This window comes from Blautia sp. LMAG:36 (assembly GCF_008680535.1).
Lineage (GTDB): Bacteria > Bacillota > Clostridia > Lachnospirales > Lachnospiraceae > Blautia_A > Blautia_A fusiformis.
The window spans coordinates 57,672-173,014 of the sequence record NZ_NALB01000003.1; the positions used below are offsets into that span (position 1 = coordinate 57,672).

Sequence of the window (115,343 nt, forward strand, 5' to 3'; positions counted from 1 at the left end):
GGAGGAAGCCAAATATGCGGATTATATCATTCATGTGGTAGATGCATCCAATCCTCAGGCGGAGGTGCAGATGCATATCGTATATGAAACCCTGAAAGAGCTTGGTGCCCTGGGAAAAAAGACGATCACACTTTTTAACAAGCAGGACCGTGTTTCCGGGGAGAGCTTTCGGGATCTCCGAGCAGACCATACGCTGAAGATTTCCGCACGGACAGGAGAGGGGCTTGAGGAATTTAAGCAGCTTCTTTCTGAGATACTGGCAGAAGGACAGATTTATATGGAACGGCTTTTTCCTTATTCGGAGGCCGGTCAGATCCAGCTGATCCGTGAGTATGGACAGCTTCTTTCGGAAGAGTATACCGAAGGAGGGATTGCTGTAAAAGCAAGAGTTCCGCGGGAAATCTATCCGAAAGTCACATAATGTTAAAATATCTACTCAGTACCATATATAGTACCGTGAACAAAACGGGCACTATATATGGTACTTTTTATGTTGACGCAAAGAGGCGTGTCTGATACAATAAGCCTACAGCGCTTTGAACACAGATTGTGAAACGGAGTGTGTTCGTAAGCAGGCAAGTGAGGCGGAATGGAATATCCGCTTATAAATAAATGCATGAGGGAGGCATTTTCTTATGTTTCAGGTAGTAAAAAGAGACGGTGAATTAGACGAATTTAAAATGGGGAAGATCACCGCGGCAATTGACAAGGCATTTGATGCCAAAGGTAAGAATTACAGTTCGGATATGATCGATCTTCTGGGACTTCGTGTTACAGCGGATTTTCAGAATAAGATCGAGAACAACCGGATTTCTGTTGAGGATATCCAGGACAGTGTGGAGAACGTACTGATCCAGGCCGGATATTCTGATGTTGCCAAGGCGTATATCCTTTATCGTAAGCAGCGTGAGAAGATCCGCAATATGAAATCCACCATCCTTGACTATAAAGAAATCGTAAACAGCTATGTAAAGGTTGAGGACTGGCGTGTAAAGGAGAACTCAACGGTTACTTATTCTGTAGGAGGTCTGATCTTAAGCAACTCCGGAGCAGTTACCGCAAACTACTGGCTGTCTGAGATCTACGACAACGAGATCGCAGATGCACACAGAAATGCAGATATCCATATCCATGATCTGTCCATGCTGACCGGTTACTGTGCAGGCTGGTCCCTGAAGCAGCTGATCCGAGAGGGACTTGGTGGTATTGAGGGTAAGATCACTTCTGCACCTGCAAAGCATTTAAGTGTACTCTGCAACCAGATGGTAAATTTCCTGGGTATCATGCAGAACGAGTGGGCGGGCGCACAGGCATTTTCATCCTTTGATACTTATCTGGCACCTTTTGTAAAGGCAGACAACCTTTCCTATCCGGAGGTTAAGAAATGCATTGAGTCCTTTGTATATGGCGTAAATACTCCAAGCCGCTGGGGCACTCAGGCACCATTTTCCAACATTACACTGGACTGGACCGTTCCGGACGACCTTGCAGAGCTTCCGGCTATCGTAGGCGGCAAGGACATGGATTTCAAATATAAGGACTGTAAGAAAGAAATGGATATGGTCAATAAGGCATTTATCGAGACCATGATCGAGGGAGATGCCAACGGACGTGGATTCCAGTATCCGATCCCGACCTACTCCATCACAAAGGAATTCGACTGGTCTGATACCGAGAACAACCGTCTTCTCTTTGAGATGACTTCCAAGTACGGTACTCCGTATTTTTCCAATTATATCAACAGTGATATGAAGCCAAGCGACATCCGCAGCATGTGCTGCCGCCTCCGCCTGGATCTCCGTGAGCTCCGCAAAAAGAGTGGGGGATTCTTTGGCTCCGGTGAGAGTACAGGCTCTGTAGGCGTTGTTACCATCAATATGCCGCGTATCGCATACCTTTCCAGAACGCCGAAGGAATTTTATCAGCGCCTGGACCACATGATGGATATCTCCGCAAGATCTCTTCATATCAAGAGAGATGTGATCAGTAGGCTTCTGGATGAGGGACTGTATCCGTACACGAAGAGATATCTTGGAAGCTTTGACAATCATTTTTCCACCATCGGTCTTGTGGGAATGAACGAAGCGGGCTTAAATGCCTGCTGGCTGAAAAAAGACATGACAGATCCGGAAACCCAGAAGTTTACAAAAGAGGTTCTGGAGCATATGAGAAGCCGTCTTTCAGACTATCAGGAGCAGTATCCGGGAGAGCTTTTCAACCTGGAGGCAACACCGGCAGAGTCCACTGCATACCGTCTTGCCAAACACGACAGAAGCCGTTATCCGGATATCAAAACAGCAGGAAAAGAGGGCGACACTCCGTATTACACAAACAGCTCTCATCTGCCGGTTGATTACACTGCGGATATTTTTGACGCACTGGATATTCAGGACGATCTGCAGACTCTGTATACTTCAGGAACCGTATTCCATGCATTCCTTGGGGAGAAGCTTCCGGACTGGAAGGCAGCGGCAGCGCTGGTACGTAAGATCGCAGAGAATTATCGCCTGCCCTATTACACCATCTCACCGACCTATTCCGTATGTCAGGAGCATGGCTACATCAGCGGCGAGCATTTCACCTGCCCGAAATGTGGAAAGAAGGCTGAGGTTTACAGCCGTATCACAGGATATTACCGCCCTGTACAGAACTGGAACGATGGTAAGACCCAGGAGTACAAGAACCGTACCCTCTATGATATTACCCATTCCCAGCTGAAAAAGGTCCACACCAGTGTGATGACCATGAAGGGTGACGAGGTGGAGATCCAGCCTGTAGAAACTCATAAATATCTTTTTACGACTAGCACTTGTCCGAACTGCCGTATGGCAAAGAAAATGCTGGAAGGCGAAGAACTGGAGATTATCGATGCTGAGCAGAATCCCGAGCTTGTCAAGCAGTATGGGATCCGTCAGGCGCCGACGCTTGTCATTACTGACGGGGCGAAGGTTAGGAAGTATGTGAATGCTTCTAATATACAGAAGTATGTAGACGAAGAGTTGGATTGAGTTTTTTGCCAAAATAACTGTAAGTAAAAAATGGATGGCTGGACGCATGTCTGTTGGATGTGTGTCTGGCCTTTTTTATATTGGGAATTTTATGTTATGATATTTTATGTTTGAGATTTGGGGCCTGGAAAAGATGGTTGACATTTCATGTCGAGATGGGTATACTTATACCTAAATTTAATGATTAAAAGCGTTACGCTTTAACGTATGAATGTATACGCGAAACGCTCCATCCCGGAAGGGCCCCGCTGGGGAAGGGATTCACTTCCACCAAATTTCATGCTAAAATAAAAAAAGAAAATAAAAAAGAATAACAGAAAAGAGGAAAATTATTATGGTAAAACAGAACATCGTCTTCGTAGAAAACACTCCAGGCAGTCTTCAGAAAGTTACAAAGATTCTTGCAGAGAATCAGATCGATATCTACGGTTTCGGCTGCTTTGACGCACCGGAGTTTGCAAACTTCCGTATGGTATGCGACAATCCGGAAAGAGCAGATGAGATCATGGCTGAGCATGGATACATGACTCGTATCACACAGGCTATCTTGGTAGACCTTCAGGATGAGATCGGTGGGTTAGACAAGCTTCTTAGTGTCATGGGCGACAGCAACGTAAACCTTCATTACATCTACACCTTCTTCCACAGAGGCCTGAAAGTTCCGGTAGCGATCATGCACTGTGAGGATCTTCTGGTTGCAGAGAGTGTTCTCCGTAACAATGGATTCCAGGTTCTGAACCGCCTGGTAGATCCGGATGGAGAAGCAGAGGCGTAATCAATCGCATAAAAGGGACAAACAGGAATGAAGTATCGTATTTTTATTGTAGAAGATGACGAAACAATCGCGAATCTTCTGAAAAAGCATCTCAGTTCCTGGGGATATGACGTTTTTCTGGCTGAGGATTTTTCCAATATACTGCAGGAATTTGCGGGGAAAGATCCTCAGCTTGTTCTTCTGGATCTGAAACTTCCATTTTATAATGGCTTTCACTGGTGTGAGGAAATCCGAAAGGTTTCCCAGGTGCCGGTGATCTTCATCTCCTCCGCAGCGGATAACATGAACATGGTCATGGCCATGAGCCGTGGAGCCGATGACTTTATTGCCAAGCCTTTTGATATGGACGTACTGGTGGCCAAGATCCAGGCAATCCTCCGCAGAACCTATTCCTTCGGAAACCCGGGAAATGTCCTGGAACATAAAGGCGCGGTTCTCAATCTTTCCAGAGCGACACTGACCTGGAACGGGGAGGAGACAGAACTGACCAGAAATGAACTGCGTATCTTGGAACTGCTTTTTTCCCAGGCAGGGAAACCGGTATCCAGAGATGCCATTATGACAAAACTGTGGGAAAGTGACAGCTTTGTGGATGACAACACCCTGACCGTAAACATTACACGCCTTCGCAAAAAACTGGAGGCGGCAGGCCTTGTGGATTTTATCATCACGCGAAAAGGTCTTGGATATATGGTGTGAGGTTTTTATGGAATCATTTCGAGCATATTTAAAACAGACAAAAATTTTTTTCATCGCCTGTGTTTTTATGGCGGCTGTGTCGACAGCAGTGATCTGCCTGTACCAGCTTCCCCTGGAGGCGGCGGTCTATCTGGCAGTTCTGTGGCTGGGAGCAGGAGCTGCCGTTTTTTTATACGGTTATGCCTGTTACAGACAGAAGGTGCAGAACTTAATCCTGGTGGAAAAAGCTCCGGAGATTAATCTGGGCCGGCTGGGCGAGACCACCGATGAGGTGGAGCTTCTTTACAGGGATATCATCCGGAAACTGGACGGCATGCGGATGGGTGCGGAGACAGAACGGCAGCGTTCTCTGGAAGAAATGACCGATTACTACACTATGTGGGCACATCAGATCAAGACGCCGATCTTTGCTCTACGCCTGCTGATTCGGGAGGAGCCGGAGGAGAACCGGGAGTCCCTGGCACAGCTTTTTCGCATTGAACAGTATGTGGAGATGGTGCTGGGCTACCTTCGCACGGAGGACATGTCCGCCGATCTGAAGCTGACCCGATGCTCGCTGGATCGGATCATCCGGGAGCAGATCCATAAATACGCAGGGATCTTTGTGTCAAAAAAGCTTTCGTTATCATATGAGGGGACAGATGCGATCGTTCTTACCGATGAAAAATGGCTTGGTTTTGTCATTGGACAGATTCTTTCCAATGCATTGAAATATACAAGAACGGGCGGCATTGAAATCTGGCTGGAGGATGAGCGTGGAAACAGGGTATCTGAGGATCCAAATTTGAAGCAGAATACGGCCCCGGGGATTTGTAATACGGCCCCGGCAACTCTGGTCATCGCAGACTCCGGCATCGGAATCCAGCCGGAGGATCTTCCGCGCATCTTCGAAAAAGGCTACACAGGCGTCAATGGACGGGAGGACAACCGTGCTACCGGGATCGGTCTGTATTTAAGCCGGAAGATCCTGAGAAAACTGGGTCACGAGATCACTGTGGATTCCCAGGTGGATAAAGGCACGGAAGTTCGGATGAGCCTGTGGAAAAAAGATCTGGAGATGTATTAACCTTACACAAATGTAAGCTTCCTCCGTAAAATGTAAGCCACTTCGATGGCAGCCGCCGGAGAATTTTCTTATACTGAAACCATAACATAGCGTTTCGGGTAATTCTTACATCAGGTTCGATTGCTTTAGAACATGATGCACGACTCCCTGGATCGCTGTAAATACAGATAAGAAAGGAATTAGCGTATGGAATTACTGGAAGTAACAAATGTAAAAAAGATATACAGCACCCGCTTCGGCGGAAATAAAGTGCAGGCACTTTTCAATGTGACATTTTCGGTGGAAGAAGGAGAATATGTGGCGATCATGGGAGAGTCCGGTTCCGGAAAAACAATACTTCTGAATATTCTGGCAGCCCTGGACCGCCCCACATCCGGCGAAGTGCTTCTGGAAGGAAAAAGCATTACTCACCTGACAGAAAAAGAAATTTCCGCATTCCGTCGGAAGAACTTAGGCTTTGTGTTCCAGGATTTCAATCTTCTGGACACCTTCAGCCTCCGGGACAATATTTATCTTCCTCTCGTGCTGGCAGGGGAAGATTATCAGGAGATGGAGCAGAAGATCCGTCCCATTGCAAAAGCCCTTCACATCAACCAGCTTCTGGAAAAATTCCCCTACGAGGTTTCCGGCGGACAGAAGCAGAGAGCAGCAGTTGCAAGGGCACTGATCACAGATCCGAAGCTGATCCTTGCGGACGAACCGACCGGAGCCCTGGATTCCCGTGCAGCCTCCGATCTTCTTTCCATGTTCAATGAGGTAAATCGGGAAGGCCAGACCATTCTCATGGTAACTCACAGCGCGCAGGCCGCCAGCCACGCATCCAGAGTACTTTTTATCAAGGATGGCGAAGTGTTCCACCAGATCTACCGTGGCACAAAAACAAGACAGGAAATGTACCAGATGATTGCAGATACCCTGACGATCCTTACGACAGGCGGTGAGACCTATGCGTAAAGGAATGTTTGGAAAACTGGCAGTGCAGAACATCCGGAATAACCGGAGCACCTATGTTCCCCATATGCTTACCTGCATTTTCTGCATTGCCATGATGTATATGATGGAATTTCTGCGGGACTGTCCCACATTGGAGAAAGCAGTGCCCCAGGCAGCAGAAGTGAGGATGATCGTAGGAACCGGTGAAGTGGTTGTTGGAATTTTCTGCGTTATCTTTCTGATCTACAGCAACAGTTTTCTCATGAAACACAGACAGAAAGAAATCGGGCTTTACAACATTCTGGGACTGGAAAAAGGCCATATCGGAAAAGTGATGTTTCTGGAAACAATCATGACTTCGCTGCTTTCTCTGACGGCAGGGATCGGGATTGGCATCCTTGGAAGCAAGCTCTCCCTGCTTTTGCTTTTCCGTTTTCTTCATGTTCCGGCAGTGCTGGGATTTTATGTTTCCATTACAGGAATCCTGTTTTGCATCGCAGGATTTGGAGGGATTTTTCTTGTTATTCTGGCACTGAATCTTACCAGAGTAAGGATGAATAACCCCATAGAACTTCTGAGAGGCGGAAACACAGGAGAGAAGGAGCCCCGGGCAAAATGGCTCATGGCACTTCTGGGGATGATTTCTCTTGGAGTGGGATATTATCTGGCAGTAACCACGGAATCCCCAATCCAGGCAATTTTCATTTTTCTTCTGGCAGTGATTCTGGTTATGGCAGGAACGTATCTTCTTTTTACCGCAGGAAGCATTGTAATCCTGAAACTTTTGCGAAAGAACAAAAAGTTCTACTATAAAACCGGCAACTTTATCAGTGTCTCCGGCATGATCTATCGTATGAAACAAAATGCGGCAGGCCTGGCCAGCATCTGTATTTTAAGTACAGGAGTGCTCCTGCTTCTTTCTATGACTGTGTCGCTGTATTTTGGAATGGGTGACATCATGGTGAACCGGTATCCTTTTGATACGGATGCCAGGATTTCGGGCATCAGCCAGGAACAGAGTGAACAGATTCAGAAAGTTTTTGCACAGGCAATCAAAAATGATCAGGTGCCGGCAGAAAAAACAGTGGACGAAACTTATCTCGAGATCGGCTGCAGGCAGGAAAAAAACGGTATTATGATCGGACAGGCTTACAGTTACTCAGAAGATGGAAAATCCGTAGATCTGTATACGATCCGTCAGTCTGAGTATGAGAAACTTACCGGTGAAAAAACAGATCTTCACGACGGCGAGATCTTTGCCTGGTATCCGTCTGAAAAGGAAAAAGACATATTAAAAATTGATGACCGGGATTTTGCAGTAAAAAAATGGCTGGAAAAAGCACCTTTAAGTGCCATGAACAATCTGGTATCCAATATGGCGGCAATTGTTGTGACGGATTCCGATTTCGAGTATATTGACGGGCTTCGGACAAAGATGTATGAAGGTCTTGATGCCTACGAGGCTGGAAAAGATCTCACAGTTCATTTGGGTGTAGATATCCGTGGCAGCGGGGAGGAAAAGATCCGGTATGGCCAGGCTGTTTATCAGGCACTGAAAGATTACTGCAGAAGCGGTGGCTTTTCAGAGAATACCATCGTGATCGGTGGTGTCCGCCAGAGTGAGTACGAAACGTATTATGTAGATAATGGAACGATCCTGTTTATTGGAATCTTTTTGGGAGCACTGTTCCTTATGGGAACGGCGATGATCATTTACTACAAACAGATCTCAGAGGGCTACGAAGATCAGGGAAGGTTCCAGATCATGCAGAAAGTAGGTATGAGCCGCAGAGAGGTGAAAGGAGCTATCCGCAGACAGATCCTTCTGGTATTTTTTATCCCGCTTGTGATGGCAATGGTGCATATTTCCATGGCATTTCCGCTGATCCGCCGGCTCCTGCTGCTGTTCGGAATGGCCAATACAAAATTGTACGTGGGCTGCACTGCGGGAACGGTTCTGGCCTTTGCGCTGGTCTATGGACTGATCTACTCCATGACAGCCAGATCTTACTATAAAATAGTGGAAAAAGCATAAAATCGGTGAAAAAGCACAGCTGTGTTTGCTGTGAAGTATTGAAGTTTTGATATGGCAATGCTACAATAAAGGGGCGTGTCAGGAAGCAGAAAAGTTTCCGGGCACGCTCTTATTTACATGTACAACGAACTATAGCGATGCACTAATTTATTGGATCGCTGTAAGACGAGACGCTGGTGATCGCTGCACAGATCGGAGAAGCCTGCAAAGGTGCTTTTCATAGTTGCGTTTTATAACAGAATGTACATATAATGGAGGAAATCGATGAAAAGAGAAAGTTTCAGAAAAGGTATGAAGGATGGAGTTCCCATCGCTCTTGGATATTTTGCGGTATCCTTTACCTTTGGCATGATGGCTGTTGCCGGCGGCTTGAGTATCTGGCAGGCAGTTCTGATCTCCCTAACCAACCTGACATCGGCCGGTCAGTTTGCGGGACTGGACATTATTTTTGCGGGAGGCTCCATGTGGGAGATGGCAATGACCCAGCTGATCATCAACCTGAGATACTGCCTGATGTCATTTTCCCTGTCCCAGAAATTCCGGCGTGAGGAGTCCGGTATCCTGAAATACATCGCTGCTTTTGGTATCACCGATGAAATTTTCGGGATCAGTGCGGCTCAGGAGGGAAAGGTCAGTGTATTTTATAATTACGGAGCCATGTGCGTGGCAATTCCCGGATGGACTCTTGGAACTCTGGCAGGAGGAATCTCCGGAAGCCTTTTGCCGGATTTTATGCTTAGTGCGTTGAGCGTTGCCATTTACGGAATGTTCCTGGCCATCATCATCCCGCCGTCCAAAAAGAGCAGACCGGTTCTTGGGGTTGTTGCGGCATCTATGGCAGTCAGCACTGTTTTTGCGGTGACACCGGTGTTAAAACAGGTATCATCCGGATTTATGATCATTATCACAACACTTCTGGTAGCAGGCCTGGCGGCTTATTTCTGCCCGCTGGAAGAGAAAGGGGAAGCCGTTCATGAGTCATAATGTATATCTCTATATCCTGGTGATGGCAATTGTCACCTATCTCATCCGTATGCTGCCCCTTGCTCTTGCAAAAAACGAGATCAGAAGCCCGTTTATCAAGTCCTTTCTGTATTATGTGCCATATGCCTGTCTGGCAGCCATGACCTTCCCGGCCATCCTGAAGGCCACAGACAGCATCATCTCCGGTGCAGCAGGTTTCCTGGTAGCACTTATTGCTGCATATAAGGAAAAAAGCCTGATCACAGTAGCCCTGCTGGCATGTGCGGCGGTGTTTATCGTGGAGAGGGTTCTGGTATTTATTTGAAGAGGGGATATGCGGAAATATAATACGCAGGAGGGAGCTTCGAAAAGCTCCCTCCTTTTTCATTTATTCACCTAAAAATCCAAGATCGATCTCTCCGTCAAACACCGTAGTTGCAGGTCCTGTCATATATACAAGGTTTTCATCTCTTTCCCAGGAGATGTTTAAGTCTCCGCCAAGAAGCTGTACAGTAACCGGTTTGCTGCCGTCAACCTTGTCATTGAGGATGGAAGCTACCGTAACTGCGCAGGCGCCTGTGCCGCAGGCAAGGGTTTCTCCGGAGCCACGCTCCCATACACGCATCTTTACGGTGTGGCGGTCGATCACCTGAACAAACTCAGTGTTGACTCTGTCCGGGAAGCATACGTGATTTTCAAAGGACGGGCCGATCTTTTCCAGGTCAAGGCTGTTCACATCGTCTACGTAGATGATGGCATGAGGATTACCCATGGAAACTGCGGTCATGTGATATTCTTTTCCGTCGACGGTGATGGGAGCGTCGATCACCTGTTCGGTTTCGGCAACCACCGGGATCTCTTTTGCAGTGAGGATCGGGGAGCCCATGTTGACTTTTACCATGGAGGCCTTGCCGTCGCGGATAGTAAGATCCACATATTTGATACCGCTTCTTGTGGCGATGCTTAAAGAAGTTTTGTCCACGATGCCGTGGTCGTAGACATATTTGGCAACGCAGCGGATACCGTTTCCGCACATGGCACCCTGAGAGCCGTCCAGATTGTACATATCCATCTCGCAGTCTGCAATCTCAGACGGGCGGATCAGGATCAGACCATCGGAACCAATGCCAAAATGACGGTCGCTGACAAATTTTGCCACTGCGGCCGGATCCTTAACAGTCTCCTCAAAACAGTTTACATATACATAATCGTTTCCAATGCCGTGCATTTTCGTGAATTTCATAATAGTAGCCTCCTCTTGTTTCTGAATATTATACTTGTTTTTTCTGTTGGAGCACAAGACCCACATGAAAAAAACACGCAGGTTTTTTCCATTTGTTGCCTTTAATAGTATAGTATACTGAACAATTGTTATCGAAAAGTGAATTTTCCCTGTGAAATTCCCATAAATTACAGGTGGATTTTCGGATTTATGGGTTTTATATGCTTGCATTTTGTCAGAAACATGGTATCATAAAACAAAGTAATATGCATGGAGATGTATAATTATGCTGTACATTACGAATTGGACTGACAGAAGCAGAGAGACAGTTAACGTAAAGTACATAGAATTCAGGAGGAAGAAAAAATGAAGAGAAAATTTATGGCACTTGCACTTGCAGCAGCTATGACAGTTTCTATGACATCCGCTGTTTTTGCAGCAGATGAGATCAAGAGCGCAGATGATCTGGAGGGTAAGAAGATCGGTGTTCAGCTTGGAACAACCGGTGATGCAGACGCTACAGAGGTTAAAGACGCAACAGTAGAGAGATACAACAAAGGTAATGACGCTGTTATGGCTCTGAAACAGGGTAAGATTGACTGCGTAGTGATCGACAGCGAGCCTGCCAAGAAATTTGTTGAGAAAAACGATGATCTTGAGATCGTTGAGGATATTTTTGATAAAGAGGAGTATGCAATCTGTCTTTCCAAAGATAATGCAGACCTTACCAAAGAGTTTAACGAGGCTCTGAAGGCTCTGAAGGATGACGGAACTCTGGATTCCATCAGAGATAACTATATCGGTGATGATGCAGGTAAGACACCATATGAGACTCCTAAGGATGCAGATCACTCCAAGGGAACTCTTACCATGGCAACAAACGCAACCTTCCAGCCATACGAATACTATGACGGAGATAAGATCGTAGGTATTGATGTTGATATCGCTCAGGCTGTCTGCGACAAGCTTGGATATGAGCTGAAGGTCGAGGATATGGAGTTTGATGCGATCGTAAATTCTGTTAAATCCGGAAAAGCTGATTTTGGTGCTGCAGGAATGACAGTAACAGAGGATCGTAAAAAGAGCGTTGATTTCACTGATCCGTACACAACTGCAGAGCAGGTTGTTATTGTAAAGAAATAATTTTGCACAGAGAAATCAGAGGATTCTGAACGGATAAGCTGAGAAACAGATATTCGTTGCAGGGTTCAGTAGCGAATGATCAGGTTCCGGATATCCGGGTATGTTTTCCGGATTTCGGAACCTGTAGTTTTGGAAAGGGTGGAAATTTTGAGTCTTATTGAACAGTTTCAGTTTAACTTTCTGGACGACAATCGCTGGCAGTTCATTTTGTCCGGTCTGAAAAATACCATCATCATTACTTTTTTTGCTGTACTTCTTGGTATTTTTCTGGGATTTGTCATTGCTATTGTCCGTTCTACACATGATAAGACAGGTAAGCTTAAGATCCTTAATGTGATCTGTCGTGTTTATCTGACTGTGATCCGTGGCACCCCAACGATGGTACAGCTGCTGATCGTATTTTATGTTATTTTTGCAACCATAGATCCGGGTAAGATAGTTGTTGCCATTATCGCCTTTGGTATGAACTCTGCTGCATACGTGGCTGAGATCGTCCGTTCCGGTATCATGTCTATTGATCAGGGACAGTTTGAGGCAGGACGGAGCCTGGGTCTTAACTATACACAGACTATGATCAAGATCATTCTTCCGCAGGCGGTCAAGAACATCCTGCCGGCCCTTGGAAACGAGCTGATCGTACTTTTGAAGGAGACATCCATCAGTGGTTATATCGGACTTATGGATCTGACCCGTGGCGGAGACATTATCCGAAGCCAGACCTACAGTGCACTGTTCCCGCTGCTGGTAGTAGCTGCGATCTATCTTGTGATCGTTTGCTTCCTTACCTATCTGGTAGGAAGACTTGAAAGGAGGCTGAGAACCAATGAGCGTAAGTAATGAAGTGCTTCTGGATGTACAGGGACTTGAAAAGGCCTATGGCGGCAATCAGGTTCTCAACGGGATCACCACACAGATCCGCAGAGGTGAAGTAGTAGCCATTATCGGACCATCCGGCTGTGGTAAATCTACATTCCTCCGTTCCCTGAATCTCCTTGAGGAGCCGACCGGGGGAAAAATCCTCTTTGAGGGAACCGACATCACAGATTCCAAGGTGGATATCAACCGTCATCGTCAGAAGATCGGAATGGTATTCCAGCAGTTTAATCTTTTTCCACATAAGACAGTAAAAGAGAACATTATGCTCGCACCTGTGACTCTGAATCTTATGAGTAAGGAAGAGGCTGAAAAAACGGCACTGGAGCTTCTGGAGCGAGTAGGTCTTCCGGATAAGGCAGATTCCTATCCGGACATGCTTTCCGGCGGTCAGAAGCAGCGTATCGCCATTGCAAGATCTCTTGCCATGAACCCGGACGTGATGCTGTTTGATGAGCCTACATCTGCTCTTGATCCGGAGATGGTAGGAGAGGTCCTGGAACTGATGCAGGAGCTTGCAAGATCCGGCATGACCATGGTTGTGGTAACTCATGAGATGGGCTTTGCCCGCGAGGTGGCAACCAGAGTCCTCTTCATTGATGAAGGAAAGATCCAGGAAGAAAATTCTCCTAAGGAATTTTTTGCAAATCCAAAGAATAAGAGACTTCGAGAGTTTCTTTCAAAGACATTATAATGACATTATAAATATAAGAATATTAAAAACGGATGCTTTATCCTCCTGTGGAAATGCTGCAGGAGATAAAGCATCCGTTTTTTGTAGTGCTAGTTGCAAAAAAATCTTTTTTCTTTCCGCTGCTCAGTGGATTTCTTCACCGGCAGTTTTTTGTGCGGCTTTTATTTCGTTGTAACAGTATTTGATGATAGATTTTCTGGTTATGATCCCGATGAAGGAGCCCTGGTCATCTACCACCGGTACGAAGTTCTGATTAATGGCACGATCCAGGAGATCTTCCATATTGGAATCTGCATGGACCGGTTTGTAGGTGGCACGGCGTGGAATCGCCATGATCGGGATTCCTTCTGTTTCCTTGATGTCGTGGATATCTGCACGGCGCATGCCCCAGAGGAGATCTCCCTCTGAGATGGTGCCGAGATATTTGCCGTCCATGGTGAGGATAGGAATGCAGGAGTACTTGCGGTGCTCCATTTTTTCAAGGGTCTGGCGAAGAGTTTCATCCTCAAAGATGTAGGCTACTTCGCTTTTGGGAATCAGAAAAAACAGAATGTTCACGTTATTACCTCATTTCCGCAAAAATTATAAATAAATCTGTAGGCTGTTTTAGAGAAGCTGAAGTCCGTGTGTCTCTGCAGCATCTGTGATCTCCTTCGGCCAGAGAGAGACATGTACTTCTCCGATGTGTGCTTTACGAAGGAAGAACATACAGATCCTAGACTGTCCGATACCACCACCGATGGTGTACGGAAGCTCTTTGTTCAGGATTGCTTTCTGGAATGGAAGCTCTCTTCGGTCATCACAGCCTGCTTCGGTGAGCTGGCGGTCAAGTGCGTCCTCGTCAACACGGATTCCCATTGAGGAAAGCTCAAGGGCAATGTCAAGTACCGGATAGTATACGAGGATATCACCGTTCAGTTCCCAGTCATCATAGTCCGGGGCACGTCCGTCGTGGCGCTCGCCGTTGGTGAGGGTTTTGCCGACTTTCATAAGGAAGACAGCACCCTTTTCACGGGTGATTCGATATTCACGTTCCTTCGGTGTGCAGTCCGGATACATGTCAAGAAGCTCCTGAGTTGTGATAAAAAAGATATCCTTTGGAAGGATCTCCTCGATGTAGTCATACTGTACAGCCATGTATTTCTCGGTTTTACGAAGGACACTGTAAATGGTGCGTACGGTTTCCTTGAGAGTCTCCATGGAACGTTCTTCTTTGGAGATGATCTTTTCCCAGTCCCACTGGTCTACGTAAACAGAGTGGATATTGTCCAGATCTTCATCCCGGCGGATGGCTACCATATCTGTGTAAAGACCTTCTCCGTGAGAAAATCCGTATTTTTTCAGTGCGTAGCGTTTCCATTTGGCAAGGGAGTGTACGATCTCGGCGTTGCTTCCTTCGATAGCCTTGATATCAAAGCTTACCGGGCGCTCTACACCATTAAGGTTGTCGTTAAGGCCGGATTCCGGTGCTACAAATGTTGGAGCGGATACTCGAAGAAGGTTCAGCTTCTGTGAGAGTGTCTGCTGGAAGAAATCTTTTACTGTTTTGATCGCAATCTGTGTGTCATGGAGGTTCAGGTCTGCATGATAGGTTGCGGGGATTGTGATTGTATTCATTATCGGCTCCTCCTGATGATTTTTAGGCTTATTGCTCTGTGGGGTATTATAACAGAAAATGGGTGGAGTGGCAATATAATGAGAGGGGAAGACTTTTGGGGTATCGTAGAAAAATACTGGGTATTAAATGCCTGGTGTGATATACTGAAAAAAGAATGCTTATGTTTACGATGGAAATATAAATATCCGTTTTAACGGATAGAATGGAGGGAGCTTATGGCAGGTCAAAGGTGTCAGGTTTGTGGGGGTAAGGTTGTAAATGGCAGGTGTTCATTATGTGGGATGCCTTACAGAAATGATGAGGTGTTATATCATCTGAATGAGCCCCGTGAGATACATTATAAACATGCTTCCGCCAAAGTGCGGGATATGATGCGGCAGTATGGACAGGATGCTGATCAAACAACACAACATAACGGAAACGTAAACCGGAATACGAACGCAAACCGGAATACGAATGCAAGCCGCAATACCGATTTGAATCGGAATCTAACCGGAAGCCGGAATACAGGTGCAGCAGCCGGACGTAAGACTGCAGCGGCAGTTAATACCAGGAATAAAACAACGGTGGGCAGAAATCGTGCAGAAGTTTTAGATCAGGGAAAAAAACAGCAAAAAAAAGATCAGAAAAGCAGCGGGGCAGGCTGGATCATATGGTTTATAGTGACACTGGCCATGCTGCTTCCGAAATTATGGGATTTTATTGCAGACTGGATCGGAACGAATTTGTGAGAATATTTCTGCAGTGAGATCAGGCAGTGCTAAGTGTCTGTATTTTCGTGTATACAGAAATATCCCTTTTCTTTTCTCCTCAGCTGTGTTATACTCATGCCTAGCACAACATATAGATGAAAAACAATATATAGAGGATATAGGTACTATATATAGTATTTGCATAGCGACTTATATATAGCACAGGGAGGGATGAGAAATGTTATATGTGATCAAGAAAGACGGGACAAGAGAGGAGTTTAATCCGCAGAAGATCGTGGCTGCCGTGAACAAATCCGCAGAGCGTATTCTTTATACTTTTTCAGACGAGGAGAAGGATTTTATCTGCCGTTTTGCCCAGGAGCATGCGGATTCCCTTGGAAAGAATGAGATTGAGATCCAGGAGATGCACAATATCGTGGAGGGGGCTCTGGAGCGTGTGAATCCGGCAGTTGCCAAGAGCTACCGTGATTATCGGAATTACAAGCTGGATTTTATCCATATGATGGATGATGTCTATACCAAGAGTCAGGCGATCCGTTATATCGGTGATAAAAGTAATGCCAATACAGACAGCGCCCTTGTTGCCACGAAACGAAGCCTGATCTTTAATGAGCTGAACAAGGAACTCTATCGGAAGTTTTTTATGAACCGTAATGAGCTTCAGGCATGTAAGGACGGCTACATTTATATTCATGACCAGTCTGCACGTCTGGATACCATGAATTGCTGTCTGTTCGATGTGGCAGCTGTTTTAAGTGGCGGTTTTGAGATGGGTAATGTCTGGTATAACGAGCCGAAGACTCTGGATACAGCCTTTGATGTTATGGGGGATATCATTCTCAGTACAGCAGCACAGCAGTATGGTGGCTTTACAGTGCCGGAGGTTGATAAGATCCTGGCACCGTATGCAAAGAAGAGCTATGATAAATATATTTCCGAATTTATGAAATACTCGGACGAGAGCTGGAGTGGCCGTGAGGAGAGAGCTATTGAGTATGCTCTTGATAAGGTCCGCAGGGATTATGACCAGGGCTGGCAGGGAATTGAGTACAAGCTGAATACCGTCGGTTCTTCCAGAGGTGATTATCCGTTTGTTACGGTGACACTTGGTCTCGGAACCGAGCAGTTTGAGAAGATGTGTACGATTTCCCTTCTTGAGGTCCATCAGGGAGGACAGGGTAAGGCCGGACACAAGAAACCGGTACTTTTCCCGAAGATCGTATTCCTTTATGACAAAGAGATCCATGGTCCAGGAAAGTGCTGTGAGGATATTTTTGAGGCTGGTGTGGAGTGTTCCTCCAAAACCATGTATCCGGACTGGCTGTCTATGTCCGGCGCAGGCTATATTTCCAGTATGTACAGGAAATACAAGAAGGTCATCAGCCCGATGGGATGCCGTGCTTTCTTAAGTCCGTGGTATGAGCGTGGCGGTATGGAGCCGGCGGATGAGAATGATACGCCTGTTTTTGTGGGACGTTTTAACATTGGTGCGGTAAGCCTTCATCTTCCGATGATCCTTGCAAAAGCCAGAGCGGAGAGCAGAGATTTTTATGAGGTTCTGGATTTCTATCTGGAAATGATCCGTAACCTGCATATTCGCACTTACGAATATCTGGGACAGATGCGTGCATCCACCAACCCGCTTGCATATTGTGAAGGCGGTTTCTACGGCGGACATCTGAAACCGAATGAAAAGATTGGCAAGATCCTGAAGCCTATGACAGCTTCCTTCGGTATCACAGCGTTAAATGAGCTTCAGGAACTTTACAATGGCAAATCCATTGCCGAGGATGGGGCGTTTGCTCTGGAGGTCTTGAAATATATCAATGACAAGGTAAATCAGTACAAGAAGGAAGATGGTTATCTTTATGCGATCTACGGAACACCGGCAGAGAGTCTTTGTGGCCTGCAGGTAGAGCAGTTCCGTAAGATGTATGGAATCATTGAGGGCGTTTCTGACAGACCATATGTGAGCAACAGCTTCCACTGCCATGTAACAGAGGATGTGACTCCGATCGAGAAACAGGATCTGGAGGGACGTTTCTGGGAGCTCTGCAATGGCGGTAAGATTCAGTATGTACGTTATCCGATCGGCTACAATAAGGAAGCTATCCGTACACTGATCCGCAGAGCCATGGATCTGGGATATTATGAGGGAGTGAACCTTTCTCTTGCATACTGTGACGATTGTGGTCATGAGGAACTGGAGATGGATGTATGCCCTGTCTGCGGTTCCAGAAACCTGACCAAGATCGACCGTATGAACGGATATCTTTCCTACAGCCGTGTCCATGGAGATACCCGCCTGAATGAGGCGAAGATGGCTGAGATCGCTGAGCGAAAATCTATGTAAATGCTAGCTGTCCGATCAACTGTGGAACAGTGATCGGACAGCCAGATAATATAAAAATATCCCGCAGAGCTGCCGGTAAGACCAGCAGCCGTCTGCGGGATATTTTTATGTAAAGTGAAGTTTTATAGTTCACTTTGTATTCTGAGTCCGTAAAATGATCATTTAATGATAGTTCCGGTCTTCTCACGGTAGCCGTCTTTTGCATGGGCCATGTCTGTGATGATGGTACGGCGTCCGGTTCCCTTCTCCACGAAGGAAACACCTGCTTCGATCTTAGGAAGCATGGAGCCTGCCGCAAACTGTTTGCCGGCAATATATTTCTTGGCATCTTCTGTGGAAATAGTATCCAGATAAGATTCGTGATCCGTATTGTGGTCAAGGCTTACTTTCTCGACGCTTGTAAGGATCATCAGAGTGTCAGCGTTCAGTTCTTCTGCAAGAAGTCCTGCTGCCAGGTCTTTCTCGATGATGGCGCTGGCACCATTCAGCTGAGTTCCCTGCTCAAGAACCGGGATTCCGCCACCGCCTGCGGCAATGACGATCTGCTCTGCTGCAGAGAGGACCTTTACGGTTTCAATCTCTACGATCTTCTGTGGCTTCGGTGCTGCAAGGATACGTCTGTACTGGCCCTCGCCCACCTTTGTGACAAAGTTTCCTTTTTCTTCTTCAGCTTCGGCCTCTTCTGCGTTAAGAACACGTCCAATGATCTTCTCCGGCTCTGCAAATGCTTCATCGTATGGATCGATGACAACCTGTGTCAGAACTGTGCTGACCGGTTTGTAGATCCCTCTGGAGATAAGCTCAGCACGGATGGCGTTCTGAAGGTCATAGCCGATATAACCCTGGCTCATGGCGGAACATACGGACATTGGTGCAAATGTATAATCAGGATGTGCCTTACCGAATTCATTCATTGCGGTGTGGATCATCCCTACCTGCGGACCGTTGCTGTGGGAGATCACTACGCGGGTTCCCTCCTCTACCAGATCTGCGATTACCTTCGCTGCGAGTTTTGTAGCTGTTTTTTGCTCTGGAAGTGTGGTGCCAAGTGCCCGGTGGCCTAATGCAACTACTACGGTTTTTTCGCTCATAGGAAATACCTCGTTTCTCTTAAAAATTGGAATGAAATCAGTTACTGTATTCAGTAACGAGTACATCGAAAACGATGCACGAGTATTATATTTTATTATAAAAGACCTATGTGGGAAATGCAATAGAAAATCGAGTGTTTTCCGAGACAGGAAAAACCGCCTGATCCAGTCAGACGGTTTGATTCCTACTATTTTTTGAGGGGGGAGATAGAGAGTGTTTTTTCATCTATCCAACACCTATTATATAGAGAAAATATGTTTAAAATATGTCGTTAATCTAAAAGAAATGGAAAATTTATAAAGAAAGTTTAAACAAACTTTATAATTTTTATATCCGGTTGCGCATGGTCTGAAAATGTGATACATTGAAAAAGTCTTAATCCTGCATTCTGCGGGATCTGTTCACGCATCGTTTCGATGCAGAAATCCATTTTATTTTATCGAAAAAAATATTGATCATGCACCATTTGCCGGGGAGGGATGCCTTTGTCTGTGGAAAAGTAAGCTTCTGTAAAAAAAACATGTGTATAAGAAATGCCAGATCAGGCAGAAATGAGGAAGAGCCATGAAAAACAGAATATGGAAACAGATGAAGAAAGCCGGAATTGTGACAGTGCTGGCAGGAGCCATGCTGGGGGGAACAATAGAACCGAAGCTGACTCTGGGAGCAGATTTTTTGCCGGGACAGGCACCGTTTATCGATCAGAGTGTGTTCTGGAAAGACATAGAATCCGGACAGGCGGAGCTTGGAATCCGGATTCGCGGCCTGAATGAATGGCTGTCCGGGAGAAGGTTTTCGGAGGATAAGGAGAAAAATGAGAAGTGGGACGATGAATTTCATAAGATTGAAGATCCATCGGTGGAACAGGAAAAGGAGTCAGAACAGGAGCTGCCGGAGGATGACTTGCAGCAGGAAAAGGAGCCAGAGCAGGAGCTGCCGGAGGATGATTGGCAGCAGGAAAAGGAGCCAGAGCCGGAGCTGCCGGAGGATGACTTGCAGCAGGAAGAGAAGGCAGAACAGGAATTGCCGGTGGATAAGGTTGTGGAAGGAATCGGAATAGAAATGGAGGAAGGATATGAGCACGTGGAGCAGCTGGCATCCGGGGAAACAGTACAGCCGGAGGATGAAGAGCAGGAGAAAACGGGTCCGCTCACACCGGAAGGAACGTCGACCGGAGGGGAAAATGTAGGGAATGAAGAGGAAGGTGAGTTTGAGGAGACGCAAAAGCTGACGCTGGTCACGTATATTTCGGAGTATTTTGTTCCGGAAACGGATTCTGTCCCGAAAAATATGGCTGCACAGCAGATTTCTGTAAGGAGCCAGAGCGGTGAAGCTACAGAGATCACAAAGCTGGAAAGCGTGCTGAACGTGGAGCAGAACGGGCAGGATGAGATTTTTTTCCGTATCCCGCTGATCCTGCGGCAGGAATACCGTTTTCCGGCAGAGAAAAGCAGTTATCCTGTGATTCAGGAGGAACCGCTTCAGAAGGACTGTACCGGTGCGGGAACCTTTCTCATGACAGAAGAAAACGGGGAAAAGCTGGTGATCGCAGAGGGGATCTCGCCTATGTTGGACGTGGAGGCTGCTGAGGCTGATATGGAATTGTCGGTAATTGCACAGAATAAAAAAATGAAAGCAGGGCAGACCATCCGTTATCAGGTAGAGATAGCCAATACCGGAAAGCTGGATCTTGCAGATATCCGTCTGACCAGCAGCCTTTCATGCCCTAAGATCCGGCAGCTGTGGGAAGATGCAGAAGGCCTTCTAACAGAAGGGGCTGTGGCGGAATTTGCAGAATTAAAAGCCGGAGAGAGCAGGAGCTTTTATGTACAGGCGCCGCTTCTGGATGAACAGGAAAAAGATCTGGAGCACCAGGTGGAAGCAGAGGCCAGGGTGAAGGACAGAGTGGAGGAGGTGATCCGGAAGAACGCTTCCACTATAAATGGTCTGGAGGCACTGAAGGCGGATCTTTCTGTAAAGAAAACTGCAGACAAAGAAACCGCTGCACCGGGTGAGACTGTGACCTATCAGATCTGTATCGTGAATACCGGTGAAAAAACGCTTCATTCGGTTGTGGGAACGGAGCGCTTTCAGGCAGCAGGGATCCATGCACAGTTTCTGGAGCAGGAAGGTGTAACGCTCAACAGCAGCCGTACAAAGGCAATGATCCAACAGATCCCGCCGGGAGAGGCAGTTTCTCTTCAGGCTGTGGTGAAGATCCCGGGAAAAACAGCGGATCAGAAGCTTTTTAACCAGGTGACGGTCACAAGCCAGGAAACCGGAGAGCGATTGATGGAGGCCTCCGCTTCTGTCATGGTAAAAGGAGAGGTGGCTATTACGCCGGAAGAAGGGCTGCCTTTGCAGGGAGATGACCAGGGTCCGGCTTCCGGTCAGATACAGATGGCAAGAACTGCGTCCACACATCCGAAGACCGGAGATGATACCAGGAGGGATTTGTGGACGCTTCTGGCAGTGACAGCTTTGGTGACTGTGCTGGGCGGCATCTGGCTCCGGAAAAAATATGCGGATATTTATGGAAAAAGCTGATGTTACTGAGAACGGAGTGAACAGTAACAAGCTGATATTTTACAAGGCGGCCGTACCTCAAAGAAACGTTGAAAACAGGGGGGAGGTGTGCTATTCTATATGGTATGTACAGAAAATAAGAACAGTATATTTCCCGCCTCCGGTGTGCTGCCGTCAGACCGGAAAAAGGGAAGATGGAGGAGAAAAATGAATCTTTTATCCTTATTGGAACATCTTGAATACAAATGCCTTCAGGGAAGTACAGAGCAGGAGGTTTCTTCTGTTGTATATGATTCCCGCAAAGTAGAAGAAGGGAGCCTTTTTATCTGCATCAGAGGTGCGGTCGTGGATGGACATAAATTTATACCTGATGTTGTGGCAAAGGGTGCGAAGACACTCATCGTGGAAGAAGCGGTGGAGGCACCGGAGGATGTGACAGTGATCCAGGTAGAGGATACCCGTTACGCCATGGCTTTTATTTCAGCAGCATGGTTCGGACATCCGGCAGAAAAGCTCAAAACCATCGGTATCACCGGAACCAAAGGAAAAACAACTACAACCTATATGGTGAAATCGATCCTTGAGAATGCCGGATATAAGGTTGGTCTGATCGGAACCATCGAGGCTGTTATCGGGGAGAAGCATATCCCGGCAGCCAACACGACACCGGAATCCTATATGGTACAGAAATATTTTCATGATATGGTAGAAGCAGGCTGCGATGCGGTCGTTATGGAGGTTTCCTCACAGGGACTGATGCTTCACAGAACCCAGGGATTTGTGTTTGATTTTGGAATTTTCACAAATATTGAACCAGATCATATCGGACCGAATGAGCACAAGGACTTTGATGATTATCTGCACTGCAAATCCATGCTTCTCAGACAGTGTAAGGTTGGTATCGTAAATCGTGACGATGAACACTTTGACCGCATTATCGAAGGCCACACCTGTAAACTTGAAACCTATGGATTTTCCGAAAAAGCAGATCTCCGTGCAGAGGGCGCCAGACTCGTTGGAAGAAAGGGGTATCTGGGAATTTCCTATCATGTTAAGGGACTTATGGATTTTCCTGTGGAGATCGATATTCCAGGTAAGTTCAGCATTTACAATTCTCTGACTGCCATTGCCATCTGCCGCCATTTTAAGGTATCCGAGGAGAATATCATCAAAGCTCTGAAGGTGGCCAGGGTCAAAGGCCGTATTGAGATGATCAAGGTATCTGACGAATTCACACTGATGATCGATTACGCACATAATGCCATGGCGCTGGAGAGCCTTCTCGGAACACTGAAGGAATATGATCCGCACAGACTGGTATGCCTGTTTGGCTGTGGCGGAAACCGTTCCAAGCTGCGCCGTTATGAGATGGGTGAGGTTTCAGGAAAGATGGCAGATCTGACCATCATTACTTCAGATAATCCGCGAGATGAGGATCCACAGGCCATCATCGATGATATCAAGATCGGAATGGCAAAAACAGATGGAAAATATGTAGAGATCCCGGATCGTAAAGAGGCGATCGCCTACGCGATCCATCACGGTGAGCCGGGAGATATCATCGTCCTTGCCGGAAAGGGCCATGAGGATTATCAGGAGATCAAGGGTAAGAAATATCCCATGGATGAGCGTGTACTGATCCGGGAGATCCTGGAAGAAGATCAGAAAGCGTAAATGGATGATCTATGCAGATGTGATCATTGATATTTCTCATGAAAAGCTGGACCGGGATTTTCAGTATCGTGTACCTGAGGAACTGGTGCAGGCAATAAAACCCGGAGTTGTGGTCACAGTGCCCTTCGGAAAGGGAAATACCCTTCGGAAAGGCTATGTGACCGGGATCTCCGGAACGGCAAAATATGATGCGTCAAAGCTCAAGGAGATCCGGGGAGTGTCCACAGACAGTGAGACAACAGAATCCCGGCTGATCGCACTTGCGGCCTGGATGAAGGAGACCTATGGCTCCACCATGATCCAGGCACTGAAAACAGTTCTGCCTGTAAAAGACAAGGTCCGTGCAAAAGAGAAAAGACTGATCCTTTTTACAGGGAAAAAGGAAGAGGGGCAGGCACTTCTTGGCAAGCTGGAAGGCAGCCGCTTTAAAGCACGTGAGCGGTTCCTTCGGGCAATCCTGGAGGCCGGGAGCCTGGATTATACCTATGCCTCCAAAGAGCTTGGAGCCGGCATTTCCGTCCTTGATTTTTTTGAAAAAAAAGGTCTGATAACTATTGAAAGTCAGGAAATGTATCGTATTCCCGAGGGGCTCGGCCTGGTGAAGGAGAACATGGAGCTGAGTCTGAACCAGGAACAGCTTTTGGCGGCAGAGCAGATCTTTCGGGAATGGCAGGAGCCGGACCCAAGGCCTGCACTTCTTTTCGGAGTGACCGGAAGCGGAAAGACCCAGGTTTATATGCGCCTGATCCAGAAGGTACTGGAGGAGGGAAAACAGGCGATCGTGCTGATCCCTGAGATCGCGCTTACTTATCAGACAGTCAGGCGCTTTTATGCCATGTTCGGAGATAAGGTTTCGGTTCTGAATTCCAGACTTTCCCAGGGAGAACGTTATGATCAGTTCAAAAGAGCAAAACGTGGTGAGATCCAGGTGATGGTAGGACCCAGATCCGCACTGTTCACACCGTTTTCAGATCTGGGACTGATCGTTATCGACGAAGAGCATGAACCCACCTACAAAAGTGAGAATACGCCAAGGTACCATGCACGTGAGACTGCCATTGAGAGGGCACGAATGGAACATGCCCGTGTGGTCATGGGATCAGCCACTCCGTCATTAGAAGCCTACAGTCATGCCTGTGACGGAGAATATCTTCTGGTAAAGTTAAACGCACGTTATGAGGAAAGGCCTCTTCCACAGGTATCAATCGTGGATCTTCGGGAAGAATTAAAGAAAGGAAACCGTTCGGTACTGAGTCTGGAGCTGAAGAGGGATCTGGAGCAGGTCCTTGAAAGAAGAGAACAGGCCATGCTGTTTCTGAACCGGAGAGGATATGCGGGCTTTGTTTCCTGCAGAGCCTGCGGTCACGTTATGAAATGTCCCCACTGTGATGTATCTCTAAGTGAACACAATGGCAATCGTCTGATCTGTCATTATTGCGGCTATGAGACTGTGAAACCGGAAATCTGTCCGTCCTGTGGTTCACCGCACATTGGTGGATTTAAGGCAGGAACCCAGCAGATCGAGAAGGTCATTGAAAAAGAATTCCCGAAAGCCAGGGTACTTCGAATGGATTTTGATACCACAAGGACCAAGGACAGCTATGAGAAGATCCTGGCTTCTTTTGCAAAGCATGAGGCAGATATTCTGGTGGGGACCCAGATGATCGTCAAGGGACATGATTTTCCGAATGTGACTCTGGTAGGAGTGATTGCAGCAGATCTTTCGCTGAATATGGATGACTATCACTGCGGGGAGCGTACATTCCAGCTTCTGACTCAGGCAGTTGGACGTTCCGGCAGAGGGAATCGGCCGGGGCAGGCGGTGATCCAGACATATCAGCCGGAGCATTACAGTATCCAGGCTGCGGCTATTCAGGATTATAAGAAATTTTATAAAGAAGAAATGGGGTATCGGATGCTTCTGGACTATCCGCCGGCAGCCCATATGATGACTGTTTTTGGCGCCTGCCAGGATGAAGAACTTCTGAAAAATGCCATGTATTATATAGAAGTTTTTATCCGCAGGGTAAGTCCGAAGGAAGAGCTTCACATGATCGGACCTGCAGCTGCATCGGTAGGTAAGGTAAAGGATGTTTATCGTCAGGTGATCCATCTGAAGCACAGGGATATCTGCTTTCTCACAGCAGTTAGAGAGAAGCTGGAGAAATATATAGAGATAAATTCCGGATTCCGGAAAATATACATTCAATTTGATATGAATTAAAGGAGAAGAAAAATGGCACTTAGAACAATCCGTGTACAGGGGGATTCTGTACTGACAAAAAAATCCCGGACAGTAGACAAAATGACACCGAGGATCGGGGAACTGATCACAGATATGCTGGATACCATGTATGATGCAATGGGTGTTGGCCTCGCTGCACCACAGGTAGGAATCCTGAAACGTATCGTTGTCATCGATGTAGGTGAGGGCCCGATCGTGCTGATCAATCCGGAGATCCTTGAGACAAGCGGCGAGCAGACCGGTGACGAGGGATGCCTGAGCGTTCCGGGAATGGCAGGACAGGTAACACGTCCGAACTATGTGAAGGTAAAAGCACTTGATGTAAATATGAACGAACAGATCTACGAGGGAGAGGGCCTTCTGGCAAGAGCATTCTGTCATGAGATTGACCATCTGGATGGAAAAATGTATACAGAACTTGTGGAGGGAGAACTTCACAAGGTAACTTATGATGAAGAAGACTAAAGGCGGGATACTATGAAGATTGTTTATATGGGAACTCCGGACTTTGCGGTGGCGCCTCTTGCAGCACTGGCAGAGAACGGATATGAAGTGGAGGCTGTGATCACACAGCCGGACAAACCGAAGGGCAGAGGCAAAACTATGATGCCTACTCCTGTAAAAGAAGAAGCACTGAAACACGGGATCCCGGTACTGCAGCCGGTGAAGGTAAGAGATCCTGAATTTGTGGAAGAACTGAAAAATCTTGCACCGGACATCATCATTGTTGCAGCATTCGGGCAGATCATTCCAAAGAGCATCCTGGATATGCCGAGATTCGGATGTATCAATATCCATGCGTCTCTGCTTCCTAAATATCGTGGAGCTGCACCAATCCAGCAGGCGGTGATCGACGGTGAAAAAGAATCCGGCGTTACCATTATGCAGATGGGAACCGGTCTGGATACCGGTGATATGATTTCCAGGATCGTGGTTCCGCTTGCCAAAGATGAGACAGGTGGAAGCTTGTTTGATAAGCTCGCACAGGCAGGTGCAGAGCTTCTGGTACAGACTTTACCGTCCATTTTTGACGGAACTGCAACCCGCGAGAAACAGCCGGAGGAGAGTCCAACACCATATGCTGCCATGATCTCCAAAAAAATGGGGCTTCTGGATTTCAGCAAAAATGCGGAAGAACTGGAGCGTCTGGTAAGAGGCCTTGATCCATGGCCAAGCGCTTTTACCTTTATCAATGGAAAAACATTGAAGGTCTGGAAGAGCTCTGTTCTGGAAAAACAGGCACAGGAAGCACCGGGAACTGTGATAGCCGCTGACAAAGGAGGAATCCAGGTAGCATGCGGCCAGAAGGTACTCGTGCTCCATGAAGTGCAGCTGGAAGGCAAAAAACGCATGGAAGCGGATGCGTTCCTTCGGGGATATCAGTTGAAACCAGGAGACATGTTCAGAGATTCCAGGGAGTGATGAGTTATGTACGGATATGGTTATTACGGATGGGGAATGGACCCCACGATTCTTTTGCTCGTGATCGGAATGCTTCTTTCTCTTGCGGCATCCGCGAAGCTGCGCAGTACCTTTGCAGTCTATAAAAAGGTCCGGAGTCATTCAGGTATCACCGGTGCGGAAGCTGCACAGAGGATCCTGAGAGCGGCTGGGATCACAGACGTACAGGTGGTTCCAATCCGCGGAAGTCTTACGGATCACTATGATCCGAGAACGAAAACGGTTTCCCTTTCAGAAGATATTTATGGAAGAAATTCTCTGGCGGCTGTGGGGGTGGCAGCACATGAATGTGGCCATGCGATCCAGGATGCGATCAATTATGCACCACTGAATATCCGTTCAGCCATTGTACCTGCCGCAAATATTGGTTCCCAGCTTTCATGGCCGCTGTTTATCGCAGGACTGATCTTTTCCATTGATCCGCTGGTAACTCTGGGAATTGTTTTGTTTTCACTGGCAGTACTGTTTCAGCTGGTGACACTTCCGGTTGAGATCAATGCGTCTTCCAGAGCGCTTAAAATGCTGGAAAGTACAGGTATCTTAGGTGCAGATGAAAAAAAGGGTGCAAGAAAAGTACTTACAGCGGCAGCGCTTACCTATGTAGCAGCTCTGGCGGCATCTATTCTGCAGCTTCTGAGACTGATTATCCTTGCAGGAGGTAGAGATCGTGATTAGCAGCGGAGTAAATACCAGAGAACTGATCCTTGAGATCCTATTACAGATCGAGGAGGAGGGTGAGCACAGCCATATTGCGATCCGGAATGCGCTTTCCAAATATCAGTTTCTTCCGAAACAGGAACGTAGCTTTATTACAAGAGTATGTGAGGGAACCCTGGAATACAGGATCTATATTGATTATGTCATCGATTCTTTTTCCAAGGTTTCTGTAAACAAGATGAAACCGCAGATCCGTGAGATCCTGAGAAGTGCGGTATATCAGCTGAAATTTATGGACAGTGTTCCGGACAGTGCAGTATGCAATGAAGCGGTAAAGCTGGCACAGCGAAGAGGCTTTTATAATCTAAAGCCCTTTGTCAACGGGGTGCTCCGTACGATCGCAAGAGAGATCGGTGATCTGGAGCTTCCTTCCAGGGAAGAAAACGAAGTCCGTTATCTTTCTGTGAAATATTCCATGCCGGAATATCTGGTAGAAAAATGGAAAGCAGCCTACGGAGTGAAGACTACGGAGAAGATCCTGGAGGATTTTCTGACAGAAAGACCGATCACAGTACGGTGCCGTACTCATAAGGCGTCTCTGAGAGAAATCGTCACCAGTTTGAAGTCTCAGGGAGTGACAGTGGAACAGGCTCCTTATCTTCCCTATGCACTGAAGATTTCCGATTACAATCATATTTTGACACTTGAGACCTTCCTTCAGGGAAAGATCCTGGTGCAGGATGTAAGCTCTATGCTTGTAGCGGAAGCTGCAAGTCCGAAAAAAGGTGACCATATCATCGACATGTGCGCTGCACCAGGTGGAAAAAGCATCCATGCGGCAGACAAAATGGGGGATTATGGAAATGTGGATGCCAGAGATGTAAGTCAGTATAAGGCAGATCTTATCAAAGAAAACATCCACAGGACCGGAGTGATCAATGTGGAAGCCAGAGTTCAGGATGCAACGGTATATGATCCGGATTCCGAACAGGCTGCGGATATTGTGATCGCGGATGTACCGTGCTCCGGTTATGGAGTTATCGGCAAGAAACCGGAAATCAAATACCGGGCAACTCCGCAGAAACAGGAAGAGATCGTAATGCTCCAGAGAATGATCCTGGATAAGGCTGCAAAGTATGTGAAACCGGATGGAACGCTGATCTTCAGCACATGTACCATTGCCCGGGAAGAAAACGAAGAAAATGTATTATGGTTTTTAAAGAATTATCCGTACCGGCTGGAAAGCCTGGATCCGTATATTCCGGAGGAACTGCACTGTAAGTCCACGAAGCTTGGCTATCTGCAGCTTCTGCCGGGAATACATAAGACAGATGGATTCTTTATTGCCAGATTCAGAAGGAAATAACAGAAAATGACAGATGTAAAATCCATGACCATGGAGGAATTGAAGGAATTCATGACAAAGATCGGTGAAAAGCCTTTCCGGGCGAAACAGATCTATGCATGGCTTCACCAGCAGCTGGTTACCTCCTGGGATGAAATGACAAATCTTTCCAAAAGCCTCAGGGAAAAGCTTTCGGCTTATCCGATCACAGCACTGACCCAGGCAGATGTAAGGATCTCAAAAATTGACGGAACCAGAAAATATCTGTTCCAGCTGGAAGATGGAAATGTGATCGAGAGTGTTCTCATGCGGTATCACCACGGAAATTCTGTGTGCATTTCTTCTCAGGTGGGCTGCCGTATGGGATGCAGATTCTGTGCATCTACCATCGGAGGACTGACCAGATGCCTGAAACCGTCCGAGATGCTGGATCAGATTTACCGTATCCAGGCAGATACCGGTGAACGTGTGGCCAATGTAGTTGTGATGGGAACCGGTGAGCCGATGGATAATTATGACAATCTTGTCCGTTTTGTCCGGATCCTTACCGACGAAAACGGTCTTGGGATCAGTCAGAGAAATGTGACGGTTTCTACCTGTGGGATCGTGCCGAAGATGTATGATCTGGCTGAAGAAAAGCTTCAGATCACTCTGGCACTTTCCCTTCATGCTCCAAATGATGAAAAACGACAGGAACTGATGCCGATCGCGAATAAGTATTCTATGGATGAGGTTCTGGATGCCTGCAGAAATTATTTTGACAAAACAGGCCGAAGGATCACCTTTGAGTACAGTCTTGTAGCTGGCGTCAACGACAGTGAAGAAGATGCGAGACAGCTGGCAGGCCGTATAAAAGGCATCAATTGCCATGTAAATCTGATTCCGGTCAATCCCATCAAGGAACGCTCCTATGTGAGGTCTACTCGACAGGCTGTGGAGAATTTCAAAATAAAACTTGAAAAATACGGAATTAATGTTACTATTAGAAGGGAAATGGGCAGCGATATCGACGGTGCCTGTGGACAGCTAAGAAAAAGTTACATGGAAAAAACAGAAAGCGAGAAGTGACATGAGGATATACTCAGCTACTGATGTAGGGCAGAAGCGGAAGATGAATCAGGATTACGTGTTTGCATCTGAAGGTCCGGTTGGAAATCTGCCTAATCTTTTCACAGTCGCGGACGGAATGGGCGGACATAACGCCGGTGACTATGCATCCTCACATGCAGTACGGATCCTTGTGGATGAAATCCGTGAAGATGCGGATTACAATCCTGTGAAGGTTATTCGTCATGCGATCGAAGCTGCGAATACGGAGATCAGAAACCGTGCGCAGGAAGACGAAAACCTCCGGGGCATGGGAACCACTATGGTGGTGGCGACTATTGTAGATCAGTATGCCTATGTAGCCAATGTGGGTGACAGCCGTTTATATGTGATCCAGGACGGGATCCGCCAGGTCACCAGAGATCATTCCCTGGTACAGGAAATGGTGAGAATGGGCGAGATCAGCGAAGCGGAAGCACGGAATCATCCGGATAAGAACATCATTACAAGGGCACTTGGCGCAGAGAAAACGGTGGATGTGGATTTCTTTGATTTGAAACTTGAAAAAGGATGTACGATCCTGATGTGTTCAGACGGTCTCAGCAATATGGTTGAAGATGAGAAGATCCAGGAAATCATATCCGATCCGGAAGCAGATATTGATCAGAAGGGCAGTGCGCTCCTTCGGGAAGCAAATCAGAATGGTGGTAAGGATAATATTGCAGTCGTACTGGTAGAGCCATTCACGAATGAGGTGGAAGCATGTTGAAGACGGGAATGATCATAGCCGAGCGCTATGAGATCGTAGGAAAAATCGGAACTGGCGGAATGGCAGATGTCTATAAGGCTATGGACCATAAGCTGAACCGTTTTGTTGCAGTGAAGGTCCTGAAACCGGAGTTTCGGGAAGACACCACGTTTATAAAGAAATTCAGAAGTGAGGCCCAGGCGGCAGCTGGTCTTACACATCCGAATATCGTCAATGTATTTGACGTAGGAGATGACGGCGGTGTTTATTACATTGTTATGGAACTGATCGAGGGTATCACTCTGAAGGAATACATCTCCAAGAAGGGAAAGCTTTCCATTAAAGAGGCTACAAGTATCGCAATCCAGGTTTCTATGGGTCTGGAGGCGGCACACAGCCATGGTATCGTTCACAGAGATGTGAAACCCCAGAATATCATTATCTCCACAGATGGTAAAGTAAAGGTGACAGACTTTGGAATTGCCAGAGCTGCATCTTCCAATACGATCAGCTCCAATGTAATGGGATCTGTACATTACAGCTCACCTGAGCAGGTGAGAGGCGGATACAGCGATGAGAAGAGCGATATCTATTCTCTTGGAATCACACTGTATGAGATGGTCACAGGAAGAGTTCCTTTTGACGGAGATACCACTGTGGCGATCGCTATCAAGCATCTGCAGGAAGAGATGGTTCCGCCAAGTGTTTATACACCGGACCTTCCGTACAGTCTGGAGCAGATCATTCTGAAATGTACACAGAAAAGTGTAGATCGTCGTTACAGCCGTATGGAGGATGTGATCGCAGACCTGAAGCATTCTCTGATCGATCCCCAGGGTGATTTTGTAAAGCTTACTACAGTTGACAACGATGCCAAGACGGTTGTGATCTCAGAAGAAGAGCTTGGTGAGATCAAACATACACCGAAGCAGATCACAAAACCGGAGATCACCGCACTTGAGGAAGAAAAATACGACGATAACGATTACGATGATGCAGAGGAAGAATACAGACCGAGATCCGAGCATAGATCCGGAAAGAAAAAGAAGCATCATGGTTCCGGAAGAGGCCTGACGATTGCGGCACTGATCGGAGGTGCAGTCCTTCTGATCGTTCTTGTGGTAGTGCTTGGACGTGCCGCAGGACTGTTTGGAACCGGCAGCAGCGGAGCTGCAGACAGCAGCAAGGCAGAAGCGAAGCAGGAATCAGCAGCTGACGGTCTGGCAACTGTTCCTGATCTTGTAGGCAAGACAGAGGAAGAGGCTAAAACACTTGCAAACGATGCGCATCTGGGTGTCCAGATGGCCGGTGAGGAGGCATCCGATCAGGAAAAAGGCAGGATCTCCCGTCAGGAGACAGCTGCGGGAACACAGGTTGAAGCCAATACAACTGTGAAATACTGGGTAAGCACCGGAACAGCACAGGTTACGATCCCAGATCTGGATGGACGTACAGGAATCGATGCACAGCAGACTCTGGAAGATCTTGGACTTCAGGTAAATGTCCAGAAAGAATACAGCGACACAGATGACAACGGATATGCACTGGTAGATCCGGGATATGTTTACAATGTCGAACCGGCAGCAGGTACTTCTGTGCAGGCAGGCTCTTCTGTAACACTGACAGTCAGTCGAGGGGTTGATTATGGCGATAATGCTGAGGTTCCGAGTGTTGTAGGAATGACCAAGGATGATGCGCTTACTACTTTAGGTAAATTTATTGATATCCAGATAACAGAACAGCAGAGTACAGAAGCTGCAGGTACAGTTATCGCACAGGATCCGGAAGCCTATGCGGCAGCAGACCCGGATCAGCCGATCAGCATTACCATCAGCTCCGGTGACAAGGCTCCATCCACAGACAGCACAGCATCTACAGATAGTACAGCATCTACAGACAGTACAGCATCCACAGACAGCACAGCATCTGCGGACAGCACAGTATCCACAACTACATCTACAGCAGATGTCAATGCAAACACAGGCTGGAAATGTACACAGACACTGGATACCCCGTCCGGCTATAATGGAGGCGCGATCCGTCTGGAACTGATCCAGGACGTAAACGGTGAGCCTAAGGCATCCACCATCATTGATAGACAGAATATCAGCTTCCCGTATCAGCTTGATATCTCAGGTGCTGAGGGCGTTACCTCAGGAACCATCTATCTCTATGAAGAGGTGGACGGAGATTATCAGCAGCTTGGAACCTACACGGTTGCATTCAAGAAAGCTGAGTGATCATGCAGGGAAAGATAATCAAAGGTATTGCCGGATTCTACTACGTATATGCAGAAGACGGCAATACATATGAATGCAGAGCCAAGGGAATTTTCCGTAAGGATAAATTCAAGCCTCTGGTAGGTGACAATGTGGACATTACAGTTCTGGATGAAAAGGAACTGGAGGGAAGTGTGACGGAGATCCACAAGCGGAAGAATTCTCTGATCCGTCCGGCTGTGGCCAATGTAGATCAGGCACTGGTGATCTTTGCCATGGATAATCCGAAGCCGAACTTCATGCTTCTGGATCGTTTCCTCATTATGATGGAGAGGGAAGGTGTTCCGGCAGTCATCTGTTTTAACAAAAAAGATCTGGCAACAACGGAAGAGCTGGAATTTCTCTATGAAACATACCAGAGCTGCGGCTATCAGGTGATCCTGTCAAGTGCCCTGAAGGGAGAAGGACTCGACGAGATCGAAGAAGTGCTTCAGGGCAGGACAACTGTGGTTGCCGGCCCATCCGGCGTGGGAAAATCTTCTCTTACAAATTCCCTTCAGGAAGAAGTGGAGATGGAAACCGGTGAGATCAGCCGTAAGCTGAAACGGGGAAAACATACCACGCGCCATGCACAGATCATACCGGTGGCACAGGATACATTCCTTGTGGATACGCCGGGATTTTCCTCCTTATATATTGAAAATATGGAGGAGCAGGAACTGAAGGATTACTTTCCGGAGTTCCGAAGATATGAAGGACAGTGCCGCTTTCAGGGGTGCCGTCACATACATGAACCGGGCTGCGCTGTTAAGGAAGCCCTTGAGAACAATGAGATCAGCAGACTCCGATATGAAGATTATCTGGAGCTGCACCAGGAATTAAAAGAGAAAAGGAGATACTGAGTCATGGAATACCGATTGTGCCCGTCGATCTTATCAGCAGATTTTAACAGACTGGGAGAACAGATCAAAATTCTGGAAAAGGAAGGCGTTGAATATCTGCATATTGATGTTATGGATGGAGATTTTGTTCCCAGCATTTCTTTTGGAATGCCGGTGATCAAATCGATCCGGAAAGAATCCAACATGTTTTTCGACGTACATTTGATGGTAACAGAACCGGAAAGATATATCCGCGATTTTGTAGAATGCGGAGCAGATTCCATTACTGTACATGCGGAGGCATGTGAGGATCTGGAGCGTACACTGGAGCAGATCAGGGCAGCAGGGGTAAAGGCGGCAGTTTCGATCAAGCCATCCACACCGGTAAATGACATCAGCCATCTTCTTGAAGATGTGGATATGGTGCTGATAATGACTGTTCAGCCAGGATTTGGCGGACAGAAATACATGGACGAATGCACAGAGAAGATCCAGGAGCTTCGTGAGCTTATTGATGAAGAAGAGCTGGATGTTGATATCCAGGTAGATGGTGGTATCAATGATGATACACTGGAGACGGTTATGCGTGCCGGTGCAAACCTCATGGTCGCAGGTTCCTGGGTATTTAAGGGCGATGTGGCAGCCAATGTAAGACACATTACAGAAAAAATCCACAATATCAAAAAAGAGCTGGACTGAAAATGATCGATACAATAATAATCAGCGGGGGCAATATCCAGAATGGTTTTGCCCTCGATTTTTTAAAAAAAAGAATAGAAGAAAGCCGAGGAGAGAAAATCACTCTTGTTGCTGCAGATAAGGGGATGGAATGGTTTATGAAAAACCGGGAATTTATTCCGGATCTTGCAATTGGGGATTTTGACAGTCTTTCCGAAGAAGGCCAAAAATATATGGAAAGCCTGAAGGGACCGGAGATCATCAGGCTGAAGCCAGAGAAGGATGATTCGGATACACAGTCTGCGGTAAACCAGATGATCCGCAAGGGTGCAAAGGATATCCTGATCCTGGGAGCTACCGGCACAAGGCTGGATCATGTGCTGGCGAATCTGGGACTGCTTTCCATGGGTAAGGAACAGGGCGTTCGTATTGCGATCGCAGATCAGTGGAATTATATCACACTTGCAGAAAGCGGAACCATACTGCACAGAGAGGAGCAGTTTGGAAAATATGTTTCATTCTTTACTGTGGGAGGTGATGTGACAGGCCTCACTCTGAGGGGATTTAAGTATCCGCTGAACGGATATCATCTGACAGTAGAAGACAGTGGCCTGACCGTCAGCAATGAGATTTCGGAAGAAACCGCAGAGATCCTGTATGAAAGCGGGCAGCTTCTGATGATCATGTCCAGGGACTGACAGTAATAACAAATGCCTCACAGTTGCGATTTCAGGCTGTGTATGGTAATATGGGACAGGAATGGCCTGAAAAACGGAAAGGCCTGTTTAAAGAGTATCTGAAAAATACTGTAAATAAATATATCGAAAGGACGTATATAGAGAGATGAAATTAGGTATCGTAGGTCTTCCTAACGTAGGAAAAAGTACATTATTCAATTCACTGACAAAAGCCGGAGCAGAATCCGCAAACTATCCGTTCTGTACTATCGACCCCAATGTGGGTGTTGTAACCGTTCCGGATGAGAGACTGAATCTTCTCGGAGATTTTTATAAATCAAAAAAAGTAACACCGGCAGTGATCGAATTCGTCGATATTGCAGGTCTTGTAAAAGGCGCATCTAAGGGAGAGGGACTTGGAAACCAGTTCCTTGCAAATATCCGTGAGGTAGATGCTATCGTTCACGTGGTACGCTGCTTTGAGGATTCCAATGTTGTTCATGTAGATGGAAGCATTGATCCGCTCCGCGATATCGAGACTATTAATCTGGAGCTTGTTTTCTCTGATCTTGAGATCCTCGAGAGAAGAATTGCCAAGGTTACCAAGACTGCACGTATGGATAAGGAAGCTGCCAAAGAGCTTACATTCCTTGAAAAAGTAAAGGCGCATCTGGAAGAGGGACAGCTTGCCATTACTCTGGAAACAGAGAATGAAGATGAGGATGCATGGCTTGCAACCTATAATCTTCTTACTGCAAAACCGGTGATCTATGCGGCTAACGTTGCAGAGGATGATATCGCAGATGATGGGGCGAACAATCAGTATGTACAGGCAGTACGTGAATACGCTGCCAAACAGAACAGCGAGGTATTTGTGATCTGTGCGCAGATCGAGGAGGAGATCTCCGAGCTGGATGAGGATGAGAGAAAGATGTTCCTTGAGGATCTGGGACTGACAGAGTCCGGCCTGGAGAAGCTGGTGCGCGCAAGCTATCACCTTCTTGGCCTTATGAGCTTCCTGACAGCAGGAGAGGATGAGACAAGAGCATGGACTATCAAGATCGGAACCAAGGCACCGCAGGCAGCAGGTAAGATCCACACAGACTTTGAACGTGGATTTATCAAAGCAGAGGTTGTGAATTATCAGGATCTTCTGGATTGCGGTTCCTATGCAGGTGCCAGAGAGAAGGGCCTTGTACGTATGGAAGGAAAAGAGTACGTTGTACAGGACGGAGATGTGATCTTATTCAGATTTAACGTGTGATCACCAACGTCTGTGAAATACCGGCTGTAAGCTGAAAAATTATAACAGGTGATTTTATGGATATGTCAATTCGGTTTCCCGGATTAGATCTGGTTTTGGATCATGTGCCGAGATCCTTTGAGATCTTTGGCTTTGAGATCACGATCTATGGCGTCCTGATCGCGATAGGAATGCTTCTGGGAATCTTTTTTGTGGTACTGGAAGCCAGAAGAAATCATGAAGATCCGGATGCATATCTGGATTTGGCCATCATAACGCTGCTTTCCGGTGTGGCAGGGGCGAGGTTGCTTTATGCGGCTTTTTCCTGGAGCCTTTATAAAAATGATCCGGGACAGCTTCTGAATATACGGTCCGGAGGACTTATGTTTTATGGCGGACTTCTGGGCGGTGTGCTGGGTGGTGCGGTCTATTGCAGGATCCGAAAGAAATCCTTCTGGCAGATGGCAGATCTTGCCTGCATGGGACTTCTGATCGGGCAGATAATAGGAAAGTGGGGAAGCTTTTTTAACAGAGAATCTTTCGGGGAATATGCAGACAACATTTTTTCCATGCAGCTGCCGCTGACTGCGGTACGGGCAGGAGAGGTCACCACGGCTATGCGTGAAAAGCTTCAAACCGTGGACGGTGGTACCTGGATTTTGGTACAGCCCTTGTTTTTCTATGAAAGTCTCTGGTGTCTGCTTGTGCTTTTGGTGCTTATGATGCTGCTTCGCAAAAAAGTATTTCAGGGAGAGATCTTTCTGAGATATCTGGCAGGCTATGGTCTGGGAAGAGCAGTGCTCCAGTGGTTCCGCACAGATAAAATACTGTTTCCGGGAACCGGCGTGGATATTTCACTGGTGATCTCGGTAATACTTTTTGTTCTTTGCACCGTGGTAGTTGCAGTGAAACGCGTGATGTCCAGAAAGCGGGCAAAAGTACGGATGAGAAGGATCGAGAAAGATCAGCAGGCAGAGAAAGAAGCGGAACAGCAACGGGAAAATGTAGCAGAGAATCTGGAAACAGAGACTGTACAGGGAGAAAAAAATGGATCAGAACGAGATACAGAAGAAAGAGGAAGCTCTTCGGAAAGCGTCACTTTTGCAGCAGCTGCAGGAGGAACGGAAGAAGCTGGACAGCCAGATCAGGAGCAGGAGCGATCTTCTGAAGAATCTGGAGGCCAGCCAAAGAGTTGACCGTATTCTGGAATTATATTACGGAAACTGAGATCAAACAGATATAGGATACAGATGCTTTTGTCTGATGGATCAGAATATAGGATAGGATACCGGCATTTGGCTGATAAGAGCAGCAGAAAACTGCCCTGCAGGAAAACGTCTTCTACGACGTTTCTGGCAGGGCAGTTTTTGTGCTGTGCAGTAGGAATATATCAGTACATCTTTCGGAAATCCAGAGGAGTTGTGCCTGTGACTTTACGGAACATGGCGATAAAGTGGCTGGCATCGGAAAATCCGGAAGCACCGGCAACATCCTGGATCTTCATATCCGGTCTGGAAAGCAGAAGCTCACGTGCGCGGCTGATGCGGTACATGGTAACGTACTCGTAAACCGAGCAGCCCATAAAACGGCGGAACAGACGGGAAAGATACTGCGGAGAGACAAAAACGCTCCGGCTCAGCTGCGCTGCAGTGATATCTTGCTGATAACCGGTTTCGATTTCTTTTATTACCGGGATCACATATCTCTGGTAGAGAGGATTATCCTGTATCTTCGGAGAAGCTGCACAGTCTGTAAAATTCATAAGAAAATTATAGCAGTCGGAAGAAAGAGATTTCATATCCGGTGTGGGCTGATGATATTTACGCAAGGTAGAAGAAATCATTTTCCGGATACTGGCTCCTTGTTCCTTTTCGATAAGGATCACTTCCTGGTTGTCTGTCATGGAAGGAATGCTGCCTGCCAGTGTTCCTGTGAAGGTGGCAAACATCGTGGTCCAGGAAGTAGACTCCCTGTGATAGGAATGAGGGACACCGGGGGCGATGAGGATGCCCTCGTTGGCTCCGAGAGTATAAAATTTTCCACGGACTTCAATGCGTCCGGTACCCTTTTCAGTCTGGAGGTAATGATAATACGGATATCCGTCCGGACGGAAGATATTAACCTGATTCCAGTGGTTCCCAAGAGATTCAAACATGAAGGGAGCACTGACCGGAGTGTTTCTGAAATAGATCGACATGATATTCACCTGTTTCTAAATGTTATATATTTTGGCGAAACATATTATACCATAATCCGGTGGATTATACTATAATGATCATAGCATAAAAAACGAAGGATCCGGCAGAAAAAACAGAATCTGCCGGGCAGGAGGAAAAAATGAAAAAATTTGATCATTCTCTGTTAAAAGATCCCCGGTATTTCAGTGACGGAAGAATGGATGCCCACTCAGATCATACATATTATCGCTGTGAGGAAGAGAGAGAAGATGGGAAAACTTCTTTCCGTCACAGTCTGAATGGTCTCTGGAAGTTCCATTATGCACGGAATTATGCATCTGCTATCCCAGGCTTTGAGGAAGAAGCATATTCCTGTAAGGACTGGGAGGACATTTATGTGCCGGCACATATCCAGATGGAAGGATATGATGCACCGCAGTATGCCAATGTCCAGTATCCGTGGGAAGGCCATGAAGAACTTCATCCGGGACAGATCCCGGAACGTTTTAACCCGGTGGCAAGCTATGTGAGATATTTCCATGTGCCGGAGAGCATGAAAGGAAAAAGAGTATTTGTTTCATTCCAGGGAGCAGAGAGCGGCCTGGCTCTGTGGCTCAATGGAAAATTTGTGGGATACAGTGAAGATTCTTTTACTCCGTCAGAATTCGAGCTTACGGAATATCTGAAGGACGGCGAGAACAAGCTGGCGGCACAGGTGTTCAAATGGACAGCCAGCAGCTGGTGCGAGGATCAGGATTTTTACCGTTTTTCCGGAATTTACAGAGATGTTTATCTGTTTACGGTACCGGATGTCCATGTATATGATCTCAGGATCCGTGCCATTCCGGATGAAACTCTCAAAAAAGCCGAGCTTGAGATCGTGACCAGTACCTGGGGAAAAGGAAAAATGAAGCTTACACTTTCCGGAAAGGGAGAGATCCTTTTGCAGGAGGAAAGATCTCTGAACGGAGAGGATACCTGTACCTGGGAGATTCAGGATCCCCTTCTCTGGAGTGCAGAAGAGCCGAATCTCTATGATCTGGAGCTGGAGATCAGTGATGAAAGCGGAAAGCTCCAGGAGATCATCCCGGAGAAAGTCGGTTTCCGCCGTTTTGAAATGAAGGATGGTATCATGACCCTTAACGGAAAACGTATCGTATTCAAGGGTGTGAACCGCCATGAGTTCAGCTCTGTCACAGGAAGACATGTGTCCCGGGAGGAACTGCTCAAAGACATCGTGACCATGAAACAGAACAACATCAATGCGATCCGTACCTGTCATTATCCGGATGCATCTCCGATCTACCGTCTCTGTGATGAATATGGTATTTACATGATCGCAGAAAACAATCTGGAATCTCACGGAACCTGGGATATAGCAGAATTTACCGGAGATCACACGGATATCGTTCCGCACAACAAACCGGAATGGCTGGGCATGATGCTGGACCGTGTAAATTCCATGTATCAGCGTGACAAGAACCACCCGGCGATCCTGATCTGGTCCTGTGGAAATGAATCCTTTGGTGGAAAAGATATCTTTGAGATGTCTGAGTTCTACCACAAGAATGATCCTACAAGACTGGTACATTATGAGGGGGTTTTCCATGACCGCAGCTACAATGCCACCAGTGACATGGAAAGCCAGATGTATCCTTCCGTAGAAGCGATCCGGGAGTTCCTTGCAAAGGATGACAGCAAGCCGTTTATTTGCTGTGAGTATACCCATGCAATGGGAAATTCCTGCGGCGCAATGCATAAATATACAGATCTTACAGATACAGAACCGAAATATCAGGGTGGCTTTATCTGGGATTACATTGATCAGTCTATTTACAAAAAAGACCGTTACGGTAAAGAATTCCAGGCATACGGCGGAGACTTCGGTGAACGTCCTACAGATTATAATTTCAGTGGAAACGGTATCGCATACGGCGGAGACAGAGATGCTTCACCAAAGATGCAGGAGGTAAAATTCAACTACCAGAATATCACTGCGCAGGTAAGTGAGGATTCTGTTAAGATCATCAACAAAAATCTTTTTGTAAATACGGACACATTCCGATGTGAAGTAACTCTTGCAAAGAACGGTCATGTTCTCCGCACAGAGACACTGGATACAGCGGTGGAGCCTTTAAGCCAACAGACCTACAGACTTCCATTTGGAAAACAGCAGCGCCCGGGCGAATATACGGTAACCGTAGCCTTCCTTCTCAGAGAAAAAACACTTTGGGCAGAGGCAGGACATGAGGTTGCTTTCGGCCAGTATGTTTATCAGGTGGAAGGAACACCGGAAGCTCCTGCGTGTGGCGTGGAGCTTGTGAGAAGCCTTCATAACATCGGTGTCCGTGGGGAAAATTTCGAAGTGCTGTTCTCCGTTCTCAATGGTGGTCTGGTTTCGTATAAATATGCAGGAAGAGAAATGATCGAAGCGATTCCGAAGCCCAACTTCTGGAGAGCACCTACAGATAATGATTGCGGAAGTCTGATGCAGATGCGCTATGCACAGTGGAAGATCGCCAGCATGTACGCAAGTCATAAGGATTACCGAAAAGGCATGTATGGTCCGGCCAATGCTCCGGAGACAACGGTTCACGAAAACAGCGTGGAGGTTGCTTTTACCTACATACTGCCAACTACGCCTGCTAGTGAATGCCGTCTTGCCTATGAGGTAACCGGAGATGGAAGAGTAAAGACAACGCTGACCTATGATCCTGTAAAAGAGCTGGGCGATATGCCGGAGTTCGGAGTACTCTTTAAATTCAATGCAGATTATGATCATGTTCAGTGGTACGGCCTGGGACCGGCAGAGACTTATGCAGACCGGAAGCATGGCGCAAAGCTCGGCATTTATGAGAATCTCGTGACAGACAATATGGCACGCTATCTTGTGCCGCAGGAATGCGGAAACAAAGAGGAAGTACGCTGGGCAAAGATCACAGACAGAAAGGGTAGAGGAATGCTCTTTGAGATGGATAAAGAAAACGGCCCGATGATGTTCTCGGCACTTCCATATACTCCTCATGAAATGGAAAATGCCATGCATCCCTATGAGCTTCCGGCAATCCATTATACCGTTGTCCGTGCCGCAAAGGCGCAGATGGGTGTTGGAGGAGATGACAGCTGGGGTGCCCGCACCCATCCGGAATACCTTCTGGATACTAATGGAAAGATGAAATTTTCCTTTGCGTTCAAAGGCCTTTAAAATGTCATAAAATAACAGAACATAAAGTCAGAAAAAAGCTTCCGGCGACTGTCCGGAAGCTTTTTCATTTCATAATAATGCACAGAAAATAAACAGGTTGAAAAAAAACCTGTGGATATTTCATGAAATGAAAAAAAACTTGGATATGCACTTGTTTTTTCATGGTAAATAGTTTAGAATGATTACATAAGTGGTAGAAAGTGGTGAATAGTGGTAGCGAATGGGGATGAGTGGCAGAACACACCATTTGCACCCTGGAAGCACGAAGGGGAGAATCGTGTTTCACGAGAGTAGGTGGGTTTCATGTTCATGGGCGAGTATAATCATACGATCGACGCGAAGGGGCGTCTGATCATCCCTTCCAGGTTCAGGGAACTCTTAGGGGAAGAGTTCGTACTGACAAGAGGGTTGGATGGTTGCCTTTCTATTTATCCGATGGATGAATGGGTTGCTTTTGAAGAGAAACTCCGAGCATTACCACTTACAAATAAAGACGCAAGAACCTTTTCACGTTTCTTTGTAGCCGGAGCTACAACATGTCAGCTGGATAAGCAGGGAAGAATCCTGGTGCCGCAGACGCTGCGCCAGTTCGCTGGTCTGGATAAGGATGTGGTGCTTACGGGTAATCTGAACCGGATCGAGGTTTGGAGCAAAGAGAAGTGGAGCGAGAACTGCAATTATGATGATATGGACAGCATTGCGGAAAGCATGCAGAACATAGGAATCGTCATTTGAGCATAACGCAGGTAGAAATCCCACAGGAGACGGATATGGAATTTAAGCATAAATCTGTATTACTCAATGAGACCATTGACGGCTTAAGGGTAAAGCCGGATGGAATCTATGTGGATGGCACTTTAGGAGGAGCGGGACACGCCACAGAGGTGTGTAAGAAACTTTCTGCCAAGGGGAGATTTATTGGCATAGATCAAGACCAGGATGCGATAATTGCTGCGAGTGAACGGCTGTCAGCCTTTAATCAGGTGACAATCATTCGCAGCAATTATTGTTACATGGCAGATGAGCTGAGATCCCGTGGCATTGAGAAGGTGGACGGGATCCTGCTGGATTTGGGAGTGTCATCTTATCAGCTGGATAATGAAGAGAGAGGTTTTTCCTATCGGTACGATTCTCCTCTGGACATGCGAATGGACAGAAGACAGAGCCGTACAGCCGGTGATATAGTCAACGGTTATGAGGAACGGGAGCTGTATCGGATTATCCGCGATTACGGCGAAGATAAATTTGCCAAAAATATAGCGAAACACATTGTGGCTGCCAGAGAGCAGGCACCGATCCGGACAACCGGAGAACTGACAGAGATCATACGGGGTGCGATCCCCATGAAAATACAAGCTACAGGAGGACATCCGGCCAAGAGGACTTTCCAGGCAATACGTATTGAGCTCAACCGGGAGCTTGACGTGCTCCGGGATTCCCTGGACGGCATGATCGATCTCCTGGATGACGGAGGAAGGATCTGTATCATTACATTCCATTCTCTGGAAGACAGGATCGTTAAGACCATTTTCCGAAAAAATGAAAATCCCTGTACCTGCCCGCCGGATTTTCCGGTCTGCGTATGCGGAAAGAAATCCAAGGGTAAGGTGATCACAAAGAAACCGATCTTACCGGGAAAAGAGGAAATGGAAGAGAATCCGAGATCCAAAAGTGCGAAGCTTCGTATTTTTGAACGGAAAATGTAGTTGAGAGATGGAAGGTAGGCAAATGGCGAAGACAGGAAGAGGGACTACAGCCAGAAGAAATCGAAATACCGTCAGGAACAGCAGAGAAATGTATGTTCAGGGAAATGCGGTAAAACGGCTGCAGGAAGTTCCTCAGAGGACTGATCTGCCCGAGATACAGGAAAGGCGACGGCTGGCTCAGAAAAGAAAACAGAAATCCGCAGTACCTGTGACACCGGCAAAACAGGTGGTAAGCAGACAGGCACAGCGGAACCGGGAAAAGGCAATGGCCATGAACAAGGGGTTCGTTCTGTTTCTTACGGCAGTTTCCATCGCGGTACTTTTTACCTGTATCAATTATCTTCAGGTAAAATCCGAAATCACGGCGAGTATGAAAAATGTTGCAAATCTGGAATCTGAGCTTGCACAGCTGAAAGAAGATAACGATGCATATTACAGTCAGGTCACTTCTGCAGTGGATATCAGCGAGATCAAGAAAAAAGCTATCGGCGAGCTTGGAATGAAATATCCTTCGGAGGATCAGATACAGACCTATACCACGGAAGGAAACAGTTATGTGAGACAGTATCAGGATGTGGACACACACAAGTAACAGAAGTACAGTTTTTAAGCAGGTGATCGATTGAGTACAAGAAGGCGCAGGCCGGTAAAAAAAATAAATTACAGTATGAAGAAAAAGCTGGCAGTACTATTTTCCTTAGTATTGCTGGCTTTAGTCGGTTTGGTGGCAAGAATTACCTATATCAATGCCACCAGCGGAAGCAAATATCGAAAGCAGGTGCTGAGTCAGGCTCAGCAGAAATATGAAAATCAGACACTTCCGGCAAAAAGAGGCGATATCTATGACCGGAACGGGAATATCCTGGCAACCAGCAACAAGGTCTATAATGTGGTCCTTGACTGTCTGGAGGTCAATAAGGATCAGGATTCCGTGGAGCCTACCATAAAGGCTCTTGTGGAAGTCCTGGGATTGGATGAAGATGAGATGCGGAAGCTTCTCACCGACAGCAGTACAAAAAAAAGTCAGTATCAGATCGTAAAGAAACAGATCTCCATGGACGACAAAAAAGCCTTCGAAAAATACGAAGATCCGGGAGACGACAGTGAACTGACTGCCACGCAGCTGAAAGAACGTTCCAGGATCACAGGTGTATGGTTTGAGGAAGATTATCTCAGATCTTATCCGTTTAATGAGACTGCCTGTGATACCGTTGGATTTACACTTTCCAGAGATGTGGCGGATGCCGGACTGGAAGGATATTACAATGCGACACTTACCGGCGTGGATGGAAGACAGTACGGATACATCAACAACAATTCCGACGTAGAACAGACGATCATCGAACCGACGGATGGCAAAAGCATTGAGACCTCGCTGGATCTGGGACTTCAGCAGATCGTGGAAAAATACGTAAATACCTTTGAAGAAAAGATGGGAGCCAAAAATGTAGGCGTGATCATCGAGGATCCGAAAACAGGAGAGATCCTGGCAATGGACGGCGGTGACCGTTATGACCTGAATAACCCGAGAGATCTTTCAAATGTGTATTCCCAGAGTGAGATCGCTGCCATGAACGATGAGGAAACCGTGGAAGCGCTGAACGGAATGTGGAGTAATTTCTGCGTGACAGATGCCTACGAGCCGGGATCGGTTGTAAAGCCCATCGTTATGGGCTCCGCACTTGAAATGGGAGCGATTTCCGAGAGCGATAATTTTGTCTGTGACGGCGGACAGTCTTTTGGAGCGGAAGGTGCGACTACTTTTATCAAATGTGCGGTATGGCCGGATGCTCACGGGACAGAAGCTCTTTCCGATGTCATTGCCAATTCCTGCAACGATGGTATGATGCAGATCGCAGCAAAGATGGGAAAAGATAATTTCCTTAAGACACAGAGCGTTTTCAATTTCGGAACAAGAACCGGTATCGATCTTCCCAATGAGGGAAGCGGTGTGATCCATACCAGCGATACCATGGGAGAGACAGAGCTTGCATGCTCTGCTTTCGGACAGGGCTATACACTGACCATGATCCAGGAGATCAATGCAATGTGTTCTGTGATCAATGGCGGATACTACTATCAGCCTCATCTGGTGACGAAGATCAAGGACAGCAGCGGCGGAATCGTAAAAACGATCTCTCCGACACTGATGAAGCAGACGATTTCCGAGAAGATATCTGCAGATATCCGCTCCTACATGGCTGCCAGCGTAGACCATGGTACCAGCCGTACCTCCAAGGTGCAGGGCTACAGCTCCGGTGGTAAAACCGGTACTGCCGAGAAGCTTCCGCGAGGCAATGGCAAGTATCTGGTATCCTTTATCGGATTTGCACCGGTAGATGATCCGGCGCTTGTGATCTATGTAGTTGTGGATGAGCCGAAGGTAGATGATCAGGCAAGCAGTACGTACGCACAGTACATTGCACAGGGAATCCTTTCCGAAGCACTTCCGTATCTGAATGTACAGCCGGATGAGGCAGAGGATGGAGAAGTTCCGACTACAGAGCTGTGGGAACTTTTTAAGGGAATCAGCGATTCTGCAACAGGAACCGGCGCAGACGGGCAGAAGGAGGCCATTTCCGATGAGAATGTACCAAGTCCGCCGGAAGATGAGTCGGAGGACAGTGATACCGAAGATAATAACGATATGCAGAGCGAAGGTCTTACCAACGAGGAGGCCGGCCTGGAATAGATAAAAAGAATACCCTCTCAGGGGAACGTCATATATTACAGTGACGACCTCTGAGAGGGATTTTTTTATGATCCGGACCATGGTTTATCACAGGAAAAAAATATGGATGGTTTTTCTGATCTGCATAATGCTTCTTCTGGGACTTGTGGGAAGACTCTGGTATCTTATGAACGTCCGGGCAGAATATTATTCAAAAAAGGCGGAGGATCTTCATGAGAGGGAACGTGACATAAAAGCAGCCAGGGGAAAGATCCTGGACATCAGGGGAAATATTCTGGCAGATAACCGGACAGTCTGCACAGTATCGGTGATACACAGCCAGATCAAAGATCCTGAAAAAGTGATCCGTGTACTGTCCGGAGCATTGTCTGTAAAAGAAGAGGAAATCCGAAAAAAAGTTGAAAAAATTTCTTCTATTGAAAGAATACAGACAAACGTGGAAAAAAGCATTGGAGACAGGATCCGGGAATATGACCTTGAGGGAGTGAAGGTAGATGAGGATTATCGGAGATATTATCCTTATGGATCTCTCGCTTCAAAAGTACTGGGATTTACCGGAGGCGATAATCAGGGGATCATTGGTCTTGAAGTGAAATACGATGAGATCCTGAAAGGAGAGCCCGGAAAGATCCTCACAGTTACGGATGCACGTGGTGTGGAGATCGACGGAACCGGAGAACGGAGGAAGGAACCGGTGTCAGGAAATACTCTGCGTACCAGTCTGGATGTTAATATCCAGGAATATGTGCAGCAGGCAGCCGGTAAAGTAATGGAAGAAAAACAGGCGGAGAGAGTTTCCATACTGCTTATGAACCCTCAGAACGGAGAAATCTATGCCTGTGTCAATGTGCCTGAATTTGATCTGAACGATCCGTTTACTCTGAATACAGAAGAAACAGCAGCAGAGGGAGAAAAGAAGCAGGATCTTCTGAACCGGATGTGGAGAAACCCCTGCCTGAATGATACCTATGAACCTGGCTCGACTTTTAAGATCATCACTATGGCAGCAGGGCTGGAGGAAGGAGTGGTGTCAACAGAGGATCGTTTTTTCTGTCCGGGCTATAAGGTGGTGGAGGACCGGCGGATCCACTGTGCAAAGAGAACAGGACATGGTGCGCAGAGTTTTGTAGAAGGTGCCCAGAACTCCTGTAACCCGGTATTTATTGAGGTGGGCCTGCGGCTTGGAGCAGACCGTTATTACAAATATTTTAAACAGTTCGGACTTTTGAAAAAAACAGGGATAGATCTTCCGGGAGAGGCAGGAACGATCATGCATAACCCCAAAAATATGGGAGAGGTGGAGCTTGCCACGGTATCCTTTGGCCAGTCGTTTCAGATCACACCGATCCAGCTTGCAACAACCGTTAGTGGGATCATCAATGGCGGAAACCGGATCACACCTCATTTTGGGATCAGCGTGGAAAGTGCGGACGGAACAAAGGTGCGGACACTGGAATATCCGGTGGAAAGCGGGATCGTGTCCGGTGAGACTTCCCGTACAGTACGTACGATCCTGGAAACTGTAGTTTCAGAAGGCTCCGGAAAAAATGCCGGGATCCAGGGGTTTTCCATTGGGGGAAAAACAGCTACCTCTCAGACACTGCCCAGAGGCTCCGGCAGATATATTTCTTCATTCCTGGGGTTTGCCCCGGCAGAGGATCCGAAGGTCCTGGCTCTTTGTATCATCTATGTACCTCAGGGTATGTATTATGGTGGGATCATTGCCGCACCGGTGGTACGCAGTATTTTTGAAAATGTACTTCCCTATCTTGGGATCGAGAGGACAGTTACGGAAACTCCATCCGGGGAAAACCGGGCAGATGGGGTTGATTAATGAGGATAAAAGCCTTATACTGTTGAAGAAGTATAAAAAAACGAAAGAATTAGAGGTGTGAGGATGGAGTTTCATGTTGTGATCCCTGTGCTGATCTCATTTGCGATCAGCCTTGTATTAGGACCGATTGTTATCCCTTTTTTAAGAAGACTTAAAATGGGACAGACAGAGAGAGAGCTGGGTGTGCAGTCCCACCTGAAAAAGAACGGTACCCCTACTATGGGTGGGGTGATCTTTCTCATTGCAACAACTGTAACATCACTGTTTTATATCAGAGATTATCCGATGATCATCCCGGTACTTTTCCTGACACTGGGATTTGGACTGATCGGATTTCTGGATGATTATCTGAAGGTAGTTCTGAAGCGTTCTGACGGACTTCTGCCATGGCAGAAAATGGCACTGCAGATCGTTGTGACAGCTGTATTTGCTTTTTATCTTGTAAATTATTCCAACGTATCCCTGACTATGAAGATCCCGTTTTGGAGCGGACATTATCTGAACCTGGGATGGTTTGCGGTTCCGGTACTGTTCTTTGCGGTGATCGGTACAGTAAACGGAGTCAATTTTACGGATGGACTTGACGGACTGGCTTCCAGTGTTACCCTGATTGTGGCAGTATTCTTTACGGTGGTTTCCCTTGGAATGAACAGTGGTGTGGAACCGATCACCTGTGCAGTTGTGGGCAGTCTGATGGGATTCCTTCTGTTTAATGTATATCCTGCCAAGGTATTTATGGGAGACACCGGTTCTCTGGCATTGGGTGGCTTTGTGGCTGGTGTGGCTTATGCCATGCAGATGCCGCTGTTTATCATCCTGGTCGGACTGATCTACCTTGTGGAGGTATTGTCTGTTATGCTCCAGGTATCCTATTTCAAGGCAACACACGGAAAAAGAATCTTCAAGATGGCGCCTATCCACCATCATTTTGAGCTTTGTGGGTGGTCTGAGACACGAGTTGTTGCAGTGTTCTCTGTTGTAACTGCTATTATGTGCCTGATCGCTCTCCTGGCATTATAAGGAGGAACAGAAAAATGGATTTAAAAGGAAAAAAAGTTCTCGTTTTCGGAGCCGGAAAAAGCGGCATTGGAGCAGCTGATCTGCTTGGAAGTGCAGGAGCACAGCCGGTGATCTATGACGGAAACGCAGATCTTGATAAAGAGGCAGTTTTACATAAAACAAACGGAAAATACACCCCGGAGATCTGGGCCGGAGATTTTCCGGAGAGAGCGCTGGACAGTCTTGATCTTGTAGTGCTAAGTCCGGGAGTCCCCACAGACCTGCCGCTGGTAAAGAGCTTCTATGAAAAGGGCCTTCCGGTATGGAGCGAGGTGGAGCTTGCCTACCGTACAGGCAAGGGAGAGGTTCTTGCGATCACAGGAACCAACGGTAAGACAACAACAACAGCACTCCTCGGAAAGATCATGGGAGATGCCCGTGAATCTGTATTTGTTGTAGGAAATATCGGAACTGCATATACATCCAAATCATTGGAGATGAGAGAGGATTCCGTAACTGTTGCGGAGATCAGCAGCTTCCAGCTGGAGACCATCGACCAGTTCCGCCCGAAGGTAAGTGCGATCCTCAACATCACAGAGGATCATTTGAACCGGCACCATACCATGGAGGAATACATCCGTGTAAAAGAACTGATCACTAAAAATCAGGGACCGGAAGATGTATGTGTTCTGAATTACGAGGATGAAGTCCTTCGTAAATTCGGTGAAAATATCGTTCCGAAGGTGGTATATTTCTCAAGCCTTCGCAAACTGGATCAGGGAATCTATCTGGACGGAAACCAGATCATTCTCAAAACAGAAAAAGAAGAGATCCCGATCGTAAAAACCGGAGAGCTTAAGATCCTGGGACGTCATAATCACGAGAATGTAATGGCAGCAGCAGCCATGGCATATTATGCGGGAGTTTCTGTGGAGAGTATCCGCAAGAGTGTCTGTGAGTTTGTGGCAGTTCCACACAGGATCGAGTATGTGACAGAGAAAAACGGTGTTGCATATTACAACGATTCCAAGGGAACCAATCCGGATGCGGCCATCAAGGGGATTCAGGCAATGAACCGTCCGACTCTTCTGATCGGCGGTGGCTATGACAAGGAATCCAGCTATGATGAGTGGATAGAATCCTTCGACGGAAAAGTCCGTTATCTTGTTCTCATCGGTCAGACGAAAGAGAAGATCAAAGCAGCAGCAGAACGTCTTGGATTTACAGATATCATCCTCTGCGAGGATCTGAAGGAAGCTGTCCAGGTCTGTGCGGAAAAAGCCAATCCCGGAGATGCAGTTCTGCTTTCACCGGCATGTGCGAGCTGGGGACAGTTTGATAATTATGAGCAGCGCGGTGACATGTTCAAGGAATACGTGAAAGCACTGTAATAATCCGAAAAATACATACATAAGCTGAAATAAAGACCACTGTGGAGGCCATGCATGAAGGCAGGACAGAAACAGACCGGAAAGACAGATACCGTTCTCTGGGTACTGGTTCTGATTCTGGTGGTATTGGGACTCGGGGCGCTTTTTTCGGCAAGTGAATATAATGGCAGAGTACGTTTCCACGACTCTGCCTATTATTTTAAGAAGCAGCTCTTTGCCACGGCACTGGGGCTGCTTGTTATGTATCTGGCATCACGGGTAGATTACCGGCTGTCTGTAAAGCTGGCGCCGGCTGCCTATATTTTTTCGCTTTTTCTGTCTGCTGCAGTCCTGCTTTTCGGACAGGAGATCAATGGATCGAAGAGGTGGCTGAACCTGGGGCCGCTTTCCTTTCAGCCGTCGGAGTTTTCCAAGGTGGCAGTGATATTGTTTCTGGTGTGGCAGATCAGCAATACAAAAAGCAAAACAACCGGATTCTGGTTTATCTGCAGGACTATGATGACGTTGCTTCCGGTAGCAGGTCTGGTGGGCTCCAATAACTTAAGCACAGCGGTGATCATTCTGGGGATCGGTGTGCTGCTGATCTTTGTGGCCAATCCCAGGTATCTGCAGTTTCTCGCACTTGGAGGTGCGGGGATAGGATTTATTGCGGTTTTTCTTGCCGCGGAGAGTTATCGTCTGGAACGCCTGGCAATCTGGCGGAATCCGGAAAAATATGAAAAAGGATTTCAGACCATACAGGGCCTGTATGCGATCGGAAGCGGAGGGATCTTCGGCAAGGGGTTCGGGAACAGTCTGCAGAAGCTGGGATTTGTCCCGGAAGCCCAGAATGATATGATATTTTCTATTGTGTGTGAGGAAACGGGGATACTGGGAGCCTTTCTGACACTTTTTCTGTTTGGTATTCTGATCTGGAGGCTTTGTATTCTGGCATTAAACTGCCGGGATCTGCAGGGAACGCTGCTGTGCGCCGGGATCATGGCACATATGGCGATCCAGGTAGTCCTGAATGTTGCAGTAGTAACGAATACGATTCCCAACACCGGGATCACTCTGCCCTTTGTAAGCTATGGCGGAACTTCTGTTGTTTTTCTTCTGGGGGAAATGGGGCTGGCCTTAAGTGTCAGCAGTCACAGACATGGAAGGATCACATAGAATAACAAGTAAGAGGCCCTTTTAGGAGTGGAATACTTGAATGAGATCGATGAGATCATCGTGACCGGAGGCAGGCCGCTACATGGAAGCGTCCGGATCCAGGGGTCAAAAAATGCGGCACTTCCGGTTATGGCAGCAGCACTCTTAAGCACCGGGACCAGTGTACTGCGGGGATGCCCGAGAATCAGTGATGTGTATTTGATGGAAAAGATCCTGAAATATCTGGGGGCAGAAACCTGGTGGGAAGGTCAAGATCTTTATCTGGACTGCAGCCATGCGGACGGCACCATGATACCGGAGTGTTATTCCGGAAAAATGCGTTCTTCCGTGATCTTAATGGGAGCAATGCTGGGGCGGAGCAAAAAGGCACAGACAGGATATCCCGGAGGCTGTGTGATCGGGAAGCGGCCGGTGGATCTTCATATCCAGGTTTTGCGCCGCCTTGGGGCAGCTGTGGTGGAAAACGGTGGGATGATCCGGGCATCCTGTGGAAAACTCCGAGGTGCAGAGATGTTTTTTCAAAAAAGAAGTGTAGGTGCTACAGAACAGGGCATTCTGGCAGCGGTTCTTGCAGAGGGGAAAACAGTCCTTAACGGCTGCGCCTGTGAACCGGAAATTTATTGGCTCTGCCATTATCTTACCGGAATGGGGGCAAAGATCCGGATTCGTGAAAATGGCTGTATCTGTATTGAAGGAGTGGAGAAGCTTGAAGCTGGCGATGGCTGCATTCCACCAGACCGTATTGTCGCCGGAACCTATCTCATGGCAGCGGCGGCAACTAGAGGAGAGATTATCCTGGAAAATCCGCCTCTGGAGGAAATGGATGGAATCCTGGACGTATATCGGAAAATGGGTGGACAATGCCGCAGGGTAGGTGGTAAACTAATAGTCAACGGAAAAAATACAGGTTTTCCCCTGGAGCTTCTGGAAACAGAAGTTTATCCGGGATTTCCTACAGACCTGCAGTCTCCTGCGATGGCGGTACTGGCCACGATCCCGGGAGTGAGCAGGATCCGCGAGAAGATTTTTGAAGACAGATATAAAACAGCTTCATGGCTCTGTAAAATGGGAGCACAGATCCAGATCCGGGATGGAGTTGCCGTGATATACGGAGGGCAGCCCCTGAACGGTTGTACTGTGGAAGCAGAGGAACTTCGCGGTGGTGCGGCACTTGTGATCGCAGCACTTGCCGCGCAGGGGATTACCAGGATCCGGGGCTGTTGTTTCATAGAAAGAGGCTATGAACATATCTGTGAGGATCTGACCGCACTGGGCGGTCTGCTGATAAAGGACAGAGGAACTTTATGAAAACATCAAAAAAAAAGCCACTGAAAGCAGTTGGCGGACTTCTTGTCCTGCTGCTGGCAGGAATTATTTTCTTTTTTACGTATTATCAGGTAGATGAAGTGCAGGTGATGGGCAGCAGCCATTATTCTGAAAAACAGATCAGGAAGATGGTGCTTAGGGGGCCGCTGGCATCCAATTCTGTTCTTGCACCGCTTCTTTATACTAAGCAGAACACAAAGGATGTTCCCTTTATAGAAGGCTATACCGTAACAAGGCTGAACCGGCACACCATCTGTGTCAGTGTGAAGGAGAAGGATATCGTTGGCTGTATCCCTTATCTGGACAGTTATATTTATTTTGACAGAAACGGTATTTTTGTGGAAGGATCCACGGAACGTAACGAAAAAATCCCGTTTTTTGACGGGATCAAAGTCAAAAAAGTGATCCAGAACGAGAAACTCCCCATCAAGGATGAAACGGTGATGAACACGGCAGTTGCTCTTTCTACTATTTTTGCAAAAAATGATAAGGTTCCGGATCACATTGAATTTGAAGACGACGGACAGATCAGTCTTGTTTACGGGGATATCACAGTTAAACTTGGAAAGGATGAATATCTGGAAGACAAAATGACCAGAGTTCTGGCTATCCTTCCGATGATTTCCGAAAAAAAAGGAATTCTCCATGCAGAAAATGTAAATGATAATTCCAAGAACATTACCCTGGAGCAGGAACAGGATGAGAGCCAGACTTCCGCAGAAAACTGGACCGGAGGCTATGATGAGGAAGGAAATTACACCGGAGAAGGCGAATACGACGAAAATGGCAACTATGTAGGACCGAAACCGCAGACGGATCTGGAGTATGCGCAGGAAAACTGGGTAGGTGGCTATGATGAAGAGGGAGATTACACAGGCAGTGGTGAGTACGATGCCAACATGACCTATGTAGGCGAAGCCCCCACAGAAGAAACCATGGCAGAAAAAGGAAACTGGAAGGGCGGTTACCGGGAAGACGGAGGCTATGACGGAGTCAGTGAATATGACCGTGATGGCAATTATGTAGGCACTCTGGAGGATTATCAGGCTTCGGCAGAAAGCTCCGGAGACGGAACAGACTCCGAAGATCCAGATGCTCAGAGTACGGATACCGAAGATACAGAAAATGAAGAAGACTCTTCAGACAGCAGTACGGACAGCACCGAGGAAGAGGCTGATTACAGCAGTGATCAGGAAGAAGGAGCTGAGGATTATGATGAAAATTCGTACAGCGATTACAGTGATGAGTCCGATTATGAGTAAAGATAAAAAAGCTTTCTTAATATATAGTACCAGTATTTGGACATTTTGCCAGAGATTGTTTTGTAAATGTTTCGGTTAATAGAAACAGTGCCGAAATTTAGTGAAAAAAGTATAAAAAAACAAAATTAATGGTTGATTAATTACCGAAAAAAATATATGATATAACTATGTGTATATGTAGCTTGGAATAGATTATTACACTGAATCGGATATCAGGTAGAAATAAAGGAGGAAGTACATTGTTAGAGATAATGACGAATGAGGCTGAGTCTTCTGCGAAAATTATTGTAATTGGAGTAGGCGGCGCAGGTAATAATGCGGTAAACAGAATGGTGGAAGAGGCCATTGGCGGAGTTGAGTTTGTAGGTGTTAATACCGATAAACAGGCTCTGACACTGTGTAAAGCTCCGACTGTACTTCAGATTGGTGAGAAAATTACGAAAGGTCTCGGCGCCGGTGCACAGCCGGAGGTTGGACAGAAGGCAGCTGAGGAGAGCATTGAGGAAGTTAAGAAGATCATCGAGGGAGCGGACATGGTTTTCGTTACCTGTGGTATGGGAGGCGGAACCGGAACCGGAGCTGCTCCTGTGATCGCCGGTGCGGCAAAAGAGATGGGTATCCTGACTGTCGGTGTTGTTACCAAGCCTTTCCGTTTTGAAGCAAAGACCCGTATGAACAATGCACTTGCGGGAATCGAAAATCTGAAGAAAGCAGTTGACACATTGATTGTCATCCCAAATGACAAATTACTTGAAATCGTTGACAGAAGAACAACCATGCCGGAAGCACTGCGTAAGGCTGATGAGGTTCTTCAGCAGGCAGTACAGGGTATTACAGACCTGATCAATCTGCCGGCTCTGATCAACCTTGACTTTGCAGATGTGCAGACAGTCATGACAGACAAGGGAATCGCTCATATCGGTATCGGTGAGGCAAGAGGTGATGACAAGGCTATGGAGGCTGTACAGCAGGCGGTATCTTCTCCGCTTCTTGAGACAACCATCAAGGGCGCTACTCATGTGATCATCAACATTTCCGGAGATATTTCTCTTATGGATGCCAACGATGCTGCAAGCTATGTACAGGAGCTTACAGGTGAGGATGCAAACATCATCTTTGGTGCTATGTATGATGATTCTGTTGCAGATTATGCGAGAATTACAGTTATTGCTACAGGTCTTACAGACAATAACCTTCAGAACACACCATTTGGAAACAGAGCTTCCAATTCTGTATTCGGAAACACCAAAAAAACAAGCCAGTCACAGCCAGGCGGTATGAACCTTAACATGCCAAGCTTCAGCCTGCCGACTATGAATTCCACACAGTTTGGAACAAAGGCTCCTACAAGCACTGTTCAGAAAAAGGACATCCAGATCCCGGATTTTCTTAAGAACAGATAATAAATGAAGATGATAAGATCCGGCAGAGACTCCATCTGGAACGCTGCCGGATCTTTTTGACTTTCTGATCAAAAGAAACAGAAATGTCAGCTCTGTATGGAAACAGGATTTCTGTTCAGGATATCAGCATTCGCAGCTGAAAGTATCACATTTTGTATCACAGCAGCGATGTGCATTGTCACCGGATACATTGATGGAAGCTGCGGTGCATTTGCAGTGCTCATTGTAGGTGCAGTTGTGTGCTTTGCAGTCGATGTTAATGGTCTCACACCCACAGCAGGGATCTGCGGAATTTTTTACAGCACACTCTTCCTGGTCACGGAAGCTTTCACAGGCGGTGTCGTCCGCATAACGAGCATCTGCACCTTCGACACTGATGGATCCCCTGGAGCAGAGAGAATTTTTGTTATAGCAGCAGTTGTGTGCGGAGCATTTAAGACTTGTCATAAAAGTGTCCTCCTGATAATTATGATTTTACCGGAAACCGTCAGCCTGCCGGAATGCGCATCCTTTCTGATCGTCAGCACTGCGGTAAGGCTTGACAGATTCCGATGTTGCATAGTATGTCCGGAAGAAGAAAAATTTATACTCAAAAAATAAATACATAATAATATAAAAAACAGTTGACAAATAGCAGACACCATGGTATCCTCTTAAAGTACGTAGCGAAAAGAAAGCAGAGTTCACTCTCACCTCAGCGCTGAAGATAAGCGACTCAGGTCAATATTGCACAGTACTGCGAACGGACCAACCATCAGTGCGCAGGTGTAATTATTTGAAGTGTGGACATCTGTCTGCGCTTTTTTTGTGCGGCTTAAGCTACATTAATGAGAAAGAAAAAAATAATTCTATCATGTTCATGGAGGTGTACAACAATTAGCGGTTTAATGATTAACGAACAGATCAGAGACAGAGAGGTACGCTTGATTGGTCCGGACGGAGCTCAGCTTGGAATCGTGTCCGCCAGAGAAGCGATGGCGAAAGCGCAGGAGGCAGGACTTGACCTTGTAAAGATTGCCCCACAGGCGAAACCGCCGGTATGCAAGATCATCGATTACGGTAAATACCGTTACGAGCTTGCAAGAAAAGAAAAAGAGGCCAGAAAAAAGCAGAAAACCATCGATGTCAAAGAAGTGCGTCTTTCCCCGAACATTGATACGAATGATTTGAAGACGAAGGTAAATGCAGCAAGAAAGTTCCTTAGCAAGGGCGACAGAGTTAAGGTTACACTTCGTTTCCGCGGAAGAGAGATGGCACATATGTCCAGCAGTAGGCATGTGCTTGATGACTTCGCAGATCTTCTGTCCGATATAGCGACTGTAGAGAAGGCTCCGAAGGTAGAAGGCAGAAGCATGACTATGTTTCTGACTGAGAAACGGTAGATATCTCAGTCTTCACGGCAACAGCCGGGCAGAACGGGATGCTATATAAAATTTAGAAGTACCAAATCAAGGAGGAATTCATAATGCCAAAAATTAAAACTTGCAGAGCAGCAGCAAAGCGCTTTAAAAAAACAGGTACAGGAAAATTAGTAAGAAATAAAGCCTACAAGAGCCATATCCTTACAAAGAAATCTCAGAAGAGAAAGAGAAATCTGAGAAAATCTACTGTTGTTGATTCTACTAATGTAAAGAGCATGAAGAAAGTATTACCATATTTATAAGATAGAGAAGACGAACAGGAGGAGAATTAAGAAATGGCAAGAATTAAAGGCGGATTAAACGCAAAGAAAAGACATAACCGTACATTAAAACTGGCAAAAGGCTACAGAGGAGCCCGTTCCAAACAGTATAGAGTAGCAAAACAGTCTGTAATGAGAGCTCTTACAAGCTCCTATGCAGGAAGAAAACAGAAGAAACGTCAGTTCAGACAGCTCTGGATTGCTCGTATCAACGCAGCAGCAAGAATGAACGGACTTTCCTACAGCAAAATGATGCACGGCCTTAAGGTTGCAAACATCGACATCAACAGAAAGATGCTTGCAGAGATGGCTGTTAACGATGCAGCAGGCTTCACAGCTCTTGCTGAGATCGCTAAGAAAGCAATCGCATAAGTAAAGTATTAAGAGACGAAGGAGTCCAGGGAATTTTTCCCTGGATTTTTTTGTAAAAAAATTCAGACAATTTGCCGAAAAACGACACAAGCTGTACAGCGGACAAGTGTCCGTGTTGTGCAATCAGACGAAAAACAACAGATAACTAAATTTGCCCTTGAAATAAAAAATATGCGATGCTATAATTTTACCATTAAACATTAGTAACGCGACAAAGCGCAGGAGGAGAGATTATTATGAAGAATTGGAAGAAAGTAATCGGCGTTGCATCAGCAGCAGCGATGACAGCAGCTATGATGATGCCTGCATCCGTTTTTGCGGCAGAGGATGAGACATTTAAGATCGGTGTGATCGGACCGATGACAGGTGATTACGCACAGTACGGTACCAACGTATACAACGCAGCAAAGATCGCTGCAGATGAGATCAACGAGAACGGTGGATTCAACGGATATAAAGTAGAGATTCTTGACGCAGGTGATGACCAGGGAGATCCTGAGAAGGCTGTTAACGCATACAATGACCTGATCGATAAAGGAATGCAGATGCTCTGTGGAACTGTAACATCCGGTTCCTGTATCGCAGTAGGAGCTGAGGCAGCTGAGGATACATTCCTCTTCACACCATCCGCAACAGCACTTGACTGTATCACAGCAGGAACAAACGAGTTCCGTATGTGCTTCACAGACCCGGCACAGGGAACCAAATCTGCTCAGTACATTTCCGAGCACAAACTTGCAACGAAAGTAGCAGTACTTTATGATTCCGCTGCTGACTACAACTCCGGTGTACATGACGCATTCGTTGCAGCAGCTGCTGATGACGGACTTGAAGTAGTTGCAGATGAGGCTTACACAACAGACAGCAACACAGACTATTCTGTACAGCTTGCAAAGATCAAGAAGAGCGGCGCTGAGCTTCTTTTCCTTCCGAACTACTATTCCGACAATGCGCTGATCCTTCAGCAGGCATCTGAGGCAGGACTTGACATTAAATTCTTTGGTGTAGATGGCATGGATGGTATCCTCAATGTAGAGAACTTCGATAAATCCCTTGCAGAGGGTGTTATGCTTCTGACACCATTCTCCGCAACAGCTACAGATGAGAAGAGCCAGAACTTCGTAAAAGCATACGGCGATGCTCACAACGGTGAGATCCCGAACCAGTTTGCGGCAGATACATATGATGTACTTTACGCAATGCAGCTTGCAGCTGACGATGCAAAGATTACACCAGATATGGAAAATGCAGACATCAGTGCAGCAATGAGCGCATCCATGGCAAACATCGAGCTTGACGGACTTACCGGAAAAGCAAAATGGACCGAGGATGGCGAGTGTGATAAAGAGCCGAAAGCATTCGAGATCAAAGACGGTGCTTATGTAGAGATGAAATAAGGAATTTCTGTTAACGTTAGGGGTCAGGGGACGGTCACCTTTAGTGGGAACCGTCCCCTTTTTCCCTTATCAATAAACAATTAAAAGAGGTGCGTTATGAGTTTTATATCTTATTTAAAAGACGGCATCAGTCTTGGCAGTATCTATGCGATCATCGCACTTGGATATACCATGGTTTATGGTATTGCCAAGATGCTGAACTTCGCACACGGAGATGTTATCATGGTGGGAGCTTATATCATCCTTACCTGTATCACAAGAGGCGGCATGTCACCGATCCTTGCTGTGATCCTTTCCGTTGTGATCTGTACACTGCTTGGTGTTGTCATTGAGAAGGTAGCTTACAGTCCACTTAGAAAAGCTTCCTCAAACCTGGCCGTTCTTATCACGGCTATCGGTGTCAGTTATCTGCTTCAGAACCTGGCACTTCTGATCTTCGGCGCAGATGCCAAGAGTTTCGTAGCTGTTATCAAAGTTCCGTCCATCACACTGTTTGACGGTGAGCTTACCATCAAGGGAATCACCATCGTAACCATCCTTGCATGTATCATCATCATGGTGGGACTTTCCCTCTTTGTAAAAAAGACAAAACCTGGCCGTGCCATGCAGGCGGTTTCCGAGGACAGAGATGCGGCACAGCTGATGGGAGTTAACGTCAATGCGACAATTTCCCTCACATTTGCCATCGGTTCCGGACTTGCAGCGATCGCAGGCCTTCTGCTCTGTCAGACTTATCCGACACTGACTCCGTACACAGGAGCCATGCCTGGTATCAAAGCTTTCGTAGCTGCTGTATTCGGTGGAATCGGTTCGATTCCGGGAGCTATGGTCGGCGGCATCCTTCTGGGAATCATCGAGATCTTCGGAAAAGCTTATATTTCTTCCCAGGTTGCAGATGCGATCGTATTTGCAGTCCTGATCGTCGTGCTTCTTGTAAAACCTACCGGACTGTTCGGCAAGAACATCCAGGAGAAAGTGTAAGGTGGCCGATATGAAGAATATGAAAAACAAAACAACAAAAAATAACATGATCAACTATGGAATTGTCATTGTGCTTTTTGTGATCGTACAGGCACTTTCCTCAACTGGAAATCTTTCCAGACTTCTTATGGGACTTCTTGTTCCCCTTTGTGTTTATACCATTGCATCAGTTTCCCTGAACCTGGTAGTCGGTTTTTCCGGTGAGCTGAGCCTTGGACATGCGGGCTTCATGTGCGTGGGAGCTTTTTCCAGTGCCCTGTTTTCACAGGTTGCTGCAGACTCCATTCCGCAGGTTCCTCGCTTTATCCTTGCAATCCTTGTAGGTGCGGCAGTTGCAGCACTGTTCGGTGTGATCATCGGTATTCCGGTACTTCGTCTCCGCGGTGACTACCTGGCTATTGTTACACTGGCTTTTGGTGAGATCATCAAGAACCTGATCAATGTACTTTACATTGGCGTGGATGACAAAGGACTTCACGTTGCAACAAGTGCAGCCGGTCTTCATCTGGAAGCCGGCGGAAAGCAGATTCTCAAAGGTGCCCTTGGTATTTCGGGAACAGCAACTCTTTATAAAGATATCAAGAATTACTTTTTCCTGATCGGCGTGATCCTGCTTCTTCTCACATTGTTTATTGTACAGAACCTTGTAAACTCCAGAAGCGGACGTGCTATTATGTCAACCAGGGACAACCGTATTGCAGCGGAGTCTGTAGGAATCAATATCACCAGATATAAGCTGCTGGCATTTACCATTTCTGCAGCCCTTGCAGGAGTTGCAGGTGTGCTGTATGCACATAACCTTTCTCTTCTTAAGGTTTCTGTATTCGATTACAATATGTCCATTCTGGTACTTGTGTATGTAGTACTTGGAGGAATCGGAAATATCAGAGGATCTATCATTGCAACCATTATCCTTTATGCACTGCCTGAGCTTCTCCGTGGATTCGCAAACTACCGTATGCTGATCTATGCTATCGTACTGATCATCATGATGCTCTTTAACTGGGCACCGGCGGCGAGAGACTGGAGAGCACGCATGGTAGAGAAATTTAAAGGCAAAAAAGAGAAAAAGGAGGTGGCCTGATCATGGCAATGCTGGAAGTAAATAATCTGTCTATCCAGTTCGGCGGTCTTCGTGCTGTTGACGGCTTTAATATGACCATTGAGAAGGGACAGCTCTATGGACTGATCGGACCTAACGGTGCCGGTAAGACAACAGTATTCAATCTTCTCACAGGCGTGTATAAGCCTACAGAGGGAATCATTAAACTGGACGGCCAGGATATCACAGGAAAAAGCACCATTGAGATCAACAAGGCCGGAATCGCAAGAACCTTCCAGAATATCCGTCTTTTCAAGGATATGCCGGTTCTTGACAATGTAAAAGTAGGACTTCACAATCATCATCCATATTCCACACTGACCGGGATCTTAAGGCTGCCGAAATATTACAAGGTAGAAAAAGAGATGAATGAACGTGCAATGGAGATACTGAGGGTGTTTGATCTGGATAAGGAAGCAGACACTCTGGCAGGAAATCTGCCTTATGGTAAACAGCGTAAGCTGGAGATCGCCAGAGCTCTTGCCACAGAGCCGAAGCTTCTTCTCCTGGATGAGCCGGCGGCTGGTATGAACCCGAATGAGACACAGGAACTGATGGATACTATCCGTTTTGTGCGGGAGCATTTTGATATGACTGTTCTTCTGATCGAGCACGACATGAAACTGGTGGGCGGTATCTGTGAGGAACTTACAGTTCTGAACTTCGGTCAGGTACTGATCCAGGGTGAGACATCTGCAGTGCTGAAAGACCCGACGGTTATCACTGCATATCTGGGAGAATAAGGAGGAACGAGACAATGGCAATGTTGGAAGTAAAGGACCTCCAGGTCTATTATGGTGTGATCCAGGCTCTGAAGGGAATTTCTTTTCATGTAAATCAGGGAGAGGTTATTGCGCTGATCGGTGCCAATGGCGCCGGAAAGACAACCACACTTCAGACACTTACCGGAATTCTTTCTCCGAAGTCCGGAAGCATTGTGTTTGAGGGAAAAGACCTCACAAGAACACCGGCGCATAAGATCGTAGAGATGGGTATGGCGCATGTTCCGGAGGGAAGACGTGTATTTGCGGATATGTCCGTTTATGAGAATCTGCTCCTTGGAGCCTATACAAGAAAGGACAAGGCAGAGATCGCAGAGAGTCTTGCAAGTGTATACAAGAGATTTCCGCGTCTGGAAGAACGTAAAGGACAGCGTGCCGGAACACTTTCCGGTGGTGAGCAGCAGATGCTTGCCATGGGACGTGCACTGATGAGCAGACCAAGGATCATTTTGATGGATGAGCCGTCCATGGGTCTGTCGCCGATTTTTGTAAATGAGATTTTTGACATTATCCGCGAGGTAAGTGAGAGCGGAACTACAGTGCTTCTGGTTGAGCAGAATGCGAAGAAGGCTCTTTCCATTGCGGACAGAGCGTACGTTCTGGAAACAGGAAGCATTACTATGGATGGAAAGGCAGAGGATCTTCTGAATGACGAGGCCGTTCAGAAGGCATATCTTGGAGAGTAGGGGGAAAGACATGGATAATTTCGTAATTACCATTGCAAGACAGTATGGAAGCGGTGGACGTACCATCGGAGAGGAGCTTGCAAAGAAATTAGGGATTTCTTACTATGACAAGGATATCATCCGCATGGCATCTGAGGAGAGCGGCATTCATGAGCAGCTCTTTGGAAGGGCAGATGAAAATGTCAGCACAAAGCAGAGATTTTTTGCAAAGTCCGGAATCTACAAGGGTGAGCTGATCCCACCTCAGAGCAAGGATTTTACATCCGATGAGAACCTGTTTAATTATCAGGCAAAGGTAATCCGGCAGCTGGCAGAAACAGAGTCCTGTGTGATCATCGGACGTTGTGCAAATATGATCCTGAAGGATTATTCCAATGTTCTTCGTGTGTTTGTTTACGGAGACTGGGATTTCCGTATCCGTGAGGCAAGTAAGAAGCTCAGCGGAACTACAAAGGATATTGAGAAATTTATGCAGAAGGATGACAAACGCAAAGAAGATTTCTGCAAACGTTTCATGGGTGTTGACTGGGCAGACATGACGAAATACAATCTGTGCCTGGATAACGGTACCCTTGGTTATGAGAAATGCGTGGAGGAGATCGAGAGTGCACTTGAGATTCTGAAAAAATAAGACATATATCAGAGAATATTCCCCGGGAAAGAAAAGCCAAAAGTCTTTTCCCGGGGATTTTTTCATATATTGTGGAAAAGTATATTTGATCCGGCGGGAAATATGGATAAGCGAAAAAAATATTTCTGTGTAGTGGCAATGGTATTGATTCTGCTCAGCGGATATGGAAAAATCTCAGACAGTGCATTTCGGATGCGGGTGACCAGAATGATCGCCGGTGAGGGGATGCTCCGGCTGGTGGCGGCGCAGTACGGACAAAAAGCAGCAGAACCGGTGGCTGAGACAGTCTCTGACAGAAGCGAAAAAGAGGATCGTCCACGTGTGGCTCTTACCTTTGATGATGGACCGCATGCAACATATACACCTCTGCTTCTGGATGGCCTGCGGAAGCGTAGAATCCATGCCACATTTTTTCTTATGGGAAAAAATATCCGGGGAAATGAGGAGATCGTAACGCAGATGCAGAGAGACGGTCATCTCATCGGTAATCACACGTATGATCACGTGCAGCTTGATAAGCTTCCTAGTGATCAGGCATGTCAGCAGATCATAAAGACGAATAATGAGATCTACGAGATTACCGGAGAATATCCCATGTATCTTCGCCCGCCCTACGGTGCTTGGCCGAAGGATCTGGAGCTCTGTGTGACCATGCTGCCGGTATTTTGGGATGTGGATACCCTGGACTGGAAATCAAAAAATGTCCGTTCTGTGGAAAATATCGTTCAGCGGGAAGTGAAGGATGGCTCCATTATTCTGATGCATGACAGCTTTTCAAGTTCAGTAGAAGCAGCATTGCAGATTGCAGACATGCTCACAGAGCAAGGGTATGATCTGGTGACTGCGGATGAGCTGCTGGTGATGTAGAATTGCAGCGCGAAATCACGTAAAGCAGGATTTTCGTATATCGCGAAGCATGTTGCTGAGAACGAGGGAACAGTAACACGTGGTAACATGCCGGCAGTGCAGACTTCAGGAAACGATTGCTTTTTTTTATATAAGCAGGTAATATTAAGAATAAAGAACTTATCAGCAGCTGTATTTATATGGCAGTTTTCAGACAGAACAGGGGTGCAGCAGACCCCTTATTTGTATCAGGAGAGAATAATATGGATTTATTTGAATACGCAAAGTCAAAAACGCTGGATCAGGAGTCACCTCTTGCATCCAGGCTGCGTCCGCGAACACTGGATGAGGTGGTGGGACAGCAGCACATCGTAGGAAAAGATAAATTGCTGTATCGTGCCATAAAGGCGGATAAGCTGACATCTGTTATCTTTTACGGTCCTCCGGGAACCGGAAAGACCACCCTGGCAAAAGTCATCGCCAATACCACAAGCGCCAGCTTTACCCAGATCAATGCAACCGTAGCAGGGAAGAAAGATATGGAAGCAGTTGTAAAGCAGGCACAGGACGATCTCGGCATGTATGGAAAAAAGACCATTTTGTTCATTGATGAGATCCACCGTTTCAACAAGGGACAGCAGGATTATCTTCTTCCCTTTGTGGAGGACGGGACCATCATTCTTATCGGGGCCACAACAGAGAATCCATATTTTGAGGTAAACGGAGCGCTTCTTTCAAGATCGATCATCTTTGAATTGAAGTCCCTGGAGATACCGGAGATAAAGGAACTGATCCTGCGTGCGGTTAACGATCCGGAACGTGGAATGGGAAGCTATGGGGCGGTGATCGAGGAGGATGCTCTGGAATTTCTGGCAGATATGGCAGGAGGAGACGCCAGAAGCGCCTTAAACGCCATAGAACTGGGAATCCTCACCACACCTCGTGATACAGACGGTAAGATCCATCTGACCCTTGAGGTGGCTTCTGAGTGTATCCAGAAGCGTGTGGTGCGCTACGATAAGAACGGGGACAATCATTATGATATCATTTCTGCCTTTATCAAGAGCATGCGAGGCTCCGACCCGGATGCGGCAGTCTATTATCTGGCAAAAATGCTCTATGCAGGAGAAGATGTGAAATTTATCGCAAGAAGGATCATGATCCTTGCTTCCGAAGATATCGGAAACGCAGATCCACAGGCCCTCTGCGTGGCAACGGCAGCAGCACAGGCAGTGGAACGTGTGGGAATGCCGGAGTCCCAGATCATTCTTTCCCAGGCAGTTACATACATGGCCTGTGCACCCAAGAGCAATTCTGCAGTAAATGCCATACAGGAAGCCATGCGCTGCGTGAAGGCGAAGAAGACAACCGTTCCGGTGCATCTGCAGGATGCCCATTATGGTGGCCACGAAAGTCTGGGTCATGGTATCGGATATAAATATGCCCATGATTATCCGAATCACTATGTAAAACAGCAGTATCTGCCATCAGAAATCGAAGGAGAACATTTTTACGAGCTCAGTGATATGGGATATGAAAAGAAACTGAAAGAGCATATGAAGAAGATCCACGAAGAAGCGAAATAAATGAATATAAGTAAAACGGAGGAGCCTCTCAGAGAAGCTCCTCCATTATTTTGTCATAAACATTCTGGTATTTATAAGGCCAGCTTTCACATACAGACTGTGCAGCAGCAAGATTTGGCACATTGATGCTGAGATCAACGATGCTGACGCCGCTTTCGATGATCCGCAGACGTACCGAGTAGCTGCCCTCTTTGGTGGGATAGTAATCTGCAGGAGTCAGGAGATGTTCTTCGATCTTGCAGTGGAGGGAATTGAGATATTCTTCCACTTCTTTCTTGATATCAGAGGAAAGTTCTTTGGAAAAATATTTCAGAGTGTTTTTTCCCTCGGAGGTCAGTCGATAGTAACTGCGGTTGGACTGTGAAGACATTTCCACCAGATCTGCCTCCACAAGTTCGGAAACTGCCTGCTGGAGCTGAAAATAATTGGTGTATTTCCGGTCCAGGATAAAATCGGTGATCTGGGAATTTGTGAGATCCCCATCGGAATTCTGCAGCATATATAAAATAATAAGCTTATAGGTTGTAAAAGGTGATGCCATAAGAATCCTCCTTTTTACTGGCTGCGGGAAAGGGCCTCGAGAGCTTTTCCCTGAAAACTTGCTCTTTCTTTCATCCGGTGATGAAGAAGGTTTAAAACTTCTCGTTTGCGGCTGGCCCATAAAGGTGCGATCAGCAGATCCTTCGGTCCGTCGCCGGTGACCCGGTGGATCACGATATCCGGTCTGAGATGTTCCAGACAGTCAATGACAAGGTTCAGATACTCGTCCCGTTCATAAGTGCGGAAAAGACCGGCTTCATGATCAGCGGCAAGATCTGTACCACGCAGTACATGAAGAAGCTGCAGCTTGATCCCCTGGATATCCATGGCGTTCAGATAAGCCATTGTTTCCAGGATATCCTTCCGGCTTTCGCCGGGAAGCCCCAGGATGGTGTGGACGATCACTTCGATGCCGCCTGCGCGGAGATTTTTTACTGCGGTATCAAAACAGGACAGTGGATAGCCGCGCCGTATATATCTGGCGGTATCTTCATGGATAGTCTGGAGTCCCAGCTCCACCCACACCGGTTTGATCTGGTTCAGGGAATAAAGAAGATCCAGTACATCATCTCCCAGACAGTCCGGTCTGGTACCAATGGACAGTGCCACGATATCCGGATGGGAGATGGCTTCTGTGAAGATCTTACGCAGGTGTTCCACAGGAGCGTATGTGTTTGTATATGCCTGAAAATAGGCGATATATTTATGAATCGGGCGTTTGGAAGAGAGACTTTTAATCTGTGTGTTGATCTGCTCTGTAATGGAAAGAGCGGCGTTTGCTGCAAAATCTCCGCTTCCGCCCTGGCTGCAGAAGATGCAGCCTTTTTTGCCCAGGGTGCCGTCACGGTTGGGACAAGACATGCCGCCGTTTAATGCAACCCGGTAGACCTTTTCGCCGTATCGCTCCCGGAGCATATAGTCCAGAGAATGATAAGGCTTGTCGTTCCAGCGCTTCATTATGCCTCTTTCGGTTCGTTTTTCTCTTCGCCGTTTTCTTCGTTTTCATCTTTCGGTATATAGTTATCGAAGATCTTTACAAAGATCTTTGATTTCAAGTAGGCCAGCGTGGAAAATCCCATCAGAATAAAAAGCATGATCAGGATGGATGTAAACTGTGCGTAGCTCACATAAGCAAAAAGCCACATCAGTAGGAGTGGAGACGCAGAGATCACAAGCATCAAAAGTGTCAGCGGAAGATGGCGGACGGACATCAGGAATGCATTTACAAAGGTATTCTTGACGGAATTAAAAAATTTGGAAAGGATCGGATAAATGTACAGAAGGATCATCGCATAGATCAGTGCAAATGCAATGAACAGACTGAAAAGTCCTTTGTACATAGCTCCGCTTCCGGCTCTGGCGATCCGAAGATCGATAAACAGAACAGCAGCGGTGAGGAGCATGATGATATTGATGATGGTCGCCTGTTTGAAGTTCTGTTTGAAGGAGTGGAAAAAGCTGCGGGCAATATAGGATTCCTCGTCTCTTGCCATCTTTAGTGTGACATAGTAGAGAGCTGTTATGGAGGCGCCTGCGGTGACAACCGGAATACAGCAGAGGATGCACAGAAAATTCAGAAGAAGCAGGTCTGCTACGCGTCCCATGAACACGAAGAATTTGTTGTCCATGTTGAAAAAACGATTCATTTGATAAGTCTCCTTTTCTTTTGGATATTATTTTAAGTATACCCAATCACAGCAGAAAAAGCAAATCCCAAATGTTTTCCGAGGTAGTGGAAATGGGAAAATCATGTGTCCGCCATAGAAAGACAAAATAGCAAAATAGTTTATTAAATTTCCCTAAAAGGCTTGCTTATCACGATTTAGAGTGTTAAAATATCAGTATTGTATTAGACGAAAATTATGTATTTTAAAGGAGCGTAACAATGAGCAAAAAAATCAGGACGGAGGCTGTGGATCATCTTTTTGAAGCGATCCTGTGCCTGAAGGACAAGGAAGAGTGTTATACATTTTTTGAGGATGTGTGCACCATCAATGAGCTGCTTTCTTTATCTCAGCGCTTCGAGGTAGCCAAGATGCTTACTGATAAGCGTACATACCTTGATATTTCCGAGAAAACAGGAGCTTCCACAGCTACGATCAGCCGTGTGAACCGTTCCCTGAACTATGGAAATGATGGTTATGAGATGGTATTTGCACGTATGAAGAAGGATAACGGGGAGCAGGGCGGCGAAGCAGAATAAGGCTTACGTCCATACCGTGATGATAACGGATAATACTGTAACGAAAAAGAGACAGGCGATTGTGCGACTGTCTCTTTTTTTTCGGTGCGCCCGGCGACGCACGTTTATGACCGGATGTAAGCTCCGGATATTATTTGTCTTTTTTTGAGGAATCCGTATCTTTTGAGGAATTCATGTGGTCGATCATGTTTTCGATGATCATTTTTTTCATGTATACGTCGAAGCTAAGAAGACAGATAAAGGAAAACTGGTGAAGGAATTCCTTATCCTCCGGGTCGGCGTCCTCAAAAATTTCTCCGGCACTTTTGAAACGGCGCATAAGATCCTTTTCCAGGTAACGGATCTGTGACTGCTCCATACTGAAAACCTCCTGGTAGATGTAAGTCATGTCCTTTTCTGTAACGGACTTGAAGTATTTCTCGGTGATCGGTCCCAGAAGGGTCTGGATATCACTGATGGAGAGGATATTCTTAAAATAGTAGATAAAGATCAGCATCAGCAGATGCTCCCGGGAATACCGCTTCTTTTCCGGCGGGGGAAGGAGCTTGTTCTTTGCGTAATTGTTGATCATGGTCTTGGTCAGGATCTTGTCATCATCATGACGCTTGGTGGAAGCGAGATTATCTTCCATAAAGGTTGTGACCTGATCCATGTAAAGAGCAATATTGGGAATTTCATCGGGTTTTATATAATCAAGCTCAGCAATTTTTGCAAAAATGCTGTTCATCATTTCTTTTTCGTTTTCTGTCATCGTATTATCACCTCTGCTCCTTATTATATAGTTTTAAATACTACTTGTAAAGAAACTTTTTTTCAGAGAGGTGGGTTTACCGGAAAGTAAAGTCATGATAGTATATAAAGATACTGTTCATATGGAAAAAGAAATGGAGATCAAAATGAGTATACATGATGCTTTGGACACATTGAATCCTATGCAGCGGGAAGCTGCCGTACATACAGAGGGACCACTTCTGATCCTTGCAGGAGCCGGTTCCGGAAAAACAAGAGTGCTGACCCACAGGATCGCCTATTTAATGGAAGAAAAGGGCGTAAACCCATGGAATATCCTGGCGATCACCTTTACCAACAAGGCCGCCAGTGAGATGCGGGAACGTGTGAATAAAATTGCGGGAATGGGTGCGGAGAGCGTATGGGTCTCCACCTTCCATTCCGCCTGCGTGAGGATCCTGCGCAGACATATTGAGGTGCTGGGCTTTGGCAGTAATTTTACCATTTATGATGCCGACGACCAAAAAACAGTCATGAAGGAAATCTTCCGGAAGTTTGATATCAATACCAAGATCTACAAGGAACGCGCTGTTCTTGCTGAGATTTCCCATGCCAAGGATGAACTGATCACACCGGAAGAGATGGAGCTGAATGCAGGCGGCGATCCGGATGCACGGAAGATTGCCGGTATGTATAAGGAATATCAGTCTATCCTCCGGGGAAACAATGCGCTGGATTTTGATGACCTGATCGTGAAGACTGTGGAGCTTTTTCAGCATAATCCAGATATCCTGGACTATTATCAGGAACGTTTCAAATATATTATGGTGGATGAGTATCAGGATACCAATACTGCCCAGTTTAAATTCGTAAGTCTTCTTGCTGAAAAATACAAGAATCTCTGTGTGGTTGGTGATGATGATCAGTCCATCTATCGTTTTCGTGGAGCAAATATCGGGAACATCTTAGGCTTTGAGAAGGTTTTTCCTGAGGCTAAGGTGGTGCGCCTGGAACAGAATTACCGTTCTACCCAGAACATCCTCAATGCAGCCAATGAGGTGATCGTCAACAACACAGAGCGTAAGGAAAAACGCCTCTGGACAGAGAACGAAGAGGGCGATAAAGTACATTTCCGTCAGTTCAACAACGGATTTGAGGAAGCGGAGTATGTTGCAGGAGAGATCATCCAGGGGCGCCGCAACGGGAAATTCCAGTACAAGGACTGTGCAGTACTTTATCGGACCAATGCCCAGTCTCGTCTCTTTGAGGAGAAATTTCTCCTAGCAAATGTTCCTTATAAGATTGTCGGCGGCGTGAACTTTTATGCCCGCAAAGAGATCAAGGATCTGTTAAGCTATCTGAAGACCATTGACAATGCCAGTGATGATCTGGCTGTGCGCAGGATCTTAAATGTGCCAAAAAGAGGAATCGGACTCACCAGCATCGGCCGTGTCCAGGACTATGCGGATATGATGAACCTGAGCTTTTACGATGCGCTCCGCGTGGTGGAGGAAGTACCGTCCATTGGCAGGGCAGCAGGAAAGATCAATGATTTTGTATCCTTTATCCAGGGACTGAAAAGTAAGGCAGAGGCCTATACAGTCCGTGAAACCCTGGAAGAGGTCATTGAACTTACCGGTTATGTGAAGGAACTGGAGGCAGAGAAAACGGAGGAGGCTCAGGCGAGGATCGAAAATATCGATGAGCTGATCTCCAAGACAGAATCCTTCCAGGAAGCCATGGAGGAGGCCGGACAGCCGGCAACACTTTCTGCATTTCTGGAGGAGATCGCACTGGTGGCAGATATCGATTCTGTTGATCCGGATCAGGATTATGTGCTGCTGATGACTCTTCACAGTGCCAAGGGACTGGAGTTCCCAAATGTATTTATCGTGGGAATGGAGGACGGTGTTTTTCCGGGATATGCTTCCATCTGGTCCGGTGATCCGTCGGATATCGAGGAGGAGCGAAGGCTCTGTTATGTGGGGATCACCCGTGCCATGAAGGAACTGACTTTAACCTGTGCAAAACAGCGGATGATCCGTGGGGAGACTCAGTATAACCGTGTGTCACGTTTTGTAAGGGAGGTTCCACGGGAGCTGGTAGATCTTGGACATACCATTCAGGAGAAAAAGCCCAGAGTAGATGATATCGTATCTCCGAAAAGCGCCTATGCCCAGATGAAAATGAATTTCCAGGCAAAGAGCACCCTGCAGAAAAAAGATTTCACAGTGAAGAAGGCGGACAGCCTGGACTATGGTGAGGGAGACACGGTCCGTCATGTGAAATTCGGAGTCGGTATCGTAAAAAATATCGCAGACGGCGGCAGAGACTACGAAGTGACGGTAGACTTTGACAAAGTCGGCGTGAAAAAAATGTTCGCCGGTTTTGCCAAGCTGAAAAAGATCTGAGAGGGATCTCTCCGGGCAGACTATTTCTGCAAAAAACTGTAAAAATCCGGCCTCAAGGTTGTAATTGGAAAACCGGTATGTTAGAATCAGTATCAGCGTAATTGAATTGCTGTGAAGTGGACAGTATCACCGGCACATATGCTGCCGGATACTGTGAGAGGGAATCGGGTAAAAAGCCTGAGCGGTTGCGGCCACTGTATACAGAAGAAGGGATTTCACATGCCATTGCAGAAACTCATGTGAGAAGGCGAAATCCCGATGTCAGAGAGATTCTGGAGAAAATTCTGATATATCATTCATGATCGGCTAAAAGATGAATGGTGTATCAGTTTTTATTTTGCGGAGTTTTTTCTGAGTCTGTAAGTCAGGAAACCTGCTTGACAGTATGTAAGTGGGAGCTTCCGTACAAAGTGTTCCGTGCAGATTTTATGAAGCCCCATCTTTTCGGTTACCCATAGGCAACAGGAGATAAAACAGGCGAAAAGAGAGGAAATGAAATGAAAAACAAGTATGTATCCACAAGAATCATGGCAATGGTAATGGCAGCGGCAATGACCGTATCAGCAGCTCCGGCTGTTTATGCCGCAGAGAGAGCAGACTCCGAGACCATCAAGGAAGACAACCAGCCGGCAGCAGAAGACAGTACAGAGTCTGCAGACACCGAAGATTCTTCCGCAGAGGCAACCAAGACAGAATATCATCTGACCATCACAACCTATGATTACGATGGAAACGAAATCGAAACCACTTATGAAAAAGCACCGGAAAAAGTCCTTGCTGTATATCAGGGAAGCATTGAGACTATGCTCGCACTTGGTCTGGAAGACCACCTGGTAGCTACCGCAGGTCTTGATAATGAAGTTCCGGAAGATCTCAAAGAAGCATTCTCAAAAACAAATTATCTTGACGAATTTACCCCATCCCTTGAAACTGTAACAATGCTGGAGCCGGACATGATCTTATCCTGGAGCTCTCTTTTCTCTGATAAGAATCTGGGAAATGTAACAGACTGGATCGACAAAGGCTGCAACACCTACTACAACACCAATACTCGTCCGGACGGCGACAGAACACTGGAAAATGAATTCACAGATATCTTAAATATCGGAAAGATCTTCGATGTACAGGACAAAGCACAGGCTATCGTTGATGATGCAAAAGCAGTGATCGACAAAACTCTTACTGCAACTGCAGATGTAAAAGACAAACCAAGCGTAATGGTATTGGAGCCTCTTGGAGATGACATCACAAACTATGGCGTAAAGAGCCTTGGCGGAGATATGGTAACACAGTTAGGCGCAACTCTTGCAAACCCGGATGCTTCCACCGTTGGAAAAGAGGATATCATCGCAGCCAACCCTGACGTGATCTTTGTGGTTTACATGCCATATGCAGGAGATGATCCGGAAACTGTTAAGAACAGCCAGCTTGCAGTGATCCAGGATGATGAGTCCCTGAAGAGCCTTGACGCAGTAAAGAACGGACGTGTTTACCCGATCATGCTCAGTGAGATGTATGCAAGTGCAACACGTACCCAGGACGGAATCGAAACTTTTGCAAAGGGATTATATCCGGACGTAAATCTTGACTGATCGGAGAAAATGCAGTGAAAGAAACAGCTTCACAGAGAAAAAAAGATAAGGTGCTCAGAACATCCATGTATGTGGCAGTTCTCATCGGACTTGCAGGATTCCTTATTTTTTCCATACTTGCAGCCATCACTTTTGGAAATGCGGATCTGTCACTGAAGGATGTATACAGCGTTATCGCTTATAAATTGTTTCATATAAAAAGTCTGTCCGCCTATGCGGAAGGCGCAGTTCATGATGTTGTGTGGCTGATCCGGCTGCCTAGAGTCCTTCTGGCTCTGGCAGTTGGAATGGCTCTTTCCGTGTGCGGCGTGGTGATGCAGGCTATCGTGCAGAACCCGCTGGCAGACCCGTATGTGCTGGGTATCTCATCTGGTGCATCTCTGGGTGCCACACTGGCCATCATGCTTGGAATCGGAAGCTTTCTTGGTGGAAACTCTGTGGGAATCACAGCTTTCATTGGCGCGATGATCACTTCTTTTGCGGTGATCGCCATTGCAAACATGGGTGGAAAGGCAACTTCCGCAAAACTGATCCTTGCGGGAATGGCGGTCAGCGCAGTCTGTTCTGCTTTTTCCAATTTTGTCATTTATATTACCAATGACAAAAATGCGGCAACAGAAGTTATGAAGTGGAGCATGGGAAGTCTTGCCGGAGCAAGCTGGACCAGAGTGGGTGTAATGCTTCCGGTCACGCTGGTGTGCGTGGCTGTTTTCTGGACGCAGTACCGGAACCTGAATCTGATGCTTCTGGGAGATGACGTATCCATTACCCTTGGAACAGATCTGCACAGACTGCGGACTTTTTATCTGATCGTTGCTTCTGTTATGATCGGATTTGCCGTGTACTGTGCCGGTGTGATCGGATTTGTGGGACTGGTGATCCCTCATGTGGTCCGGATCCTTTTTGGAACAGATCACAGAAAACTGCTCCCCTTAAGTGCGCTTCTTGGTGCATCGTTTCTGATCTGGTGCGATGTGGCATGTCGTGTGATCCTTAAAAATTCCGAGATGCCCATCGGTGTGCTGGTATCCATTATCGGTGCTCCCTGCTTTATTTATCTGCTTGTGCGGAAATCCTATGGATTCGGAGGTGCCCGGTAATGAAGATCACCACAGAAAATATTCAGGTTGGCTTTCACGCCAGACAGATCCTGAAGGGAATCTCCATGGAATCCCAGGATAAGGAACTGGTAGGAATCATCGGACCAAACGGAAGCGGAAAATCCACTTTGCTGAAATGCATTTACCGTATTCTGAAACCAGACGCAGGAGCCGTGTATCTGGACGGCGAGGAGCTTCATTCCATGAGTGTTCGAAGTTCTGCGAAAAAAATGGCCGTGGTGGCACAGCACAATTATTATAATTTTGATTTTACGGTCCGCGAGGTGGTTCTTATGGGGCGTGCGCCTCATAAAAAGACTCTGGAACGGGACAATGCAAAAGATTACCAGATCGTGGATGAAGCGCTGAAAACCGTACAGATGGAGGCGTTTGCAGACCGTACCTTTTCCACTCTTTCCGGAGGAGAGCAGCAGAGGGTGATCCTGGCAAGAGCACTTGCCCAGCAGACCTCTGCACTGATTCTGGATGAGCCTACCAATCATCTGGACATTACCCACCAGATCATGCTGATGGAGCTGGTGAAAAAACTTAATGTAACCGTGATCTCCGCTATTCACGATCTGAATATTGCAGCAGCATACTGTGATAAGATCTATGTACTGAAGGACGGAGTTCTGGAAGGTTACGGAACGCCGGAAGAAGTCCTGACCCCGGAGCTGATCCGCAGGATCTATAAAGTAGAAGCGGAGATCGTTTACGACAGCCGCGGAAAGATGCATATTTTGTTTTTATGATTCTGGCTGTGAGGCGGGATGCATAGAGGGAAAAAGATGAAAAAGATCGGGATTTTGACATGCCTTAATTCCAATGATGTGTGTACCAGGGCAGGATGTCTGTCTGCATTTCGGGAAAGAAGAGATTTTTTTTCCGGCTATCCGGAAGATACGATTCTGGCAGCTGTGATGACATGCAACGGATGCAAAGAAACCAATGCAAAAGAACCTGCTGAAGATGAGGGGATTTTGGAAAAGGCAGATCGGCTGGTCAGTGAAAAGATCAGCGTCATCCATGTCGGGGTATGCCGTCTGAATGAGGAAAAAAAGGAATGTCCGCGGATAACACAGATCTGCGGTCTGATAGAAGAACGCGGGATCAAAGTGATCCGAGGAACCCATAAAGAATAAGAGAAAACCGCCGTATCTTTCCGGAAATGCCGGAAATACGGCGATTTTTTTATAGAATGTTTCTGCGAAAATTTGTGTAAGTTCTGGTAAAACCAGACATATGGTGGTATAATAAGAACATTAAAAAAGGCTCGGGTGCAGCGACCTCAAAAAACGCTGCGCCGCAGATTTACTGACAGAAAGTACAGCCGAACAGAAAGAAAGGATGGTGCAGTGTTATGAATTTAAATACAACAAAACTTGAAGAACTGCTCGCAACACTGAAGAAAAAAGAAGAAGAGAAAGATAAGAACACAGTCCTTTGGGTATTGGCGATCATCGGCGCAGTTGCAGCTGTTGCAGGAATCGCATTTGCAGTATATCGTTTCTTCGCTCCGGATTACCTGGAAGATTTTGAAGAAGATTTTGATGATGACTTCGATGATTATTTCGAGGATGAGGAAGAGTAAGAACTTTCACTGCAGAGGCTGTTTTGAACAGATCAGAATGGCTGTCTGTTATGTATGATATGAGAAGCGGATAATTGAAGCCCCGGCGCGATACCGGGGCTTGATTTTTGAAGACGGACCGTGAAACGCTGGCGTTCATGAGCAGACAGTAAAGAGGATCCTGAATGTTCGAACTATTGTCTGCTGGTTATAAAACAGAAAGAGGATTTATGAAAAAAGGTGAAATTTACGAAGGTATTATAGAAAAAGTGGAATTTCCAAACAAAGGTTTTGTTTGGGTTGATGACCAGAAAGTAATTGTAAAAAACGGAATCCCGGGACAGAAAGTCCGGTTTATGATCAATAAAAAACGTTCCGGCCGGGCGGAAGGACGTCTTCTGGAGGTCCTGGAGAAATCTCCCCTGGAAACAAGAGAACCTGCCTGTCAGGAGTTTCCGTCATGCGGCGGCTGCATGTACCAGACCATGAGCTATGAGGCGCAGAAGGAGATGAAGGAGCGCCAGGTGAGAGAACTTCTGGATGGGGCAGTAAAAGAAAGTCTGGCTAAGATCGGGAAGAACGGTGATGGGACGGAAGAAGCTGAGGCTGCAGATCATTTATATCACTGGGATGGGATTTACGGCAGTCCTATTGAGTTCGGGTACCGCAATAAGATGGAGTTTTCCTTTGGGGATGAGTATAAGGATGGGCCGCTGTCCCTTGGACTTCACAAGAAGGGAAGCACTTACGATATCCTGAATACGGATGACTGTAAACTGGTCCATCCGGATATGACGAAGATCCTAGTCTGTGTGCGGGAGTTTTTCCTGGAGCGTAATGCCAGCTTCTATAAAAAGCTGCAGCATGTGGGGTATCTTCGACATCTTCTTCTTCGAAGAGGCGTCACAAGTGGTGAGATCCTGGTCCATGTGGTAACCACCACCCAGGAAGAATATGATCTGGAGCCTCTGAAAGAACAGCTTCTTGCACTTCCGCTGGAAGGGAAGATCGTGGGGATCATGCACATTTTAAATGATTCTTTATCCGACGTGGTACAGAGCGACGAGACGAAGATCCTTTATGGAAAGGATTATTTCTATGAAGAACTTCTTGGACTGAAATTTAAGATCAGCACCTTTTCCTTTTTCCAGCCAAATTCCCTGGCTGCAGAGATCCTGTATTCCAAGGTGCGGGAATATGTAGGAGATACCAGAGATAAGGTAGTGTTTGACCTTTACAGCGGAACAGGAACTATTGCACAGCTTGCAGCGTCTGTTGCCAGCGAGGTGATCGGTGTGGAGATCGTGGAAGATGCGGTAAAAGCCGCCAGAGAAAACGCTGCACTTAACGGCATTGATAACTGCCGTTTTATTGCCGGGGATGTGCTGAAGGTTCTGGATGATGTGCCGGAGAAACCGGATATGATCATCCTTGATCCGCCCAGAGATGGCGTTCACCCCAAAGCCCTTCCAAAGATCCTGGCTTACGGCGTAGACCAGATCGTATACATTTCCTGCAAGGTTACAAGTCTTGTGAGAGACCTCCCGGCATTTTATGAGGCAGGATATGAGATGACCCACGCCTGTGCAGTGGATCAGTTCTGCCAGGGCGTTCATGTTGAGACCGTGTGCCTCTTGAGCAACCGAAAACCAGATACTACGGTAAAACTCAGCGTGGATATGGATGATTACTACCGTATTATAAATGGTAAAGATGCAGAATAATGATTTTGTCATAGTGGCTGTGTTGAATTTCTATTTTTTAAATTGTTCACATTGATAATGTATCTGATTTTGGAGGAAAATTAATTTATGGACAAAGAAAAAGCAGATATGATTATTTATACGACAGAGGATGGTCTGACGAAAGTTGAAACTACTTTTGATGGTGATACCGTCTGGTTGTCCATTGATCAGATGGCAGAATTGTTTCAGAGAGATAAATCAACCATTTCCAGACATATTAAAAATATATTTATAGAAGGTGAATTACAGCGGGATTCAGTTGTTGCAAAATTTGCAACAACTGCTTCTGATGGAAAAGTTTACAATGTAGACTATTACAATCTTGATGTTATTATTTCTGTTGGCTATCGTGTAAAATCAAAACAGGGAACACAGTTCAGAATTTGGGCAACTGGGATTTTAAAAGAATACATGAGAAAAGGTTTTGCTTTAGATGATGATCGTTTGAAAAATCTAGGTGGCGGTGGATATTTCAAGGAATTGTTGGAGAGAATCCGTGATATTCGTGCATCCGAGAAAGTGTTTTATCCAATGCGTCGTAAAACTCCTTGCTTCCGCTATGGGGATATAAGACGCGTCCATCGAATTTATGCAAGTAATTGAAGATGGACAAAATAGTAATTGTATTAACTAATAGACCATAGTATAATACGAATATGAACACAACATATAAATCAAACAACAATGTCGTCTATTCCTGTAAATACCATGTAGTATGGTGTCCAAAGTATAGACGAAAAGTATTAATTAACGGTGTGGACGTCCGGCTGAAGGAACTGCTCACAGAGTATGCTGCAAATCTTTCTGTAGACATCCTGGAAATGGAGATCATGCCAGACCATGTTCATATGCTTTTGGAAGTAGATCCTCAGTTTGGCATCCACAAAGCTGTAAAGTCATTTAAAGGCTATACGTCCAGAATTTTAAGACAGGAATTTCCCTATCTTAAAACGAAAATGCCGACTCTCTGGACAAACAGCTATTTTGTATCGACGGTGGGCGGTGCTCCGCTGGAAACAGTAAAACAGTATATTGAAAACCAGAAAACATCGCAGAGACAAAAGGATAAGATGGGATAATGCAAAAAGGAATTAAATTTAGAATCTACCCGAACAGAGAACAGAAAAACTTCATCCATCAGACCCTGGGATGTTGCCGGTTCATCTACAACCGGGGACTTGCCATGCGTAAGGAAGGCTATGAAAATGGGGAAAAGATCGGCTATTCCCAGACTTCCGCCATGTTGACTGAACTGAAAAAGCAAGAGGAGTTTGCCTTTCTGAAAGCAGCAGATTCCATTGCATTACAGCAGTCTTTGCGGGATCTCGACCGGGGATTTGTGAATTTTTTTCAGAAACGGGCTTCCTATCCAACCTTCAAAAGTAAACATAACCGGTTCCAGTCATACAGAACGGTAAATCAAAAAGATAATATTCGTATTGTGGGAAGATATATCAAACTTCCGAAACTTGGATTTGTTAAAATACGGCAGTCGATGGAAGTGGAAAAGATTAATCACGTGATCATTGAGCACACACCGGCTGGAAAATATTTTGCGGTTTTAAATGTTGATCTTGAACCGGAACCACGCTCAAATGCTGGCGGAACGATAGGAATTGATGTCGGGATCAAAGCGTTCTACTCCGACAGTAATGGAAATACGGTATCAAATCCCAGATATCTGGAACGCTCAATGCGAAAACTCATAAGAGAACAGCGAAGGCTTTCCCGAAAACAAAAAGATTCCCATAACCGCGAGAAGCAGCGGATCAGGGTGGCAGGAGTGTATGAGAAAGTAACCAATCAGCGGAATGATTTCCTGCAGAAACAGTCAACGATGCTGGTGCGTGAAAACCAAACCATCTGTATTGAAGATCTGAATGTTAAGGGGATGATCCGGAATCATAAACTGTCAAAATCGATAGCGAGTGTTTCCTGGGCAAAATTTTTTGAAATGCTGGAATATAAAGCTGGCTGGTATGGAAATGAAATTCACAGAGTACCAACGATGTATCCGAGCAGTCAGACCTGCAGCTGTTGTGGCTACAGAAATCCACGGATAAAAAATCTGGGCATTCGTATCTGGGAGTGTCCCAAATGCCATGCGGTTCATGACCGGGATACGAATGCAAGTATCAATATTCTGAAAAAAGGACTGCAGATGCAGTCTGCATAAAGATAAAAACTGTACCGTAGGGCATACGGGAACAGTATAAATATAGCTTGTGGACACTGTGTAAGACATTGCAGTACCGTAAGGTGTTTGCCAATGCAGTAGTGGGAGAAGCAAGAATCCCCCTGCTTTAGCTGTGGGGAGTGTCAAAAAACATTGCTTTACAAGAAGAATAAAAAAGCATATAATTCTTTTATAATATATTTAATAAAAGAGGGTAAGAAAACGGAAAATAAAGATAAAAAAAATATAACAAGAAAAAGAATAATTAATTATGTGCTGAACAATCATGTTACATCCAAGGCGGGAATCGCAAAAGATTTAAATTTGAGTATGCCGACTGTGTTAGCAAATGTGAATGACTTGTTAGAAAAAATGGTGTTGGAAGAAACTGGGGAATATGCTTCGACCGGTGGAAGAAAGGCAAAAAGTATAGGGATTAATAAGTCATACTGTCATGCAATGGGAATTTTGATTACAGCGAATCATATAGAAATGGTATTAGTAAATCTTGGAGATGAGATTATAAAAAAAGATCGCATCCGTTTAAAATTTACGGCAGAATTATCCTATTGTGCAGAAGTGGCACAAAAGGTCAAAACTTTTCTTGAAGGCGAATTAGCGAAGGATACGCTACTTGGGATTGGAGTGGCGATTCCAGGAATTATTGATCAGAAAGAACGGATCGTTTTAAAATCCCATGCTTTAGGTATAGAGAATTATAGTCTGCGCTTTTTAGAGCAGGCTTTGGAAATTCCAGTATATTTTGAAAACGATGCTAATGCTGCAATGCTTGCAGAAAAAAAGCAAAAGTATCCAAATGCGATATATCTGTCTTTGAACCACACCTTAGGAGGCGCATTCTGCATAGATGGAAAGCTGTTTCGAGGGCAGAACCAGAAAGCAGGTGAGTTTGGTCACATGATACTCGTTCCCGGTGGAAGAAAGTGTTATTGTGGTAAAGCAGGATGTGCAGATGCATATTGTGCTGCAAGTGTACTGACACAAGATAACAGGCAGTCACTGGATGCATTTATGGAAAAAATTGAAAGTGGTGATGAAAAAAATTTGCAGACATGGAATGAGTATCTGGATCATCTTGCTGTTTTGATATCAAATCTGCGGATGGCATATGATATGGATATTATACTCGGAGGTGATGTGGGAGGTGTATTGTCAGATTATATGATACCACTGGGAGAAAAAGTGATGGCATATAATGGCTTTGAGCATGATGTTTCATACTTAAAAAATTGTTCGTATAAGAAAGAAGCGTCGGCTGTTGGAGCCGCGAAATACTTTTTTACAAAACATATGGCAGAATTGTAAATTTTTTGAACGCAGATAAGCAGTCCACCGCATCTGGTGCGCAGGGCATCAAGCGTTGGGTAAGGGGATGTTCACTCTGTTGGAGTTAAAAGCTCCCACTGACAGGTTGCAAAGTGAATGCAGATGTCCGCTTTATATGTGTGAAAAACGAGAAGTTGTGTAAAATTAGAAAAAGATATTATAGTAAAAAACGGAAAGAAAACAGTAACTACGGTTTCCTTTCCGTTTTTTTCGTGTTGATTGTGAAAAATACACAAAAAATGTATTTTAAAATTATGAAATATATAAAATTATGAAAAACATATTGACAAATCGTGTTTACAGGATAATAATGTAATTACTTTAATAAAACAATTTATAAAAGACCAAATAAAACAATATAAATAAGGAGGAAACAATTATGATAAAAAAGGAGAAAACAATTATGTTACAGCAGGTAATGACAAATCCAGGAGAAATTATTTTCAGAGAGGTTCCGGTTCCGGAGGTAAAGGAAAATCAGGTGTTGGTAAAGATTATGAATATTGGTGTTTGTGGATCAGATATTCATGTTTATCATGGAAAACATCCGTTTACAAAATATCCGGTAACACAGGGACATGAGGTTTCCGGTGAGATTACAGAACTTGGAAAAAATGTCACAGAGTTTCATGTGGGACAGAAGGTGACGATAGAGCCTCAGGTATATTGTGGACATTGCTATCCATGTCGTCATGGAAAGTATAATCTCTGTGAGGAATTAAAAGTAATGGGATTTCAGACGACAGGAACAGCATCTGAGTATTTTGCAGTGGATGCATCTAAAGTAACACCTATTCCAGAAGATATGTCCTATGAAGAAGGAGCTATGATCGAACCTCTTGCTGTGGCAGTTCATGGTGTAAAACAGATGGGCGATGTGGCTGGCATGAATATTGCAGTCCTTGGAGCAGGACCGATCGGAAATCTCGTGGCACAGGCGGCAAAAGGAATGGGGGCAGCGAAAGTGATGATCACAGATATCAGTGATCTTAGACTGGCAAAGGCAAAAGAATGTGGAATTGATGTGTGTGTGAATACTCAAAATAAAGACTTCGGTGAGGCAATGATCGAAGCATTTGGACCGGATAAGGCGGATGTGATCTACGACTGTGCCGGAAACAATATCACAATGGGACAGGCAATTAAATATGCAAGAAAAGGAAGCACGATCGTACTGGTGGCTGTTTTTGCAGGAATGGCAGAAGTAGATCTTGCAGTGGCAAATGACCACGAACTTGACATTAAGAGCACGATGATGTACCGCCATGATGATTACATAGATGGAATCAGACTGGTAAATGAGGGTAAAGTTCATTTGAAACCGCTCATCTCAAAGACATTTGCTTTTAAAGATTATCTGAAGGCATACCAGTATATTGATGATAACCGCGAGACAACGATGAAAGTAATTATCAACGTCAGTGAAAAGTAAGGAGTTCGTATGGAAAATAAATATGGAATTGTCGGAGTTGCCCATGTCGGGCTTCCGACAAACGATTTGCAGAAAACAGTTGAGTTTTATAAGAGGCTTGGATTTGAAGTAATTATGCAGTCTTATAATGAAAAAGTGGCATTTTTACAGATAAAAAATTACTGTATAGAGACTTTTGAAAATGGGCAGGCGGCAATGTCAGACGGTGCATACCAACATGTTGCACTTGATGTGGAAGACATTGAAAGTATGTATCAGAAAATCTGCAATGAAAAATACACAATTATTACAGACGGAATCGAAGAACTGCCATTTTGGGAAAATGGTGTGAAGTTTTTTATGATCAAGGGACCAAATGAGGAAAGAATAGAGTTCTGTCAGAAACTCTGATAAAAATAGGAGGGACATATGGGAAGCGAAAACAAAAATGGAAAAGTACCGCTGATCAGTAAGATTGCATATGGGTTTGGTGATGTCGGATGTAATTTCAGCTGGATGTTCGTCAGTAATTTTCTGATGATATTTTATACAGACGTGTTCGGAATCAGTATGGCGGCTGTGTCAGCACTTATGCTTTTTTCAAGATTCTGGGATGCGATCAATGATCCAATCGTCGGGGGACTTACGGATAAAACAAAATCGAGATGGGGACGGTACCGTCCATGGCTGTTAGTAGCGGCACCAATTACAGCGATTCTTCTTGTTATGACATTCTGGGCAAGACCTGACTGGCCGCAGAATGGAAAGATCATTTATATGGTAATTACATATTGTCTGCTGGTTTTGGGGTATACCTGTGTGAATATTCCATATGGAACCTTGTGTGGTGCTATGACACAGGATATTGATGAACGTGCAAAAATAAATACATCCCGTTCGGTTGCAGCGATGATTGCAATTGGTGTGTTAAATATTATCACAGTTCCGCTGCTCAGCAAATTCGGCAGTCATAGTGCAAAGACAGGATATCTGACGGTGGCGGTCATATATGGATGTATTTTTACAGCCTGTCATTTCTTCTGCTTTGCGAAGACGAAAGAGGCAGTGATTACTCCGGAAAAAGAAAAAATTTCTGTAAAGATACAGTTGAAAGCAGTTATGCAGAACAGACCATATCTTCTTGCATTGGCAGGACAGATATTATTTGGATTTACATTGTATGGTAGAAACGCAGATATTCTGTATTATTTTACATATGTGGAAGGGAATGCCTCCTACTACACAACTTATTCGATGTGCATTATTATTCCTTCTATCATCGGGGCAGCCTGTTTTCAACCATTATTCCGCAAGTTGAATAACAAAGGAAGAACAGCATCTCTCTTTGCTTTATTTACAGGAATTTCCATGTTGTTTATGTTTTTCTTCAATGCCAAAGAATCACCAGCTATTTTTTATGCATTATCTGGTCTCACACAGTTTTTCTTCTCTGGATTTAATACCGCAATCTATGCAATTATTCCAGACTGTGTGGAATATGGGGAGTGGAAAACAGGACTTAGAAATGACGGTTTTCAGTATGCATTTATTTCACTTGGAAATAAAATCGGAATGGCAGTTGGAACAGCACTTTTAGCAGGATTACTTGGAAAATATGGTTATATTGCAAATCAGACACAAAATGCAATTGTACTTTCAATTATGAAACATGCATTTACGACGATTCCGGGTGTACTGTGGATTGTGACTGCGGTTGTATTATTTTTCTACCGGTTAAATAAAAAACGTTATAACGAGATTGTAGAGGAACTAAAAAATGGAAGAAAAAGTTGATATCGTGGCATTGGGAGAGTTGCTTCCTATGATCCAAATTATCGCTCGTCTCTTTGGAAGAGCAAAGAGTATGCAGTGAAAAAAATGAGATCTGTCATAGAATTGGTAGATGTCATGAAGGTATCGGATGAAGAGAGTATTCTGTTGACAGAGGCGAAAAGTTATGAGCAGGCTGCAGATCAACTCCTTGCCATGGGACCAAAGCTGGTTGCCATTACATTGGGAGAACAGGGCGTTCTTATGGCAACAAAAAGCAGAAAAGAAATCATCAAAGCATTTCAGACACATGCGGTCGACACGACTGGGTCAGGTGATTCATTCTGGGGAGGCGTATTATGCAGTATCCTTTCTATGAATAAGAATGTTGAAAAAATGGAATGGGAAGAAATCAAAAAGTGTGCTGTTTTGGGAAATGCAGTTGCTGGATTGTGTGTGCAAAAGAGAGGCGGAATCCCTGCGATTCCGACGAAAGAGGCAGTGCTTGAATTTATGCAGAAATAATGAATGTATATGAACAAACTCGGGGCTGTAAAAATCACGATTTATTAATCGTTAAAGCATCAGCCCCGTGTTTTTCTGTCGGAGTATTATTCCGCTTTTATCTTTCCATCATACTGATCGATTCAATTCCAACACTTCCGCCGCGGACAACTTCGATATGCTTGAACTCTTCTTTGATAAGCTTGATGACCGCGTCATTTTTGGTTGCGGTCTGGACGAATTCCAGAAGGAGGCTGTCTTTTCCATAGTCGATGACACGTGCCTTGAAAGTCTCAGCAATCTGGAAAAGTTCTACTTTATCTTCCGGGGAGCAGCCCTTTACCTTGATGTAAAGGATCTCCTTCATTCGAACGAACACGTCTGTAAAATCAATAACCTTGATCACCTCGATCATACGGTTCAGCTGTTTTTTGATCTGCTCAAAAGTCTCATCATCGCTGACTGTGGCGATGGTCATTCTGGAAACTGTGGGGTCCTCGGTGGTTCCAACAGTAAGACTGTCCAGGTTATAGGACTTTCCGGAGAAAAGACCGGAAATCTTGGAAAGAACACCGACCTGGTTTTCAACGTAGAGAGAGATCCATCTTTTTTTCATTCCTTTATCCATCATTCATTCCTCCTAACAATCCATGATCAGATCAGCCAGGGTGCCGCCCGGCTTGACCATCGGGTAAACCATTTCCTCCGGATCAATGATAAATTCGATGATCGTAGGAGTTTTTGTATTCTTTTTAGCCTCTTCGAAAGCAGCCGCGATCTGATCCTTCTCAGTTACGCGGATACCCTTTGCCCCATAGCTCTCTGCGAGACGGATGAACTCCGGTGTGTATTCCGGATATTCCTGACCGTCTGTGCGGCGGGAGAGTGCACCGGCCTTCAGATTTGTCATGGCGTAACGTTTTCCGTAGAAAAGCTTCTGCCACTGGCGGACCATTCCGAGATATTCATTATTAAAGATACAGCAGATGATCGGAAGCTCCTCCAGAACTGCGGTAGCCAGCTCCTGAATGTTCATCTGCATGCCGCCGTCACCGGAAACGGAGATGACCGGTGTATCCGGATTACCGATCTTGGCACCGATGGCACCTGGAAGGCCGTAACCCATGGTTCCAAGTCCGCCGGACATGATCAGCTGACGGTTCTCGGTGATGTCTGCATACTGGCTCACCAGCATCTGATGCTGACCTACATCGGTAACAAGAATGGCCTTGTCAAACTGGCGGTTGATTTCGCCGATGATATCCAGCGGTCCCATAATACCACGGTCTTTCATGGTAAGAGGATGCTCTTCCTTCCATTCCTGGATCTGCTTCAGCCATTTGCCGGTATTACAGTCCTGTACATATTCATTCATTTTTGTTATTGCCTCTTTTGCATCGGCAACGATGGGGATGTCTACATGGATATTTCTGGAAATGGAAGCGGTGTCAATATCGATGTGGACGATCTGTGCATGTGGGGCAAATTCATGGAGCTTGCCTGTGATACGGTCGTTAAAACGGGTTCCGATGGAAAACAGAAGATCGCATTCATTCACGGCCATATTTGCGGCATAAGCGCCGTGCATACCGAGATTTCCGATAAACAGAGGGTTCTTTGTGGAAATGGCGCCACGTCCCATGACGGTTGTGACAACCGGGATCTGAGTTTTCTCAACAACCTGGGTAAAAATCTCCTGTGCGCGGGAAATGATCACACCGCCGCCAGCAAGAAACAGAGGTTTTTTGGCCTTCTGCAGCATTTTGAGGGCACGCTTCAGCTGTCCGATATGCACGCTGGTGTTAGGCTTGTAGCCACGGATATTGACAGTCTTCGGATACTCAGCACTTCCCAGCTCGGCCATTACATCCTTTGGAAGGTCGATGAGAACCGGGCCTGGGCGTCCGGTGCGTGCGATATAGAAAGCTTCCTTGATGATACGTCCAAGATCCTCACGGTTGCGGACGGTAACACCGTATTTTGTGATGCTTCTGGTGATCCCGACAATATCAACCTCCTGGAACGCATCGTTTCCGATGAGGTGACGGGCAACCTGTCCGGTAAAGCATACAAGCGGAACACTGTCATAGTTGGCAGTTGCAAGACCTGTAACAAGGTTGGTAGCTCCGGGACCGCTGGTAACGAGACATACGCCAACCTTTCCGGTAGTTCTGGCATAGGCATCTGCTTCGTGTACAAGGGCCTGCTCGTGACGTGGCAGAATGATGTCAATGCCGCTCTGTTTATATAATTCATCGCTGATATCGATGGTGCAGGCACCAGGATAGCCGAACAGAACATCAACGCCTTCTTCTTTTAAGGCTTTTACAAGCAATTTGTTTCCGGAAATCTGTTTCATGAATTGGTTCCCTCCTTTGATGATGTGAAAAGTTAAGCAGATAAGGGCTGTCGCGAGAAATTTTTCCAATAAAAAAGTCCCGGCATATCGGATAAAATATGCTCAGGACGGATGATTCCGCGGTACCACCTGTTTTCAGAGGTAAAACTCTGCTCTCTGCCAGTACAAAATTATACTGCCTCCCTGTAACGTGGGAATGACGATGAAGCCTACTGCATGAAGATCCATGGTTCAGTCCACTGCTCGAGGGCTACTTCCACAGTTCAGTCACGAAGATTCTCACCGGCCATCTTCTCTCTGTGCATCCGGAGACTGTGTACTACTCCCTGTCATTGCATTTAGTAAATATGGATAAAAATTTTCTATCATTATAATATAAAATATCGGAACTGTCAATCAAAAATCCTGATGGCTCAACGGGTGAGCCGGGGATTACGATAACAGTTCCGATATGGATGATATTAAGTATTAAATATTTTTTCAGTACATCAGCTGTTTATTGTTACGGAGCTGGAGCCTGCTTACTCAGGATTCGGTATTATCCAGTGTTTCAGGATCTTTTTCCGGAAGGTAGACATGCACTTTCTCGATACGGTTTTTATCCAGCTTTTCTACGATCAGACGGATTCCGTCCTCTGTGATCACTTCGTCACCGGCAACAGGCAGACGATCCAGATGTTCGATGATAAATCCACCCAGGGAATCATAATCCTCGGAATCCAGTTCCGTATCCAGATGATCATTTACGTCATCCAGATGCATGGAACCTTCGATGATATATTCCCGGTCGGAAATCTTCTGGACAAGCTCGTCCTCCTTCTCATCGTATTCATCATGGATCTCACCCACGATCTCCTCCAGGATATCCTCCAGTGTGATCAGTCCGGCCATATCACCGTATTCATCCAGTACAATGGCAATGTTGAAGGTGGAGTCCTTCATTTCCACAAGAAGATCGGAAATGCTTTTTGTTTCGTAAGTGAAATGTGGCTTTCGGAGGAAATGATCGATAACAAATTCCTCATTTTTGTCGTAAAGAAGAAGATCCTTCATGTTGATGATTCCCACAATGTTGTTCTGGCTGTCCTTATAAACCGGCAGACGTGTGAACTTATCCTCGCGGAAAATATCGATCAGCTCATCATAGGTGGATTCCACATCCGCAAAGGTAACATGTACTCTTGGAACCATGATATCCTTGGCTGTGGCATCTCCAAGATCAAACACATTGTAGATCATTTCTTTTTCGTCGGATTCAATGACACCGTCCTCATGGCTGACGTCCACGATAGTACGAAGCTCCTCCTCGGTCATGGCCTTGCTGGCTGCATCCGGATCCACACGCATCAGGCGCATCACACCTCTTGAAAAGAGATTGATGATGAAGATCACCGGTGTCATGATGGTCATAAGAAATTTAAAGACCGGGATATAGCGGAGGGTGATCTTTTCAGAGTTAATGGTTGCGTAGTTCTTGGGGGTGATCTCACCGAAGATCAGGATCAGAACCGTCAGGATCACCGTCACGATGCTGACCATATAGCCGCCAAAGCTGTATGCAAGTGTGGTTGCAAGGGAAGAAGCTGAAATGTTCACAATGTTGTTTCCGATGAGAATCGCACTGAGAAGCTTGGGCGTCTGGTTCTCCAGGATATCGAGAGCCATGGCTGCACGCTTGTTTCCCTCGTCTGCAAGAGAGCGGAGACGGATCTTGTTTACCGACATCAGCGCGGTTTCGTTAGATGAGAAAAAGGCTGACAATGCCAGCAGAATAAGTAATATGATTATCTGGTAAGTGTCGCTGGGGTCCACTTTCAATATTCACTCCTTTAAAAATAAGATTATTTGGTTAAAAATATACAGATACTCCCACATTATATACGTTTTACTGGATTTTGGCAAGAGCCGGACCGGTACAGCGCATATAGATATATGGAAAAAATACGAAAATAAGTCTGCTTCTTGACAAAAGAGTAAGTTCAGACTAACATATATGTGTATTCATATATAAAGAAGAACTGTATAGGAATGGAAGGAGCGGTTTATGTTTCTGGAGATAAAAGGAATCAAAAAATCCTTCGGGGCAGGAGAGAGCCATGTAGATGTTCTGAAGGGGATCGATCTTGAGATTGAAAAGGGAGAATTTTGTGTGCTTCTGGGGCCGTCCGGTTCCGGGAAATCCACGCTGCTAAACATTATTGGCGGCATTGACGGAGCAGATGCAGGAAGCATTACCATTCAGGGAGAACAGCTGGAGGATATGAATGAAAAGAAGCTTTCCCTCTACCGCAGAAAACATCTGGGATATATTTTTCAGATGTATAATCTGATCCCCAATCTGACTGTGAGGGAGAATATTGAAGTTGGTGCTTATTTAAGTGACAGACCGCTGGATGTGGATGAACTGCTGGAGACACTGGGACTTTATGAACATCAGCGGAAGCTTCCGAACCAGCTTTCGGGAGGTCAGCAGCAGAGAACTGCTATTGGACGTGCCATTGTAAAAAATCCGGATATCCTGCTTTGTGATGAGCCTACCGGCGCTCTGGACTACAACACCTCCAAGGAAATCCTGAAGCTGATCGAAACAGTCAATCACAAATACGGAAATACTATAGTCATGGTTACTCATAACGATGCCATCAAGGATATGGCAGACCGTGTGGTAAAGCTTCGTGACGGGATGATCCGCAGAAACTATCAGAATGAGCAGAAGATTCCGGCTGCTGACCTGGAATGGTAAGGGGGCATTATGAAGAATCCTTTACGTAAACGTATCCCTAGGGAACTGAAGGGGGAATTTGGAAAATATCTGGTGGTTTTCCTGCTGATGGTACTGACCATCGGGTTTGTGTCCGGCTTTCTGGTAGCCGATGGAAGCATGCTGAAGGCTTATAATGAGAGCTTTGATAAATATAACATCGAAAACGGAAATTTCCGTACTGCGGAAAAGATTTACAGTTCTCAGTGGAAGGATATTGAAGCTGCCGGTGTTAAGCTTTATGAGAACTACTATATAGAAGAAGATCTGGATAACGGAAGCACCATGCGTTTTTTTAAAAACCGTGAGAAGGTGAATAAGGTCTGCCTGATGAAGGGAGAAATGCCGTCAGGGCAGGGCGAGATCGCCATTGACCGTATGTATGCGGATAACAACAGTCTTAAGGTAGGAGATACCCTGATCAGAGGTGAAAAATCCTGGAAGATCACAGGTCTGGTGGCACTTTCGGATTACAGTGCCCTGTTTCAGAATAATAATGATTCCATGTTTGATTCTGTAAAGTTTGGTGTGGCGATCGTAACTCCGGAGGAATTTGAAAACCTGGATCAGGAAAAGCTCCGGTACAATTATGCATGGATATATGATCATCAGCCAAAGAACGAAAAAGAGGAGAAGAAGGTTTCCGAAAATCTCATGGAAGACATTGGCAAAGCGGTAGCTCTGGAAAACTTTGTCCCACGTTATCTTAACCAGGCGATCATTTTCACCGGTGATGATATGGGCGGAGACAGGGCAATGGTCATCACGCTTCTTTATATTGTGATCGTGATCATGGCTTTTGTGTTTGGAATTACCATCAGCAATACGATCCGAAAGGAAGCCGGTGTTATCGGTACGTTACGTGCATCCGGTTATACCAGACGGGAGCTGATCCTTCATTATATGACGCTTCCGGTTCTGGTCACGCTGGCCGGTGCCCTGATCGGAAATATTCTTGGATATACCGTATTTAAGGGTGTATGTGCAGACATGTATTACGGGAGCTATAGTCTGCCGACTTATGTGACTGTATGGAATGCAGATGCGTTTCTTCTGACAACTGTAGTTCCGGTCATCATTATGATACTGATCGATCATGCGGTGCTTAGGTACCGCCTGCAGCTTTCGCCTCTGAAGCTCCTGCGAAGGGATTTTTCTGGTAAAAAACAGAAACGTGCAGTGTATTTAAGCCCGAAGATAGGAATTTTTTCCAGGTTTCGCCTCCGGGTGATCTTTCAGAATGTCAGCAGTTATCTGGTGCTGTTTGTGGGAGTTGTTTTCGCAAATCTGCTGCTGTTTTTCGGAATGCTTCTTCCGTCTGCGCTGGATCATTATCAGCTTGAGATCCAGGAAAATATGCTGGCGAAATATCAGTACATGCTTTCGGTTCCGGCAAGTGCCTATTCTGGGAATAAAGAGGATGCCATGAATTCTCTTCTGGAATATTATACGGATATCAGAACGGACAATAAAGATGCGGAAAAATTTTCTGCGTATTCTTTGAATACCATGCCTGGTAAATATAAAAGTGAGGAGATCGCTTTTTACGGTGTGGAGCCTGACAGCCGGTATATCCAGGCGGATCTTTCGGGAGACGGTGTTTATATTTCCAGTGCCTATGCGGACAAATTCCGGATCAAGGAGGGCGATACCATAACTTTGAAGGAAAAATACGAGAAGGATGAGTATTCCTTTAAAGTAGATGGAATCTATGATTATGCGGCAAGCCTTTGTGTATTTATGGAAAGAGATAAACTGAATGAGGCGTTTGATCTTGGAGATGATTATTTTGGAGGATATTTCTCTGATACAGAGATCAGGGATATCCCTTCAAAATATATCGGCTCTGTCATTGATCTGGAGGCTCTTACAAAAATATCCAGGCAGCTGGATGTCTCCATGGGAGATATGATGGGAATGATGTATGGATTTTCCGTGATCATTTTCCTGGTGGTGATCTATCTGCTTTCCAAGGTCATCATCGAAAAAAATGCCCAGTCGATTTCCATGACCAAGATCCTGGGCTATACAAATGGTGAGATCAGCCGTTTGTATATACTTTCCACATCACTTGTGGTGGTGTTCTGCCTGCTGTTAAGCCTTCCGGTTGAACGGCAGATCATGGAAGTGCTGTTCCGCGAGATGATGCTTTCCAGTATTTCGGGATGGATCACCATGTGGGTGGATCCCATGATCTATGTGAAAATGACAGCGATCGGAATCGCAGCCTATGCAGTGGTAGCAGTGCTGGAATTCCGGAGAATCCGTCAAGTGCCCATGGATGAAGCACTGAAAAATGTGGAATAATATGTGACATCTGTATATATATCCGGAAAAATAATTCAGAATATCCGGAAATTTTACAGAATATGCAACAGGAACAGGAGTATGTGTGGTTTAACTGAATGCGGATGCTTTTATCCGCTTGAACAGTTGTCTGTGAATAACCACATATACTCCTTAAATATTCATAAATTTTCCGGAATACTGGAAATATTACTACAAACTTGTTATAATAATCCCATACTTCCCGTTGGAGGGAATAATTCAAACAGGAAATCAGGTGAGGAACATGGCAGGCAGAAAGAAGGATCCGCTGTATAAAAGCTTCGGATATGCGTTTCAGGGGATTTTTACCTGCATCCGCAAGGAAAGAAATATGAAGATCCACTGTATGGTGGCAGCGCTTGTGGTGATCGCAGGACTGATCCTTGGGATTTCCGTGACAGAGTGGTGCATCTGCCTGGGGCTGTTCGGAATGGTGATGGCGCTGGAGCTGGTGAATACGGCAGTGGAAGCTGTTGTGGATCTGGTCACAGAGGAACGTCACCCATTGGCAAAGATCGCCAAGGACACAGCGGCCGGAGCAGTACTGATCGCAGCGATCATGGCAGCGATCGTCGGACTGATCATTTTTGTTCCCAAGGGACTTGTTTTTCTGGGAATATGACAGGAACAGAAAACTTTTGTTTCAGGATAGGGTCTGGTGTCGGACTGTGGTGTGATGGTCCGGCAACTGCCGGTTTCAGGAAAGGAGAAAATATTATGGAATTAGGTGAAGGACTGAAGAAAATTTTATTGGTGGGTATTGGTACAGCAGCAGTGACAGCAGAGAAATCCAAAGAAATCCTGGATGAACTGGTAAAAAAGGGTGAGCTTACGGTTGAACAGGGTAAGGTTCTTAATCAGGAGCTGAAGCATAACATCAAATCAACGGTTAAGACAGCTGCTGATTCTGTAAAGGAATCTGCAGCCAGAAAGAATGATCAGGAAGAACTGAAGGCAACGATTTCCAGGCTGACACCGGAGCAGCTGGCTGCTGTGAAGGCGCAGATCGAGCGCATGCAGGCCGAGGCTGCTGAGGAGAAAGCCGAGACAGCAGAAGAACTGGCAGAGGAAGCTGTACAGGAAGCTTCTGCGGAAACAGAAAATGCAGAAGATACCGGGAGCGAAGAACAGGCAGCAGAGTAACCGACTGCGGATCGCAAATATCCGCTTGACTAAACGACAACGCAGACGAAGCAGTAAATGGAGAAGTTTATGGGCAGAGAAGAAAAGGAGAAAAAAGAGAAAGGCGGATATGGAGAGCGGCTGAGAGAGATTACAGCCGTTCTGAAAAAACATGCCATTACCCGTGGTGTTTCTCCTGAGAAGCTCCGGCTCATACTGGAAGATCTGGGCCCAACTTATATTAAGTTGGGTCAGATCATGTCTCTTCGTTCTGATATTCTGCCGAAACGCTACTGTGACGAGCTGATGAAGCTCTGCTCAGAGGTACCGCCGATGCCTTTTTCCCAGGTGATCGAGGTACTGGAAGAGTCCATGGGCTGTCCGTGGCAGGCAGAATTTCAGCATATTGAGCAGAAACCTCTGGGAGCAGCATCGATTGCCCAGGTGCATCGGGCCACGCTGAAAACAGGTGAAGAGGTTGTGATCAAGGTTCAGCGAAAAGGAATCTATGAGACCATGGCCAGGGATATCGGCCTGATGCATAAAGCAGTGCGCCTGATGCCGCCGGTGAGCATTAAGGGCATGGTGGATCTGAACATGGTTTTAAGTGAACTGTGGACTGTGACTCAGGAGGAGATGAATTTCCTGACAGAAGCTGCAAATATGGCGGAATTTGCAAAAAAGAACAAAGATGTGGCTTTTGTGAAAGTGCCGATTCTCTACCGTGAGTACATTTCGCCGCATATTCTTGTGATGGAATATATTGACGGTTTTGCGGTCAATGACAAGGCTGCGCTTCTGGCCAATGGTTATGATCTTAATGAGGTCGGAACGAAATATGTGGATAATTTCATCAAACAGGTGATGGAGGATGGCTTTTTCCATGCGGATCCCCATCCGGGAAACGTGCGGATCCAGGCTGGAAAGATCGTCTGGATCGATATGGGAATGATGGGGCGGCTTACAGAGCACGATCGTCAGCTGATCGCAGAAGCTATTGAAGGGGTTGCCATGAACAACATCGGCAAGATTCAGGATGCGGTCCTGGCTCTTGGGGAGTTTAAAGGCAAACCGGATTCCAGCAAGCTTTATGAGGATATCCGCGGACTTATGGAGAAATACGGTACTGCGGATATGGGGAACATTGATGTGGCTGAAGTGATGGTGGACCTGATGGAGGTCATGAAAGAAAATAAGATCATGATGCCTCACGGACTGACTATGCTTGCAAGGGGGCTGACTCATGTGGAGGGGGTTCTGGCTGAGATCTGCCCGGATATCAATATGACACAGATTGCTGCGGCAAGGCTCAAGGAGCAGCTGTTCAGCAATGGGAACTGGAAGCGTGAGATCAAAAAAGAAGGAAAAAATCTTGCCTGGTCCCTGAAACGTGCAGTGGATATTCCTTCTCTGGCGGCGGATTTCCTTCAGGGCTGTATGAAGGGGCAGACAAAGATCAATCTGGATCTTCATGCCTCGGATGATCTGGCGTGGCTTTTGCGGCGGCTGGTGCGGAATATTGTGATGGGGCTGTGGGTGATGGCACTTCTGATCAGTTCCAGTATTATCTGTACCACAGATATGAAGCCGAAGTTGTGGGGGATTCCGGCGTTGGGCGCCTTTGGTTATGTGTTTGCTTTTATTATTGTTTTGTATGTGTTTATCAAGCATTTCTTTTCAGGAAAAAAATAAAAGACGGAGATCATTTGCAGAGTCTGTGGGATGGTTTCCGTCTTTTTTTGCTGTTATGGAATTGTTTCGGTCAGCTGTTATAACTGCGATTAGGAGCTATCATCTTCCGACCGGCTGGTAAAGGACGGAGTGCGGGTGTCTGGTCAGGTGTAGATGGTTCCGCTGTAGGCTTTGCGGAATTCCTTTGGGGTGTAGCCGGTTCCCTGGCGGAAGTAGTTGCAGAAGGAGGGAGCGTCCCGGAAGCCGCAGGAGAGAGCTGCTTCTGTGATGGTGCAGGAGGAGGAGCAGAGAAGCTGGGCTGCTATCTGGAGGCGGTGTTTCAGGAGATATTGTTTTGGGGAGGTGTTTTCATGTTCCATGAAGATTCGGTAAAGATAGGAACGGTCGATTCCTACGTAGTGTGCCACGTCTGAGATCTGGATGGGGTAGGCATAGTTGTTTCTGATGTATTCGGAGGCTTTCTGAAAGTACAGGTTTGAGATGTCGGTCCTGCTTTCGGAGGGCTTTTTTTGCATGTTGGATAGTATCAGGAGGAGGTTTCCTGTGGAGGCAAGGTCGTTTCCGTTGTTTTCGGAAAAGGTGTCAAGTAGGCTTTGCATGTGGGTGAGGAGGCTGTTTTGCCGGGAGGGTGTTTCCGGGGTGAAGATGGGGGTGTCGGAAAATACGGTTTGTTTCAGGATTTCTTTGCAGGCGGAGCCGTCAAAGCCTGCCCAGGCATAGCTCCAGGGGTCGGAGGTGTCGGCGCGGTAGTAGATGGAGTCCATGGGACGGATGAGAAAAGCATCACCTGCTTTCAGATGGTAGGTGTGGCCGCTGCACTGGTATATGCCTTTGCCGTGGAAGATCACGTGGAGGAGGTAGTGTGGGCGCATGGCTGGGCCGAAGGAGTGGTTCGGGCCGCAGTCTTCCTGGCCGCAGAAGTAGACGGATAGGGTGTGCTGGGTTTGGGTTTCTTTGGAATCGTTTTTCATTTGGGTGGGCCTCCTGTTTTTGGGTTATTCAACAAAAACGCAATTTTGGGTCACAAAATGGGATGGAATGTTGTATGAGGTGATTATACAATATTGGGTGTGGGAAGGGCAAGGATGGATATGGATATACGGACGCCCGCGAGGTGTGTGCTGCCTGTCGGCGGGGCTTCGTCGGGGGCTGACTTCTAAGCCGCTGAAAATCTGCTAAAAGCGCTTTAAAAATTCTCGAACTCGCGTCTGAAGCCGCTCAGACAGCGAGAATTTTTGAAGCAACGCAGATTTCCAGCGGCTAAGAATCAGCACCCCTCCTGCAGAGTCCGCCGACAGGCAGCACACACCTCACGGGCTGGTATTTCAGGGCGGAAGGGATAGAGTGGCGGTGGTGGGTGGGATTACAGGCGAGACGGGAAGCGGCTGGAGAAAATGTGGTTGACGGAGCGGGATGAATACATCGGCGGAGCGTAGCATTATCAATACCGTAGAATACATCGCCGTGCCAATACATTAACACATTCCCACAGCGTACGACAATATAGTGTGCCTGGAAAGGGGGAGCGCGAGGGGGAAAAGCGGGCTTCGCAACTTTGAGTGCTTTCCCCCTCGCAGATTTCCTACTCTTTGAAAAGCGGATAAATTCACACTAATACCCCAAAAAATAACCTCAACATTAAAAAAATAGATTTACATATAAAAGGAGGAGCCTTAACATGAAAACAACTATATTAAAAAACGAATTCTGGTATGGCGGCGCAGTCTACGAAGGCTACCGCCAGCCCGTAGGTGCAGACGACATTGTGGACTGGGATTTCCGCGAAAACCCAACCCACAATCAGATCATGCCTTTATTCCTTTCCTCGAAAGGCCGCTACATCTGGAGCGATGCAGGTTTTCACATTTCTTTCAGAAATGGTGAGATCCTGGCGGAAGGTCCGGAACCTATCATTCTGAAAGATGGCTTCAATGATCTGCGAGGTGCATACCTGGCAGCCATGAAAGCGCATTTTCCATTTCATGAGATCAAACTTTCAGACAGATTTTTCAAAGCACCGGTATATAATTCCTGGATTGAACTTACCTATTATCAGACCCAGGAGAATATCCTGAAATATGCAAAAGGTATTCTGGAAAATGGTTTTCCATCAGGTGTTCTGATGATCGATGATGGCTGGTCTCCTTATTATGGAAGGTGGCAGTTCAGGGGAGATAATTTCAAGGATGCGAAGGCGATGATCAAAGAATTGCATGAGATGGGCTTTTCTGTGATGTTGTGGATCTGTCCGTTTGTTACTCCGGATACGCTGGAGTTTCGGAAGGCCAGGGATAAGCATTTTCTGATTGAGACTCCGGAGGGGAAACCTCGTATCCTGGAGTGGTGGAACGGGTATTCTGCGGCTCTGGATCTGACGAATCCGGATGCGATGAAGTGGCTGAAGGATCAGCTGGATGTTCTGACGGATATGGGTGTGGATGGCTTTAAACTGGACGCGGGTGATCCTTGTTATTATCATGCGGGTGATAAGCTGTTCCGTGATGTTTCTACGGATGAGTTGTCCAGGCTTTGGGCTGAGTTTGGAGAGCAGTTTGCGTTTAATGAGCTGAGAGTGTGTTTCCGGGCCGGGGGTTATTCTCTGATGCAGAGACTTTGTGATAAGCAGACGAAGTGGGATGAGAGTGGTATTGCGGGATTGATCCCGGATACGTTGCTCCAGGGGCTTACTGGGCATCCTTTTGGCAGTCCGGATATGATTGGCGGGGGTGAGTATACCTGCTTTTTGAATGGGAATGAGAATGCGTGTACGCCGGAGATGTTTGTGCGGTATGCACAGATCGCGGCTTTGATGCCGGTGATGCAGTTTTCGGCTTCTCCTTGGAGGGTGCTGCCTGAGGCGGATTTTCAGAAGGTTAAGGCTGCGCTAGCGCTCAGAGAGAAATGTCTGCCGGAGATTTTCAAGGCTGTAGAGTGTGCGAAAGTTACTGGTGAGCCGATTGCCCGTTCTATGGAGTTTGTTTTCCCTGGACAGGGTATGGAGAGGGTGATGGATCAGTTTATGGTTGGTGATGCGCTTTTGGTGGCGCCTGTTTGGAAGCAGGGGGAGGTTGTCAGAAGTGTGACTTTGCCTGAGGGGCAGTGGAGGTGTGTTAGCCTTGGAGAGACTGAGGGTGATGTACTGAATGGTGGCCGGAATGTGGTTCTTGGTGAGAATGATGGGCTGGTTGTTTTGAGGAGAGTGTAGGACAACGCACAACAATTGCGTGCCCGGAAAGGGGGAGCGCGAGGGGGAAAAACGGGCTTCGCAACTCTGAGTGCTTTCCCCCTCGCAGATTTCCTCCGCTTTGAAAAGCGAAAATACTATATCTAAAAATACTATATCTAAATAAATAACAATTTTCCCAAGCTTTTCATCACAAAAGCGAAATATCCTCCTCCGGAGGAAGCAGCTTCTTAAAAAATCGATACAACAGCATCGAATTTATAAAAGCTACAAGTCCAAATCCAAAGAAAAACCAGCAGCATGCGTAAAGTGGCTGCAGCTTTGCATCGAGATATGTCATATACAATGGAAAAATCGTGATCACCGCAATGGCGATCGTTGTGGGGAAATGCATAAATGCCAGCAGAAATGCATTTCTGCAAAGTGCCCCCAGTGTATTGGCGAAGGTTGCGATCACCGGGAATATGTATAAAGTAAAAATTATCAGCAGAGTCAGAACCCCCACAGAAAGATAAAACAGCATATGTGCAGCGCTTCCTTCTGCATGGAGCAGAAAGCGGATATTCAGGATGATCATGGTTCCGGCAGCAAGGATCAGCAGCCATATGAGCAGTGACTGTTTGAAGTTTTCCTTAAAAGCTCTGAAAAATGTTTTCGTTGTGCCGTTGTTATTCCCTTTTACTGTACGCATCATGCAGTGATAAAGGGCAGTTAGTGACGGCCCAATGGTGATCACGGGGATGCAGCAGAGAATAAAAAGAAGATTGGCGATCACGATGTCACCCAGCTTGTTGAGAAATACATGGACGACATTATCTTCATTTAAAAGATTCATAACGAAATACCTCCTTATATAGAAATGAAAACAGACCATATGGGAAAAGTCCGATACAGCTAATCTTAGCATAGTTTTTGATTGTGTGTAAAGAGAGGAGACGCAGATAAGTATCAGCACGGTTTATGGGACTGTATAAAAAAACATGGAACTTTGCGTGCACATGTGAAAATGATGGCACGCATGGAATTATGTTAGGAAAGGAAAAGTGTGTTTTTCGGAAAATGACATTTATACATGTGCTGAGTTAGTAAAAACATACAAAAACAGATATGTAAAAATGTTGGTTTTGCTACAAGGAAATAAATGGGTGCCAAAATATGCTCATAAATAGTGAAAAATATGAAAATATATGTAAGAAATAAACGAAAACATGTAAAAATGACGAATAATTAACAAAGTATGAACAAAAAATGGATAAAATGAATAAAAAGCAACATTTTTCTATATTGAAATGACAATAATCCATTTATCATTTTTTCATGTGCAATTATAATAATATCAACGGTCAGAGACGTGGAAAAATATAAAAACTGACCAAAGAAAGAGGGAAAATAAGAAAGATTTAAAAGGAGGAAGAAGTTATGAATTTCAAAAGAGTAGCAGCATTATTGTTAGCAGGTGCCATGGTAATGACAGCAGTTCCTGTATATGCCAAGGGTGATGACGTTACACTTTCCGTTTCCATCTGGGACACCAACCAGGAGCCGGGAATCAAAGAAATTCTCGCAGACTTCACAGAGAAGACAGGAATCAAGACAGAGATCTCCGTTGTTAAATGGGATGAGTACTGGACAATGCTCGAGGCCGGTGCACAGGGTGGTTCCCTTCCGGATGTATTCTGGATGCACTCCAACGAGAGTCAGAGATACATGTCCAACGATATGCTTCTTGATCTGACCGATAAGATCAAAGACAGCGATCTGATCGATCCGGAGAACTATCCGGAGGATATCTGGGGACTGTATACATACGATGATAAATATTATGCAGTACCGAAGGATATAGATACAATCGCTCTCTGGTACAACAAGACATTATTTGACGAGGCAGGACTTGATTATCCGACAGCTGACTGGACATGGGATGATGTTACAGAGGCAGCTAAGAAGCTTACTAAGGATGATGGTTCCCAGTACGGTCTCGGAATGAGAAATGATAACAACCAGGCCGGATACTACAACCTGATCTATGATAACGGCGGATACATCATCAGCGATGACAAGACAAAATCCGGCTGGGATGATGAGAAGACGATCGCAGCTATGCAGACACTGGAAGGATGGATCAAGGATGGCGTGATCCCGTCTCTTGAGACAATGTCCGAGAACAACGAGGACGTACTTTTCGAGGCTGGCAAGATCGCTATGACATGCCAGGGCTCCTGGATGCTTGCAGCATTTAAAGGGAACGAGTACACAGCAGCGAACAGTGATTGTGTAGAGCTTCCTAAAAACGCTGAGACAGGCAGAAGAGCTTCCTCATATAACGGACTTGGATGGGCAGCATCTGCTTCCGGTGAGCACACAGACGAAGCTTGGCAGCTGATCGAGTACCTCGGATCCAAAGAGGCTCAGGAGAAACAGGCTGAGCTTGGTGTTACAATGAGTGCATACAAAGATACATCTGATGCATGGGCTAAATCCGCAGACTTCAACCTTCAGGCTTATCTGAACATGATGGATGACATGGAGATCCGTCCATACTCCAAATCTACTGTAACATGGGAGAACGAGGACAACGAGATCCTTAAGGGCGTATACACAGGCGACATCACAATGGAAGAGGCTTGCAAGCAGATGGCTGATCAGATGAACGAGAAGCTGGCTGAGGAGTAAGCATTAAGAAACACCGATAATTAAGTGCAGTAATGAGAGGGGCCGCCGCACTCAGGTGCAGCGGCCTCATACATAGAAGGAATAGAAGGAGTGATTCTTATGGCTAAAACTACCAAGTCACAGGCACGGACAAAGAGAGCGCGCAGTGAGTTCCTCTGGGGCTGGCTGTTTATTCTCCCAACAACAATCGGACTGATCGTATTGAACATCATTCCGATCTTCCAGACTATTTACCAGAGCTTTTTCAAGACAGGAGATTTTGGTAAAGGAAATATCTTTATCGGTTTACAGAACTACCAGAAGGTTTTTGCAGATAAAGAGATCTGGCAGGCACTGATCAACACATTCAAATATGCGATCGTGGAGGTCCCTTTTTCCATTGTCATCGCACTTGTTCTTGCAGTACTTCTTAACAGAAAGATGAAGGGCCGTTCTATTTACAGAACCATCATCTTCCTTCCGATGGTAGCAGCTCCGGCAGCGGTAGCCATGGTATGGAGATGGCTGTTCAACTCTGATTATGGTCTTATCAATAACGTTTTCCATGTTCATGTAAACTGGGTTTCTAATCCGAAAATTGCAGTATTTGCAGTTGCGATCATCGGTGTATGGTCTATCATCGGTTACAATATGGTTCTTTTCCTGTCAGGACTTCAGGAGATCCCGAGAGATTATTATGAAGCAGCATCCATTGACGGTGCAACAGGCGTGAATGCATTCTTTAACATCACGGTCCCGCTTCTTTCACCAACCATTTTCTTCGTACTTGTTACCCGTGTGATCGGATCCCTTCAGGTATTCGACCTGATCTATATGGTTATTGACAAGTCAAACCCGGCACTTACCAAGACTCAGTCACTGGTTTACCTGTTCTATAAATATGCATTTATCAATAAGAACATGGGATACGGCGCTACGATCGTAGTAGTACTTCTTATTATCACCATGATCCTGACAGTATTCCAGATGATCGGTCAGAAGAAATGGGTATTCTACAACTAAAAAGGGGGATTAACCATGGATAGTATGGAAACAAAAAAGAAATTAACCACTATTTTAATACATGTCATACTGATCATTGTGTCCATAACGATGCTTGTGCCATTTATCTGGATGATCCTGACAGCTTTTAAAACTGTAACGGAAGCAACATCTGTAGATCCTTTCACCATTTTCCCGAAAATATGGAGAAAAGACGCATTTATTTCTGTTATCAATAACATGAACTTCCTGCTTCTGTACAAGAATACACTGCTTCTGATCTTCTTCCGAGTAGTGTGTGCGGTTCTTACAGCAACTATGGCAGGCTATGCATTTGGACGACTGAACTTCAAGGGCCGTGATCTTTGCTTCGGTCTTGTACTGTTCCAGATGATGGTTCCGGTACAGATCTTCATCATCCCGCAGTACCTGATGGTCAGCAAGATGGGTATGCTGAATACGATCTTTGCCCTTGTATTCCCAGGTATTGTTACTGCATTCGGTACCTTCCTTCTGAGACAGGGATATATGGGACTGCCGAAGGATCTGGAGGAGGCTGCCAGACTTGACGGATGTAACATCGGTCAGACCTTCCTTTACATCATGGCACCACTTACAAGATCCAGTATGGTCGCACTTGGAATTTTCACAGCTGTATTCGCATTCAAAGATCTGATGTGGCCGATGATCGTTAATACAGATAAGGATATGCTGGTACTTTCTTCCGCACTTGCAAAGATGCAGGGCCAGTACGTATCCAAATTCCCGGAACTGATGGCTGCATCTCTGATCGCCTGCATTCCGATGATCGTGATCTACATGATCTTCCAGAAACAGTTTATCGAAGGTATTGCTACCAGCGGTGGAAAACTGTAATCAGAAATATTACATAAGGTAATACAAGACCGCTGACAATGTATATAACTGAGGATTTGGTTATTGAGGTTGTCAGCGGTATTTTTATCGAAGCAAATGCCAAAATGCACAGTTATTTGATGATTCTTAAGGAAAGAGGCGGATATTTTTATCCGCAGTAAACGAAAAAAGGAGAAAATTATGCCGATCAAATTTCACGAGGGATCAAAGACATTCCACATTTATAACAAACATTTAAGCTACATCACCTGTATCATGGAAAATGGTCAGATGGAGAATCTGTACTATGGAAAAGCTATCCGCGATAAAGAGGATTTCAGTTATCTTCATGAAGAGATCATGCGTTCCCTGATGGCTGTATGCGTTCCGGAACCGGGACTTCTTTCCATGCAGTATACCAAACAGGAGTATCCTGTTTACGGAACCGGTGATTACAGAAACCCTGCCCTTACTGTTCGTCAGGAGAACGGAAGCGAGATCGTAGATTTCAAATATGTTTCTCATGAGATCTATGGCGGCAAGAAGAAGCTTGCAGGTCTTCCGGCAACTTATACAGAAAGTGATGAGGAAGCAACATCTCTGGATATCACACTTCATGATTCTGTGATGGACACAGACCTTGTTCTTACATATTCCGTATATGAGGATTACCCGGTGATCACCAGAAGCGCACGCCTTGTTCAGAAAGGGGATCAGAAGATCCGCCTTGAGAATGTGATGAGTGCAGCAGTGGAGTTTCCGGATATGGATTATGAGATGATCCATCTTTCCGGTGCGTGGGCACGTGAGCGCTATGTAAAAACACGTAAACTTGAGATGGGTACACAGGCTGTACAGAGTCTTGCAGGAACCGGTTCCAGCTCTGAGCAGAATCCGTTTATCGCACTGAAACGTCCTCATACAACAGAAGACACAGGCGAGGTTTTCGGCTTCAGCTTTGTGTACAGCGGCAACTTCCTTGCTCAGGTCGAGGTTTCCACCTACGAGATGACACGAGTTATGATGGGAATCAATCCACAGGGATTTTCCTGGGAGCTTTCCAGAGATGAGGAATTCCAGACTCCGGAGGTTGTTATGGTATATAGCGATAAGGGCTTAAACGGAATGAGCCAGGCTTACCACAGACTGTACCGTGACCGCCTGATGCGCGGAAAATGGAGAAATCATGCACGACCGATCCTCCTCAATAACTGGGAGGCAACCTATTTTGACTTTAATGAGGAAAAAATCCTCAATATTGCAAAAAAAGCCAAAGAGGTTGGGGTAGAGCTTTTCGTTCTGGATGACGGATGGTTCGGAACCAGAAACGATGATTACCAGGGCCTTGGCGACTGGTTTGTAAATAAGAATAAGCTTCCAAACGGAATTTCCGGACTTTCCCGCAAGATTGAGGAGATGGGCCTGAAATTCGGTCTCTGGGTAGAGCTTGAGATGGTAAACAAGAACAGCGACTGCTACAGAGCACATCCGGACTGGCTCATCGGAGCACCGGAGCGTTTTGAGTCCCACTCAAGACATCAGCATGTTCTTGATTTTTCCAGACCTGAGGTTGTGGATTTCATTTATGATTCCATCTCAAAAGTTATCGAGGAATCTTCCATTTCCTACATTAAATGGGATATGAACCGTTACATGTCCGAGCCTTTCAGCCGCGGCGCATCTGCAGCAGATCAGGGCAAGACCATGCATAAATATATCCTTGGTGTTTATGAACTGTATACAAGACTGACAGAGAGATTCCCTGACATCCTCTTTGAATCCTGCGCAAGCGGCGGAGCAAGATTTGATCCTGGAATGATGTATTTTGCACCGCAGACATGGACCAGTGATGATACCGATGCAGCAGAGAGAGAAAAGATTCAGTACGGTACCTCCTTTGTTTATCCGATCGTCAGCATGGGATCTCATGTATCAGCAGTACCGAATCATCAGTTGCACCGTACCACACCGCTTTCCACAAGAGCAAATGTGGCATATTTCGGAACCTTTGGCTATGAGCTGGATCTGAACCTTTTAAGTGCCAAAGAGATCGAAGAGGTAAAGGCACAGGTGGAATTCATGAAGGAACATCGTGACCTGATCCAGGTGGAGGGTGATTTCTACCGTATCTTAAGCCCGTTCGAAGGAAATGATACTGCATGGATGGTTGTTTCCAGAGACAAAAAACAGGCAGTTGCCGGATATTATGAAAGACTGAACAAGGTCAATGCTTCCTGGATGCGTCTGCGCTTCAAGGGTCTTGACGAGGACCAGCTTTACAAAGTAAAATGGGAAGATAAGTGCCTGAAAGCTTACGGAAATGAGCTGATGTATGCAGGAATCCCGGTTGATCGTGACTACTGCAATAAGACAAACGGTGATTTCCATTCTGTATTGTATACAATTGAAGCAGAGGGTTGATTTCTGTAAATGATAGAATAAAAACTGTCTGCAGAAAGACATCCGCCTGACCAGAAATATAACAGGCCGCCGGATATGGCGGCCTGTTATTGGGTAGCGAAGCAGCTCACAGGCGGAAACATAATATATGACATCAGGGAGGTGACAAGTTGCTTCATACAGTTGGTTTTACAAACTCAGACAGATATAAATGTCTGGAGAATTTAAAGAAAGGTGCGGTGGATCTCTGCCTTACCTATTGTGGGTGGGAAAACTGCGATCCGGGACATCGCTTTGGACCAAATAAAAGGATTTCCCATGTGCTTCATATCGTGGAATCCGGAACCGGGGTTTTTGAGATGGATGGACAGCAGTATCATCTGACCGGCGGGGAGGCATTTCTGATCCCATCCAGTGTGGAGGCCTGGTATGAGGCAGATATGGACAATCCCTGGACGTACCGCTGGGTAGGATTTGAGGGAATGACTGCAGAGGAAGTGATCCATGTAAGTGGTTTCAGCCGGGAAAATCCGGTCCGAAGGATCCACTGCATGGAAAATGCCGCGAAGTATATTGATGCAATGGTCCAGACCAACAAGCTCGTTTTTGAAAATGAGCTGAAACGGAACGGACTTCTGATGCTCCTTTTGTCTGATCTGATCGTAGATAACCGGGATGCATGTCTGAGAGAAGGCAATCTTCTTCCGTCCCACAGATATCCCAATTCCGTTTATGTGGAGCATGCAGTAGATTACATTGCAGCCAACTTTGACAAGCGGCTTAAGATCAATGAGCTGGCAGACCGCATCGGAGTCAACCGCAGCTATCTTACCAGCACCTTTAAGAAAAGCCTCGGATGTTCCCCGCAGGAATACCTGATGAATCTCCGCATTGAGAAAGCCAAATCACTTCTGAAAAAAGGAGATATCCAGGTCAACGAGGTGGCTGCAAGAGTGGGATATGGAGACCCTTTAGCTTTTTCTAAAGTTTTTAAAGCAAGAACAGGAAGGAGTCCAAGAGAATATAAAGAAGAAAAAAGAAGCCTTGTGGTGAAAGGGAAGAAAGGGGATTATACAGAATCTGAGCCCTGATCCTGTGATATATTTCACGAAGAAAAAAGAACTCTCTGTCTGGCCGGAATATATAAAATTCTGGTATCGGGCAGAGCGTTTTTTATGTCATAAGAAATGTTATAGAAAATTACTTCCAGGTATCTCATGCAACAAAACAACAATTATTAACATCAAAGTACATATTTTAAACAAGTTTCCGGTAGTATGATAAGATCACAAAGAAAACGAAGCGGGACTGCACCGCAGAAATAGCAGAAAATCAGGAATTTCAAAGAAAAATATAAGAATTCCGGATAAGAGATCCAACAAAGGAAACAGGAGGAACGAATATGATCAAAATTACATTCATGGGAGCTGGAAGCACGGTTTTCGCAAGAAATGTACTTGGCGATTGTATGTGCACACCGGCACTTCGCGAGAGCGAGATCGCACTTTATGATATTGACGAGAAGAGACTGGAGGATTCCAGAATTATCTTAAGTGCCATCAACCACAACGTAAACGAGGACCGCGCAGTGATCAAAACTTATCTCGGTGCCGAGAACCGTAAAGATGCACTTCGAGATGCAGATTTCGTAGTCAACGCCATTCAGGTAGGCGGATATGAGCCATGCACAGTTACAGATTTTGAGATCCCGAAGAAATACGGCATTAAACAGACTATCGCAGATACCCTGGGAATCGGCGGAATCATGCGTGCACTTCGTACCATTCCGGTTCTGGAAGAGTTTGCCCGGGATATGGAAGAAGTCTGCCCGAACACTCTGTTCCTGAACTACTCCAACCCTATGGCAATGCTTACCGGCTATATGCAGCGTTTCACAAAGATCCGCACGGTAGGTCTCTGCCACAGCGTACAGGTATGTTCCCAGAAGCTTCTTGAGGGAATGGGAATGGAAGACAAGATTGAGGGACGTACTGAGCTGATCGCAGGTATCAACCACATGGCGTGGCTCCTTGAGATCCACGACAAAGACGGAAATGATCTGTATCCGGAGATCCGCAGAATTGCCGAGGAGAAGAATACCTCCGGTGAGAAGCATGAGGACATGGTGCGTTATGAGTATATCCGTCATCTTGGATACTATTGCACAGAGTCCAGTGAGCACAATGCAGAGTATAATCCGTTCTTCATTAAATCCAAATATCCGGGGATGATCGAGGAGTTCAATATTCCGCTTGACGAATATCCGAGAAGATGTATCAAACAGATCGAGGGCTGGGAAAAAGAGCGCGAGGATATCCTCAAGGATGGCAAGATCGGCCATGAGAGAAGTAAAGAGTATGCTTCTTATATCATGGAGGCTGTTGTTACAAACACACCGTACAAGATCGGTGGAAATGTTCTTAACAACGGTTACATCGATAACCTTCCGTCGGATGCCTGCGTAGAGGTTCCATGCTATATCGACGGAACCGGTGTACATCCGGTAAAAGTGGGCAAGCTTCCTACACAGCTGGCAGCTATGAATTCATCCAATATCAGCCCGCAGCTCCTTGCTATTGAGGCAGCAGTGACCAAAGACCGCCAGAAAATCTATCAGGCAGCCATGATGGACCCGCACACAGGTGCAGAGCTGAACATCAAAGACATCCAGGCAATGTGTGATGAGCTGATCGAGGCACACGGGGATTATATGAAGATGTACCGCTAAGGCAGGAAATGATCGGAAGGCAGCAAAAACTTTGAAATAAATATGCAAGGCAGCATATAAAGGCCGGAACACCAGAATGGGGAGGGTGTTCCGGCCTTTCTTTATATGGAACTTTTGATAAATAATAAAAACAACAGATCGCTGTCCAGGTCATGGAAGAACTGGAACGTCAGGGCAAAAAGATCCCGGAAGATGTTGCGGTAACCGGCTATGATAATTCACTATATGCAAGACAGGGACAGGGCATTACCACTATCACCCATCCCCAGGAAAAACTGGGAGATCGATGCTTATCCGGTTAATGAGATCGCAGAATATGTTCAGGATGTAAGCCAGGGAGATATTGATGTTCTGGTAGAAGAATATTATAATAAATACGATATGATTCTGGATGGATGTGACCCTGAGGAATTTAAGAAGCATGTAGCAGTCCAGGCAGGGATCGAGATCGGTTTTGAGCGCTTCCTCGAGGAGAAAAATTATCAGGCTGTCGTAACACACTTTGGTGATCTGGGCTCCCTGAAACAGCTTCCGGGACTTGCAATCCAGCGACTGATGGAAAAAGGCTATGGCTTCGGTGGCGAGGGTGACTGGAAAACAGCAGCTATGGGTATTGAAGCGGTTTATATTGATGGCGATACAACGATCCGGAATCTGCAGAATGAGCTGAGATGGAACAGCATGTATTTCAGCAAATAATATGGGAGGTTTTTTACAATGGGAGTAAATGAGGCAAAAACAGCAATTCTTGAGAATCGCACGGCTCTTGGTATTGAGTTTGGTTCCACAAGGATCAAGGCAGTTCTGGTGGACGATAAGAACCAGCCCATCGCATCCGGAGCCTATGAATGGGAGAACCAGTATGTGGATGGTATCTGGACATACAGCCTGGAGGAGATCTGGAAAGGTCTCCAGGGCAGTTACCAGGATATGGCAGAAGATGTTCAGAAAAAATATGGAGTGGAGCTTACAAGCGTAGGTGCGTTTGGTGTCAGTGCCATGATGCATGGCTATATGCCGTTTAATAAAGAGGGAGAGCTGATGGTCCCGTTCCGTACCTGGAGAAACAACATCACAGGAGAAGCCTCTGAGAAGCTGGCAGAGCTTTTCCATTACAATATCCCTCAGAGATGGAGCATCGCACACCTGTATCAGGCAATCCTTAACGGTGAGGAGCATGTAAAAGATATCGATTATATCACCACTCTGGAAGCCTATGTGCACTGGAAACTCACCGGAAAAAGAGTCCTTGGTATCGGTGATGCGGCAGGTATGTTCCCGATCGACAGTGAAACGAAGGACTATAACGAGGAGATGGTTCAGAAGTTCGATGAACTGGTTGCGCCTTATGGTTTCCCATGGAAGCTTCGCGATATTATGCCGAAAGCTCTGGTGGCAGGTCAGGATGCAGGAGCTCTTACTGAGGAAGGCGCAAAGCTTCTGGATGTAAGTGGAAAGCTGAAAGCTGGAATCCCGATGTGTCCGCCTGAGGGAGACGCAGGAACCGGTATGGTTGCCACAAACAGTGTCCGCCAGCGTACCGGAAATGTTTCCGCAGGAACTTCCGTATTTGCCATGCTCGTCCTGGAAAAAGCACTTTCCAAACCGTACAAAGAGATCGATATGGTTACCACTCCGGCAGGAGACCCGGTTGCCATGGCACATTCCAACAACTGTACTTCGGATCTGAACGCATGGGTAAATGTGTTTAAGGAATTTGCAGAAGCTATGGGCATGGAAGTAGATATGAACAAACTGTTCGGAACTCTTTATAACAAAGCCATGGAAGGCGACCCGGACTGTGGCGGACTTCTTTCCTACTGCTATTTCTCCGGCGAGCATATGACCGGCTTTGAAGAGGGACGTCCACTGTTTGTACGTTCTCCTGAGAGCAAATTTACACTGGCAAACTTTATGCGAAATAATCTTTACACCTGCCTCGGCGCCATGCGTGTAGGTCTGGATATCCTTCTGAATCAGGAGCACGTAAAGATTGATAAGCTTCTGGGCCACGGCGGTCTCTTTAAGACAAAGGGTGTCGGCCAGCAGATCCTTGCAGATGCGGTAGATGCACCGGTATCCGTAATGTCCACAGCAGGAGAAGGCGGAGCCTGGGGAATCGCACTTCTGGCTTCCTATCTGATTAACAGGAGAGAAGGCGAAGACCTTGCGGATTTCCTGGATGAAGATGTCTTCAAAGGAAACGAAGGCAGCACACTGGCGCCGGAAGCAGAAGGCGTGAAAGGATTCAACGCATTTATGGATCGATATATGAAGGGTCTTGGCATTGAGCGTGCGGCTGTAGAGTCTGAGATATGGCAAAACGAAGAATAGATTGAAATAAAAATCTTCGATTTACTGGCATAATAGAAAAATCTGTTAATTTCTTGTATGTGCTTAAAGAGGAATATAAATGAAGCAGATGGTTTATGAGAATAAGAAACCGACTCCGGGCCAGCTTGTACATATCATGATCGACCGTCCAATGAACAGTTATCATTCGGAACACAAAGAGCTTTTTTACCCGGTAAATTACGGCTACATCGAAGGGATCATCGCTCCGGACGGCGAGGAACAGGACGTTTATGTTCTGGGGATCGATCACCCGGTAAAGGAATTTACAGGAAAAGTGATAGCCATCATCCACCGCCTTAATGATGTGGAAGACAAATGGGTGGCAGTTCCGGAAGATATGACCATGACAGCACAGGAGATCAGAGAACAGGTCCGGTTTCAGGAACAGTATTTTGAGACGGAGATAGAGATGCTGAAATAATAAAAATGTAAAACAGGATCCATATATTATATATTTCTGTTATCTGCGATGCAGATAAACTGGATGACAGAGGATGCAAGGGAGCACCGGACTGGATTCTGTGAAAGCAGGAATATATGAAGATTTGTGGATTGATTTTTCTGCTATGAAAATGAATGGATCTTTGAATGGATCTTATTGAAAATATTTCTTCATAATGTTATCATTGGACACGAAAAACACAGAAAAAATAAGAAAACAAAAAATTAAACGGTTGTATATTTGTCTGTAATATGACCAGAGACAGCCGGTCAGAGTGTCAGAGAGCAGAATGGTGGGTGGCTGAATGTTTGATGACTAGGGCTATACAGGAGGAGAACAGAATGAAATTAACCATGCTTGGAACAGGTAACGCATTGGTAACAGAGTGCTACAATACATGTTTCGTGCTCAGCGATGAGTACGGCCATTTTCTGGTTGACGGAGGCGGCGGAAATACGGTGCTCTCCCAGCTGAAGAAGGCTGGCGTTGATCTGATGGATGTTCATGAGATCTTTGTTACACATAAGCACGTAGACCATATCATGGGGATCGTGTGGGTGATCCGCATCATTTGCCAGAACATGAAAAAAGGCACTTATCAGGGCGAGGCAAACATCTATGCTCATGATGAAGTGATCGGACTTCTGAAAGACATGGCATTTAAGCTTCTGAATAAGAAGGAGACACAGTACATCGGTGACAGACTTCATCTGATCGAGGTAAAAGACGGCGAGGAAAAAACAATTCTTAATAAGAAAGTGACCTTCTTTGATATCGGTTCCACCAAGGCGAAACAGTTCGGTTTCCAGATGATCTATGACGGTGGTAAGGTGCTTACCTGCTGCGGAGACGAGCCATACAATGAATGTGAAGAGAAATACGCAAAAGGCAGCGACTGGATGTTCCACGAAGCATTCTGTCTGTATGGACAGCGTGATATCTTCAATCCATATGAAAAGCATCACTCCACAGTTAAGGATGCCAGTGAGCTGGCGGAGAACCTTGGAGTTAAGAATCTTGTCCTGTATCACACAGAGGATAAGAACATTAAGAAACGTAAAGAGCTTTACGGAGCAGAAGGCAGAGAGTATTATCACGGAAATCTGTTTGTTCCGGATGATCTTGATGTGATCGAAATGTAATAACTGTAAAAAGAAAGACTGGAAGTATGGCATATGCTGTATTTCCGGTCTTATTATGTTTGGAAACAGAGAGGATACTAATAAATTTCATAGTACATCTGTCAGGTAGAAAAATACTTGTATGGCAAAAAGGTATCGTTTACAATAAATAATACACACATAGCATTGCAAGAGCATGTCAATAAGAACAGATCTGAAAATTACAGATTCGTATCCGGCAAAAATAAGATTTTACAAATTACGAGGTGACAGAACATATGCCAGCAACAGATAACATCACACTTGAAAAAAAATACAGAAAACTCCAGGAAATCCTCCGTTCCCTGGGAAGTGTAGCCGTAGCTTTTTCCGGTGGAGTGGACTCCACATTTTTGCTGAAAGCTGCACAGGAAACACTTGGCGACAAAGCTATGGCCATTACCGCATGTCCATGCTCCTTCACCGACAGAGAACTGAAAGAAACGCAAGATTTCTGCCAGGAAAATCACATTTGCCAGGAGATATGCAAGATCAACGAATTCGACATCCCGGGGTTCCGTCAGAATCCGCCGGACCGCTGCTATATCTGCAAAAAAGCCATCTTTACCAGACTTTGGGAAGCTGCAAAGGCGCGCCATATGAACATGATCGTGGAAGGTTCCAACATGGATGATCTGGGCGACTACCGTCCGGGAAAAAGGGCTATCCAGGAGCTTGGGGTCCGCAGTCCGCTCCAGGAAGCAGGCCTCTATAAAGAAGAGATCCGGGAGCTGTCAAAAGACATGAATCTTCCGACCTGGAACAAGCCATCTTTTGCCTGTCTTGCTTCCAGATTTGTATACGGTGAGACCATTACCGAGGAGAAGCTTCACATGGTAGATCAGGCCGAGCAGTTTCTGATGGATCTGGGATTCCATCAGTTCCGTGTTCGCATCCACGGTACCATGGCAAGGATCGAGGTTCCGGAAGAAGAGATCCTGAAAATTGCAGATAATGAAACAAGAACAAAGATCACAGAGAAATTCCGCACATTGGGATTTTCTTACGTGACTCTGGATCTTCAGGGCTTCCGTTCCGGAAGTATGAATGAAACACTGGGAAAATAAGTATCAGAAAATAAAATAATCCCCCGGAAATACCGCGCGAGAAGTATTTCCGGGGGATTGCTGCACGAATAGAACCGGAGGCCCGTTACTGTGTTCAAATCTTAATTTTCGGATTAAGAATATCTGCCTGGCAGGCTGTATATCTTACATATAATCTTTCAGCACATCATGATCCCGCAGTACTTTCTCAACCACAGTACCCTTCACAACATTAAGAAGTGGTTTCTTCAGTGCATTCAGCGGCCCTGGCAGCTGGATCTCCAGCGGGGATTTTCCGTCCATCAGCTTCACACTGCTGTCCAGAAGCTCACGGATATCGTAAACGCTTCCCCATACTTCCGGAACCCCACGGTCTACACCGAAAAGTCCGTATACAGCCTCCATTGCAGTACGTACGGAATATTCTGTTGTGAATACGGTATCACGAGGAGTTTCCGCGAACTGGCCCAGGAATGCAAAGTTTACACAGCCATCCGGGATAACATCCGGGCGGTCACCTTTGGTACGCGGCATGAAGAAGGCGGTGATGTACGGCATCATGGTCGGAACGCAGACAGCGCTGTTTTCTGCCATATCGTCGATCTGATCTACCGGAACACCCAGGTGGTACAGCCACTCGGCGGTAATTTCCTTACCGGTACAATCCTTCATCGGCTTCTTGATATAATCACCGGGAACATCTGTGAATAATCCGTAAACCCATACACAGACCTTCTTCGGATCCTGTTCCCTGAACTGTCCCTGACGGTTGATGGTCCAGCTTAAGAGCCATTTGGAATCCTGGCAGCTTACGATACCACCGGTAACAACCTTGCCGGTACGTGGGTCACGCTGGCAGATGTTGGTGATATAAGGGATGATACGGTCATCCAGAGTGGTGACAGTAGCAGATTCCCAGTTTGTCTTGGCAATGTCTGAGCAGAATTTCTCCGGATGTCCGAATGACGGATCCTGAGCTGCGATATTTTTCCACAGGGACCAAACGCCACTGGTACGGACCTCCGCATCGCCGTTTGGCGCGTGGTTCTGGTCGCCGTAGATCGTACCCTCTGTACAGCTTCCGTTAGTGACGAAAACATAATCATTCTCTGTAAGAAGGATACCCTGCTCTACACCTTTTACCTTGCATTCGATAGCAGTGGCGATCTTTTTGCCATCTTTAAAATTAAAGATCACGTTTGTGACCTCAGTATTAAACTGGAAGTCAACACCTGCATCCTCCAGATATTTTTTCATGGGAAGAATCAGGGATTCGTACTGGTTGTACTTGGTGAATTTCAGGGCGCTGAAATCCGGAAGACCTGCAATGTGGTGGATAAAACGCTGGAAGTAAAGCTTCATCTCCAGAGCACTGTGCCAGTTTTCAAATGCGAACATGGTCCTCCAGTACAGCCAGAAGGTGGAATCAAACACTTCATCATCAAATACATCTTCGATGGTTTTATCGTAAAGATCCTCATCCTTTGTCATAAACAGCTTCATGATCTCCATGCAGCCTTTCTGGCTCAGGTTAAATTTTCCGTCGGTATGGGCATCCTGTCCACGGTTGACGGTTGCACGGCAGAGAGAATAGTTCGGGTCGTGCTTGTTCAGCCAGTAGAACTCGTCCAGAACAGAAGCACCCGGTTTTTCAAGAGAAGGAATACTGCGGAAAAGATCCCACAGGCACTCGAAATGGTTTTCCATCTCACGACCGCCACGCATGATATAGCCTCTGGACGGATCAAAGATTCCATCGCAGGCACCGCCGGCAATATCCATGGCTTCCAGGATGTGGATATGATCACCTGGCATCTGTGCGTCTCTTACCAGGAAGCATGCAGCAGCCAGGGAAGCAAGACCGCTTCCTACAATGTAGGCATGCTTGTCGTCCACACCTTCCGGTTTTTCCGGACGGGCAAAGGCTTCGTAGTTACCGTTGGAATAATAAATCCCTTTGCTGTTTTTGTCATACTTTCCACGCTCGGTGTTGCGGTAGTTTGCAGTAGTTTCTTTCACATGGAGGTTTTCCTCTTCGTTGATCTCTCTTGTTTTTTTCATCAGCATGGCTGCGCCGGCTCCGGCTGCCGCAAGTGCTGCAAGTCCCATGAATCCTTTTTTATCTGACATATGACATCCACCTTTCGTAAATGAGATACCTGTTTGTATCGGATTAACTGTTCTTTGTTGCTGTTGAGGCTATGATAGCCCATCCGGAAAAAAGATTCTATTTACAAAATACCGAAAGTGTTCAGTTTTTTATCATTATGTCTGTTTTGATAAGTTTTTATTCTGTGTGCATTTCTGCTGTTTTGTTTCTGGCGGCAAAATTGCGGATGGCGTTGTCGATGCTT

The 115,343-nt window shown here is 46.0% G+C and carries 102 protein-coding genes, 2 pseudogenes, 1 riboswitch and 1 other annotated feature (2 of these 106 cut by a window edge); of the genes and pseudogenes, 87 read left to right on the top strand and 17 right to left on the bottom strand.

Annotated elements, in window-relative coordinates; all coding sequences use genetic code 11:
• The 9 genes from hflX to CCC17_RS00535 all read left to right on the top strand — a co-directional run.
• A protein-coding gene (gene hflX, locus CCC17_RS00495) for a GTPase HflX (RefSeq protein ID WP_287082313.1) crosses the window boundary here: on the top strand, positions 1–421 show its 3' end. The gene continues 815 nt to the left of window position 1, outside the view; 421 of the gene's 1,236 nt are visible here — the last part of the coding sequence; the start codon falls outside the window, past its left edge; the stop codon is at positions 419–421.
• 214 nt (positions 422–635) lie between these two features.
• Positions 636–3,008 (top strand): ribonucleoside triphosphate reductase, encoded by a 2,373-nt coding sequence (locus tag CCC17_RS00500; RefSeq protein WP_287082315.1) that lies wholly within the window; start codon positions 636–638, stop codon positions 3,006–3,008.
• Positions 3,009–3,342: 334 nt separating this feature from the next.
• Positions 3,343–3,783 (top strand): ACT domain-containing protein, encoded by a 441-nt coding sequence (locus tag CCC17_RS00505; RefSeq protein ID WP_015526141.1) that lies wholly within the window; start codon positions 3,343–3,345, stop codon positions 3,781–3,783.
• A 27-nt stretch (positions 3,784–3,810) separates the two neighbouring features.
• Complete coding sequence (locus tag CCC17_RS00510) at positions 3,811–4,482, top strand: response regulator transcription factor (RefSeq protein ID WP_022426863.1); 672 nt, start codon at positions 3,811–3,813, stop codon at positions 4,480–4,482.
• A gap of 7 nt (positions 4,483–4,489) precedes the next feature.
• Positions 4,490–5,548 carry a sensor histidine kinase gene (locus CCC17_RS00515; RefSeq protein WP_287082317.1) on the top strand — a complete coding sequence of 353 codons (1,059 nt, stop codon included), beginning with the start codon at positions 4,490–4,492 and terminating at the stop codon, positions 5,546–5,548.
• A 186-nt stretch (positions 5,549–5,734) separates the two neighbouring features.
• On the top strand, positions 5,735–6,502 hold the full coding sequence (locus CCC17_RS00520) for an ABC transporter ATP-binding protein (protein WP_287082318.1): 768 nt from the start codon (positions 5,735–5,737) through the stop codon (positions 6,500–6,502).
• Positions 6,495–8,516 carry an ABC transporter permease gene (locus tag CCC17_RS00525; protein WP_287082320.1) on the top strand — a complete coding sequence of 674 codons (2,022 nt, stop codon included), beginning with the start codon at positions 6,495–6,497 and terminating at the stop codon, positions 8,514–8,516. The genes CCC17_RS00520 and CCC17_RS00525 overlap by 8 nt, the downstream gene beginning before the upstream one ends.
• A 264-nt stretch (positions 8,517–8,780) precedes the next feature.
• Positions 8,781–9,500: an AzlC family ABC transporter permease gene (locus tag CCC17_RS00530; RefSeq protein ID WP_118368818.1), complete on the top strand. Its 720-nt coding sequence runs from the start codon at positions 8,781–8,783 to the stop codon at positions 9,498–9,500.
• Entirely contained in the window at positions 9,490–9,804 is a 315-nt protein-coding gene (locus CCC17_RS00535; protein WP_015526135.1) for an AzlD domain-containing protein, read from the top strand. The genes CCC17_RS00530 and CCC17_RS00535 overlap by 11 nt, the downstream gene beginning before the upstream one ends.
• 63 nt (positions 9,805–9,867) lie before the next feature.
• Here the strand turns inward: CCC17_RS00535 and dapF are convergent, their stop codons facing one another.
• The gene (gene dapF, locus CCC17_RS00540) at positions 9,868–10,722 is read right to left on the bottom strand and encodes a diaminopimelate epimerase (protein ID WP_015526134.1); all 855 of its coding nucleotides are present in this window, start codon (positions 10,720–10,722) and stop codon (positions 9,868–9,870) included.
• A 345-nt stretch (positions 10,723–11,067) separates the two neighbouring features.
• On the opposite strand from dapF, the gene CCC17_RS00545 reads away from it, so the two are divergent.
• The 3 genes from CCC17_RS00545 (at position 11,068) to CCC17_RS00555 (ending at position 13,411) form a co-directional block, all read left to right on the top strand.
• Entirely contained in the window at positions 11,068–11,844 is a 777-nt protein-coding gene (locus tag CCC17_RS00545; protein ID WP_287082322.1) for a transporter substrate-binding domain-containing protein, read from the top strand.
• A gap of 144 nt (positions 11,845–11,988) precedes the next feature.
• Complete coding sequence (locus tag CCC17_RS00550; RefSeq protein WP_059086976.1) at positions 11,989–12,681, top strand: amino acid ABC transporter permease; 693 nt, start codon at positions 11,989–11,991, stop codon at positions 12,679–12,681.
• Positions 12,668–13,411: an amino acid ABC transporter ATP-binding protein gene (locus CCC17_RS00555; protein WP_021651603.1), complete on the top strand. Its 744-nt coding sequence runs from the start codon at positions 12,668–12,670 to the stop codon at positions 13,409–13,411. Before CCC17_RS00550 ends, CCC17_RS00555 begins: the two co-directional genes overlap by 14 nt.
• Positions 13,412–13,534: 123 nt before the next feature.
• Here CCC17_RS00555 and CCC17_RS00560 read toward each other — a convergent pair whose 3' ends face one another.
• Together CCC17_RS00560 and asnA are read right to left on the bottom strand one after the other, a co-directional pair.
• Positions 13,535–13,969 carry a CBS domain-containing protein gene (locus CCC17_RS00560; RefSeq protein ID WP_021651604.1) on the bottom strand — a complete coding sequence of 145 codons (435 nt, stop codon included), beginning with the start codon at positions 13,967–13,969 and terminating at the stop codon, positions 13,535–13,537.
• A gap of 48 nt (positions 13,970–14,017) precedes the next feature.
• Positions 14,018–15,028 carry an aspartate--ammonia ligase gene (gene asnA / locus CCC17_RS00565; protein ID WP_015526128.1) on the bottom strand — a complete coding sequence of 337 codons (1,011 nt, stop codon included), beginning with the start codon at positions 15,026–15,028 and terminating at the stop codon, positions 14,018–14,020.
• Between the two features lie 216 nt (positions 15,029–15,244).
• On the opposite strand from asnA, the gene CCC17_RS00570 reads away from it, so the two are divergent.
• The gene (locus CCC17_RS00570; RefSeq protein WP_287082324.1) at positions 15,245–15,760 is read left to right on the top strand and encodes a hypothetical protein; all 516 of its coding nucleotides are present in this window, start codon (positions 15,245–15,247) and stop codon (positions 15,758–15,760) included.
• 199 nt (positions 15,761–15,959) lie between these two features.
• A complete protein-coding gene (gene nrdD, locus CCC17_RS00575; RefSeq protein ID WP_015526126.1) occupies positions 15,960–18,095 on the top strand; it encodes an anaerobic ribonucleoside-triphosphate reductase in 2,136 nt (711 codons plus the stop codon).
• 158 nt (positions 18,096–18,253) lie between these two features.
• On the opposite strand, the gene arcC is transcribed toward nrdD, so the two are convergent.
• Entirely contained in the window at positions 18,254–19,186 is a 933-nt protein-coding gene (arcC, locus tag CCC17_RS00580; protein ID WP_015526125.1) for a carbamate kinase, read from the bottom strand.
• Positions 19,187–19,751: 565 nt separating this feature from the next.
• Between arcC and CCC17_RS00585 the strand changes: the two genes are divergently transcribed.
• The 16 genes from CCC17_RS00585 to lgt all read left to right on the top strand — a co-directional run bounded on the left by CCC17_RS00585 (position 19,752) and on the right by lgt (position 37,784).
• Entirely contained in the window at positions 19,752–21,734 is a 1,983-nt protein-coding gene (locus CCC17_RS00585; protein ID WP_287082325.1) for a hypothetical protein, read from the top strand.
• Complete coding sequence (locus CCC17_RS00590; RefSeq protein ID WP_173740612.1) at positions 21,721–21,924, top strand: hypothetical protein; 204 nt, start codon at positions 21,721–21,723, stop codon at positions 21,922–21,924. Before CCC17_RS00585 ends, CCC17_RS00590 begins: the two co-directional genes overlap by 14 nt.
• Positions 21,921–23,387 (top strand): UDP-N-acetylmuramoyl-L-alanyl-D-glutamate--2,6-diaminopimelate ligase, encoded by a 1,467-nt coding sequence (locus tag CCC17_RS00595; protein WP_022426879.1) that lies wholly within the window; start codon positions 21,921–21,923, stop codon positions 23,385–23,387. Before CCC17_RS00590 ends, CCC17_RS00595 begins: the two co-directional genes overlap by 4 nt.
• 4 nt (positions 23,388–23,391) lie before the next feature.
• Positions 23,392–25,611 (top strand): replication restart helicase PriA, encoded by a 2,220-nt coding sequence (gene priA / locus CCC17_RS00600; protein WP_114002105.1) that lies wholly within the window; start codon positions 23,392–23,394, stop codon positions 25,609–25,611.
• Between the two features lie 12 nt (positions 25,612–25,623).
• The gene (gene def, locus CCC17_RS00605) at positions 25,624–26,097 is read left to right on the top strand and encodes a peptide deformylase (RefSeq protein WP_021651614.1); all 474 of its coding nucleotides are present in this window, start codon (positions 25,624–25,626) and stop codon (positions 26,095–26,097) included.
• Positions 26,098–26,109: 12 nt separating this feature from the next.
• Entirely contained in the window at positions 26,110–27,054 is a 945-nt protein-coding gene (gene fmt, locus CCC17_RS00610; protein WP_059086737.1) for a methionyl-tRNA formyltransferase, read from the top strand.
• A gap of 6 nt (positions 27,055–27,060) precedes the next feature.
• A complete protein-coding gene (locus CCC17_RS00615) occupies positions 27,061–27,768 on the top strand; it encodes a zinc metallopeptidase (RefSeq protein ID WP_015526118.1) in 708 nt (235 codons plus the stop codon).
• Positions 27,764–29,116: a 16S rRNA (cytosine(967)-C(5))-methyltransferase RsmB gene (rsmB, locus tag CCC17_RS00620; protein ID WP_173739763.1), complete on the top strand. Its 1,353-nt coding sequence runs from the start codon at positions 27,764–27,766 to the stop codon at positions 29,114–29,116. The genes CCC17_RS00615 and rsmB overlap by 5 nt, the downstream gene beginning before the upstream one ends.
• Positions 29,117–29,122: 6 nt before the next feature.
• Positions 29,123–30,163 (top strand): 23S rRNA (adenine(2503)-C(2))-methyltransferase RlmN, encoded by a 1,041-nt coding sequence (gene rlmN / locus CCC17_RS00625; RefSeq protein WP_015526117.1) that lies wholly within the window; start codon positions 29,123–29,125, stop codon positions 30,161–30,163.
• A gap of 1 nt (position 30,164) precedes the next feature.
• Positions 30,165–30,911: a Stp1/IreP family PP2C-type Ser/Thr phosphatase gene (locus CCC17_RS00630; RefSeq protein ID WP_021651617.1), complete on the top strand. Its 747-nt coding sequence runs from the start codon at positions 30,165–30,167 to the stop codon at positions 30,909–30,911.
• The gene (pknB, locus tag CCC17_RS00635) at positions 30,905–33,130 is read left to right on the top strand and encodes a Stk1 family PASTA domain-containing Ser/Thr kinase (RefSeq protein WP_287082326.1); all 2,226 of its coding nucleotides are present in this window, start codon (positions 30,905–30,907) and stop codon (positions 33,128–33,130) included. Before CCC17_RS00630 ends, pknB begins: the two co-directional genes overlap by 7 nt.
• A gap of 2 nt (positions 33,131–33,132) precedes the next feature.
• Positions 33,133–34,011, top strand: a complete 879-nt coding sequence (gene rsgA / locus CCC17_RS00640; protein WP_021651619.1) for a ribosome small subunit-dependent GTPase A — start codon at positions 33,133–33,135, stop codon at positions 34,009–34,011.
• A 3-nt stretch (positions 34,012–34,014) separates the two neighbouring features.
• Positions 34,015–34,689 carry a ribulose-phosphate 3-epimerase gene (rpe, locus tag CCC17_RS00645; protein WP_015526113.1) on the top strand — a complete coding sequence of 225 codons (675 nt, stop codon included), beginning with the start codon at positions 34,015–34,017 and terminating at the stop codon, positions 34,687–34,689.
• A gap of 2 nt (positions 34,690–34,691) precedes the next feature.
• On the top strand, positions 34,692–35,366 hold the full coding sequence (locus CCC17_RS00650; RefSeq protein ID WP_021651620.1) for a thiamine diphosphokinase: 675 nt from the start codon (positions 34,692–34,694) through the stop codon (positions 35,364–35,366).
• Positions 35,367–35,511: 145 nt separating this feature from the next.
• Positions 35,512–36,609 carry a redox-regulated ATPase YchF gene (gene ychF / locus CCC17_RS00655; RefSeq protein ID WP_022426886.1) on the top strand — a complete coding sequence of 366 codons (1,098 nt, stop codon included), beginning with the start codon at positions 35,512–35,514 and terminating at the stop codon, positions 36,607–36,609.
• Positions 36,610–36,665: 56 nt separating this feature from the next.
• The gene (lgt, locus tag CCC17_RS00660; RefSeq protein ID WP_287082327.1) at positions 36,666–37,784 is read left to right on the top strand and encodes a prolipoprotein diacylglyceryl transferase; all 1,119 of its coding nucleotides are present in this window, start codon (positions 36,666–36,668) and stop codon (positions 37,782–37,784) included.
• 194 nt (positions 37,785–37,978) lie between these two features.
• On the opposite strand, the gene CCC17_RS00665 is transcribed toward lgt, so the two are convergent.
• Positions 37,979–38,785, bottom strand: coding sequence for a helix-turn-helix domain-containing protein (locus CCC17_RS00665; protein ID WP_015526109.1), 807 nt, complete (start codon positions 38,783–38,785; stop codon positions 37,979–37,981).
• Between the two features lie 140 nt (positions 38,786–38,925).
• On the opposite strand from CCC17_RS00665, the gene CCC17_RS00670 reads away from it, so the two are divergent.
• The 12 genes from CCC17_RS00670 to ftsZ all read left to right on the top strand — a co-directional run bounded on the left by CCC17_RS00670 (position 38,926) and on the right by ftsZ (position 55,738).
• The gene (locus CCC17_RS00670; protein WP_129974741.1) at positions 38,926–41,970 is read left to right on the top strand and encodes a glycoside hydrolase family 2 TIM barrel-domain containing protein; all 3,045 of its coding nucleotides are present in this window, start codon (positions 38,926–38,928) and stop codon (positions 41,968–41,970) included.
• A gap of 303 nt (positions 41,971–42,273) precedes the next feature.
• Positions 42,274–42,705, top strand: coding sequence for a division/cell wall cluster transcriptional repressor MraZ (mraZ, locus tag CCC17_RS00675; protein ID WP_021651636.1), 432 nt, complete (start codon positions 42,274–42,276; stop codon positions 42,703–42,705).
• Between the two features lie 35 nt (positions 42,706–42,740).
• Entirely contained in the window at positions 42,741–43,676 is a 936-nt protein-coding gene (gene rsmH / locus CCC17_RS00680; protein ID WP_287082328.1) for a 16S rRNA (cytosine(1402)-N(4))-methyltransferase RsmH, read from the top strand.
• A 22-nt stretch (positions 43,677–43,698) separates the two neighbouring features.
• On the top strand, positions 43,699–44,268 hold the full coding sequence (locus tag CCC17_RS00685) for a hypothetical protein (RefSeq protein WP_015526105.1): 570 nt from the start codon (positions 43,699–43,701) through the stop codon (positions 44,266–44,268).
• Positions 44,269–44,298: 30 nt separating this feature from the next.
• Positions 44,299–46,368, top strand: a complete 2,070-nt coding sequence (locus tag CCC17_RS00690; RefSeq protein WP_227588587.1) for a peptidoglycan D,D-transpeptidase FtsI family protein — start codon at positions 44,299–44,301, stop codon at positions 46,366–46,368.
• A 67-nt stretch (positions 46,369–46,435) separates the two neighbouring features.
• The gene (locus CCC17_RS00695; protein WP_287082329.1) at positions 46,436–48,202 is read left to right on the top strand and encodes a peptidoglycan D,D-transpeptidase FtsI family protein; all 1,767 of its coding nucleotides are present in this window, start codon (positions 46,436–46,438) and stop codon (positions 48,200–48,202) included.
• A gap of 63 nt (positions 48,203–48,265) precedes the next feature.
• Positions 48,266–49,222, top strand: a complete 957-nt coding sequence (gene mraY, locus CCC17_RS00700; RefSeq protein ID WP_015526100.1) for a phospho-N-acetylmuramoyl-pentapeptide-transferase — start codon at positions 48,266–48,268, stop codon at positions 49,220–49,222.
• Positions 49,223–49,236: 14 nt separating this feature from the next.
• A complete protein-coding gene (gene murD, locus CCC17_RS00705) occupies positions 49,237–50,592 on the top strand; it encodes a UDP-N-acetylmuramoyl-L-alanine--D-glutamate ligase (RefSeq protein ID WP_287082331.1) in 1,356 nt (451 codons plus the stop codon).
• A 54-nt stretch (positions 50,593–50,646) separates the two neighbouring features.
• Complete coding sequence (locus tag CCC17_RS00710; RefSeq protein ID WP_114002112.1) at positions 50,647–51,747, top strand: FtsW/RodA/SpoVE family cell cycle protein; 1,101 nt, start codon at positions 50,647–50,649, stop codon at positions 51,745–51,747.
• Positions 51,748–51,774: 27 nt separating this feature from the next.
• Positions 51,775–53,055, top strand: a complete 1,281-nt coding sequence (gene murA / locus CCC17_RS00715; RefSeq protein ID WP_243113446.1) for a UDP-N-acetylglucosamine 1-carboxyvinyltransferase — start codon at positions 51,775–51,777, stop codon at positions 53,053–53,055.
• Positions 53,052–54,335, top strand: a complete 1,284-nt coding sequence (locus CCC17_RS00720; protein WP_114002114.1) for a cell division protein FtsQ/DivIB — start codon at positions 53,052–53,054, stop codon at positions 54,333–54,335. The genes murA and CCC17_RS00720 overlap by 4 nt, the downstream gene beginning before the upstream one ends.
• Before the next feature lie 251 nt (positions 54,336–54,586).
• Positions 54,587–55,738, top strand: a complete 1,152-nt coding sequence (ftsZ, locus tag CCC17_RS00725) for a cell division protein FtsZ (protein WP_015526094.1) — start codon at positions 54,587–54,589, stop codon at positions 55,736–55,738.
• 123 nt (positions 55,739–55,861) lie between these two features.
• Here the strand turns inward: ftsZ and CCC17_RS00730 are convergent, their stop codons facing one another.
• The gene (locus tag CCC17_RS00730; protein ID WP_015526093.1) at positions 55,862–56,185 is read right to left on the bottom strand and encodes a DUF1540 domain-containing protein; all 324 of its coding nucleotides are present in this window, start codon (positions 56,183–56,185) and stop codon (positions 55,862–55,864) included.
• Between the two features lie 440 nt (positions 56,186–56,625).
• Between CCC17_RS00730 and infC the strand changes: the two genes are divergently transcribed.
• The 11 genes from infC (at position 56,626) to CCC17_RS00785 (ending at position 65,802) form a co-directional block, all read left to right on the top strand.
• The gene (gene infC, locus CCC17_RS00735) at positions 56,626–57,120 is read left to right on the top strand and encodes a translation initiation factor IF-3 (RefSeq protein ID WP_015526092.1); all 495 of its coding nucleotides are present in this window, start codon (positions 56,626–56,628) and stop codon (positions 57,118–57,120) included.
• 83 nt (positions 57,121–57,203) lie between these two features.
• Positions 57,204–57,401, top strand: coding sequence for a 50S ribosomal protein L35 (gene rpmI, locus CCC17_RS00740; RefSeq protein ID WP_021651646.1), 198 nt, complete (start codon positions 57,204–57,206; stop codon positions 57,399–57,401).
• Positions 57,402–57,434: 33 nt separating this feature from the next.
• Positions 57,435–57,791: a 50S ribosomal protein L20 gene (gene rplT, locus CCC17_RS00745; RefSeq protein ID WP_015526090.1), complete on the top strand. Its 357-nt coding sequence runs from the start codon at positions 57,435–57,437 to the stop codon at positions 57,789–57,791.
• A 236-nt stretch (positions 57,792–58,027) separates the two neighbouring features.
• Positions 58,028–59,188, top strand: a complete 1,161-nt coding sequence (locus tag CCC17_RS00750; protein ID WP_021651647.1) for an ABC transporter substrate-binding protein — start codon at positions 58,028–58,030, stop codon at positions 59,186–59,188.
• Between the two features lie 96 nt (positions 59,189–59,284).
• Positions 59,285–60,169, top strand: coding sequence for a branched-chain amino acid ABC transporter permease (locus CCC17_RS00755; RefSeq protein ID WP_015526088.1), 885 nt, complete (start codon positions 59,285–59,287; stop codon positions 60,167–60,169).
• 10 nt (positions 60,170–60,179) lie between these two features.
• Positions 60,180–61,253: a branched-chain amino acid ABC transporter permease gene (locus tag CCC17_RS00760; RefSeq protein ID WP_173722504.1), complete on the top strand. Its 1,074-nt coding sequence runs from the start codon at positions 60,180–60,182 to the stop codon at positions 61,251–61,253.
• A gap of 2 nt (positions 61,254–61,255) precedes the next feature.
• Positions 61,256–62,014 carry an ABC transporter ATP-binding protein gene (locus tag CCC17_RS00765; RefSeq protein WP_021651650.1) on the top strand — a complete coding sequence of 253 codons (759 nt, stop codon included), beginning with the start codon at positions 61,256–61,258 and terminating at the stop codon, positions 62,012–62,014.
• Between the two features lie 14 nt (positions 62,015–62,028).
• On the top strand, positions 62,029–62,739 hold the full coding sequence (locus CCC17_RS00770; protein WP_092071187.1) for an ABC transporter ATP-binding protein: 711 nt from the start codon (positions 62,029–62,031) through the stop codon (positions 62,737–62,739).
• Between the two features lie 10 nt (positions 62,740–62,749).
• Entirely contained in the window at positions 62,750–63,370 is a 621-nt protein-coding gene (locus CCC17_RS00775; RefSeq protein ID WP_059086748.1) for a cytidylate kinase-like family protein, read from the top strand.
• A 102-nt stretch (positions 63,371–63,472) separates the two neighbouring features.
• Positions 63,473–64,237, top strand: coding sequence for a polysaccharide deacetylase family protein (locus CCC17_RS00780; protein ID WP_287082333.1), 765 nt, complete (start codon positions 63,473–63,475; stop codon positions 64,235–64,237).
• 242 nt (positions 64,238–64,479) lie between these two features.
• Positions 64,480–65,802 carry a replication-associated recombination protein A gene (locus CCC17_RS00785; protein ID WP_059086749.1) on the top strand — a complete coding sequence of 441 codons (1,323 nt, stop codon included), beginning with the start codon at positions 64,480–64,482 and terminating at the stop codon, positions 65,800–65,802.
• A 28-nt stretch (positions 65,803–65,830) separates the two neighbouring features.
• Here CCC17_RS00785 and CCC17_RS00790 read toward each other — a convergent pair whose 3' ends face one another.
• From CCC17_RS00790 to CCC17_RS00800, 3 genes are read right to left on the bottom strand one after another with little or no spacing between them, the layout of a single operon-like run.
• On the bottom strand, positions 65,831–66,343 hold the full coding sequence (locus tag CCC17_RS00790; RefSeq protein WP_059086750.1) for a DUF4364 family protein: 513 nt from the start codon (positions 66,341–66,343) through the stop codon (positions 65,831–65,833).
• 14 nt (positions 66,344–66,357) lie between these two features.
• Positions 66,358–67,299 (bottom strand): TIGR01212 family radical SAM protein, encoded by a 942-nt coding sequence (locus tag CCC17_RS00795; RefSeq protein WP_015526081.1) that lies wholly within the window; start codon positions 67,297–67,299, stop codon positions 66,358–66,360.
• On the bottom strand, positions 67,299–67,988 hold the full coding sequence (locus CCC17_RS00800; RefSeq protein ID WP_287082335.1) for a YesL family protein: 690 nt from the start codon (positions 67,986–67,988) through the stop codon (positions 67,299–67,301). The genes CCC17_RS00795 and CCC17_RS00800 overlap by 1 nt, the downstream gene beginning before the upstream one ends.
• Positions 67,989–68,227: 239 nt before the next feature.
• On the opposite strand from CCC17_RS00800, the gene CCC17_RS00805 reads away from it, so the two are divergent.
• Positions 68,228–68,545 (top strand): YerC/YecD family TrpR-related protein, encoded by a 318-nt coding sequence (locus CCC17_RS00805; protein WP_015526079.1) that lies wholly within the window; start codon positions 68,228–68,230, stop codon positions 68,543–68,545.
• A 130-nt stretch (positions 68,546–68,675) separates the two neighbouring features.
• Here CCC17_RS00805 and CCC17_RS00810 read toward each other — a convergent pair whose 3' ends face one another.
• Positions 68,676–69,296: a DUF1836 domain-containing protein gene (locus tag CCC17_RS00810; RefSeq protein ID WP_021651658.1), complete on the bottom strand. Its 621-nt coding sequence runs from the start codon at positions 69,294–69,296 to the stop codon at positions 68,676–68,678.
• Between the two features lie 145 nt (positions 69,297–69,441).
• Between CCC17_RS00810 and pcrA the strand changes: the two genes are divergently transcribed.
• From pcrA to CCC17_RS00885, 15 genes and pseudogenes are all read left to right on the top strand, one after another.
• The gene (pcrA, locus tag CCC17_RS00815) at positions 69,442–71,685 is read left to right on the top strand and encodes a DNA helicase PcrA (RefSeq protein ID WP_044961576.1); all 2,244 of its coding nucleotides are present in this window, start codon (positions 69,442–69,444) and stop codon (positions 71,683–71,685) included.
• Between the two features lie 98 nt (positions 71,686–71,783).
• A riboswitch (cobalamin riboswitch) is annotated at positions 71,784–72,079 on the top strand.
• Positions 72,080–72,182: 103 nt separating this feature from the next.
• Positions 72,183–73,277 carry an ABC transporter substrate-binding protein gene (locus tag CCC17_RS00820; protein ID WP_287082336.1) on the top strand — a complete coding sequence of 365 codons (1,095 nt, stop codon included), beginning with the start codon at positions 72,183–72,185 and terminating at the stop codon, positions 73,275–73,277.
• A gap of 14 nt (positions 73,278–73,291) precedes the next feature.
• Positions 73,292–74,377 carry a FecCD family ABC transporter permease gene (locus CCC17_RS00825; protein ID WP_227574163.1) on the top strand — a complete coding sequence of 362 codons (1,086 nt, stop codon included), beginning with the start codon at positions 73,292–73,294 and terminating at the stop codon, positions 74,375–74,377.
• A complete protein-coding gene (locus tag CCC17_RS00830) occupies positions 74,377–75,132 on the top strand; it encodes an ABC transporter ATP-binding protein (protein ID WP_021651662.1) in 756 nt (251 codons plus the stop codon). Before CCC17_RS00825 ends, CCC17_RS00830 begins: the two co-directional genes overlap by 1 nt.
• A 36-nt stretch (positions 75,133–75,168) precedes the next feature.
• Positions 75,169–75,522: a CGGC domain-containing protein gene (locus tag CCC17_RS00835; RefSeq protein WP_044961569.1), complete on the top strand. Its 354-nt coding sequence runs from the start codon at positions 75,169–75,171 to the stop codon at positions 75,520–75,522.
• A 218-nt stretch (positions 75,523–75,740) separates the two neighbouring features.
• Positions 75,741–75,971 carry a hypothetical protein gene (locus tag CCC17_RS00840; RefSeq protein ID WP_015526073.1) on the top strand — a complete coding sequence of 77 codons (231 nt, stop codon included), beginning with the start codon at positions 75,741–75,743 and terminating at the stop codon, positions 75,969–75,971.
• Between the two features lie 209 nt (positions 75,972–76,180).
• Positions 76,181–77,674 (top strand): 23S rRNA (uracil(1939)-C(5))-methyltransferase RlmD, encoded by a 1,494-nt coding sequence (gene rlmD / locus CCC17_RS00845; RefSeq protein WP_287082337.1) that lies wholly within the window; start codon positions 76,181–76,183, stop codon positions 77,672–77,674.
• Positions 77,675–77,761: 87 nt separating this feature from the next.
• A pseudogene (locus CCC17_RS00850) lies at positions 77,762–78,223 on the top strand (virulence RhuM family protein); the annotation flags it as partial.
• Between the two features lie 128 nt (positions 78,224–78,351).
• Positions 78,352–78,774: an IS200/IS605 family transposase gene (gene tnpA / locus CCC17_RS00855; RefSeq protein WP_059086115.1), complete on the top strand. Its 423-nt coding sequence runs from the start codon at positions 78,352–78,354 to the stop codon at positions 78,772–78,774.
• A complete protein-coding gene (gene tnpB / locus CCC17_RS00860) occupies positions 78,774–79,871 on the top strand; it encodes an IS200/IS605 family element RNA-guided endonuclease TnpB (RefSeq protein ID WP_287082338.1) in 1,098 nt (365 codons plus the stop codon). Before tnpA ends, tnpB begins: the two co-directional genes overlap by 1 nt.
• A 153-nt stretch (positions 79,872–80,024) precedes the next feature.
• On the top strand, positions 80,025–81,197 hold the full coding sequence (locus CCC17_RS00865; protein ID WP_330577262.1) for an ROK family protein: 1,173 nt from the start codon (positions 80,025–80,027) through the stop codon (positions 81,195–81,197).
• Positions 81,198–81,621: 424 nt separating this feature from the next.
• Positions 81,622–82,650 carry a zinc-dependent alcohol dehydrogenase gene (locus CCC17_RS00870; protein WP_044962122.1) on the top strand — a complete coding sequence of 343 codons (1,029 nt, stop codon included), beginning with the start codon at positions 81,622–81,624 and terminating at the stop codon, positions 82,648–82,650.
• Between the two features lie 9 nt (positions 82,651–82,659).
• Positions 82,660–83,040, top strand: a complete 381-nt coding sequence (locus tag CCC17_RS00875; protein WP_287082339.1) for a VOC family protein — start codon at positions 82,660–82,662, stop codon at positions 83,038–83,040.
• Between the two features lie 18 nt (positions 83,041–83,058).
• Positions 83,059–84,423 carry an MFS transporter gene (locus CCC17_RS00880; protein WP_015526067.1) on the top strand — a complete coding sequence of 455 codons (1,365 nt, stop codon included), beginning with the start codon at positions 83,059–83,061 and terminating at the stop codon, positions 84,421–84,423.
• 84 nt (positions 84,424–84,507) lie between these two features.
• Positions 84,508–84,924, top strand: a complete 417-nt coding sequence (locus CCC17_RS00885; protein ID WP_270186811.1) for a carbohydrate kinase family protein — start codon at positions 84,508–84,510, stop codon at positions 84,922–84,924.
• Positions 84,925–85,021: 97 nt separating this feature from the next.
• Here the strand turns inward: CCC17_RS00885 and ilvN are convergent, their stop codons facing one another.
• The 3 genes from ilvN to CCC17_RS00900 form a co-directional block, all read right to left on the bottom strand.
• Complete coding sequence (gene ilvN / locus CCC17_RS00890; RefSeq protein ID WP_015526065.1) at positions 85,022–85,531, bottom strand: acetolactate synthase small subunit; 510 nt, start codon at positions 85,529–85,531, stop codon at positions 85,022–85,024.
• A gap of 12 nt (positions 85,532–85,543) precedes the next feature.
• Complete coding sequence (gene ilvB / locus CCC17_RS00895) at positions 85,544–87,262, bottom strand: biosynthetic-type acetolactate synthase large subunit (RefSeq protein ID WP_287082340.1); 1,719 nt, start codon at positions 87,260–87,262, stop codon at positions 85,544–85,546.
• A 100-nt stretch (positions 87,263–87,362) separates the two neighbouring features.
• Positions 87,363–87,604: a binding site (T-box leader), on the bottom strand.
• A gap of 183 nt (positions 87,605–87,787) precedes the next feature.
• Positions 87,788–89,074, bottom strand: a complete 1,287-nt coding sequence (locus tag CCC17_RS00900) for an HlyC/CorC family transporter (RefSeq protein WP_021652503.1) — start codon at positions 89,072–89,074, stop codon at positions 87,788–87,790.
• Positions 89,075–89,306: 232 nt separating this feature from the next.
• Here CCC17_RS00900 and CCC17_RS00905 point away from each other — a divergent pair, with 232 nt between their 5' ends.
• The 5 genes from CCC17_RS00905 to CCC17_RS00925 all read left to right on the top strand — a co-directional run bounded on the left by CCC17_RS00905 (position 89,307) and on the right by CCC17_RS00925 (position 95,165).
• A complete protein-coding gene (locus tag CCC17_RS00905) occupies positions 89,307–90,005 on the top strand; it encodes an ABC transporter ATP-binding protein (protein WP_015526062.1) in 699 nt (232 codons plus the stop codon).
• 9 nt (positions 90,006–90,014) lie between these two features.
• Positions 90,015–92,330 carry an ABC transporter permease gene (locus CCC17_RS00910; protein ID WP_287082341.1) on the top strand — a complete coding sequence of 772 codons (2,316 nt, stop codon included), beginning with the start codon at positions 90,015–90,017 and terminating at the stop codon, positions 92,328–92,330.
• 265 nt (positions 92,331–92,595) lie between these two features.
• Positions 92,596–92,973 carry a diacylglycerol kinase family protein gene (locus tag CCC17_RS00915; RefSeq protein ID WP_015526060.1) on the top strand — a complete coding sequence of 126 codons (378 nt, stop codon included), beginning with the start codon at positions 92,596–92,598 and terminating at the stop codon, positions 92,971–92,973.
• Positions 92,974–93,068: 95 nt separating this feature from the next.
• Entirely contained in the window at positions 93,069–93,494 is a 426-nt protein-coding gene (locus CCC17_RS00920; protein ID WP_287082343.1) for a hypothetical protein, read from the top strand.
• A 69-nt stretch (positions 93,495–93,563) separates the two neighbouring features.
• Positions 93,564–95,165, top strand: coding sequence for an ABC1 kinase family protein (locus CCC17_RS00925; RefSeq protein ID WP_287082344.1), 1,602 nt, complete (start codon positions 93,564–93,566; stop codon positions 95,163–95,165).
• A 143-nt stretch (positions 95,166–95,308) separates the two neighbouring features.
• Here the strand turns inward: CCC17_RS00925 and CCC17_RS00930 are convergent, their stop codons facing one another.
• On the bottom strand, positions 95,309–96,136 hold the full coding sequence (locus CCC17_RS00930) for an AraC family transcriptional regulator (RefSeq protein WP_287082345.1): 828 nt from the start codon (positions 96,134–96,136) through the stop codon (positions 95,309–95,311).
• Between the two features lie 707 nt (positions 96,137–96,843).
• On the opposite strand from CCC17_RS00930, the gene CCC17_RS00935 reads away from it, so the two are divergent.
• Positions 96,844–98,370 (top strand): glycoside hydrolase family 31 protein, encoded by a 1,527-nt coding sequence (locus CCC17_RS00935; protein WP_287082347.1) that lies wholly within the window; start codon positions 96,844–96,846, stop codon positions 98,368–98,370.
• Positions 98,371–98,539: 169 nt separating this feature from the next.
• On the opposite strand, the gene CCC17_RS00940 is transcribed toward CCC17_RS00935, so the two are convergent.
• Entirely contained in the window at positions 98,540–99,184 is a 645-nt protein-coding gene (locus CCC17_RS00940) for a YesL family protein (RefSeq protein WP_287082348.1), read from the bottom strand.
• Between the two features lie 584 nt (positions 99,185–99,768).
• Between CCC17_RS00940 and CCC17_RS00945 the strand changes: the two genes are divergently transcribed.
• The 12 genes and pseudogenes from CCC17_RS00945 to larE all read left to right on the top strand — a co-directional run bounded on the left by CCC17_RS00945 (position 99,769) and on the right by larE (position 113,010).
• Entirely contained in the window at positions 99,769–101,022 is a 1,254-nt protein-coding gene (locus tag CCC17_RS00945) for an ABC transporter substrate-binding protein (protein ID WP_287082350.1), read from the top strand.
• Positions 101,023–101,121: 99 nt separating this feature from the next.
• A complete protein-coding gene (locus tag CCC17_RS00950; RefSeq protein WP_287082351.1) occupies positions 101,122–102,024 on the top strand; it encodes a carbohydrate ABC transporter permease in 903 nt (300 codons plus the stop codon).
• Positions 102,025–102,039: 15 nt separating this feature from the next.
• A complete protein-coding gene (locus tag CCC17_RS00955; protein ID WP_173754591.1) occupies positions 102,040–102,879 on the top strand; it encodes a carbohydrate ABC transporter permease in 840 nt (279 codons plus the stop codon).
• Positions 102,880–103,059: 180 nt separating this feature from the next.
• Positions 103,060–105,279 carry an alpha-galactosidase gene (locus CCC17_RS00960; RefSeq protein WP_287082352.1) on the top strand — a complete coding sequence of 740 codons (2,220 nt, stop codon included), beginning with the start codon at positions 103,060–103,062 and terminating at the stop codon, positions 105,277–105,279.
• A gap of 149 nt (positions 105,280–105,428) precedes the next feature.
• A complete protein-coding gene (locus tag CCC17_RS00965; protein WP_287082354.1) occupies positions 105,429–106,349 on the top strand; it encodes an AraC family transcriptional regulator in 921 nt (306 codons plus the stop codon).
• A gap of 311 nt (positions 106,350–106,660) precedes the next feature.
• On the top strand, positions 106,661–107,986 hold the full coding sequence (locus tag CCC17_RS00970; RefSeq protein ID WP_287082356.1) for an alpha-glucosidase/alpha-galactosidase: 1,326 nt from the start codon (positions 106,661–106,663) through the stop codon (positions 107,984–107,986).
• 152 nt (positions 107,987–108,138) lie between these two features.
• Positions 108,139–108,288: a substrate-binding domain-containing protein gene (locus CCC17_RS14965; protein ID WP_110103297.1), complete on the top strand. Its 150-nt coding sequence runs from the start codon at positions 108,139–108,141 to the stop codon at positions 108,286–108,288.
• Positions 108,263–108,595: pseudogene (locus tag CCC17_RS00980) on the top strand (L-arabinose isomerase family protein); the annotation flags it as partial. The gene CCC17_RS14965 and the pseudogene CCC17_RS00980, both read left to right, overlap by 26 nt.
• A gap of 108 nt (positions 108,596–108,703) precedes the next feature.
• The gene (locus CCC17_RS00985; RefSeq protein ID WP_330577264.1) at positions 108,704–110,320 is read left to right on the top strand and encodes an FGGY-family carbohydrate kinase; all 1,617 of its coding nucleotides are present in this window, start codon (positions 108,704–108,706) and stop codon (positions 110,318–110,320) included.
• A 79-nt stretch (positions 110,321–110,399) separates the two neighbouring features.
• The gene (locus CCC17_RS00990; protein ID WP_330577265.1) at positions 110,400–110,762 is read left to right on the top strand and encodes an inorganic diphosphatase; all 363 of its coding nucleotides are present in this window, start codon (positions 110,400–110,402) and stop codon (positions 110,760–110,762) included.
• A 362-nt stretch (positions 110,763–111,124) separates the two neighbouring features.
• Positions 111,125–111,925 carry an MBL fold metallo-hydrolase gene (locus tag CCC17_RS00995; RefSeq protein ID WP_022426660.1) on the top strand — a complete coding sequence of 267 codons (801 nt, stop codon included), beginning with the start codon at positions 111,125–111,127 and terminating at the stop codon, positions 111,923–111,925.
• A gap of 257 nt (positions 111,926–112,182) precedes the next feature.
• The gene (gene larE / locus CCC17_RS01000; protein WP_114002212.1) at positions 112,183–113,010 is read left to right on the top strand and encodes an ATP-dependent sacrificial sulfur transferase LarE; all 828 of its coding nucleotides are present in this window, start codon (positions 112,183–112,185) and stop codon (positions 113,008–113,010) included.
• A 144-nt stretch (positions 113,011–113,154) separates the two neighbouring features.
• Here the strand turns inward: larE and CCC17_RS01005 are convergent, their stop codons facing one another.
• A complete protein-coding gene (locus tag CCC17_RS01005; RefSeq protein WP_287082358.1) occupies positions 113,155–115,119 on the bottom strand; it encodes an oleate hydratase in 1,965 nt (654 codons plus the stop codon).
• 157 nt (positions 115,120–115,276) lie between these two features.
• Positions 115,277–115,343 carry the 3' portion of a TetR/AcrR family transcriptional regulator gene (locus CCC17_RS01010; protein ID WP_015526040.1) on the bottom strand. It continues 518 nt past the right edge of the window, so only the last 67 of its 585 coding nucleotides appear in the window; the start codon falls outside the window, past its right edge; it ends in the stop codon at positions 115,277–115,279.

Coding starts and splice junctions, on each gene's coding strand:
- CCC17_RS00500 (WP_287082315.1), top strand. CDS start 636: ATGTTTCAGGTAGTAAAAAGAGACGGTGAATTAGACGAATTTAAAATG.
- CCC17_RS00505 (WP_015526141.1), top strand. CDS start 3,343: ATGGTAAAACAGAACATCGTCTTCGTAGAAAACACTCCAGGCAGTCTT.
- CCC17_RS00510 (WP_022426863.1), top strand. CDS start 3,811: ATGAAGTATCGTATTTTTATTGTAGAAGATGACGAAACAATCGCGAAT.
- CCC17_RS00515 (WP_287082317.1), top strand. CDS start 4,490: ATGGAATCATTTCGAGCATATTTAAAACAGACAAAAATTTTTTTCATC.
- CCC17_RS00520 (WP_287082318.1), top strand. CDS start 5,735: ATGGAATTACTGGAAGTAACAAATGTAAAAAAGATATACAGCACCCGC.
- CCC17_RS00525 (WP_287082320.1), top strand. CDS start 6,495: ATGCGTAAAGGAATGTTTGGAAAACTGGCAGTGCAGAACATCCGGAAT.
- CCC17_RS00530 (WP_118368818.1), top strand. CDS start 8,781: ATGAAAAGAGAAAGTTTCAGAAAAGGTATGAAGGATGGAGTTCCCATC.
- CCC17_RS00535 (WP_015526135.1), top strand. CDS start 9,490: ATGAGTCATAATGTATATCTCTATATCCTGGTGATGGCAATTGTCACC.
- dapF (WP_015526134.1), bottom strand. CDS start 10,722: ATGAAATTCACGAAAATGCACGGCATTGGAAACGATTATGTATATGTA.
- CCC17_RS00545 (WP_287082322.1), top strand. CDS start 11,068: ATGAAGAGAAAATTTATGGCACTTGCACTTGCAGCAGCTATGACAGTT.
- CCC17_RS00555 (WP_021651603.1), top strand. CDS start 12,668: ATGAGCGTAAGTAATGAAGTGCTTCTGGATGTACAGGGACTTGAAAAG.
- asnA (WP_015526128.1), bottom strand. CDS start 15,028: ATGAATACAATCACAATCCCCGCAACCTATCATGCAGACCTGAACCTC.
- CCC17_RS00570 (WP_287082324.1), top strand. CDS start 15,245: ATGGCAGGTCAAAGGTGTCAGGTTTGTGGGGGTAAGGTTGTAAATGGC.
- nrdD (WP_015526126.1), top strand. CDS start 15,960: ATGTTATATGTGATCAAGAAAGACGGGACAAGAGAGGAGTTTAATCCG.
- arcC (WP_015526125.1), bottom strand. CDS start 19,186: ATGAGCGAAAAAACCGTAGTAGTTGCATTAGGCCACCGGGCACTTGGC.
- CCC17_RS00585 (WP_287082325.1), top strand. CDS start 19,752: ATGAAAAACAGAATATGGAAACAGATGAAGAAAGCCGGAATTGTGACA.
- CCC17_RS00590 (WP_173740612.1), top strand. CDS start 21,721: ATGGAAAAAGCTGATGTTACTGAGAACGGAGTGAACAGTAACAAGCTG.
- CCC17_RS00595 (WP_022426879.1), top strand. CDS start 21,921: ATGAATCTTTTATCCTTATTGGAACATCTTGAATACAAATGCCTTCAG.
- priA (WP_114002105.1), top strand. CDS start 23,392: ATGATCTATGCAGATGTGATCATTGATATTTCTCATGAAAAGCTGGAC.
- def (WP_021651614.1), top strand. CDS start 25,624: ATGGCACTTAGAACAATCCGTGTACAGGGGGATTCTGTACTGACAAAA.
- fmt (WP_059086737.1), top strand. CDS start 26,110: ATGAAGATTGTTTATATGGGAACTCCGGACTTTGCGGTGGCGCCTCTT.
- CCC17_RS00615 (WP_015526118.1), top strand. CDS start 27,061: ATGTACGGATATGGTTATTACGGATGGGGAATGGACCCCACGATTCTT.
- rlmN (WP_015526117.1), top strand. CDS start 29,123: ATGACAGATGTAAAATCCATGACCATGGAGGAATTGAAGGAATTCATG.
- CCC17_RS00630 (WP_021651617.1), top strand. CDS start 30,165: ATGAGGATATACTCAGCTACTGATGTAGGGCAGAAGCGGAAGATGAAT.
- pknB (WP_287082326.1), top strand. CDS start 30,905: ATGTTGAAGACGGGAATGATCATAGCCGAGCGCTATGAGATCGTAGGA.
- rsgA (WP_021651619.1), top strand. CDS start 33,133: ATGCAGGGAAAGATAATCAAAGGTATTGCCGGATTCTACTACGTATAT.
- rpe (WP_015526113.1), top strand. CDS start 34,015: ATGGAATACCGATTGTGCCCGTCGATCTTATCAGCAGATTTTAACAGA.
- CCC17_RS00650 (WP_021651620.1), top strand. CDS start 34,692: ATGATCGATACAATAATAATCAGCGGGGGCAATATCCAGAATGGTTTT.
- ychF (WP_022426886.1), top strand. CDS start 35,512: ATGAAATTAGGTATCGTAGGTCTTCCTAACGTAGGAAAAAGTACATTA.
- lgt (WP_287082327.1), top strand. CDS start 36,666: ATGGATATGTCAATTCGGTTTCCCGGATTAGATCTGGTTTTGGATCAT.
- CCC17_RS00665 (WP_015526109.1), bottom strand. CDS start 38,785: ATGTCGATCTATTTCAGAAACACTCCGGTCAGTGCTCCCTTCATGTTT.
- CCC17_RS00670 (WP_129974741.1), top strand. CDS start 38,926: ATGAAAAAATTTGATCATTCTCTGTTAAAAGATCCCCGGTATTTCAGT.
- mraZ (WP_021651636.1), top strand. CDS start 42,274: ATGTTCATGGGCGAGTATAATCATACGATCGACGCGAAGGGGCGTCTG.
- rsmH (WP_287082328.1), top strand. CDS start 42,741: ATGGAATTTAAGCATAAATCTGTATTACTCAATGAGACCATTGACGGC.
- CCC17_RS00685 (WP_015526105.1), top strand. CDS start 43,699: ATGGCGAAGACAGGAAGAGGGACTACAGCCAGAAGAAATCGAAATACC.
- CCC17_RS00695 (WP_287082329.1), top strand. CDS start 46,436: ATGATCCGGACCATGGTTTATCACAGGAAAAAAATATGGATGGTTTTT.
- mraY (WP_015526100.1), top strand. CDS start 48,266: ATGGAGTTTCATGTTGTGATCCCTGTGCTGATCTCATTTGCGATCAGC.
- murD (WP_287082331.1), top strand. CDS start 49,237: ATGGATTTAAAAGGAAAAAAAGTTCTCGTTTTCGGAGCCGGAAAAAGC.
- CCC17_RS00710 (WP_114002112.1), top strand. CDS start 50,647: ATGAAGGCAGGACAGAAACAGACCGGAAAGACAGATACCGTTCTCTGG.
- CCC17_RS00720 (WP_114002114.1), top strand. CDS start 53,052: ATGAAAACATCAAAAAAAAAGCCACTGAAAGCAGTTGGCGGACTTCTT.
- ftsZ (WP_015526094.1), top strand. CDS start 54,587: ATGACGAATGAGGCTGAGTCTTCTGCGAAAATTATTGTAATTGGAGTA.
- CCC17_RS00730 (WP_015526093.1), bottom strand. CDS start 56,185: ATGACAAGTCTTAAATGCTCCGCACACAACTGCTGCTATAACAAAAAT.
- infC (WP_015526092.1), top strand. CDS start 56,626: ATGATTAACGAACAGATCAGAGACAGAGAGGTACGCTTGATTGGTCCG.
- rpmI (WP_021651646.1), top strand. CDS start 57,204: ATGCCAAAAATTAAAACTTGCAGAGCAGCAGCAAAGCGCTTTAAAAAA.
- rplT (WP_015526090.1), top strand. CDS start 57,435: ATGGCAAGAATTAAAGGCGGATTAAACGCAAAGAAAAGACATAACCGT.
- CCC17_RS00750 (WP_021651647.1), top strand. CDS start 58,028: ATGAAGAATTGGAAGAAAGTAATCGGCGTTGCATCAGCAGCAGCGATG.
- CCC17_RS00755 (WP_015526088.1), top strand. CDS start 59,285: ATGAGTTTTATATCTTATTTAAAAGACGGCATCAGTCTTGGCAGTATC.
- CCC17_RS00760 (WP_173722504.1), top strand. CDS start 60,180: ATGAAGAATATGAAAAACAAAACAACAAAAAATAACATGATCAACTAT.
- CCC17_RS00765 (WP_021651650.1), top strand. CDS start 61,256: ATGGCAATGCTGGAAGTAAATAATCTGTCTATCCAGTTCGGCGGTCTT.
- CCC17_RS00770 (WP_092071187.1), top strand. CDS start 62,029: ATGGCAATGTTGGAAGTAAAGGACCTCCAGGTCTATTATGGTGTGATC.
- CCC17_RS00775 (WP_059086748.1), top strand. CDS start 62,750: ATGGATAATTTCGTAATTACCATTGCAAGACAGTATGGAAGCGGTGGA.
- CCC17_RS00780 (WP_287082333.1), top strand. CDS start 63,473: ATGGATAAGCGAAAAAAATATTTCTGTGTAGTGGCAATGGTATTGATT.
- CCC17_RS00785 (WP_059086749.1), top strand. CDS start 64,480: ATGGATTTATTTGAATACGCAAAGTCAAAAACGCTGGATCAGGAGTCA.
- CCC17_RS00790 (WP_059086750.1), bottom strand. CDS start 66,343: ATGGCATCACCTTTTACAACCTATAAGCTTATTATTTTATATATGCTG.
- CCC17_RS00795 (WP_015526081.1), bottom strand. CDS start 67,299: ATGAAGCGCTGGAACGACAAGCCTTATCATTCTCTGGACTATATGCTC.
- CCC17_RS00800 (WP_287082335.1), bottom strand. CDS start 67,988: ATGAATCGTTTTTTCAACATGGACAACAAATTCTTCGTGTTCATGGGA.
- CCC17_RS00805 (WP_015526079.1), top strand. CDS start 68,228: ATGAGCAAAAAAATCAGGACGGAGGCTGTGGATCATCTTTTTGAAGCG.
- CCC17_RS00810 (WP_021651658.1), bottom strand. CDS start 69,296: ATGACAGAAAACGAAAAAGAAATGATGAACAGCATTTTTGCAAAAATT.
- pcrA (WP_044961576.1), top strand. CDS start 69,442: ATGAGTATACATGATGCTTTGGACACATTGAATCCTATGCAGCGGGAA.
- CCC17_RS00820 (WP_287082336.1), top strand. CDS start 72,183: ATGAAAAACAAGTATGTATCCACAAGAATCATGGCAATGGTAATGGCA.
- CCC17_RS00830 (WP_021651662.1), top strand. CDS start 74,377: ATGAAGATCACCACAGAAAATATTCAGGTTGGCTTTCACGCCAGACAG.
- CCC17_RS00835 (WP_044961569.1), top strand. CDS start 75,169: ATGAAAAAGATCGGGATTTTGACATGCCTTAATTCCAATGATGTGTGT.
- CCC17_RS00840 (WP_015526073.1), top strand. CDS start 75,741: ATGAATTTAAATACAACAAAACTTGAAGAACTGCTCGCAACACTGAAG.
- rlmD (WP_287082337.1), top strand. CDS start 76,181: ATGAAAAAAGGTGAAATTTACGAAGGTATTATAGAAAAAGTGGAATTT.
- tnpA (WP_059086115.1), top strand. CDS start 78,352: ATGAACACAACATATAAATCAAACAACAATGTCGTCTATTCCTGTAAA.
- tnpB (WP_287082338.1), top strand. CDS start 78,774: ATGCAAAAAGGAATTAAATTTAGAATCTACCCGAACAGAGAACAGAAA.
- CCC17_RS00870 (WP_044962122.1), top strand. CDS start 81,622: ATGTTACAGCAGGTAATGACAAATCCAGGAGAAATTATTTTCAGAGAG.
- CCC17_RS00875 (WP_287082339.1), top strand. CDS start 82,660: ATGGAAAATAAATATGGAATTGTCGGAGTTGCCCATGTCGGGCTTCCG.
- CCC17_RS00880 (WP_015526067.1), top strand. CDS start 83,059: ATGGGAAGCGAAAACAAAAATGGAAAAGTACCGCTGATCAGTAAGATT.
- CCC17_RS00885 (WP_270186811.1), top strand. CDS start 84,508: ATGAGATCTGTCATAGAATTGGTAGATGTCATGAAGGTATCGGATGAA.
- ilvN (WP_015526065.1), bottom strand. CDS start 85,531: ATGGATAAAGGAATGAAAAAAAGATGGATCTCTCTCTACGTTGAAAAC.
- ilvB (WP_287082340.1), bottom strand. CDS start 87,262: ATGAAACAGATTTCCGGAAACAAATTGCTTGTAAAAGCCTTAAAAGAA.
- CCC17_RS00905 (WP_015526062.1), top strand. CDS start 89,307: ATGTTTCTGGAGATAAAAGGAATCAAAAAATCCTTCGGGGCAGGAGAG.
- CCC17_RS00910 (WP_287082341.1), top strand. CDS start 90,015: ATGAAGAATCCTTTACGTAAACGTATCCCTAGGGAACTGAAGGGGGAA.
- CCC17_RS00915 (WP_015526060.1), top strand. CDS start 92,596: ATGGCAGGCAGAAAGAAGGATCCGCTGTATAAAAGCTTCGGATATGCG.
- CCC17_RS00920 (WP_287082343.1), top strand. CDS start 93,069: ATGGAATTAGGTGAAGGACTGAAGAAAATTTTATTGGTGGGTATTGGT.
- CCC17_RS00925 (WP_287082344.1), top strand. CDS start 93,564: ATGGGCAGAGAAGAAAAGGAGAAAAAAGAGAAAGGCGGATATGGAGAG.
- CCC17_RS00930 (WP_287082345.1), bottom strand. CDS start 96,136: ATGAAAAACGATTCCAAAGAAACCCAAACCCAGCACACCCTATCCGTC.
- CCC17_RS00935 (WP_287082347.1), top strand. CDS start 96,844: ATGAAAACAACTATATTAAAAAACGAATTCTGGTATGGCGGCGCAGTC.
- CCC17_RS00940 (WP_287082348.1), bottom strand. CDS start 99,184: ATGAATCTTTTAAATGAAGATAATGTCGTCCATGTATTTCTCAACAAG.
- CCC17_RS00945 (WP_287082350.1), top strand. CDS start 99,769: ATGAATTTCAAAAGAGTAGCAGCATTATTGTTAGCAGGTGCCATGGTA.
- CCC17_RS00950 (WP_287082351.1), top strand. CDS start 101,122: ATGGCTAAAACTACCAAGTCACAGGCACGGACAAAGAGAGCGCGCAGT.
- CCC17_RS00955 (WP_173754591.1), top strand. CDS start 102,040: ATGGATAGTATGGAAACAAAAAAGAAATTAACCACTATTTTAATACAT.
- CCC17_RS00960 (WP_287082352.1), top strand. CDS start 103,060: ATGCCGATCAAATTTCACGAGGGATCAAAGACATTCCACATTTATAAC.
- CCC17_RS00970 (WP_287082356.1), top strand. CDS start 106,661: ATGATCAAAATTACATTCATGGGAGCTGGAAGCACGGTTTTCGCAAGA.
- CCC17_RS14965 (WP_110103297.1), top strand. CDS start 108,139: ATGGAAGAACTGGAACGTCAGGGCAAAAAGATCCCGGAAGATGTTGCG.
- CCC17_RS00985 (WP_330577264.1), top strand. CDS start 108,704: ATGGGAGTAAATGAGGCAAAAACAGCAATTCTTGAGAATCGCACGGCT.
- CCC17_RS00990 (WP_330577265.1), top strand. CDS start 110,400: ATGAAGCAGATGGTTTATGAGAATAAGAAACCGACTCCGGGCCAGCTT.
- CCC17_RS00995 (WP_022426660.1), top strand. CDS start 111,125: ATGAAATTAACCATGCTTGGAACAGGTAACGCATTGGTAACAGAGTGC.
- larE (WP_114002212.1), top strand. CDS start 112,183: ATGCCAGCAACAGATAACATCACACTTGAAAAAAAATACAGAAAACTC.
- CCC17_RS01005 (WP_287082358.1), bottom strand. CDS start 115,119: ATGTCAGATAAAAAAGGATTCATGGGACTTGCAGCACTTGCGGCAGCC.